We start from the raw sequence: 99,462 nt of genomic DNA on the forward strand, positions 1-99,462 counted from the left end.
TTTCAGGCGCAGCACACTAGGTGATCGAGGTGTCGCCGTTGGCTTCGAGGAGGCTGCGCAGGGCGCCTGCGACCGAGGTGCAGGTGGCGGGGTCCAGGGGGGCGAGGAGTTCGGCGAATTGACGCAGGTGGTCGGCCATCAGCGCCTCGGTGACTTTGAGGCTGTGCTCGGTCAGCCGGATCCGGACGGAGCGGCGGTCCTGGCCGTCGCGGACCCGTTCGACCAGGCCCTTGGCCTCCATGCGGTCGATGCGGTTGGTGATCGCGCCGGAGGTCACCATGGCGGCGGGGATGAGGGCGCCGGCGGTCAGGGCGTACGGGGGGCCCGAGCGGCGGAGGGTGAAGAGGATGTCGACCTCGCCCACCTCCAGGTCGCGTGCGGCGGCGAAGGCCTTGAGCTGCTTCTCGATGATCCGGTTCATGCGCTGGATGCGGGCCAGCACCTCGACGGCCCACAGACCGTCCGTCAGGTCGGGACGCTCCACCTCCCACTGGCCGACGATCGCGTCCACTGCGTCGCTCATCTCGTGCCCTCTTCCGCTTCCGTTCTCGCCGCGCACCACCACCCTCCAAAATAACTCAACGTTGAGACACTTGACGTTGAGAGGACTGGTGGCTGTCGGCCGCGGCCTCGGCGCGCATGGGCGGGACGGCCGTACGCGCGGTGCTGACCGGGATCGGCGCGCCGGCCGTGGTGACCGCGGCGATCGCCGGCTGGGGCCCGCTGCGGCTGACCGCCACCCTGGGCGCCGTGTTCGCCGCCACCGGGGCCACCGCCGTCCTGTCGGTGCACGCCGCCTCGGCCGCCCCCGAGGCGCAGCGCCCCACGGCCATCGGCCTGTTCGCCCTCTGCTACCAGCCGGGCGGCGCCTTCGGCCTGGCCGTCGCGACCGTCCTGGTGCTCGGCGCCTGAGCGGCCTTCCGGCCCAGGAGGATCAGGACAGCGCCGGGCGATGTACGGGGACCCCCTCCGGCACCGCCCGGCGGCGCGCGGCGGAGGTGCCGGTCCAGCAGGTGCCGCGGCGGGCCAGCAGGCGGCGCAGCCACAGCTCCATCGAGACGAGCTCCGCCAGCCCGTCCAGCGGGACGGGGCGGCCGTCCGCCGCGTCGAGCAGGGCCTGGCGCACCACCCGGGCCTCGATCAGCCCGGCGTCCGCGAGCAGCGGCGAGGCGAAGAGGTCCAGCAGCTCGGTGAGGGCGGCTCGCAGCCCCAGCCGGGTCGCCGTCTCGTTCGGGATGTGGGCCGGGGCGCCCCAGCCGGGCGGCAGTTCGCGCACGCCGGCCGAGTTCAGGACGCTGCGCAGGATCGCGGCCCGGGCCCCGGGCTGGACGCGCAGGGATTCGGGCAGGGCGCGGGCGGCCCGGACGACCTGGTTGTCGAGGAAGGGCGCGTGCAGGCGCTGGCTGCGGACCTCCACGGCCTGTTCGAAGACCCGGTGGTCGGCGGCGTGCCGGGCGAGCACCGCCCGGGCGCGGGCCTCGCCGGGCCGCAGCGACAGCGGAGGGCGGCCGGCGGCGGTCTGCAGGCGGATCGATACTTCCGCCAGGGCCTCCCCCGTGAGCCAGCCCGCCGCCGGGCCCGGCCGGGACCAGGTCAGGGCGGCGAGGGAAGCGTCCACCGGACCGGAAGCGCGCTCGGTGACCCCGCCCTCGCGGAGCCGGGCCGCGGCGGCTTCCATGCCCGCGCGGTACGTCGTACGGGAAAGTCTGCGGGCCGCGGAGTACACGGTCAGCGGCACCAGCAGGGACTCCCCGGAAGCTCCGGAGGCGGAGGCCGAACGGGCCAGGGCCGCCACCGGCCGCAGCAGATGGCGCCGGCGGCGGTCCATCAGGAGGTCGGCCATGCGGGCCGGGTGCGCGTCCAGGACCTGGCGGGCGCCGTGGCCGGTGAAGTGGTCGGCGCTGCCGGCGGCCAGCCGGCGCCGCTCGCGGGCGGCGAAGACCAGCGAGGGACCGGGTTCGTCGGTGAGCGGGCCGTCGAGCTCGGCGTACGGGAGGGCCTCCTCGGCGGCGGCCACCACGACGTGGTGCAGGCGCGGGTCGGCCGCGATGGCCCGGGCTCTCTCCAGTTCGGCCTCTCTGCCCTGCGGGGTGGCCAGGTCGTTGAAGGTGACCGCCAGCAGGCGCGCCCCGGCGGGGCTCAGCAGGGTGCCCGGCGCCCCCGGCAGACCGGCCGCCAGCAGGGCGAGGGTCGCGGAGGCGCTGCCGCCGGAGAGGTCCGCGCCGACTCCCGGGGCCGGGGCGCCGCGGGCCGCGCGCCGGTCGGCCGGCCCCATGCCGGGCACGGGGCCGGGATCGTACGGCGGCAGTGTGTCGGGAGCATGCCGGGGCGCCGTGAGCCGGGCGCGCACGGCATCCACCAACGCTTCCCGTACGCCCTCCACCGCGCGGTCGGCATCGGCCTCGGGCGCGGCCACCGCGAGGGAGGCGACCGGCTCGTAGCCGGTGATCTCCCGGGAGCCCTCACGCAGGATGAGCGCGTGCCCGGGCGGGATGCGGCGGACACCGGCGTACGGTGTGCCGTCGCCCAGCGCCTCCGGGCTGTCGGGGCAGGCCAGCAGGGCGGCGAGATGGCCGATGTCGAGCTGCGCCTCGATGAGGTCGGCGAGCGGGAGGGCGGCGGTGGCGTACGCCGTGCCGCTGGCCCAGGGCGTGTAGAAGACGGGCCGCGCGCCCGCGAGGTCGCCGACGACGGTGATGCGGCGGCCGGCCTGGACGACGGCGGTGTAACTACCGGACCACTGGGTGAGGTGGCGCAGCGCCCCGCCGCGGGCGGCGTAGAGCGCGCGGCGCAGTTCGGCGTCGGTGGCGCCGCAGCAGCCGAGGACGGCGAGCCGGGTGAAGGGGTCCGCGGGGTCGGCGGTGAGGGTCCGGATCTCGTCGGGGCGCCAGTCGCCGACGGCCCAGAGCGGGTCGGGGTCTCCCCAGAGCAGCTGGGCGCCCACGGGGTGGACCGTGCGCTCGGCGTCGGCGCCGGGGTCGCCGGAGTGGGCCGCGTCCGCGATGCCGCCGTGCGGGGGGGCGCCGCTCTCGCCGTATCCGCCTTGGCCGTATCCGGTATCGCCGTAACCGCCCTGGCCGGAGCCTTGTCCGTGCCGGTGTCCCGAGACGCGGCCGGCCGTGCCGAAGCTCGCGGCGATACTGCTCCAACCCACCAACCAGCGCACCGCCGCCTCCCCAGCCTGTGGGCACATGACCGGGGCACAGGCAGCACGGTCGGCGCTGAGGGCGCAGTCGGCGGGACCCCGGATGGCTCGGGTCCATGCTGCCACGGGACAGGCGTGCGAGAGTGGTTAAAGGGGGCGCACATGCGAACGAACACGCCCCCGCCACGCGGTATTTGGCGTTCCGTTCCCCCCGCCCCATAGGTCGCTTTCGGCCATTCTTCGGCCGTCCTGAGAGCAGTCACGCGGGGCCGGCCCGCGGTGCGCGGGCGCGGTCCGGGAGGCGGAATCCACCCCCCGGACCGTTCCGCCACCCGCGGGGATTGAGGCAGCGGCATCCCCCGACCCGCCCGATCCGCGCAGCGGGCCGACCCACGCACCGCACATCGAATCGCCGGGCCCCGCGACCGGCCAGAGCGCACGGGCGGGCGCACGGCCACACGGACGGAGCACGCGATGACACGTGCGCCCCGGTACGGGCCGGGGCGTGACTGTGCAAACGGACAACAATCCCGCCATACGGAAGTAAGGGCCTTAACGCTTGGGAGGCGGGGAACTACGCTGGGTTTACGAAATGCCGGGCGCCTATGCCCCGGCGGCGTCTGCGTTCCGCGTGTGACGAGGGGTGGCGCATGTCCAGGGAGCTCCGCGAGCCCAATGAGAAGCTCGGCGCCGTCCTCGCCCTCGCGGGCATCAGCAACGCGGGGCTGGCCCGGCGGGTCAACGACCTCGGCGCACAGCGCGGCCTGACGCTTCGGTACGACAAGACGTCGGTGGCCCGGTGGGTGTCGAAGGGGATGGTGCCGCAGGGCGCCGCACCGCACCTCATCGCGGCCGCCATCGGCGCGAAGCTGGGGCGGCCGGTGCCGCTGCACGAGATCGGACTGGCGGACGCGGACCCCGCGCCCGAGGTCGGTCTGTCCTTCCCGCGGGACGTGGGGGCCGCGGTGCGTTCGGCCACGGACCTGTACCGGCTCGACCTCGCCGGGCGGCGCGGAGGTGGCGGAATCTGGCAGTCGCTCGCCGGCTCGTTCTCGGTGGCGGCGTACGCGACGCCCGCCTCGCGCTGGCTGATATCTCCCGCCGACGGCTCGGTGGCGCGCGAGTCGGCCGCTCCGACATCCGGCACGCCGGCGTCCGGCACGCCGGCGTCCGGCACCCCGGCGTCCGGCACCACGGCAGCCGCCGCGCCGACATCCGCCGCTCCCACATCCGGCGCTCCCGCATCCGGTGCTCCGACATCCGGCATCTCCGCTCGGACCCCCTCGGCTCAGGACGCACCGGCGCACGACACACCTGCCCCGGAGCCCCGCACGGAAGTCCGTACGCCGGCACCGGCAGGAGGCCGTACGGCTCCGCCGTCCACCGTTGTGCCCGCCCGGCCCGTACCCGAAACGCGTCGCGACCACGGGCAGCGCGTGGGCCACAGCGATGTGGCCAAGCTGCGCGAGGCCGCCGAGGACGCCCGCCGCTGGGACTCCAAGTACGGGGGCGGGGACTGGCGTTCGTCGATGGTGCCCGAGTGCCTGCGGGTGGACGCGGCGCCGCTGCTGCTCGGCTCCTACACCGACGAGGTGGGCCGCGCGCTGTTCGGCGCGACGGCCGAGCTGACCCGGCTCGCCGGCTGGATGGCCTTCGACACCGGCCAGCAGGAGGCGGCGCAGCGCTACTACATCCAGGCGCTGCGCCTCGCCCGCGCGGCCGCGGACGTACCGCTCGGCGGGTACGTCCTGGCCTCGATGTCCCTGCAGGCGACCTACCGCGACTTCCCTGACGAGGGCGTGGACCTCGCGCAGGCCGCCGTCGAGCGCAACCGCGGCCTGGCCACCGCCCGGACCATGAGCTTCTTCCGGCTGGTCGAGGCGCGGGCCCACGCCAAGGCCGGCGACTCCGCGGCCGCCGGTTCGGCGCTGCGGGCGGCCGAGGGCTGGCTGGAGCGGGCGCGCGAGGGCGATCCGGATCCGACCTGGCTCGGTTTCTACTCGTACGACCGTTTCGCGGCGGATGCGGCGGAATGCTACCGCGACCTCAAACTCCCGCGGCAGGTGCGTCGCTTCACCGAGCAGGCCCTGTCGCGGCCCACCGAGGAGTACGTACGGTCGCACGGGCTGCGGCTGGTGGTGAGCGCGGTCGCCGAGCTGGAGTCGGGCAATCTCGACGCGGCCTGCGCGGCGGGCACCCGGGCGGTGGAGGTCGCGGGCAGGATCACCTCGGCGCGGACGACCGAATACGTACGGGACCTGCTGCACCGGCTGGAACCGTACGGGGACGAGCCGCGCGTCGCGGAGCTGCGCGAGCGGGCCCGGCCGCTGCTGGTGGCGCAGGCGTAAGGCCTGTCTTCCGGGAGCCGCGTGGCCGCGTTGTCGGTGGCGGGGTGCAGTATGCAGGGGTGGGAGGTGTCGGCGTGGGCGGTGGCGTGGGCGGCAGCGTGGACTGCGATGTGCTGGTGATCGGCGGCGGGATCGTCGGCCTGTCGACGGCGCATGCCCTGTCGCGTCTGGCCCCGGGGACCCGGGTGGTCGTCCTGGAGAAGGAGGACGGTCCGGCCCGGCACCAGACGGGCCGCAACAGCGGGGTGATCCACAGCGGGATCTACTACCGCCCGGGATCGCTGAAGGCGCGCTTCGCGGTGCGCGGCGCCGCCGAGATGGTCAAGTTCTGCGCGGAGCACGGAATCCCGTACGAGGTGACGGGCAAGCTGATCGTCGCCACGGAGCGGGAGGAGCTGCCGCGGCTGCACGCGCTGGTCCAGCGGGGCCGGGAGAACGGCATTCCCGTGCGCGAGCTCGGTCCGGCGCAGATCTCCGAGTACGAGCCGCAGGTGCGGGGCCTGGCCGCGATCCACGTCGGCAGCACCGGGATCGCGGACTACGGCCGGGTCACCGCCCAGCTGGCGGAGTCCTCGGGTGCGGAGATCGTCTACGGCGGGGCGGTGGACCTGATTTCGCGCCGTGCATCGGCGGTGGGGGTGCGCACCACGTCCGGGCTGGTGGTCCGGGCGCGGGTGCTCGTGAACTGCGCGGGGCTCCAGTGCGACCGGATCGCCCGGCTGGCCGGGGACGACCCCGGGATGCGGATCATCCCCTTCCGCGGCGAGTACTACGACCTGGCCCGGCCGGAACTGGTCCGGGGCCTGGTCTACCCGGTCCCCGACCCGGCGTTCCCCTTCCTCGGCGTCCACCTCACCCGGGGCATCGGCGGCGGCGTCCACGTCGGCCCCAACGCGGTGCCGGCGCTGGCGCGCGAGGGCTACGGCTGGTCGGTGATCCGCCCGCGGGACGTGGCCACCGAGCTGGTCTGGCCGGGGTCCTGGCGGATGGCCGCGCGGCACTGGCGGTACGGGGCGGGCGAGATCCACCGCTCGCTGTCGAAGCGGGCCTTCACCCAGGCCGTACGGCGCCTGCTGCCGGCCGTCACACCGGCGGACCTGTGTCCTGCCGACGCCGGGGTACGGGCGCAGGCCGTCCTGCGGGACGGCACCCTCGTGGACGACTTCCTGATCCGGGAGGCCCCGCGCACGGTCCACGTCCTGAACGCCCCGTCCCCCGCCGCCACCGCCTCCCTCCCGATCGGCCGCGAAATCGCCACCCGCGCCCTCACGACCCTCCGCTCCTCCTGACCCCACCAGCCCCACCGGCGTTTGAGGCGGGGCCCGGGGCTGCGCTGGTCCCGCCGCGAGCGGAGCGAGCCACGCAAGGGGTCGGGGTCGGTGACGGGGTGGGGTGTCGTCCGGGACTAAAACGAGATGAATTCGGCGCCAAGCACCGCCGCACGAAACCGACACCCCCAGGCGCCGAACATCGAAGCCCGTCCCGGACGGCACCCCACCCCGTCACCGACCCCGACCCCGCCCCCGGCCGGCCAGGGCAGGGCAGGCCAGGGCCGGCCAGGCCAGGGCAGGCAGGGCAGGGCAGGCAGGGCAGGGCAGGGCAGGGCAGGGCAGGGCAGGGCAGGGCAGGCAGGGCAGGGCAGGCCAGGGCCGACCAGGGCAGGAGACACTGCCCCCGCGTAGAATCACCGCATTGTGTCTGAGCCCCTGAACCCCCAGCCCAGCCTCCCCGACGCCCCGCCGGAGGCCCCCGCACCGGAGGCGTCCGCGTACGTGCCTCCCAAGTGGCGCACCGAACCCCGGTTCCCCGACGGGCCCTCGCCCGATCCGGCCGGCTCGCACCACGAGCGGCGGATCCGGAGCTTCCAGCCGCGGCGCAGCCGGGTCACCACCGGCCAGGGCGAGGCCCTGAAGCGGCTGTGGGGCACCTGGGGCCTGGACATCGACGGCCACCAGGTCATCGACCTCAAGGCCCTCTTCGACGGCCTGCCCGTCGTCCTGGAGATCGGCTTCGGCATGGGCGAGGCCACCGCCCAGATGGCCGCCGCCGACCCCGGCACCGGGATCCTCGCCGTCGACGTGCACACCCCCGGCCAGGGCAACCTCCTCGCCCTCGCGGAGCGGGGCGGCCTCACCAACATCCGCGTGGCCAACGGCGACGCGATCATCCTCCTCCGCGAGATGCTGCCGCCCGACTCCCTGGACGGGATCCGCGTCTACTTCCCGGACCCGTGGCCCAAGGCCCGCCACCACAAGCGCCGGCTGATCCAGCCCGAGTTCCTCACCCTGGCCGCCACCCGGCTGGCGCCGGGCGCCGTCCTGCACTGCGCCACCGACTGGGAGCCGTACGCCGAGCAGATGCTCGACGTCCTCACCGCGCACCCGGACTTCGAGAACACCCAGCCCGACGGCGGCTACGCGCCGCGCCCCGGCTTCCGGCCTCTCACCCGCTTCGAAGGCCAGGGACTCGACAAGGGCCACGTCGTACACGACCTGCTCTTCCGCCGCATCGAGAACTGACAACGTCACTGCGTGTGTCGGACCCACTCTGTAGGGTCATCGTGTGTTCCGAGCGCTCTCCTCTGTGCTCGCACGCACGTCGGGCACGGTCCGCATGTGCGTGCTCGTCGTCTTGCTCGCCGCCACCGGGATCGCAATCCTCGAACTCGTGCGGGAGCAGACCGGCACCCCCGGCTTCTTCGTCGGCCTCGGTCTGGCACTGCTGCCGGTGCCGCCGCTCATGGCGGCCTTCCGGTGGCTCGGCCGGGCCGCGCCCGCGCCCTGGCGGCAGTTGCTGTTCTGCTTCGGCTGGGGTGCCTGCACCGCGGCGCTGATCGCGATACTGGCCAACAGTTTCGCGACCGAATGGATAGCCGCGGCCACTGCCGACCCCTCCGACGCCGACCAGCTCGGCTCGGTGGCGATCGCCCCGGTGGTGGAGGAGAGCGCCAAGGCGGCCGCCCTGCTGCTGGTGTTCGTGTTCCGAAGACGGCAGTTCACCGGACCGGCCGACGGTTTCGTGGTGGCCGGCTTCACCGCCACCGGCTTCGCCTTCACCGAGAACATCCTCTACCTCGGCAACGCCTTCGGTGAGGACGTGGCCGAAGGAACCGGCGTCCTCGACTCCTTGACGGTGGCGACCTTCTTCGTACGGATAGTGCTCTCGCCGTTCGCGCACCCGCTGTTCACCGTGCTCACCGGGCTCGGCTTCGGCGCGGCCGCGGTCAGCGCCCGCCGTGCGCGCACGGTCGGCCTGCCGCTGCTGGGTCTGGCCCTCGCCATGGGCCTGCACGCGCTGTGGAACGGCTCCTCACAGTTGGGGGAGTACGGGTTCTACATGGTCTACGGCTCCGTGATGGTCCCGGTGTTCGGGCTGCTGGTGTGGCTGGCCGTGCGGATACGGCGCCGCAGGCTGCGGGCCGTCGCAGGGGAGCTCGCGGTGTACGCGGCCGCGGGCTGGCTCGGCCCGGCCGAAGTGCCGGCCCTGGCGTCGATGCCGGCCCGGTCGCTGGCCCGCACCCTGGCCCGGCGCAGCGGGGGCCGGGCCGCCGGACGGGCGGTCGCCCTGTACGAGGCCGATGCGGCCGCGCTGGCCCTGCTGCGGAACCGGGCGCGCCGCGGCGGCCCGGCGGAAGAGCCGGATTTCGCCGGGCGGGAGCGGGAATTGCTCCACAGCCTGTGGATGCGCCGGGCGACGGCGGGTCCCGCCCTGGCCCGCGCGGCGGTCATGGAGGAGCTGCTCCCCCCGTGGTTCGACCCCCTGGCCCGCAGGCCGGGCCCACGCTTCGGCCCCGCGGACCCGCTGGCGGGCGTACCGGCTCCGCGGCGACCGGACCTCGAAAGACCGGACCTCGTGGCCTCGGACGCTAGACGTTCAGCCCCTTGGACTCCAGCCAGGCCAGCGGATCCATCGTCGAGCCGCCCTTGCGCACTTCCAGGTGGAGATGGGGTCCGGTGACATTGCCGGTGGCGCCGACCCGGCCGATGGTCTCGCCCGAGGCCACCGAACCGGCGGTCACCGACATCGAGGAGAGGTGGCAGTACCAGATCTCCGTACCGTCCTCGAGCTCCAGCACGATGCGGTAGCCGTACGCCCCGGACCAGCCCGCCGAGGTGATCTTCCCGGCGGCGACGGCCTTGGCCGGGGTGCCGGTGGGAGCGGCGAAGTCGAGGCCGGTGTGGTAGCCGGAGGACCACATGGAGCCGGAGACCCCGTAGTGCGAGGTGAGGGTGTAGGCAGAGGTGGGCAGGGAGTAGCTCCCGGCCAGTTGGGCGAGGTGCTCCTGCTCGGCCTTGGCCTCGGCGGCCTCCTTGGCCTCCTTGGCCGCCTGCTCCGCCTTCGCCGCGGCCTCGGCCGCCGCTTCCTCGGCTGCCTTGCGCGCGGCCTCCGCCTTCTCCTTGGCCTCCTGGGCGGCGGCTTCCCGGGCGACCCGCTCGGCCTCGGCCTGGGCCTGGGCCTCGGCGGCGCCCTGCTGGGACTCGGCCTGCTGGAGGATGCGGTTGCGCAGCGCCTCGCCTGCGTCGGCCTGGTGGTCGGACTGCCGCGGAATGATTCCTGTCCGCACGGCCGTCCCGGCCGCCGCTCCGGAACCGGTGTCCGCTTCCCGGCCGTTGTCGCCGGCGCCGCCGCCCCCGGACTCGTCCCCGGTCATCAGGTCAGGCAACGAGGGCAGGGATATCGCGATCTGGGGCCGGTCCTGCGCCGAGGCGATGCCGCCCGCGCCGACCGCCGCGATCACGCCGACCCCGAGCACGGTGGAGCTGCGGGCAAGTCCCCCGCGCTGCTTGGCCACCCGGTGTTTGCCGCGGACGGGGCGGACCGAATCCTCGGTGGGGTTCCACTCGCCCCAGGCACCCGCGGTGGGCGGCTCCCCGATCTCGGTGCCTTCAGGGGCAGGCAAGTTGGAGGCCACCGGGGCACACTCCTCATGGACACGCACGCGCACGGCGCCGTCTCTTGCGACGGCTGGGACGACCGCGCTGCGTTATCGAACGGTAATAGACGCAGGGGATTGATTCCAAGCTGCTGCGATTGATCGTTCACACCAATCGGCCACTCCCCGATCAGCCCTGGCCTGGACTTTTATCGCCAAAAGGTCACCAACCCTGGCAAAAATCAGGCGACTCCCCCACCCTCTCAGCCACACAGGCGACATGACGCCTCGTCAACCATCTTGCTGAGAGCACCCCTTTCATCACCCACCGTTACCACTCACTGTTACGCGTCACCCTTGCGGCGCACCACCGGCACCGTCCGCCGCCTCGGCGGCTCGCCCCGCCCCGGTCGGCCGACCGCGAGCAGGGCCATGTCATCCGTCATCGCGCCCCCCGTATGCCGGCGCACATCGCTGCTGAGCGCGCTGAGCAGCTCCTCCGGCCCGGGGAAAACCCGCCCGCGCAGCCGGTCCGCCGGATCGTAGAAGACCCCCGCCCGGTCCCGGGCCTCCGTCAGCCCGTCCGTATAGAGCAGCAGCGTGGTCCCGGCCGGGAAATCCCACTCCTCGGCCAGATCCGGCCGGCCGCCGCCCAGCTCGCCCATGCCGAGCGGCAGCGCGTACTCCGCCGGGGCCAGGACCGCCAGCTCCCCGTCCGCGTACAGCAGCAGCGGCTCGGGATGGCCCCGGTTGAGCAGCCGCAGCACCCCCGCCCCGGGCGGGACCTCGCCGAGCACGCACGTCGTGAACCCCTCCACCGCGTCCAGGCCGTCGCGCCGGGTGCCCTCCCGGGCCAGGGCCCGCTCCAGCCGCTGCGCCACCGCCTCCAGCGTCGGCTCGGTCTCCGCCGCCTCCCGGAAGGCCCCCAGGACCACCGCAACGGCCTCCACCGCCCCCAGCCCCTTGCCCCGTACGTCGCCCACCGCCAGCCGGATCCCGTACGGGGTGTCCTGGACGGCGTACAGGTCGCCGCCGATGAAGGCGTCGGCCTGCGCGGCCTCGTACCGGGCGGAGACGTGCAGGCCCCCGATACGCTCGGCCGGGGTGGGCAGCACGGCCCGCTGCGCCGCCTCGGCGATCCCGCGCGCGGAGGCGAGCTGCCGGCCGCTGCGCCGCACCACCCGGTTGATCAGGAGCGCCAGCCCGCAGACAGTCACTACGGTGGCCAGCTCGGTCAGCGCCTCGGCCTTCCAGCTGGTGCCGTTGTAGAGGTGCAACAGGACCACCGCGAGCGAGGCCAGCGCCCCGGTCGCGGCCGTGGCCCGAAAGCTGAACAGCGGGGCGGCGATCAGCGGGGCCGCGGAGAAGAACGGGGATCCGGTGAAGCTGGGCGGGGTCATCACGTCGAAGGCCAGCCCGAGGAGGATCAGTGCGCCCGGCAGTGCCTGGACCACCCGCCGGGCCACGGCGCTGCCTGCACCGCCCGCGCGCCCCCCGTTGTCCTGCCGGCTCAGCCCCACCACGCTGCTCTCTCCTGCCGCCCGGTCCCTCGCACGGGTGCGGGCCCGACACCGCCTCGCCCCTCAAGGCTGGCGGCACATGGGCCCGTACGGCGACCCGGCGGCGGCCGACCGGGTGACGGGGCGTAAGATGCCGGCGCCCGGCCCGGACACGACGAAGGCCCGGTTCCCACAAGGGAACCGGGCCTTCGTACTGAGTAGCGGGGGCAGGATTTGAACCTACGACCTCTGGGTTATGAGCCCAGCGAGCTACCGAGCTGCTCCACCCCGCGTCGGTAAACCCAACTCTACGCCATCCGGGGGGAGCCCTCCGCCAATTAACCGCCGACCCACCCCCAGAACCCCCATCCATGCAGGTCAGAGGCCTGGAAACCCATCCGGAGCGGGGCTTGGTGAGCGAAGATCGTCTCTGTTGCGCGGCGGTGACACCACGGGGATGGTTCCGGGATCGCTCGCGGGCGAAGATTCATCTGTCGCCAAGGCCAGGGGGAACACGAACCGGCCGGGCGGCACGATCCACACCTTCCGGCCCGGCGCTCTGCCGTTGCCCTTGTGATTCCTGGGGGGAGTCCACCATGTCCGTTCGCACCGCATCCGCCATCGCAGTCGTCGCCGGCGTTGTCACCACTCTGCTGCCGCTTTCCGCTACCGCCGCGTCCGCCGCCGACGAGCAGGCGTTGCTGCGCACGGAAATGAGCACGCCCGTCCCCAGCGGCCCGCTGTCCCGTGGCGGAGCCACCGAGACCTTCGAGCTGACGGTGAAGAACCCTAGCGGCAAGGCCCTCAAGTACAACCCGTGGATGATCGCCCAGCAGTCCGGCCCGAGCCCGCTGCAGAAGGACGACATCGTCTTCAAGGTCGACGCCCTGGACGCTCCCGCGACCAAGTACATGGTCGGCCAGCAGGACGGTGGATGGCAGGGGATGTTCTACCCGGCGTCCGGGTCGGGCGTGCAGAGCGGCTTCGACATCCCGGCGAACGGCAAGATGACCTGGAAGGTCACCGTCGGCCTCGGCGCGAACTACCCCACCAACGACGGGGACTTCAGGTTCACCGCCTCCAGTCTCAGCAGCACGGTGGACCCCAAGGCCATGGGCTCCCACCTGTTCAAGGTCGACCCGCAGATCAAGCTGGGCCGGCTGAAGACCTGGTTCAAGCAGGTCAGCTCCGGCAAGGACGGCCAGGAGCAGCGCGCGTACCTGAATCTGAACTATCAGGCCACCGGCGACGGCGCGTTCGCCGAGGGCCTCGCGACCAGCCTCATCCTCACGCACCCGGGCCAGGAGAAGGCCGACTTTCGGCTGCAGGCACTGATCGACGGCCGCTGGCAGGACCTCAAGTTCGACGACGGCCAGTACGAGCTGCCCGTGATCCCCAAGGGCTTCGGCGCCGGCTCCGGGGTCCGCACCCAGGAGCTGCGGCTCAGCCTGGGCAAGGACACGAAGCTGAAGAAGAAGACCACCATCACGATGGAGGCCCGGATCCGGCTGGCCAACGGCGGCAACACCTACCCGTTCGAGGACTCCTCCGTCCAGTTCCCACTCGCCCCGATCACCGAGCCCACCCCGGCCGTGACGCCGTCCGCCCCGCCCGCCAAGACCCCGTCCGGCACCACCAAGGTCGAGCCGGCCTCGGCCACCTCCTCCTCGGCCGTCGCCGCGGGCAACACCAACCTGACCACCACCACGGGCTCGGCCACCGGCTCCCTGGCCTCCACCGGCTCCGACTCGGCCATGGGCCTGTACGCGGGCCTCGCCGCCGCCCTGGTCGCCCTCGGTGCGGCCGCCGCCTGGCTCGGAGCCCGCCGCCGGCGCGCCACGACGGCCTGATCACCCGTACGCAACGAAGCGCCCCACCCGGCAACAACTGCGGGTGGGGCGCTTCGTTCTGAGCGGTAGGCCATGTCGGACTCGAACCGACAACCAACGGATTAAAAGTCGAGGAGTCCGAGTGATGTCGGCTGGGGCCCCGTTCCTGCCCATGCCGTTCCGGCTGGTCAGACCGGGTGCCCCAGCCACCCGACCACCGGCCCATGACACCCCGTCCACAGGCGTCCGGGCTCACATCGGGCTCACCTTGCAGGCTGCCTGAGCTGGGACAACGCCGCGACCTGATACCCCGGCTCACGCGTCGTACATCTCCGCGTATGGGTCCGGCTCACCCGTCCACGGGTCGATGCCCAGGTCCCACCGCCGTTGTTCCTCGCGCCAGTGAATGAACCGCGGCGACGCATCACCCCACAGGGCCAGGTCGCTGAAGGGACAGTCGCCGAGCTCCTGGAGAAACACCTTCCGCAGGAACTCGGTCATACCGCAGTCGTAGACGTTCCACGGGGCGGTGAGGGAGCCGTGCCGCTTCCACACGGCGACGGGCCACTGATCCGGATCGCTTCCTTCGGTCAGCCAGCACGCAATGTCAGCACCACAGCTCACGCCCCAAGCGATCACCGGAAGCCGGCTGGTTCCCAGGCCGTACGACGCGGGCTCGGGCTCCCAGAGTCCCCGGGCATTCGCGGTCTCGCCGCCCATCTGCTGACTGAACTCCTCCGTGGGCGCCTCGGGGCGCACGATGGAGAATCCGTCGCTGATCGCCCCCGCTCCATAGGCAGCCATGAAGGCGACATAGTCGGACGGGAACCGAGTTCCCCACCCCTGTTCGACCGCTTCCCAATCAACCTGCTCATCAGAACCGTCAGCGGGCGGCATGATGCTCAGCAACTTGTTGAAGTGCTCGTTCTCTGACACGGAACCCTCCCCAGACGCGGTCCGCACAACCTAGCGACCAGCGAAGTTCGCACCTCATCGCCCCCTGGCCGAGGCCGTTGCTCGGTGCACCTGCCCAGTCAGAACCCTGCGCCGGGCTCACTTCGCTTGCGGTCTGACCTGCCCGTATGACCGTTTCCTCTTCTGCTCATTACGGCCTCGCCGATCCCCACTACCGGCGAGGCCATGCAGCCGAGGGCCGGTATGGGACCAAAGAGTCCTGACCCCACGCGCTCGGCCCGCTGCATCGGTACCGTGCTGATGAGCGGCCATGGCCGGTCGCCGACGTGCAGGGGGTGCGCTGATGTTGGAAGAAGCCGAGGAGATCGGCCGCCGCGTCCGCCGGGCGCGGCTCCGGCTCGGGATGCCGCAGGCAGACCTCGCCGCTGCCCTGGGTAAGACACAGGGCTGGGTGTCCAAGATGGAACGCGGCCTGATCGAACTGGACCGGGTCGGGCTGCTGAACCTCGTTGCTGCCGAGCTGCACGTGCATCCCAATGACCTGATCGGCCGGCCGTACGCGAGCAGCCCCGCAGAGAATCAGTGGCAGGTCTCGGCCGCCTCCATCCTGCGTGAGCTGCGCCGCTACGACCTGACGCCCGTATTCGACGGGGCCGCCCGCCCGTCCGGTGAGCTGTGGCGGGACATGACCCGCCTGCACCGCCTGAGGGACGCGGCAGCCAACACGGCGATCCTCGCCACCCTGCCCGACCTGCTGCGCGAGGCCCGCGCCCTCGCCGAGGCCACCACCGGCCACGAGCGCGAGGAAGCGTTCGCGATCTACGCCGTGGCGTGCAAGTTCGCCCACACGGCCGCCCATGCCCTCGGGCACCCCGAGCTCGTCGCGATGGCGGCCGAGCGGGCAGCATGGGCGGCTCGCCTGTCTGCCGACCCCGTCATGCCCGCGCTCGCCGACTGGATGCGCGTCTGGGACATGTGGGCCACTGCCGATTGGGACGACTCGCTCACCCTGTCCGACAAGGCCATCGCCAGCGTTCAGCGCGAGTACGAGCTCGGCGACCCCCTCGCGCTGCGGATGTGGGGCACGCTCCACCTGCGTGCTGCCGTCGCCGCGGCCCGCGCCGGCCGCCCGTCCGAGGCCGACGAGCGGATCGGACACGCACGCGACGCCGCCCGCCGCATGACCGGCCACCACAACCCCCACGTCTACGATCGCCACTCGGTCACGTTCTCCCCCGGCAACGTCCAGATCCACGCCATCAGCGTGGCCCTGGAGACGGGCGAGCAGACCAAGGCCCTCGCCATAAACCGGCGCACCGCGCCCGAGCTCGTCGCCGCTCTCCCGAACTCCCGTCAGGGCCACCACCACATGGACCTCGCCCGCGCCTGGCTATGGGACGGCAACCGCGACCATGCGCTCGCCGAGCTGGAGACCGCCGAGCGGATCGCACCGCAGCTCGTACGGAACCATCCGATCGCCCGGTCAACCCTGCGCAGCATCGTCTACGCCGAGCGGATCGCCACCCGCGAGAAGCTGCGCCGCATGTCAGACCGCTTCCACCTGGACGGATGAGGGTGGTATTCCTCCGATTCATATTGGACCCCTGACACGCCCCTAACTTCTGGGGCATGACAGGACGAGCAACTCCCCATCTCCCCTCGCAGGGCGGCGAGTTAGGCACGGCTGCCCCGTTCTACCCGCGCCTTGGCGATCTCGCCCGCGACACCGCCAAGGACGGACAGATCGGCGTCGTGGTCGCGCTTCCCGGCGTCGGCGCCGGCACGTACCACCTGAGCCCGCCGGGCGGCGGCGACAAGTGGACGGCACCGGCCGACGGCACGACTCTGCGCCCCGTACCAGCGCAGGTCACGCACATCACCCCGATGCAGCGGGATGCCCTCTACGACCCTCGCGCGCAGCAGGGCGCCCTGCGGGTATCCGTCCACTACGAGGACGGCGGAACCGCCGAGTCCCTGCTCGTCCTCACGCCGGACCAGGTGGAGCTGTACGCGTGCCAGTTCGGGCGGATCATCGCCCAGCGTGAGCAGGCCAAGGAAGACGCGGCATGAGCGCCGGCCACGCAGCACACCGCCGCGCCACCGCTCGCGATCCCTTCGGGGTCTTCCTGAGCTGGATATGGGCCCTCGGCACCGTCGCGGGATTCGCCGCCCTGGCTGCCACTGGTACCGCCGAGCTCGGACGCCACGACGCCATGCCCGCACTCGCCGCGCCCGACGCCCGAATTCCGGCGCTCTGATCTCCCTGCCCGCCGGGATGACCGGAACGGCCCCGCGCGGGCGGGGTGCAACACCGCACGTCCAGGCACCACTGACCAAGGAGGCAAGGACCGTGACCGTAATCCAGGAACGTCCCGCGACGGACGCCCGGACGCTGATCGGCGCCACGTTGCGCGCAACGCTCGCGTCCAACATGCAGGCCAAGTTCCCCGAGCTCAGCGACGACCAGGCCGAGCGCGGCATCGGCCAGATGCTCGCCTTCCTCGCGGCCGGCGCGCACAGCGACACCCCGCTCAGCCCGTCCCCGCTCGTCGATGACTTCTGGCACGCCTTCCTGCTGCACACGCAGGCGTACCAGGACTTCTGCGGGCAGATGCTCGGCAAGTTCGTCCACCACCAGCCAGGCTTCCTCGACAAGGCGGAGCACGGCGGCGGCAAGGCCCTGCGCGCCCGGACGGTCGACGCCATCGTCGCGGCCGGGTTCGTGATCGACATGGAGTTCTGGCCCGAGCTGGACCTCGCCGACTGCTCGCAGTGCCACGCCAACTGCCACAACAGCCCCAAGCACGCCTGACGCACCGCCTGCGGCCGGTCCTCGGCTTGTGCCACGCTGTGGCCGAGCCGGGGACCGGCTTCCGTTCTGCACGAGGAGTGAGCGGGTGGACCGCACCGCATGGCTTGAACTCCCGCCCGAGGCCCGTAGCGCCGTCGAGACCTACACCGGCCCGGTGGAGCACGCCGAGACCGCAGAGACCGGCGTCATGGCCCGCCTCGCCTGCACCCTGCACACCGCCACCGGTCCCGTCTTCGTCAAGGGCACCCGCAGCGACGAGCCGGCCGCATGGATGTACGAGTACGAGGCACGCGTCACCCGCGTAGCGCCCCTCGCCCCCCGCGTGCTCTGGCAGGTCGACGCCGACGGATGGCTACTCACCGGGTACGAATACGTGTTCGGCCCTCACCCCGACCTCGCCCCCGGATCGCCCGATCTCGGCTCCCTGATCACCGCGCTCACCACCATGGCGGCGGCCCCGTGGCCCGAGCAGGTCCGTAAGAAGCCGCTCCACATCCGATGGGCTGGCTTCTTCCCGACCGACCGTTACCCCGACCTTGAAGGCCGGGCACTCATCCACAGCGACGTGTCACCGCTCAACATGCTGGCCACCGATGACGGCATCCGCGTACTCGACTGGGCCTTGGCCTGCCCCGGTCCGGCATGGGCCGACACCGCATTCGCGATCCCGCGGTTCGTCTACGCCGGCCACACGCCCGAGCAGGCCGAGGCGCTCGCCCGAACCGTCCCGGCCTACCGCGCCGCCGCGCCCTCGGCCGTGACCACCTTCGCGCAGGCCCTCTGTGCCGTATGGGAGAGTCGCGCGGAATCAGACCCCGCCCCCCACCGCGCTCCGCTCATCTCCGCGGCCCGAGCTTGGGCAGCCCATCGCGAGTACGCCAAGGTGTGAAGCCCCCTCGGGTCCGGTTTCTTGGCGCTCCCGCGCGCGGAGGGCGCTTCGACCGGTCGCGACCCTAAGTCGGTACCCATGTGCGCGAGGCGGTAGGAACCGGTTCCGCGTGCGGGTTCATGGCGTTGTCAGTGCCCTGCTGTATTCGCGCACGCCCGCGCACAAGACACGACCGGTCGCGGACGGGCTCCGATGCAACCGGGGGACGGCGGGGACGTGGGGGACGCTCTTGGAACTCTCCCCTCTCCTTCTTCTCTTCTTCTCTGAGTGAGACAGAGGAGTGAAGGGGTGGAGCCGTCCCCTGCGTCCCACACATCGCCCCAGGGCAGCACCCGGCGGGGCGGGAGGGGGACGACCGGCGGTTGACGTGCGTCCCCGTCGTCCCCTGCGCGTCCCCCGGACATGGAAGCGTTTAGAAAGGGCGGGCGCCGGCTCGGGCCGCCCTTCCATCGATCAGCTGAACCTGCCGGTTTACGAGGCGCCGCCTGAGGAACGAGGGCGGTTCTGGGCAACGAGCGAGGCCATGTCTTGCCCCGGAGGAAGCCGCCACTCAACTACGTGCAGGCCAGCTAACGCGATGACTTCCTCTGGCACACCCAGCCTGTGGAGAGGCGTGGCTCTATAGCGGTTAAGCCAAGCACTGCGTCTCTTTTGCTCACGCGGCTCAAGGTTTCGCCACGAGTCAAGGACTACGCCCGGCGGCATCGATTCCTCTGATGACCGCTGCGCCACGATGTGTTGCACAAACGGGATGTACCCAGGATCACGTGCAAGCGCGACTAAGCACCAGGCGGTCGTTGGGGACATGGTCCCACCGTGAGCAGCGATGAGCCGTCGAGCCTTCCACTGCCAAAGTGGAGCGAGGAACCATCTCGCACTGTGCGCCCTCACTGTGGGTCTCCAGGAAGCAACATCAACCACCCACACCTGACATCGGTGAAGTCGCGGTCAGTTTTTAGCTCCATTGCGTATCCAGCACGCAGTTCTACCGGAGTGCACCGCAGGAACATCAGCCTGCACGCTCTTCGCTCCCGGAGCTGGAGGTCTCCAACTGGAGCTCTCGTTTCCTCTGCTCTTCCTTCAAGCGCTCTACGTAGCGAGCGAACATCCTGAGCCGCTCAGCCTCGGGAAGCGGCGGCTCGTCATCCCGACCGGCGTACTCATCGAGCATGAACTGCGACGCGTTGTAATGCTTCTCGATATCGTCGGCCGTCGACTGGAGATTGTATCCACGCTCGCGGAATTTAAAATAACCAGTGATGCCCGCAGAAATTCCGACAAGTGCACTGAGAGCAGCTGTCGAGAGCCGCAAAATCTGACTACTACCCTCATTCATGGCGGCAAGTGTGGACGTGACGATCGACCCGGTGATGATAATGCCCTGAAAGAAATTATGGACGCGTCGGTTCTTGTTCGCTGATTTCCGATACTGGTCAATCAGATCCAGTGACGCTTCGCGATAGATCCGAAGCCCCGAGGGCGAGTCAAGGGGGAGCATTGCAGCGGCAGTCTGCCGGTCCTGGAGAGCGTTCCGTAGCGCGCCAGTTCGGTCAACGAGCTTCTTGCGGTTCTTCCAGAGCGCCCACCCCATGGCGATCCATAGGCTGTTGACAATGACGAGACCAGCCCACCGGGTAAACACCGGCTGGGTCTTCCACAGCCCAACGATGACTGTGTAGCCCAGGAGGAAAGTGAGGGTGATCCCGCCCATCAGGCACAGGAGGTAGATCCTCTGAAGAGTCCGCGACGTCCGGAGATCGTCTTCGATCTCATCGAAGATCTTTACGCTGGCTCGGTAGTGCTCCTGCCGTCGCGACTCATCCACCTCGGAGATGACAGCAGTTGGATCGGCGCTTCCCTGACTCACTCGCGGCCCCCGCCTAGTACCACTTACCCCGGCCGTCACTGAATGCATGTAAATTAAGTGACGCAAGTTGGTGATCATAAATTTGGCCCGCCGGACGAGCAAGAGCGCCTTACGGGCCACTCCCGACAGGTCGAATCAGGCCAAGATCTTATTGCGAAAAGCGATCGATCCGAGCAGAGGTCCAAGGTTGGCGCGGCGAGACTTAAGGGAAGGTCGAAATTTCTTTCGAAATCCCACTGAGTTGCTTTCCAGGTGAAGCTGACTCTCTTTTTGTGGCGTCACAAGTCGCCGTGCTCCACTTTCGCCACTCGGCTACCACGGGAGACGCCTCAAAGCCGGGGGCGCGGCGCATGTCTCCGTACACCTCCCTCGAACACGCAAGCGCCTCGCAACCGCTGCAGTCCGGAGCACGGTGTGGCGTCTGGCTATGAAGTTGAGCTGCAGGTCACGGCGTAGACCTTGCCGTGTTTGTTGCTGCCCGAGGTGCGCGCCACGTGGATGCCTCGAGCCCGGAGCGCCGGGGCGACCTGTCGGATGCGGGCGCTCAGTACGGCCGGTGTCTTGGGCCAGCCGTCGGCAAAGCCGCGGCCGTCGCTGCTGAGCTGCCGGTGAAGGTCGCCCATGGTGCCCTGCCAGCCGCCGGGCGGGAAGGCGGGGGAGGCTGTCCAGTCGCGCAGGGCGCCGGCGACCGGGTGGCCATCGAGGACGGCGTCGTTCAGGGCGTCTTGGGCGCCGTTGAAGGCAGCAAGGCTGCGCCAGCCAGTGACGCGGTCAAGCGCGTGGAGCAGTTCGGCGAAGTCGGCGAGCCGGGGGCGCTCGGTAAGGTCTGCGGCGGCATGCGGGAGGTCGGCCCACACGACGGCGGCGAGGTCGAGCAGGGCGCCGAGGATGCGCGGGTGCGCCTGCTCGTACGCGGCCCACAGGGCGCTCGCGGTGCGTCGCTGGTCTCGGCGGATGGGCTGGAGTTCGAGCGGCATCATGCGCTCGGCGAGGTCGTTGCGGAGCGCCCCGAGGTCGATCCCGGTCAGCAGTACGGGGCGCTGGTAGGTCAGCACGTTCACGTCGTCGTCGGTGTAGAGGGCGCGGGTCACCTGCGCGTCGCCGGTGACGATGCGGCACAGGGCGTCGGACAGCCAGCCGGGCAGCCCGGAGAGGTTGTCGAGGGCGAGCACCCATCCGGCCGCGGTGGTCGGGCCGAGGTCGCGCAGGTTCTCGGGCGCCTGCCGCAGCGGCGCACGGGCGCCCTCGATGATTCCCGTGAGCATCTGGCCCGAGGTGCTCTTTCCGGTGCCCTGTTCGCCGGTCAGATAGGCAATGGGCCGCGGTATGCCGGGACGCAGCGCGGCCAGCAGCCAGCCGACCGCGAGCGGCAGCGTCTCGGGAGTGAAGGGCAGCAGTGCGGAGAGTTCCCCGATGCCCTCGCGCCAGCCGCCGGCCGGGCGGTCCGGGCGTGGCAGAGGGCGAACCAGCTTGCTGCGGCGCCAGATCGGCCCTGCCTCAGGGTCCGGGCACGTCAGGGTCCACCCGTCCGGGGCGATGCGGACCGACTCCCCGTCGGGGCGGCCGAGGTCGAGCCAGGACACCGCCGTGTCCTCGGGGTCCGCAGCGACGCGCAGGTGCAGCTCGGTCTCGGGTGCGCGCATGGCGAGGGCATCGAGCGTGGCGACGGCATCGGCGAGGGCGGTCTGTGAGGGCGTGCGGTCCTGCTCGGTGACGTAGATGCGGGTGAGGTGCTGCCGCAGGCTGCCGGTACCGGTGTGGGCTGCTGCGCGCAGTGGCACGGCGATGGCCGGCCCCTCGTACGGGACCGCGTACGGGGCGCCGTTGTGGTGCAGGTACCGGAAGCGGTTCTGCCCGAGCACGCGCAGCACCTCGGCCTGCGGGGGCTGCCGTTCCTGCTTCGCTGCGCGCGGCTGCTCGCCGCCCTGCTCCGTCATCGGGAAGGGGACGACGGAGCGGGCGGCGGCGAGCGAGTCAAAGGCTGGGGTGCTCACGCGGCGGCCCCGGCGTGTGTGCGCGGGTTCCGCTCGCCGGCGGTGAGGCCGGAGCGAATCGCGGCCTCGGCCTCGCGGTCTGACAGTCCACCGTGCCGAGCAGCGTCGAGCAGCACGTCGGCGAGCTGTCCCCGGTCGAGGCGGCCGGCGGCGCAGAGGGTGCCGAGGTTGAAGGAGGCGCGGTTGAGCGTGGCGTTCCGGGTGCCGGGCTGCGCCTCGGCGACGGCCCGCAGCTCGGCCTCGACCGCAGCGGCGGCGTACCCGCTGCCCATGCTGCGCGTCCGCCAGGGCAGCACCGTGCGGGGCCGCTCGGGGCGTACGCGGTGCCCGGTGCGGTCGAGGTCGCGCGCCAGCCACACCGGCAGCTCGGCAACCGTGCGGCAGTCGCCGAGCGCCGTGTACGTGCCCGAGCGGGTGACCGTACCCGGGGCGACCGCGTACGAGGAACCGGCGCGCACGTCGAGCTGCCAGCCCAACGCCCCTGCGAGCGGGCGCCACGCCGTACCGGCCGGAGCGCGGAACCAGTAATGCACTCCGCCGGAAGGCGTGCGCACGGTGAGAGTTTCGGGTCCGCAGCCGGGCAGCACAGCCCGCCGCGCCTCGACGAGCAGGGCGAGGGTGTCTCGGCCGTCGATGATGCTGCCGGGATTGATGTCGTTGGGCAGGTCCACACCGGGGAGCAGCTCGGCGAGGTCCTCGGGAGGCTGCCCACCGTGACAGTCCACATCGAGGATCACCAGACCGGACGGGCCCGCGGCGACGCCGACCCCGGCGGCCGGAGTACGGGCCCACCATGAGGCGATCCGGTCGGGGTCGGTGGTCGCGGCGAGCACGCCGTGACACGGGCGTCCGGCGGCGATGCACTCGCAGCCGTGCCCATCGTGGGCGACGTGTTGAGGGTTGGGCCGCTCCTTGCTACCCGCCGAGCAGCGATCGCAGCCGCGGACAGGCACTTTGGTGCCCGGGGCGAGGGGGTGCACGTACCAGCCCTGCGCGGCGGCCCATAGGGCGACGCGACGCGGGGAGGGTGCCAGTTCGGGGTTCAAGAGGTGGCTACCCCGTTCAGGCCGCTGTGTGCTCGGCAGAATCCACCGAGACACCGAGGAAGCGCAGCAGGTCGTACCGCGTGCACCGGTACTGCCGACCGAGGCGCAGCACGCGTATGGGGTACGTGCCCTGCTTGGCCATGGCATAGCCCTGCGTGCGGCCGATCCTCAGCGCCCGATTGGACACGTCCAGGGAGAAGCTCACCGGCAGAGCGGTCAGCTCGGCGTGGGTCATTTCCCGGTTGAGCGGGGGGCGAATCACCGAAACTCCTAGCGTGTCGATATGCACTCTAGAGAGTGCGACTTGAACTTGATCACACGCTAGCGGCATCGACTGGTGGAGTGCAACACGCCGCGCTAACATGTCGATATGCACTCCGACCCTCAGAATCTCAGCGACCTCGCGGCAGACCAGATCCGGAAGCACCGGACGCGCCTCGGGCTCAACCGTGAGCAGCTCGCCGAGGAGTGCGCACGTGTCGGGGCCCCGGAACTGACGTACGCGGCCATCACGAACATCGAGACCGGTCGCCGAGACAAAGACGGCAAGCGGCGCCGGGAGATCACCATCGACGAACTGCTCACGTTCGCCTATGCCCTGGGTGTCCCACCGCTGCTGCTGATGCTTCCGCTCGGCGACATGGACGCCACCCCCTCACCGGCCCGGTGGGGTGGCCTGCACCCGTACTACGCATGGCGTTGGATCACCGGCGAGGAGCCGCCGGCATTCCTCCACACGGACGGCCGGATCTACGTGGACAGCGAGAAGATCGGCGGGGCCGAAGGGCACAGCCGTATCGGCGTCTGGCGTGAGGTTGCCGCACCGACCGAGGTGTACCGCGAGCTCCAGACAGCGCAGGCCCTACTCAAGAAGGCGAGCGGTCATCACCACTTCACACAGGCCCGCCACGGCGACGACGCCGAGCAGACGCTGACCGCTCGCCGTGCCTATCTCGACTGTTTGCAGGAACTCGCCAAGGCCCTCAACTCGATGATGCAGTACGGCCTGCGTGTCCCGTCGTACAGCGCCAAGTGGGTCAACGACATGCGGGAATTCGAGATGCTCGATCACCCCGAGGCCGTGGAGATTTTCGAACCGAAGGAGAACACGGATTGACCGGCTCCACGTTCCGACGCTGCGCCTGCCGCAACCCTGAGACCGGCAAGCAGTACGGCCAGTCCTGCCCCAAGCTGACCAACAAGCGCCATGGCCTGTGGAACATCCGGCAGGAGCTGCCGAACGACAAGGACGGCAACCGCCGCACCTTCCGGCGCTCGGGCTACGCCACGAAGAACGAGGCGCAGAGCGACCTCGACAAGCTGCGCGCGCTCCTCGGCATCCCCGGTGACGACGACCCCGACGGCCGCCTACTCGTCGGCGACCTGCTCGAAACGGTCGCGACGAAGAAAGAGGCGATACCCGACTACGAGGAGACGCAGAGTCGTTTCCGAACCGGGCAGTCCCTGACCGCCCGCCTGACCGTCGGCGACTGGCTCGACCAGTGGCTCGCCGGCAAGCGGCGCCGCGACTCCACCATCGACGGGTACGAGTCCCACATCCGCGTCCACTTGAAGCCGCACATCGGGCAGCACCGCCTCGACCGGCTCAACGTGGGCCACCTCGTGGAGCTGTTCGACGCGATCGAGGAGCACAACGAGGAGATCCTCGTAGAGAACGCCAACCGACGGGCACAGGTCGCGCTGAGCAAACCGACCACACCCGGGCGCCCCCTCCCTGCCGAGCGCGCGCGGATCGCCGCGGAGCGCGCCAAGCTCGCCGAGATGAAGCCGTTCCGGAAGGCCACCGGGGCAGCCACCCGCCAGCGCATCCGGGCGACGCTGCGAACAGCTCTGAACGATGCCATCGCCCAGCAGCTCATCACGTTCAACCCGGCGTCACATGTCGAGCTGGAGACGGGGAAGCGGCCCAAGGCACTCGTCTGGACCGACGAACGGATCGCCCAGTGGAAGCGGACGGGGGACAAGCCGTCGCCCGTCATGGTCTGGACGCCCGAGCAGACAGGCGCGTTCCTCGACCGCGCGGCGAAGCACCGCCTCTACGCCCTGTTCCACGTGATCGCCTTCCGCGGCCTGCGCCGAGGCGAAGCGTGCGGCCAGCAATGGACAGACACCGACCTCGCGGCCGGGCACCTCACCGTCGCCACTCAGCTCGTACAGCGCGGCTGGAAGGTCGAGGAGTCCGCGCCCAAGACGGACAGCGGCGAGCGTGTGGTCGCCCTCGACTCCGAGACCGTGAAGGTGCTCAAGAAGCACCGCAAGCGCCAGATGCAGGAGCGCCTCACGTGGGGCGAGGCGTACGTCGACACAGGCCGGGTGTTCACGCAGGAGAACGGCGAGTGGCTGCACCCGGCATGGGTGACCGACCAGTTCCGGCGGTTGGCTGCCGAGGCGCGTCTGCCCCCGATCCGGCTGCACGACCTGCGCCACGGCGCGGCGACCCTCGCCCTTGCGGCTGGCGCCGAGATGAAGGTCGTGCAGGAGATGCTCGGGCACTCCTCCATCACCATCACCTCGGACACGTACACCAGCGTCCTGCCCGAGGTGGCGCGAAAGGCTGCCGAGGCCGCGGTGAAGTTGGTCCCGAGGCAGGCCGCTCGTACCGCCGGGCTCACCTCGGGCTCATATCAGGCCAACGGGCGCCCCGGGCACGGCAAAGCGCCCCACCCGAAGAAATCGGATGGGGCGCTCAAGCGCAGGTCAGAGGATGTTTCCTCGTCCCCGCGAGCAGTAGGCCATGTCGGACTCGAACCGACAACCAACGGATTAAAAGTCCGCTGCTCTGCCAATTGAGCTAATGGCCCTCCAGGTGCTCTCCCCAGAGCATAGCCGGACAGCGCCGCTCAGCCGATCGGGTATCCCGCTACCGGCCTGTCGCTCGGCGGCCGGGTGTGCAACAGGGCCCCCACGACGGTGTCGTGGGGGCCCTGTCAGTGGTTCAGCTCAGGCCTGGATCAGCCGTTGCGCTTCCAGCGCGGCTTGTCGTCGCGGCGGCCACCGAAGGAGCCGGTGGAACCGGTGGAACCGGAGCCGGACGGGCGGTGGTCGTCGCGGCGGCCGTACGGGCGGTCGCCGGCGCCGCCGGAGCGGAAGCCACCGGCCGGACGGTCGTCACGACGGTCGCGGTTGAACGGACGGTCGCCGCCGCCGGAGCGGAAGCCGCTGCCGGAGGTGCGGTCGTCACGGTTGTACGTGCCGTTGCCCGTGGCCGGACGGTCGCCACCGGAGCGGAAGCCACCCGACGGACGGTCGTCACGGCGGAAGCCACCACGGTCGCCGCCACGGTCGTCACGGTTGAAACCACCGGACGGACGGTCGCCACCGGAGCGGAAGCCACCACCGGACGGACGGTCGCCACCCGAGCGGAAGCCACCCGACGGACGGTCGTCACGACGGAAGCCACCACGGTCGCCACCACGGTCATCGCGGTTGAAACCACCGGACGGACGGTCGCCACCGGAGCGGAAGCCACCACCGGACGGACGGTCGCCACCCGAGCGGAAGCCACCCGACGGACGGTCGTCACGACGGAAGCCACCACGGTCGCCACCACGGTCGTCACGGTTGAAACCACCGGACGGACGGCCGCCGCGGTCGCCGCGGTCGTCACGGCGGAAGCCGCCGCGGTCACCGCCGCGGTCGCCACCGCGGTTGTCGCCGCGGTTGTCGCGACGCTCGAAGTTGCCGCGGTCGTCGCGCTGGGCGCGCTGCTCCTCGCGGCGCTCCTGCGCGGCCAGCTCGGCGGCAGCGGCCGCGGCGGCAGCCGCGACCTCGGCGACAGCGGCCTCGGCCACCTCGGCGACAGCGGCCTCCGGGTCCTCGCCACGCTCACGCGCGGAGCGGGCGACGAGGCGGTCGGCCTCCTCGCGCAGCTCCACGGCACGGCGCGACAGGCGCTCCAGCTGCTTGGTGAGCTCGGCGACCTCGCGCTCGGCCTGCTTGGCGGCGTTGTTCGCGGAGTCGGCCTGGACCTCGGTCAGCGAACGCGCACCGGTGATCTCGGCGACCTCCGGGTCGAAGGCGCCGACGCCCTGGACGATGTGGCGCGTGGCGTCGACGCCCGCGTCCTCCATCAGGCGGAAGATCTGGCGGCGCTGGTGCGGCAGGGCGAGGGAGACCACGACACCCGACTTGCCGGCGCGGGCGGTACGGCCCGAGCGGTGCAGGTAGTCCTTGTGGTCGCCGGCCGGGTCCACGTTCAGGACCAGGTCGATGCCGTCGACGTGGATGCCGCGGGCGGCGACGTCGGTCGCGACGAGCGCGTTGACGTAGCCGTCCTTGAAGTCGGCGAGGACGCGGGTACGGGCGCCCTGCGTCATGCCGCCGTGCAGCGCGTCGGCCTTCACGCCGGACTCGACGAGCTGCTCGGCGATGCGGTCGGCGCCCAGCTGGGTGCGGACGAAGATGATGGTGCGGCCCTTGCGGGCGGCGATGGCGGCCGTGACCGGCGCCTTGTCCTTCGGCTTCACGACGAGGACGTGGTGCGTCATGGTCGTGACGTTGCCCTGAGCGCTGTCCACCTCGTGCGTGACGGGGTTGGTCAGGTAGCGCTTGACCAGGGTGCCGATCTCGTTCTCCATGGTGGCGGAGAAGAGCATGCGCTGGCCGCCACCGGGGATCTGGTCGAGCAGCTCGGTGACCTCGGGAAGGAAGCCCAGGTCGGCCATCTGGTCGGCCTCGTCGAGCACCGCGACCTGGACGTTCGCCAGGGAGCAGGCGCCGCGGTTGATGATGTCGCGCAGACGGCCCGGGGTGGCGACGAGGACGTCGACACCGCGCTCCAGAGCGAAGATCTGGTTGCTCATGGAGGTGCCGCCGCAGACGACCTTCATCTTCAGGCCGAGCACGTCGCCGTAGGGCTGGAGGGCGTCCGCGACCTGCATCGCGAGCTCACGCGTCGGCGTGAGGATGATCGCGCGGGGCTTCTTCTTCTCGGTGTGGCCGCCGGCCAGCGAGGCCAGGGTCGGCAGACCGAAGGAGAGGGTCTTGCCGGAGCCGGTGCGGCCGCGGCCGAGGATGTCCTTGCCGGCCAGGGCGTCCGGGATGGTCGCAGCCTGGATCGGGAAGGGGGCGGTCACGCCGTTCTGCGCGAGCTTGCGCACGATGCCGTCCGGCAGACCGAGGTCGCCGAAGGTGAGGGAGGGCTCGGCGTCGACGTCGGCGTCGCCGTCCTCGTCGAAGTCGTTGGAGTCCTCGAGGGACTCGATGATCTCGTCCGCCTCGATGGCCTCAAGGGCCTCGACGGCCTCGTCGGCCAGAAGGGCCGGGGCAGCGTCGACGATCTCGACGATCTCGTGGGAGTCGTTCTCGGGCATGACGGAACGGTCAGAACTGGAAATGGACATGCGAAATGCGAAACCTTCCGGAGTCTCGGCACGCGCCCAAACTCCGTGAATCGCAAATCGACCGCCTCAATGCGGTCAGCCACGGCTAGGGAGAGTACGCGCCACACGGCGCTCTTCGGAGTCGGCGCCGGGCAATGGGATCAAACGATCTATAACCATACGCACCCTCCCCCCGGTCTGGCAAGTCGCTCCCCCTGAAGCGGCTCTGACCTGCGAAGACACTCGGTCCGCTCGCGGGTCCGAGAGGGGTGGGGGCAGGGCTGGGGCCGACTGCCGCCGGCCTACGACGGCGGTAGCGGCTGGGTGGTCGGCTCCGGCTGCTGGCTCGCCGGAGGAGTGGTTTCCGTCACAGGCGGGGTCGCCGGAGCGGTCGGTTGCCCGGTCGGCCCGCTCGTCGGCTGGCCGCCGCCCGAACCGCCCGAGCCGCCCGACCCGGCCGAACCGCCCGAGCCCCCGGAGCCGCCCGCTCCGCCCGAGCCCCCCGAGGGCGGCTGCTGGGGGCCCTGGCCGCCCGCCCCGCCGCCCGGTCCCGCCGACGGCGAGGGCGCTCCCGGCCCGGCGCTCGGCGCACCCGGGCTGGGCGAACCCCCGGTCGCGCCGGACGCCTTGCCGTCCTCCTTGGGCTTGCCGTCCTGGTTTTCCGTACCGTCCTTCGCGCCGTGCCCGTTGCCGTGGACCCCGGAGCCGCGCCCGGCGGCCGCGCCCGCCGCCGACCCGGAGCCGCCCTTGCGGTCCGCGGAGGAGGAGGGCCCGGGCTGCGCCGCGTCCTCGCCGACACTCATGCAGCCGGCCGTCGCCGCGACCGCGAGCGCGGTGACGGCCAGTCGGAGGGAAGCGGACAACTGGCGCACGGGGGCACCTCCGGAGCCTGAGGGGTGAGGGTCCGCATGAGCGGGTCAATGTGCCCAACTCCCTTTGACCCGTAAGAGACACGCCCTCAGCCGAACAGCTGCCGCGCCACCTGCGACCCGAGATGTACGGCGCCCAGCCCGACCAGCACCGATACCGCCACGTTCGCCCCCGCGAGGAAGGACCGGCCGCTCTCCGCCAGCCGCAGGGTCTCGTACGAGAACGTCGAGTACGTGCTCAGCGCCCCGCACAGCCCGGTCCCCAGCAGCAGGTCCAGCCGCGCGGAGGAGGCCCCGGCCAGGGCCGCGCCGGCCAGCGCGCCGAGCGCCAGCGAGGCGGCCGCGTTGACCACGAGGGTGCCCCAGGGGAAGACGGCGTCGTGCCGGGCCTGCACCGCACGGTCCGTCAGGTAGCGCAGCGGGGCCCCGACGGCCGCGCCCACGACTACGATCAGCCAGTTCACCGGCCCCCCGCCCGACCCCGGAAACGACCCCGGAACCCGCCCCGGACACCGGCCACCCGCCGCGTCACCGCGACCGCCGCCCACACCGCGCCCAGCGCCGCCACCACCGTGAGCCCGGCGTACGCCAGCGCGACCGCCGCCTCCCCCTCGTCCAGGAGCCGCGAGGTGTCCACGGCGTAGGCCGAGAAGGTGGTGAAGCCGCCGAGCATCCCGGCCCCGGCGAAGGGCCGCACCAGCGGATGCGCCGAGCGCCCGCCCTCACTGATCAGCACCATCAGTACGCCGATCAGCGCACAGCCGCCCGCGTTGATCCAGAAGGTCGCCCACGGGAAGGCCCCGGGCCCGGCGGCCGGCCACAGCAGGGAGATCCCGTATCTGGCCGATGCCCCGAGCGCCCCGCCGGCCGCCACCGCCGCGAGCACCCGGCCCTGCGGCTCGGCGGCCTGCGCGGGCACGTGCAGGTCGACGTCCGGGTCGATCGCCTCGGCACCCTCGACCGGCCGGGTCATCCGTAGCCCAGCGCGTGCAGCCGCTCGTCGTCGATCCCGAAGTGGTGGGCGATCTCGTGCACCACGGTGACCTCCGTCTCGGCGATCACGCTCTCGCGGTCCTCGCACATCCGCAAGGTGGGGTTCCGGTAGATCGTGATCCGGTCCGGCAGCACCCCGGCGTACCACTCGCCGCGGTCCGTCAGCGGGATCCCCTCGTAGAAGCCGAGCAGCTCGGGGTCGTCGGCGGGCGGCTCGTCCTCGACGAACACCGCCACGTTGTCCATCAGCCGCGTCAGCTCCGGCGGGATCCGGTCCAGGGCCTCTGCGACGAGCTCTTCGAACTCCTCGCGCGTCATCTCCAGCACGCGGTCATTGTCCCTCCCGTGGGGGCCCCTCCCCTTGCGGGGGAGAAACCGTTTTGGCGATAGCTCCCCGGATCCCATATGCTTCTCACGTCCCCGACGCGCTGGAAAGCGCCCAGGCGGGCCTTTAGCCCTCATCGTCTAGTGGCCCAGGACGCCGCCCTTTCAAGGCGGTAGCACGGGTTCGAATCCCGTTGGGGGTACGCGTTACCGTGTGCAAGACTTGGTCTCGCACACTGCAAGGTCCTGTGGAGCAGTTGGTTAGCTCGCCACCCTGTCAAGGTGGAGGTCGCGGGTTCAAGTCCCGTCAGGATCGCTGAAGCCGGAAACGGTTTCGTGGCTGGGTAGCTCAGTTGGTACGAGCGATCGCCTGAAAAGCGATAGGTCGCCGGTTCGACCCCGGCCCCAGCCACCATCGGAAGGCCCCGTCCTCGGACGGGGCCTTCCTGCGTTACTCGGCCTCTCCCGTGGGGTTGGACCGGCGGCGCCACTGCACCAGGCCGAAGACCGCCGCCCCCGCCGCGACCAGCCCGAGCAGCGCCCAGTCCGGAACCCCGTCCGCCAGGGACCGGACCCGCTGCTCCACCGCGAACGAGTCGTCCACGTCGAGCAGCCCCGGCAGCGCGCTCGCCCCGTCGAAGACGAGGAACAGCCCGCCGAGCGCGATGAAGAAGAGCCCGGACAGGGCGGACGTGGTGTGCAGCTCGAAGCGGCCCACCGTGAGGGCCCGGCCGCGCAGCCAGCGCCGCCTGCCCAGCTCGAAGCGCTCCCACAGCAGGGCCAGCACGAAGAGCGGTACGGCCATCCCCAGCGCGTACACGGCCAGCAGCAGGCCGCCGTAGACCGGGCTGCCGCTGACCGCCGCCACGGTCAGGACGCTGCCCAGGATCGGGCCGGCGCAGAAGCCGGCGAGGCCGTAGACCGCGCCGAGGGCGTACACCGACAGGGCGGTGGTCGGGCGGATCCTCCCCGAGAGCTCGGAGATGCGCCGGGAGGCGAAGCCGAGGCCGAGGATCTGGGCGAGGCCCAGCGCGATGATCAGCCAGCCGCCGACGAGGACGAGCGCGTCGCGGTTGCCGTGGAAGAACCGGCCGGCGGTCGAGGAGGCCGCCCCCAGCGGTACGAGGGTGCTCGCGAGGCCCGCGTAGAAGATCCCGGTCCGGGCGAGCAGCCGGGAGGCGGAGTCGATCGAGTAGGCGAAGAAGGCCGGGAGCAGCAGGGCGCTGCACGGGCTGAGCAGGGCGAGGAGGCCGCCGAGCAGGGCGGCCAGGTATCCGATGTCGGTCACCGCTGCGCCGCCGCGGCTGCCTTGGCCTTGGCGATGGCGGCGGTGAAGGCGCCGAGGGGCTGGGCGCCGGCGATCGGCTGCCCGTTGACCAGGAAGGACGGGGTGGAGCTGACGCCGATGCGGTAGCCCTCGTCCTGGTCCTTCCGCAGGGCCGCCGCGGCCTCCTCGCCGGCCATGTCCTTCTTGAAGCGCTCCAGGTCGGGGACCCCGGCCTGCTCGGCCAGCTCCACCAGGCGCGCCTCGCCGAAGCCCTTCTCCTTGGCGCCCTCGGCGTACGCGGCCGCGTGGAACCGCTGGAACCGGTCCTGCTGCCCTGCCGCCCAGGCGGCCTTGGCGGCGGCCTCGGAGTCGGCGCCGAAGATCGGGAAGTTGCGCCACTCGATGCGCAGGGTGCCGTCCTCGACGTACTTCTTCACCAGCTCGGGCTCGGTGTCCCGGGCGAACTTCCCGCAGTAGCCGCACTTGAAGTCGGAGTACTCGATCAGGACGACGGGCGCGTCGGCGCGGCCGAGCGCGAGCCGGTCGCCGGCTTCGCGGCGGGCGAGCGCCTTGAGTTCGGCGGCGGGGTCGCCGGCCTGGGGCGCGGACGCCGACGAGGACCGGTCGGGGGTGTTCTCGGGTGCGGTGGCCTGCCAGGAGACGAGGCCGAGGGTGACCGCGGCGACGGCGACTCCGGCGGAGATCAGCAGGGGCTGGCGGGAGGAAGAGGACATACGGGTACTCCAGAGCTACGGGTGATCACGGGTGATGAGGCGGACCGGCGGAACCGACCGGTCCTCCTAGACCCGCAGCACGGACAGCTCCACCGGCCCCGGCGTCGCCCGATCGGGCCCGCGTACGAGGATCCGTACGGGTACCGGCAGGTGCGGGCGCGCCCCCTCCGGCTGCGGCGCGCCCGGCGGAAGCTGCGCGTGGTCCCCGCCGGGGCGCACCGGCACGGCGGGCACGCCGCCGGGGTCGGGGGCGCCGGGGGCGCAGGCGGGCCCGTGCTGCCGCGAGCCCGGGCCCCAGGCGGACACCGGGCCCCAAGCGGGCACCGGATCCCAGGCGGACACCGGACCCGCGCCCGGCCCGTCATCGGCCGGCCAGGCCACGGCCGCTCGTGCGGTGGAGGCGGCGGAGGGCTGCGGGGGCCCGGCCAGGGCAGGGGCGGCGGTGCCCAGCAGGATCGCGAGTACGGCTGCCAGCAGGCACCACATACGGCGACGGCGGGACACGGTGGGCTGCCTCTCACTCACACAACTGGGGGACTCGTCCCGAAATGGTACGGGGAGGGGCACAAATGCGTTCGCCACCCGGCGGGACCAGGTGAGATCCTCGACCAGGTATGTCTACTTCCTTCGCCGCCCTGCAGACGCTTCTCGGGGAGATCTCCCTCCGTGACGCGCACCGCCTCGGCCGCCGCCTCGAAGGCGCCCGCCGTATCCGCAAGCCCGAGGCCCAGCAGGCCGCACTCGACGAGATCGCCGCGGAGGCCGCGAAGGCCGCCGCGCGACTGGCCGGCCGTGCCTCGCGGATGCCCGAGGTCACGTATCCCGAGAACCTGCCCGTCAGCCAGAAGAAGGACGAGATCGCCGAGGCGATACGCGACCACCAGGTCGTGATCGTCGCGGGCGAGACCGGCTCCGGCAAGACCACGCAGATCCCCAAGGTCTGCATGGAACTGGGCCGCGGGGTCCGGGGCATGATCGGGCACACCCAGCCCCGCCGGATCGCCGCCCGCACGGTCGCGGAGCGGATCGCCGAGGAGCTGAAGTCGGAGATCGGCCAGACGGTCGGCTGGAAGGTCCGGTTCACCGACCAGGTGGACCAGGACGCGACCTTCGTGAAGCTCATGACGGACGGCATCCTGCTCGCGGAGATCCAGACGGACCGCGAGCTGCGCGCCTACGACACGATCATCATCGACGAGGCCCACGAGCGGTCCCTGAACATCGACTTCCTGCTCGGCTATCTGGCCACGCTGCTGCCGAAGCGCCCCGACCTCAAGGTGATCATCACCTCGGCGACCATCGACCCGGAGCGGTTCTCCCGGCACTTCGGGGACGCGCCGATCGTGGAGGTCAGCGGCCGGACCTATCCGGTGGAGGTGCGCTACCGGCCCCTCCTGGAGGAGGACTCCGAGGACTCCGACCGCGACCAGATCACCGCGATTTGCGAGGCCGTGGACGAACTCCATTCCGAGGGGCCCGGCGACATCCTGGTCTTCCTCTCCGGCGAGCGCGAGATCCGCGACACGGCGGACGCCCTGAACAAACGGAATCTAAGATTCACTGAGGTGCTCCCGCTCTACGCCCGCCTCTCGCACGCCGAGCAGCACCGCGTCTTCCAGCAGCACACGGGCCGCCGGATCGTCCTCGCGACGAACGTCGCCGAGACCTCCCTCACCGTCCCGGGCATCAAGTACGTCATCGACCCGGGCACCGCCCGCATCTCCCGCTACAGCCACCGCACCAAGGTCCAGCGCCTGCCCATCGAGCGGATCTCGCAGGCCAGCGCCAACCAGCGCAAGGGCCGCTGCGGCCGCACCAGCGACGGCATCTGCATCCGGCTGTACTCCGAGGACGACTTCAACGCCCGTCCGGAGTTCACGGACGCCGAGATCCTGCGCACGAACCTGGCCTCCGTCATCCTCCAGATGACCGCGGCCGGCCTCGGCGAGATCGAGAAGTTCCCCTTCCTCGACCCGCCGGACCACCGCAACATCCGCGACGGCGTGCAGCTGCTCCAGGAGCTCGGCGCCTTCGACCCGGCGCAGAAGGACCCCCGCAAGAAGCTGACGTCCATGGGACGCCAGCTCTCCCAGCTCCCCGTGGATCCGCGCCTGGCCCGCATGGTCGTCGAGGCCGACAAGAACAACTGCGTCCGCGAGGTCATGGTCATCGCGGCGGCCCTGTCCATCCAGGACCCGCGCGAGCGGCCCTCGGACAAGCAGACCCAGGCCGACCAGAACCACGCCCGCTTCAAGGACGAGACCAGCGACTTCCTCTCGTTCCTGAACATGTGGCGCTACATCCGCGAGCAGCAGAAGGAGCGCGGCTCCTCCTCGTTCCGCCGGATGTGCAAGCAGGAGTATCTGAACTTCCTGCGGATCCGCGAGTGGCAGGACATCTACTCGCAGCTGCGTACGGTCGCCAAGACCATGGGGATCCACGTCAACGAGGCGGACGCCCCCGAGCAGAACATCCACATCTCCCTGCTGGCCGGCCTGCTGTCGCACATCGGGCTGAAGGACACGGACAAGAACGAGTACCTGGGTGCCCGCGGCGCCAAGTTCGCGATCTTCCCGGGCTCGGCGCTCTTCAAGAAGCAGCCGAAGTTCCTGATGTCGGCGGAGCTGGTGGAGACCTCGCGGCTGTGGGCCCGGGTCAACGCCAAGGTGGAGGCCGAGTGGGTCGAGCCGCTGGCGCAGCACCTGATCAAGCGCACGTACAGCGAGCCGCACTGGGAGAAGGACCAGGCGGCCGTGATGGCGTACGAGAAGGTCACGCTCTACGGCGTGCCGATCGTGGCGCAGCGGAAGATCAACTACGGCCGGATCGACCCCGAGGTCTCGCGCGAGCTGTTCATCCGCAACGCGCTGGTCGAGGGCGACTGGCGGACGCACCACAAGTTCTACGCCGACAACCGCAAGCTCCTCACCGAGGTGGAGGAGCTGGAGAACCGGGCCCGGCGCCGCGACATCGTGGTCGACGACGAGACCCTCTTCGACTTCTACGACCAGAAGATCCCCGAACACGTGGTGTCCGGGGCGCACTTCGACTCCTGGTGGAAGCACAAGAAGCGCGAGGAGCCCGAACTCCTCGACTTCGAGCGCGAGATGCTGCTGACCGAGAAGGCGGCCGGGGTCACCAAGGCCGACTACCCGGACACCTGGCGGCAGGGGCAGCTGAAGTTCCGGGTGACCTACCAGTTCGAGCCGGGCGCGGACGCGGACGGCGTCACCGTGCACATCCCGCTCCAAGTGCTGAACCAGGTCACCGACGAGGGCTTCGACTGGCAGATCCCCGGTCTGCGCGAAGAGGTCGTCACCGAGCTGATCCGCTCCCTCCCGAAGCCCATCCGCCGGCACTACGTACCCGCGCCGAACTTCGCGACGCGCTTCCTGCAGACGGCGGTGCCGTCGGCCTCCGGCGGCAATCAGACACCGCAGGAGCCGCTGCCGGTCACCCTGGCGCGGGAGCTCCAGCGGATGGTGGGGGTCCCGGTCTCGGCCGAGGACTTCGACCTGACCCGGATCCCGGAGCACCTGAAGATCACCTTCCGGATCGTCGACGAGCGGCGCAAGAACCTCGCCGAGGACAAGGACCTGGAAGCCCTGCGGCTGAAGCTGAAGCCCAAGGCCCGCCAGGCGCTGTCCAAGGCCGCCGCGGCCACCGCCGAGCGGGCGGGCGGGGAGTCGGTGGAGCGCACCGGGCTGACCGACTGGACCATCGGCACGCTGACCAAGGTCTTCGAGACCCGTCGGGCCGGCCAGCCGGTGAAGGCCTACCCGGCGCTGGTGGACGACGAGGGAGCGGCAGCGGGCACAGTCTCCGTACGGCTCTTCGACACGGAGGCCGAGCAGCAGCAGGCGATGTGGCTGGGCACCCGGCGGCTGATCCTGCTCAACATCCCGGTGAATCCGGCGAAGTTCGCCTCGGACCACCTCACCAACCAGCAGAAGCTGGCCCTGTCCCGGAACCCGCACGGCTCCATCCAGGCACTGTTCGACGACTGTGCGACGGCGGCGACCGACAAGCTGATCGCCGACCACGGCGGGCCGGCCTGGGACGAGGCGGGCTTCCGCAAGCTCTACGAGGCCGTCCGCGCCGACCTCGTGGACACGACCGTCCGCACGATCGGCCAGGTGCAGCAGGTGCTGGCGGCCTGGCAGGCCTGTGAGCGCCGCCTGAAAGCCACGAGCAGCCTGGCGCTGGTGGCCAACATCCAGGACGTGAAGACGCAGCTGGCGGCCCTGATGCCGGCCGGCTTCGTGACCCTCACCGGACTGCGCAGGCTGCCGGACCTGATGCGCTACCTGGTGGCGGCGGACCGGCGGCTCCAGCAGATGCCCACGGGCGTCCAGCGGGACACCACGCGCATGCAGAAGGTCCACGAGATGCAGGACGAGTACGCCTGGCTGCTGGAGCAGTTGCCCAAGGGGCGGCCGGTGCCGGCCTCGGTCACGGACATCCGCTGGATGATCGAGGAGCTGCGGGTGAGCTACTTCGCGCACGCCCTCGGGACGGCGTACCCGGTCTCCGACAAGCGGATCGTGAAGGCCGTGGATGCGGCGGCCCCGTGATCCGGTTCGACTGCACCCCCTGAGCTGCGGTACAGTCTGATTCGCAGCCGCCGAGCGGCCGCAAATCAAGGACCTGTGGAGCAGTTGGTTAGCTCGCCACCCTGTCAAGGTGGAGGTCGCGGGTTCAAGTCCCGTCAGGTTCGCAGAAACGTCAGGGCCCGTGTCCCCCAGGGGATACGGGCCCTGACGCGTTGGCGGGGAAGGCACTGGGCGCTGATCGCGCCGGCGGTCTCGGGCGCCGCCCCGCCGCCCCAGGGCAGCGCTGGGCCTCCCGGGGGCCCCTCAGGGGCCATTGGGGGCCCTCAGGCCTCAGCGGGCGCCCCGACGTCCCAACGGAACCCGCCGTGCCCCCTGAGCCGCCGTCGCCGTCGCCGTCGCCCATACCGTCCGACCGCCGCGAGGGGCCGGCGGGCGGCCGCGGCCGGAATCCCCCTTTCGCATGATGCGTCCGATCGCGCACGTCCCCATACGGGGTGCATTGCCGGAAATACAAGAGTGATCATCTGTGACGGGAGTCACCGCACCAGTTTTTGAGACTCGCACATTTATCGCACCCCTACGCGCGGTCGATTTAATATGTGCAATGGCACCCAACCCGCCGGTAGCCCCGCGCCCGCCCGACGCCGCCCGACCTGGGCATAAAAAAAGATCGCGCTGGACCCGGCGGAGTCCAGCGCGACCGAACGACTGAAACCTGTTGGGGCAGGTCCAGCCGTATGAAGCCATGTGGGTTTCATCGGATTGGGGGACCCGATATAGACCCTCCCCCAGCTACCGCCGGGAGGTGCCCCCACGCGGGGTGCTACGAAACCTCAGGCCTCGCTGCGCTGCTGCGGAATTCCCGCAAGCAGTGCGCGAACCTCGGCCTCGCGGTAACGGCGGTGTCCACCCAGGGTGCGGATGGACGTGAGCTTGCCAGCCTTGGCCCAACGGGTGACCGTCTTCGGGTCCACGCGGAACATCGTGGCAACCTCAGCCGGGGTCAGCAGCGGCTCGGCATCAGGGGTGCGAGCGGTCATGAGCGGCCTCCTCGGGAGAACCGAACCATCTCGGTTCTTTCCTCTAAATTCTGCACCTTGGCCCGCGTTGCCCGAAATGGACATACGCGGGCCGAGTCGGTTATAGGACGAACGGCTTGTCCTCGGCACTACAACTACACCATCCGTCCAGCCCCAAGGGCCAAACCGATGGAATTGCCCTCCGAGGTGTTCATCAGCGGCGGAAGCCGATGGACCGTCCCATAACGGACAGTCACCCCACTGTAACGATCAGTCACAGAGCGATCAGGAGTCGTCAGACCCCCCGTAGAGCGCAATGCCGAGCATTCCGCCCTTAGTTGGACGGAAGGAACCCTCCCCGGACTCCTTGTCCTATTTTGGCACGAGGGTAGGGGAAGGGCGCAAGGGTGTAGATAGTGCGGTCCGTCACCCTTGGGCCAATGGCCCGTATCGGGACGTAGGTCCTGGAACTACGTCCCAAATGCCATGATCAAGCCTCTGATCAGCCATTTATGGCCGATCAGCCGATACGGAGCGGTACGTACGGATCCCTCGCGGCCACTCGCAGCATGATCCGCCCTCCCGGACTAATTCGCGAACAGTCTCTCCCGGACCGCCCGCCACCGGTCCGCCAGCACCCCGTACGCCTCGGCCGCCCCCTCCGCGTCCCCCGCCCGCAAGGCCGCGAGCCCCTCCGCCAGTTCCCCGGCCGACCGGTCCGCCGCCAGCCCGGCCGCCGGCAGTGCGTGCAGGAGCCCGCCGTAGTCCAGTTCGACCATCGACCGCGGGTGGAACTCCTCCAGCCAGCTCCCGACCTCCACCAGGCCGTCGGCGAGCACCCCGTATCCCTCCGCCTCCCGCAAGGCCCGCAGCGCCCGAGCGAGGCGCCGCCGCGCCTGCACCATCGGCGTCCGGTAGCGCAGCCGCTCGCCCGGCAGGTACTCCCGCTCCTCCTGGGCCACCAGCACGAACCAGCGCAGGGGGACCTGCCACACCCCGGTACGGATCCACGGGCGCGCGTCCGGGTTCCGCTCGCGCCAGCGCTCGTAGTCCTCGGCCGCCCGCCGCCGCGCCACCGGCGGGAGCGCGGCGTCCAGCACCGGGCCCGGGAACGACTCGACCAGCTCCTGGAGCGCCAGCCAGCCGCGCAGCCTGGTCCGCCACGGGCAGACCAGCAGCACCCCCTCGACCTCCGCGGTGAACGCGTCGGCGCTCTCGTGCGCCGGCACCCCCACCACGGGCACCCGGACCAAGTCCGTGAGGGACCTGCGCAGTTCGTCCTGCGCGGTCGGGGCGGCCCCGCGCCGGGCGTAGTCGGCCCAGTGCGCGCGCTCCGGCTCGGGGAAGGCCGCCAATGGCTCGTAGACGCGCAGGTAGGAGGCATACGGAACGGTCGGCGCCGAGCGCGCGGAAGGAGGGGATTCGCTCACGCTCTCGTACTGCCCCTCCGGGCGGCCCGGCTCACCTCCCGGGCCCCTCTTGCCCGGCCGGCCGGAGCCGCCCGTCCCACGGGAGTGTTCCGATCTCCGGACAGGTCCCCTACGCACGCCCCGCAGGTCTTACTCTGCTCCCAGCACGCCCTCCCCCACCCGCAGGGCGGGCGTCATTCCGCCGCATCTCTTCCATGGGAGTCACCACCGTGACCGAAATGACCGACGGCGTCCTGCACACCCTGTTCCGTACGGAGCAGGGCGGCCACGAGCAAGTCGTGCTGTGCCAGGACCGAGCCACAGGCCTGAAGGCCGTCATCGCGATCCACTCCACCGCTCTGGGGCCCGCCCTCGGCGGTACGCGCTTCCACGCGTACGCCTCCGACGAGGAGGCCGTCCTGGACGCGCTCAACCTCTCGCGCGGCATGTCGTACAAGAACGCCCTCGCCGGTCTCGACCTCGGCGGCGGCAAGGCCGTGATCATCGGTGACCCCGACCTCATCAAGACCGAGGAACTGCTGCTGGCCTATGGCCGGTTCGTGGAGTCCCTCGGCGGGCGCTACGTCACCGCCTGCGATGTCGGCACCTACGTCGCCGACATGGACATCGTGGCCCGCGAGACCCGCTGGGCCACCGGCCGCTCCCCCGAGAACGGCGGCGCGGGCGACTCCTCGGTGCTCACCGCCTTCGGTGTCTTCCAGGGCATGCGCGCCAGCGCCCAGCACCTGTGGGGCGACCCGACCCTGCGCGGCCGCAAGGTCGCCGTGGCCGGTGTCGGCAAGGTGGGCCACTACCTGGTCGAGCACCTCCTGGAGGACGGCGCCGAGGTCGTGATCACGGACGTACGGGAAGAGTCCGTACGCCGGATCGTGAACAAGCACCCGGGCAAGGTCACCGCAGTCGTCGACACGGACGCGCTGATCCGCGTCGAGGGCTTGGACATCTACGCCCCCTGCGCGCTCGGCGGCGCCCTCAACGACGAGACGGTGCCCGCCCTGACCGCCGCGATCGTCTGCGGTGCGGCGAACAACCAGCTCGCCCACCCCGGCATCGAGAAGGACCTCTCGGACCGCGGGATCCTCTACGCGCCCGACTACGTGGTCAACGCCGGCGGGGTCATCCAGGTCGCCGACGAGCTGCGCGGCTTCGACTTCGACCGGTGCAAGGCGAAGGCCTCGGAGATCTTCGACACCACTCTGGCCATATTCGCACGCGCGAAGGCGGACGGTATTCCGCCGGCCGCGGCGGCCGACCGGATCGCCGAGCAGCGGATGGCGGATGCCCGCGCCGCCCGCGTGGTCTGGCCCTCCCGGGGACCCTTCTGAGGGGCCCTTCGGAGGGCCCCTTGGGCCGGGCACGCCGGGGCGCGGCGAGACGGAACTCACTGCGCTTCGGCGGGTCGCTCGCCAGGAAAGGGTTAAAATCGCGGTTGACCAGCGAGGACGGGGCGCCTTGTTGGTTCTGCACCGGGGCGCGTCATGCGGGCGGCGTACCGTATGGCCGCGGAAGCAGGTACCGTTAAACCCCTACGGACGGTCTCTCCACGGAGAGCCCGCTCCGAACCATGAACGCGTGTCAGACTCTGGGGCCGTCGAGCCCCGTCACCGAGGGGGTCGAGCCATGGGGCGCGGCCGGGCCAAGGCCAAGCAGACAAAGGTCGCCCGCCAGCTGAAGTACAACAGCGGCGGGACTGACCTCTCGCGTCTGGCCAATGAGCTGGGCGCATCGCCGACGGAACCGCTGCCTGTCAGCGAGCCGGTCGAAGTCGATGACGATCTGGACGACGACGACCCGTACGCCAAGTACGCGGCTCTCTACAACGACGACGATGAGGACGAAGAGTCCGGTCCGTCGGCACAGCGGCGCGGCGCTTGACGTCCTAGGGCGTCTGCACAGCAGGTCATATGGCTGAAACCCGGCCCAGGGCATTGCCCCGGGCCGGGTTTCAGTGCTGCTCAGCTCGCGTAGGTACCGGTGAGGGTGGCGCCCTCGGGACGGTCGCCGCGGTCGAGGATCTCTCCCGCGACCCAGGCGTCGACGCCCCGGTCGGCCAGCACGGTCAGGGCTACGTCCACCGACTCCTGCGGGACCACGGCCATCATGCCGACGCCCATGTTCAGGGTCTTCTCCAGCTCCAGCTGCTCGACGCTGCCGGCCTTGCCGACCAGGTCGAAGATGGCTCCGGGCGCCCAGGTGGAGCGGTCGACCGTCGCGTGCAGGTGGTCCGGGATGACCCGGGCCAGGTTCGCCGCGAGGCCGCCGCCGGTGATGTGCGAGTACGCGTGGACGTCGGCCGTACGGGTGAGGGCCAGGCAGTCCAGCGAGTAGATCTTGGTGGGCTCCAGGAGTTCCTCGCCGAGGGTGCGGCCGAGCTCCGCGATCTCCTGCTCCAGGGACATCTTGGCCCGGTCGAAGAGGACGTGCCGGACCAGCGAGTACCCGTTGGAGTGAAGGCCGGACGAAGCCATCGCGATGACGGCGTCCCCCGTACGGATGCGATCCGCGCCGAGCAGGCGGTCGTACTCGACGACACCGGTGCCGGCGCCCGCCACGTCGAAGTCGTCCGGGCCCAGCAGGCCCGGGTGCTCGGCGGTCTCACCGCCGACGAGGGCGCAGCCGGCGAGGACACAGCCCTCGGCGATGCCCTTGACGATGGCGGCGACCCGCTCGGGGTGCACCCTGCCGACGCAGATGTAGTCGGTCATGAAGAGCGGCTCGGCGCCGCAGACGACGATGTCGTCCATGACCATGGCGACCAGGTCGTGGCCGATGGTGTCGTACACGCCGAGCTGGCGGGCGATGTCCACCTTGGTGCCGACTCCGTCGGTGGCGGAGGCGAGCAGCGGGCGCTCGTAGCGCTTGAGGGCGGAGGCGTCGAAGAGGCCGGCGAAGCCGCCGAGGCCGCCGAGGACCTCGGGGCGCTGCGTCTTCTTCACCCACTCCTTCATCAGCTCGACGGCGCGGTCTCCCGCTTCGATGTCGACGCCCGCGGCGGCGTAGCTGGCACCGGTGGTCTTCTCTGTCATGACAGGAGAGAGCTTTCGTGTCGTTTGCTGCGTGGGGTGCCGGGCCCCGGGAAAAGCCTGAAAGACAGGGCCCGGCGCAGGTTGAGCGGGAGCTACGGGCGACGGAGCGCGTCGGCGGCGTCGGTGCCGCCCGCGAGCTCGGACTCCAGGAGCTGCTTGCCCAGGAGCTGCGGGTCGGGGAGCTCCATCGGGTACTCGCCGTCGAAGCAGGCACGGCAGAGGTTGGGCTTCTGGATGGTGGTCGCCTCGACCATCGCGTCCAGCGAGATGTACGAGAGCGAGTCCGCGCCCAGCGACGTGGCGATCTCATCGACCGTCATGCCGTTGGCGATCAGCTCGGCCCGGGTGGCGAAGTCGATGCCGAAGAAGCACGGCCACTTCACCGGCGGCGAGGAGATCCGGATGTGGACCTCGGCCGCGCCGGCCTCGCGGAGCATCTTGACCAGGGCGCGCTGGGTGTTGCCGCGGACGATCGAGTCGTCGACGACCACCAGGCGCTTGCCCCGGATGACTTCCTTGAGGGGATTGAGCTTCAGGCGGATGCCGAGCTGGCGGATCGTCTGCGAGGGCTGGATGAAGGTCCGGCCGACGTAGGCGTTCTTGACCAGGCCGACGCCGAACGGAATCCCGCTGGCCTCGGCGTATCCGACGGCGGCGGGGGTGCCGGACTCCGGCGTCGCTATGACGAGGTCCGCGTCCGCCGGGGCTTCCTTGGCCAGGCGCCGGCCCATCTCGACACGCGAGAGGTAGACGTTCCGGCCGGCGATGTCGGTGTCCGGGCGCGCCAGGTAGACGTACTCGAACACGCAGCCCTTCGGCTTCGCTTCCGCGAAGCGCGAGGTGCGCAGGCCGTTCTCGTCGATCGCGATGAGCTCGCCCGGCTCGACCTCGCGGACGAAGCTGGCGCCGCAGATGTCGAGGGCGGCGGTCTCACTCGCGACCACCCAGCCGCGCTCCAGGCGGCCGAGGACCAGCGGGCGGATGCCCTGCGGGTCACGGGCGGTGTAGAGGGTCCCCTCGTCCATGAAGACAAGCGAGAAGGCGCCCTTGACCTGGGGGAGGACCTTGGCGGCCGACTCCTCGATGGTCAGGGGCTTGCCCTCGTCGTCGGTCTGGCCGGCGAGCAGGGCGGTGACCAGGTCGGTGTCATTGGTGGCTGCCACCTGGGTGGCACGGCCGTCCTGACGGGGGAGGTCGGCGACCATCTCGGCAAGCTCGGCGGTGTTCACCAGGTTGCCGTTGTGACCCAGGGCAATGGAGCCGTGGGCGGTCGCACGGAAGGTGGGCTGAGCGTTCTCCCAGACGGAGGCTCCGGTGGTCGAGTAGCGGGCGTGACCGACCGCGATATGACCCTGGAGCGAGCCGAGAGAGGTTTCGTCGAAGACTTGGGAAACGAGGCCCATGTCCTTGAAGACGAGGATCTGGGAACCGTTGCTCACAGCGATGCCCGCGGACTCTTGTCCGCGGTGCTGCAATGCATACAGTCCGAAGTAGGTGAGCTTGGCGACCTCTTCACCCGGAGCCCAGACACCGAAGACGCCGCAAGCGTCCTGGGGGCCCTTTTCGCCGGGGAGCAGGTCGTGGTTGAGTCGTCCATCACCACGAGGCACATCTCCGAGTGTAGGCGAGATCGACCACTGGTCCGAATGCGGGATACCCGGGAAATCTCACAGCACAGAGGGTGACGGAGCGCCCCCGTCTCGGTATGCGGATGGCCTTGTTGACACCTACAAGCGCATGCGTACAGGCTCTCGGCCCATACAGCCTCTCGGTGACCGGTCCGTCACCCTCGTCGAGCGCCGGCACGTGGACCTGGTCCGTGTCGCGAGCGCCATCTGTCGCTGTTTCGCGTAGCCACAACTCTTCTTCCTCTTTTCCCATTTCCGCTCAGCCCAGCCCTGCCCTGCCGTGCCGCGCGCCGTCCCGCGCCCCGCGCGGGGCGGGCGGGTGAGCTGTGCCTTGGAGTGCCTGTGTCTTCGTACAACAGCAAGCCGTCCCGCCGTGCCTTCGGAGGCGCCGTCGGGGTGACCGCGGCCGCCGCGGCGGTGGGGCTGGGCGCCGCCCCCGCCGGGGCCGCCGATGCCCGGAATGCGGGGCCTGAGGAGCGCGAGTTCCGGGCCGCGCGCAGCCGGCAGTCCCGCCGCCCGAACATCCTGTTCCTCCTGGGTGACGACCTGGGCTGGGGGGACCTGTCCTCGTACGGCTCGCCGCACATCAAGACCCCGAACCTGGACCGCCTGGCCCGCCAAGGCGTCCGGTTCACCGACGCCTACTCGGGCCCGCCACCTGCTCGCCGACCCGGTTCACCGCGCTGATCGGCAAGTGGCACGCGGGCTCCTGCCCGAAGGTGATCCGGCCGGGCTGACCGGGCCGGGCTGATCGGGCCGGGCTGACCGGCCGGGGCCGCTGCCTCAGCCGGGCTGATCCGGCCGGGCTGATCCGGCCCGGGCTACTCGGCGGCGGAGGCCGCCTTGGCCGTCAGGCCCTTGCCGTCGGCGGCGGTGAGGGTCAGGGCCTGGCCCTGGATCTCCCAGGTGAGCGGGCCGCTGCCGAACAGCTCGGTCAGCGTCCGCTCCACCTCGCCCGCCGGCCCTTCGCAGGCCATACGGGTGGAGGTGACCGGCCCGAAGGTGAGTGTGGCTCCCTCGACGGCGGCCTTGGCGCTGAACCGGTTGCAGCCGAGGACGCCGCTCGCGGCGCCGTCGGCGGCGAGGGTGAACCAGGCCTTGCCGGCCGCCTCGGCGGGGACGGAGGAGACGCTCGCTCCGCTGATCAGGGAGTCGACCGTCCACTGGGTCACGGTCAGCGGGGCGTCCGCGTCCGGGGGCTTGGGGGTCATCGCGATGGTGCTCCCGTCGGCGGTCTTCAGGGTGAGGCGGTCGGGTCCCCGGTCGATGGTCAGCCGGCCCTTGAAGAGCTTGGCGAACTCCGTCTCGAATTCCATGTTCTCGCAGGCCATGGCGGTCGTGGCGCCGGGGGTGACGGTCACGGCGGACGTGCCGGCGAAGGCGACCGCGGCCTTGAAGCCGTTGCACCCGTAGTTGCCCGTGGCCTCGTGCTCCGCGAGGTCGAGGCGGGCGGTGCCGGGCGCGTGCAGGGTACGGCCGCCGGTGGTCAGGGACTCGACGGCCCAGGAACCGGTGGGCTCGGGAAGCGTGCGGGACCCTCCCTCCTCGGTCTGGCCGCATGCGGCGAGGGCGAGTACGAGGGCCGGCACCAGGGCCAGGCCGGTCGGGACGTGCCGGAGGGTACGCATGGTCCTGGGACGGGCGGGGCCCGCGGGCGGTTCCACCCTCAGCTCATCAGGGGCAGCAGTGCCGACAGGTCCGCCCGCTCACCGCTCGCGCTGACCCGCGCCGCGTCCAGTTCCTCGGCCCATCCCGTACGGCCCGTCGCGAGCCGGAGCCAGGTCAGCGGGTCGGTCTCCACCACGTTCGGCGGGGTGCCGCGGGTGTGGCGGGGGCCCTCGATGCACTGGACCACCGCGAAGGGCGGGATCCGCACCTCGACGGAACCGCCCGGCGCCCTGAGCGCGAGGGCGTCGGCGAGCAGCCGGGTGCAGGCGGCCAGGGCCTGCCGTTCGATGGGGATGTCCAGTCCGGCGGCCCGGTTCAGGTCGTCGGTGTGGACCACGAGCTCCACGGTCCGCGTGACCAGGAAATCGGCGAGGGTCATGTCCCCGATCCACAGGTGCAGCACGCGTGCGCCCGGGTTGGCCGCCAGTGCCTCCGCCATGCGGGTGGCCGCCCGGTCGTACAGCTCGGGCAGCGGGGCCCCGTCGAGGGTCTCCCGGGCGGCCTCGGAGATCTTCCCGGCGAGGGAGGAGGTGACGGAGGGCCACTCGACGGCCGTCAGCTCGGCGACGGCGCCGGGCGGCCGGGCGAGGCCGCCGGCGAGGGAGTCCGCGATCCACGCGATGTGCGCGGCGAGCTCGGCCACGGTCCAGTCCCCGAGCCCGCTCGGCAGGGCGAGCTGCTCGGGGTCCAACCCCCGTACCGCATCGCGCACATGCCCGAACTGCGCGGTGACGGCCGCTCGGGTCTTGGCGGGGTCGTAGGTACGCGGCTTCTTCTTCCCGGGCGGCATGTCCCGACCCTACTCGGGCCCGGGCAACACGAGCCCGGTGCAACCGCGCCGCGTCGCCGTCTCGGTGGCGTAGGCCTTGAACAACCCGTCCAGGCGCGGGCCGAGGATCGACCGGTAGTTGTACGGGACGGCCATCGTGAGGGTGGCCGGACGCCCCTGGCAGGTCATCGAGCCGTAGAACACGTCACCGAGTCGGCCCGCCCGGCCGGGGATCACCGGGTCCGGGCTGCGCCTGCCGGGGACGGCGACGGCGTCCGCATCGTCGCCGTAGTACGACCGCGTCCGCAGCCACCAGGGTGAGTGGTACAGGGACGTGATGGCGTCCTCCCGCTCGTCAGGGGTGAGCAGGCGCAAGACCCGCGTGTTCCCCTCGGGGCTCATCGCGAGCAGGCAGCCCTCCTCTCGGGCGGCTCCTGCGAGGGGGACTCCGGCGGCCCGGTCGGGCAACCGCTCGCGGTCCGCCGTCCGCAGGTGGGCCGCGTACCAGCCGCAGCTGTCCGTCCGCTCGCCCACCGGTCCGAGGCCGGTGACCGGCTCGGGCAGCCGGTCCGGGAGTTCGGGCAGCTGCGTCCGGCAGCCGTACTTCCCGGCGGCACGCTCGGCGGCCTGACGGGCGAGGCGGGCCAGGACCGGCCGGTCGCCGGCCTCGTGGCGGGTGCTGGGCGAGGTGGCACTCACGATCAGGGTGGTCGTCCCGGCCTTGGTCGGCTGCTCGCACCGGGCCACGACGGTGACGTCGTCGGGACCGTAGTCACCGAGCCGGCCGTCCCCGAGCGGCATCCGGTCGGGAAGCCCGGTCCGCGCGGTGGCATCGCCCTTCGAGCCGGCGCGCAGGCGGTTGAACGGGGCCTTCCGGGAATCATCGGTCGTGTGCAGGTCGCGAGCCCGGGGCAGCCCCTTCAGGGACAGCGTGAACTGGCTGTACTTGTACTCCCGGCCGTCGCGGTCCTCCAGACGGCTCAGCACGCAGCTGTCCGGAACCGTCTCGAAATCGATCGTGCTCGGGTCCTCGCCGCCGAGGACCACGCGGTCGGCGCCGCCGTCCAGGCTCATGACCCCGTCGGCGTCCACCAGCCCGGCGCACGCCCGGGCAATCAGCGCGCGGCTTGCGTTGCGGTCCTGGTGGGTCTCGTACGAGTCGTAGAGCGCCCAGCCGCCGAAGGCCAGGCCGCCGACGCCGGCGACGCACACCAGCGCGTTGACCGCGTTGCGCCATCGGCCCCGGTCCGGCAGCGGTCCCCCGCTGGACGGCTGCAATGGTTCGAACATCCCGGACCCCCGCTTGTGCGCCTGTGACGACGCGGGGGACGCTACCAACCCGGCGGTCGAGCCGGAACGGCCGAGCCCCCGACCGGAGGGAACCGGCCGGGGGCTCGTACGCGAAGGGCGGGGATCAGGCCAGCAGGGCCGGGATCGTCGCCTCGTGGGCCTCGCGGAGCTCCGAGAGGGGGAGGGTGAACTCGCCCTGGATCTCGATCTCCTCGCCGTCCACCACGCCGATGCGGGCGGCCGGCAGGCCCCGCGCACCGCACATGTCGGTGAAGCGGAGCTCCTCGCTGCGCGGAACGGCCACGATGGCCCGGCCCGCGGACTCGGAGAACAGGAAGGTGAAGGCGTCCAGGCCCTCCGGGACCACGATCCGCGCACCGTTGCCGCCGCGCAGGCAGGACTCGGTGAGCGCCTGGATCACCCCGCCGTCGGACAGGTCGTGCGCGGCGTCGATCATGCCGTCGCGCGAGGCGGAGATCAGGATCTCGGCGAGCAGCTTCTCGCGGCCCAGGTCCACCTTCGGCGGCATGCCGCCCAGGTGGTCGTGGACGACCTGGGACCAGGCCGAGCCGCCGAACTCCTCGGCCGTGTCGCCCAGCAGGTACAGCAGCTGGCCGGCCTCCGCGAACGCCATCGGCGTACGGCGGTTGACGTCGTCGATGACACCGAGGACCGCCACGACGGGGGTCGGGTGGATCGCGATGTCGCCCGTCTGGTTGTAGAGCGAGACGTTGCCGCCGGTCACCGGGGTGCCCAGCTCCAGGCAGCCGTCCGCCAGACCGCGGCAGGCCTCGGCGAACTGCCACATGACGTCCGGGTCCTCCGGCGAACCGAAGTTGAGGCAGTCGGAGATCGCGAGCGGCTTCGCGCCGGTCGCGGCCACGTTGCGGTACGACTCCGCGAGCGCCAGCTGCGCGCCCGTGTACGGGTCGAGCTTGGCGTAGCGGCCGTTGCCGTCGGTCGCCATGGCCACGCCGAGGTTGGACTCCTCGTCGATGCGGACCATGCCCGCGTCCTCGGGCTGCGACAGGACGGTGTTGCCCTGCACGAAGCGGTCGTACTGGTCGGTGACCCACGACTTCGAGGCCTGGTTCGGGGAGGAGACCAGGGCCAGGACCTGCGCGCGCAGCTCCTCGGAGGTCTGCGGCCGCGGCAGCTTGGCCGCGTCGTCCGCCTGCAGCGCGTCCTGCCACGAGGGGCGGGCGTACGGGCGGTGGTAGACCGGGCCCTCGTGGGCGACGGTGCCCGGGGGCACGTCCACGATCTGCTCGCCGTGCCAGAAGATCTCCAGGCGCTCGCCGTCGGTCACCTCACCGATGACGGTGGCGATGACGTCCCACTTCTCGCAGATCTCCATGAAGCGCTCGACGTGCTGCGGCTCGACGATCGCGCACATGCGTTCCTGCGACTCGCTCATGAGGATTTCCTCGGGCGAGAGCGTCGCGTCGCGCAGCGGGACGGTGTCCAGCTCCACGCGCATGCCGCCGGAACCGGCGGAGGCCAGCTCGGACGTGGCGCAGGAGAGCCCGGCGCCGCCGAGGTCCTGGATGCCCGCGACCAGCTTCTCCTTGAAGATCTCCAGGGTGCACTCGATGAGGAGCTTCTCCTGGAAGGGGTCGCCGACCTGGACGGCCGGGCGCTTCGTCGGCTTCGTGTCGTCGAAGGTCTCGGAGGCCAGTACGGACACGCCGCCGATGCCGTCGCCGCCGGTGCGGGCGCCGTAGAGGATGACCTTGTTGCCGGGGCCGGAGGCCTTGGCGAGGTGGATGTCCTCGTGCTTCATCACGCCGATGCATCCGGCGTTGACCAGCGGATTGCCCTGGTAGCAGGCGTCGAAGACGACCTCGCCGCCGATGTTCGGCAGGCCCAGGCAGTTGCCGTAGCCGCCGATGCCCGCGACCACGCCCGGCAGCACGCGCTTGGTGTCGGGGTGGTCGGCCGCGCCGAAGCGCAGCGGGTCCACGACCGCGATCGGGCGGGCGCCCATGGCCAGGATGTCGCGGACGATGCCGCCGATGCCGGTGGCCGCGCCCTGGTAGGGCTCGATGTACGAGGGGTGGTTGTGCGACTCGACCTTGAAGGTGACCGCGTAGCCCTGGCCGACGTCGACGACGCCGGCGTTCTCGCCGATGCCGACGAGCATGGCGTCGTTCTGCGGGACCTTCTCGCCGAACTGCTTCAGGTGGACCTTGCTGCTCTTGTACGAGCAGTGCTCGGACCACATGACCGAGTACATGGCGAGCTCGGCGCCGGTGGGCCGGCGGCCGAGGATCTCCCGGATGCGGGCGTACTCGTCCTCCTTGAGGCCGAGTTCCTTCCAGGGCTGGGAGGCGTCCGGCGTCTCGGTGGCGTTCTTGACGGTGTCGAGGCTCATGCGGAGACCAGCTTCTTCAGGACCGAGGTGAAGAACGGGAGGCCGTCGGTGCGGCCCGTCCCGATCAGCGGCTCGACCGCGTGCTCGGGGTGCGGCATGAGGCCGACGACGTTGCCCGCGGCGTTGGTGATGCCGGCGATGTCGCGGAGCGACCCGTTCGGGTTGCCGTGCCCCTCGGCGGCTTCGCCGCCGACCACGTAGCGGAAGGCCACGCGGCCATCGGCCTCGAGTTCGTCGAGCACGCGCTCGTCGGCGACGTACCGGCCGTCCATGTTCTTGAGCGGTACGGAGATCTCCTGGCCGACGGTGTAGTCGCCGGTCCACGCGGTCTCCGCGTTCTCCACCCGCAGCTTCTGGTCGCGGCAGATGAAGTGCAGGTGGTTGTTGCGGAGCATCGCCCCCGGCAGCAGGTGGGCCTCGGTGAGGACCTGGAAGCCGTTGCAGATGCCGAGGACGGGCATGCCCGCCTTGGCCTGCTCGATGATGGTCTCCATCACCGGCGAGAAGCGGGAGATGGCTCCGGCGCGCAGGTAGTCCCCGTAGGAGAAGCCGCCCGCGAGGACGACCGCGTCGACCTGGTGCAGGTCCTTGTCGCGGTGCCAGAGCGAGACCGGCTCGGCCCCCGCGAGGCGGACGGCGCGCAGCGAGTCACGGTCGTCGAGCGTTCCGGGGAACGTGACGACTCCGATGCGTGTGGTCACCGTCAGGCCTCGACCTTCGCGGTCTCGACCCGCACGGTGAAGTCTTCGATGACAGTGTTGGCGAGGAACGTTTCGGCCATCTTGTGGATGCGGTCGAGGGCGGCCTGGTCGACCGGTCCCTCCACTTCCAGTTCGAAGCGCTTCCCCTGGCGGACGTCGGCGATGCCCTCGAAGCCCAGGCGCGGCAGTGCACGCTGCACCGCCTGGCCCTGGGGGTCGAGGATCTCCGGCTTGAGCATGACGTCGACTACGACGCGTGCCACTGGCACTCCCGATGAGGTGGTTGGTGCGAAGGCGGTTCCCTCAGCGTACCCGGCCGAAATTTCTACGCGGGTAGATATCCTTCGGCGGTGAGCGCTGCGCGGTTTCGGCTTCACCAACGCTTCGCAAAATCCGCCGGAAAACCACGCCCCCGGGATTGCGGCGGGACACGCGGAGAGAATTAACTGGGCTTCGCAATGCAATGGGAATCGGGGTACAAAGGAATCACCCGGGATTCCCGTGGAAAGATGCATTGCCCCGAAACATCCACACAGGCGACATCGCCGCACGTCAGCAGGTGGCGGCGCGTCGCACGAAGGGACCGATATCCGTGGCGCAGCGCGTAGTAGTCACGCTCTCCGATGACATCGATGGCGGGGAAGCGGCGGAAACGGTCGTGTTCGCTCTGGACGGAAAGTCGTACGAGATCGACCTCAATGTGGCGAACGCAAAGAAACTGCGGACGGGCCTGGCCCCCTTCGTGGCCGCCGGCCGTCGGCAGTCGCGCTCGGGGAAGGCCTTCAAGCACACGTCCATCGCGCCGGACCCGGCGGTCGTCCGGGCCTGGGCCCGGTCCAACCAGTTCGAGGTGCCGCCGCGCGGCCGCATCCCCAAGAAGATCTACGAGGCCTACAACGCGGCCCACTGAGGGCGGATTTGCCATCCACCCCCCTGGGTCGGCTAGTGTGTGGATCACGCCGAGGGGCGAGACCGCAAGGTCAAGCCCCGAAGGTCGTGCGGGTGTAGTTCAGTAGCAGAACATCCTCCTTCCAGGGGGAAGGCGCAGTGTGCGATCCCTGTCACCCGCTCTGCATCGGTTTGCCGACCACTGCCGTGGATCAGGTAGAGTGATGCACGCATTGCCCAGGCAGTGCACGCAGTACATGCGGACGTAGCTCAGCTGGTAGAGCACCACCTTGCCAAGGTGGATGTCGCGCGTTCGAGTCGCGTCGTCCGCTCCATAAGGAGAAGGCCCCGGTCATTACGACCGGGGCCTTCTTCGTGTTTCCGCCCGGACCCCTCTGGGCTCCGGGCGGAAGCCCTGACACATGTCATCGCGGACCATGACAGCGCGCACTGCCGACCCGGCGCGGGCACCGCGACGCTGGGTTCATGAGTGACACCGTGATCGACGTCCAGGGGCTGCGCCGCGGCTACGCCGGCGGATTCGAGGCCGTGCGGGGCGTTTCCTTCTCCCGTGGCGCGCCCGGCGTACTGGCCTCGGGGCGCGAACTGCTCCCGCTGAGCGGGTGATGGCCCTGGTGGCGGCCGGGTGGAGCGGCGGAGCGGAGGGCGGGGACCAGCCGGCCGCGGTCCTCACCACGCTGGCCTGGGTCATGATCACCGTGTTTGCTGTCCAGAAGCGGTTCCGGTGGGAACCGCGCCGCTCAACGAACTTCGGGGGCCGGGGCCGTGTCGAGACTGACCGGGTGGTGGAGGAACCGCAGCAGCGCGGCGAAGGTCGAGCTGTACACGCGCTGGTCCTTCCACACCTTCGTACTCATCGAGATCCTGTCGTTCGGGCTGACCGCGGTGGGCTCCGCCGCCAATGACGCCTCGCTGCCGGTCTCGCTCTCGCTCCTCCTGACGATCTGCATGCACGCCGTGCTGGTCGGGTTCCTCTCCTCCCGGGCGCTGGACTGGATCGTGGGCCGCCGGAACCGCCCGGTGCGGCTCGCCGTGGCGACGGCAGCCATGACGGCCGCGGCGTGCCTGGCCGTCCTCGTGCTGCGCAAGACCGGGCAGTGCGCCGATTCCGTCGCCCCGATGCTGGTGACGGGCATGACCTGTTTCGCGACCGGATCCCTGGTGCTGTGCACGAAGCGGGTCCGCCGGATGTGGTGCGTCGCCCCGGCCTCGGCGGTGGGCACCGGCGCGGCGGTGTTCGCGCTGGGCCTGCCCGCGGGAGAGGCCCTCGGATACACCGTCGGGGTGCTGCTGACCGGTCTGTTCCTCAGCGTCGCCTGCGGGTTCTCCGGTTGGCTGCTGACCACGGTCTACGAGCTGGACCGCGCCCGGGAGCTCCAGGCGCAGCTGGCGGTGGCCGAGGAGCGGCTGCGGTTCGGGCGGGACCTGCACGACGTGATGGGCCGCAATCTGGCGGTGATCGCGCTCAAGAGCGAGCTGGCGGTGCAGCTGGCGCGCCGCGATCGCCCGGAGGCGGTGGACCAGATGATCGAGGTGCAGCGGATCGCGCGCGAGTCGCAGCGGGAGGTACGGGACGTCGTGCGCGGCTACCGGGAGGCGGATCTCGCCGTGGAGCTGGAGGGCGCCCGCGGAGTGCTGAGCGCGGCCGGGATGGACTGCCGGGTCGAGTACGAGGCGGGCGCGCGCGAGCTGCTGCCCGAGGTGCAGTCGGCGCTCGGCTGGGTGGTGCGGGAGGCGACGACGAACGTCCTGCGGCACGGAGACGCGCACAGCTGCCTGATCCGGCTGACGGCGCCGGCGGAGGGCTGCGTGACGCTGCTGGTGGAGAACGACGGGGCGCCCGAGACCCCGGCCGGACCCCCGGGCTCCGGGCTGGCGGGGCTGCGGGAGCGGCTCGCGGCGGTGGACGGGACCTTGCTGGCGGGACCGGCCGAGGGCGGCCGGTTCCGGCTGCGGGCCGAGATCCCGGAACCGCGGATGCGACGACTGGAGGTGCGGGCGTGAGCCGCGTACGGGTACTGCTGGCCGATGACGAGCACCTGATCCGGGGCGCGCTGGCCGCGCTGCTGGCCCTGGAGGACGATCTGGTGGTCGTCGCCCAGGCGGCGTCCGGGCCGGAGGCGCTGGCCATGGCGCGGGCGCACCGGCCGGACGTGGCGGTGCTGGACCTCCAGATGCCGGGGGCGGACGGTGTGAGTGTCGCCACATCGCTGCGGGCCGAGCTCCCCGACTGCAAGACCATGATCGTGACGAGTCACGGCCGGCCGGGACACCTGAAGCGGGCCCTGGCGGCGGGGGTGCGGGCCTTCGCCCCGAAGACGGTCTCGGCGCAGCGGCTGGCCGAGCTGATCCGGACCGTGCACGCCGGAGGGCGCTATGTGGACCCGGAATTGGCGGCCGACGCGATCAGCGCGGGGGACTCGCCGCTGACCGCCCGGGAGGCGGAGGTGCTGGAACTGGCGGCGGACGGGGCGCCGGTCGCGGAGATCGCGGACCGGGCCTCGCTCTCGCAGGGGACCGTACGGAACTACCTGTCCTCGGCGGCGACGAAGCTGGGCGCCGAGAACCGGCACACGGCGGTGCGTCTCGCTCGGGAGCGAGGTTGGGTATAGTGGGTACCGCGCTACGGCGCATGCGGACATAGCTCAGTTGGTAGAGCACCACCTTGCCAAGGTGGATGTCGCGCGTTCGAGTCGCGTTGTCCGCTCAGAGTGCGAAGGCCCCGATCACCGATCGGGGCCTTCGTCGTGTCCGTCCCGGCTCAGCTCCAGGTCAGACCGGTGAGCCGCTCGTACGCCTCGATGTACTTGGCGCGGGTCCGCGCGACGACGTCCTGCGGCAGCGCGGGCGGCGGGAGCTCTCCCTTCGCGTCCCAGCCGGAGGCCGGGGAGGTCAGCCAGTTGCGGACGAACTGCTTGTCGAAGGAGGGCTGGGTGCGGCCCGGCTCCCACTGGTCGGCAGGCCAGAAGCGGGAGGAGTCGGGGGTCAGCACCTCGTCGGCGGCGACCAGCGTGCCGTCCTTCGGGTCGAAGCCGAACTCGAACTTGGTGTCCGCCAGGATGATCCCGCGCTCGCGGGCGATGTCCCGGGCGCGGGAGTAGACGGCCAGGGTGGCCTGGCGCAGCATCGCGGCGGTCTCGGGGCCGGCCGTGCGCGCGACCTCCTCGTAGGAGACGTTCTCGTCGTGCTCGCCGACCGCGGCCTTGGCGGCCGGGGTGAAGATCGGGGCCGGCAGCTCGGAGCCGTCGACGAGCCCCTCGGGCAGGGCGAGTCCGCAGACGGTACGGGTCTGCTCGTACTCGGCGAGGCCGGAGCCGGTGAGGTAGCCGCGGGCCACGCACTCGACCGGGACCATGTCGAGGTTCCGGCAGATCAGGGTGCGGCCGGCCCAGTCGGCGGGGGCGCCGGCGGGCAGGTCGGTGGAGATGACGTGGTTCGGGACGAGGTCCGCGAGCTGGTCGAACCACCACAGGGAGAGCTGGGTCAGGACGCGGCCCTTGTCCGGGATCTCGGTGGGCAGCACCCAGTCGAAGGCGGAGATGCGGTCACTGGCGACCATGACGAGGCGGTCGTCCTCGTCGCGGTAGAGGTCGCGCACCTTGCCGGTGTGGAGGTGGACGAGGCCGGGCACCTGAACCGGCTCGGGCTTTTCGACGAATCCGGACACGGGGTCTCCCTGTGGTTCTGTACGAGCGCGGGACCATTCTCCCGTACGGGCGCCCCTGCCCCGGCCCGGGGGTCTCAGTCCCTCTTGCAGATCCGGTCGAGGAGGTTGGCCGTGGCCCGCTGGACCCGCTCGTCGACGTGCCCGGGACGGTCGAGCGCCGGGGACCAGGCGAAGGTGCCGGACGCGAAGACCAGGGCGCCGCTGGGCGCCCGGTAGAGGGAGGTCTCCTGGTGGCGGCGGTGGTTGTCGCTGTCGAGGTACGGGGAGTGCGCGAGCAGGATCCGGTCCTGGTGCTCGGGCAGCTGGGTGCGCGGGAAGTACCGGTCGGCCTCGCCGGCGACCAGGCCTGGCAGCTCGTCGTTCTCGCCGGCGCCGGTGGAGTCCCAGAGCCAGTGCGTGGCATTGCGCACGATCAGGGGCGCGGGTTCGGGGACCCGCCCCGCGTACTGGATGCCGAGCAGCTGCTGCTCGGGGCGGTCCACCTCGCGCCAGAGGCTGGGGCGGCCGGGGCCGCGGCGTTTTCGGCAGGTGAGGAGGCGGTCCTCGACGCCGGAGGGCGAGGCGGCGAGCTCGACCTGCCAGTACATGGTGTTGGCGGAGAGGAAGACGAGCGAGGTGCCCTGGTCGCGGGCGCGCTCGACGGTGCGGCGCATGGGGGCGGACCAGTACTCGTCGTGGCCGGGGAAGACCAGGCCGCGGTAGCGGGCGGGGTCGACGCGGCCGGCGTGCAGGTCGCGGGCGTCGGCGTAGGCGAGGTCGTAGCCGTAGCGCTCGGCCCAGCGGATGAAGTCGTAGGCGTGGCCGACGTGGAGGGGCAGGCCCGCGCCCGCGTAGGGGCGGTCGAAGGAGACCGTGATGGCCGCGTCCCGCTCGCCGAGCAGCCGGCCTTCCTCGTCCCAGGCGTGGTAGAGGCTGGCGCCGGTGCGGCCGTCCTCCGGGTAGAGGTTGTAGGCCTGCCAGGTGATGTCGGGGAGCAGGAGCAGGAGGTCGGCGGGGTGGTCGTCGCGGACCGTGAAGGGGATGTGGGAGCGGTAGCCGTCGGCGGTGGTCAGGACGGCGACGTACGCGCCGACGTTCCAGTAGGACGGGACCTGGAGGCGCCAGGACAGCCACCAGTGGTGGCAGGAGACGGTCCGGTCGGCGGCGAGGAGGGCCGGCTGGACGATGCCGGAGAGGCGGGGACTGGTAGTGATCTTGAAGGCGCCGTCGCCGCCGTAGTGGCCGATGCGGTAGACGTCGACGGAGAACTGCTGGGGCGGGTCGACGGTGATGTGGAAGTCGATGGCCTCGCCGGGGGCGACGGCTCCGGTGGAGCTGAAGCCCTTGATCTGGCGGTGCACGTCGTCGGCGGTGCGGGGGCCGCCGTTGCCGCGGGCGCGGGGGATCTGGCCGGTGCCGGCGGCCGCGGCGGCCGGATCCACGTACCAGGGGACGACCTGGCCGGTGTCGTCGAAGTAGAGCTCGCTCCCCCGGAACCAGGGCAGGGGGCCCTGGCCGAAGGGATCGGTGACCGCGTGCGCGAGCGCACCTGACTCCCAACGCCGGATCTGGTCCGTACCCATGACCATCGCTCCCCTCCCTACCTCTCCCCCGAACGGGCATTCACAGGACCCCAGCACATCACATAACGCACGCAGTCCGTCACCGTTCGTCGCGAATTGACGTGACCGGAACATTGGAATCCGACAATTCGTGCGGCTGACAGCCCTTGGGGGCGGCTCGCGGCGGCGGTTGGGGGCCTCGGCTCAGACCAGGCGCACCGGCTTCTCCGGGCGGACGCCCAGGTCCGCGAGCCAGTCGCGCAGGGGCTCGGGGTCTCCGTCCTCGACGAGCGACAGCACGCGCGGCGCCAGGTCCGAGCGGCGCTCGCCGCCGACCAGCAGGACCGGGCCGTCGAGCCAGTCCAGGCCCGGTGCGGCCCCGGCGGAGTCCACGGCCGCGCAGCACACCATCGCCGTCACGTGGTCGGCCAGCAGGTCCCGGCCCGTGCGCGGCGGCTGGAGCGGGAACAGCGGTACGGCGTCCCCGCCGCGCGCCTTCCCGGCGCCGCCGCCGGCCGGACCTGCGGCTCGCTCTTCGCGCGCCAGGTCCCCGGTGAGCCGTCCGGCCAGCGCCTCCCCGGCCGCGCCTTCGCCGGCGGGGTCGGTGAGGTAGTCCAGCACCCGCTCCAGCGTGGGCCCGGCGAAGCCGTCTGCGGTGGGTGGCGCTGAACCTGCGGCGGCGATCGCGGCGGGCCCGGCTGAAGCGGCCGAGTCAGCCGAAGCGGCGGATCCCGGAGGGCCGGCCGGCAGACCCGCCGTGACGGCCAGGGCGTCCAGCGCGGTGTGCAGCCGGGCCGCCTCCGTACGCCACTTGCGGTCCACGACCTCCTCCGGATACGCCGTCCAGGCCACGGGGGACCAGTCCGCCCCGGTCTCGGCCGGACTGCCGTGGAAGAGCCGCGCGGCCAGCAGCGAAGCCGCCTCGTCGATGACCCCGGGCTGCTCCAGCAGGTCACACGCGGGGCGCTCGCCGAGCCGGGAGGCGTACCCCTCGGCCAGCCGGTCCCGCCGGGACAGCTCGGTCAGCGCGGAGACCACCCCGGCGTCCAGGTGCGCCGGCCAGCGCCCCATCCGCCAGGCCGGCAGCGCGACCCGGGTCAGCAGCCGGTCCCAGCCCGCGTAGGCGAGGCCGACCTGCTCCTGGGCGACGATGCGCAGCCCGTAATCCACATCCTGTGCACGCTCCGAGGCGGCCGCGGCCACCCCGCGCTCCATCTCCGCGGCGTCCAGCCGGCACAGCCGCAGCAGCAGCCGGGCGGGCCCGGCGATCCAGCCGAGGCCGGGCCGGTTGCCCACGTCCACGGCGGCGTCCAGACCCCGTACAAAGCCGCGCGCGTCGGCTATGTCGGGATGCGCGGAAGGACCGGTACCTGCGACGACCGGCGCGAGCACCGCCCGTAGCTCCGCGACCCGCATCCACCACAGGAACGGCGAGCCGATCACCAGCACGGGAGCCGCACCGGGCTCGGATTCCGGGCCGGTGGATATGCCGCCGCGGCGGTGGGCCGCATGGGTGCGGTCCTCCAGCCAGCTGTCGCAGTCCGGCGTCAGGGCTATCGCGGAGGGGGCCGGCACATCCATCCGGTCGGCCAGATCCCGCACCAGCCGGTAGAGGTCGGGAGCGGCGGCCTCGGTCAGCGGGACCGTCGGGGTCACGGCGGGGCCGGCCCGCAGCACCACCGCGGCGAATATCCCGCCGACGAGCAGCACCAGCGCGGCCACCGCACACACGGCGAGGGTCACCGCGGGCCAGGGGTCACCGGCCAGCCGGCCCGTCATCCGGGCGGCCACCAGCACCACCGCGAGGGCGGCGGGCAGCAGCCCGAGGGCCAGGGCCCTGCTGCGTACGCGCAGCACGGCCAGAGCGCGGGACCGCGCGGACGGCACGCCCACTTCCATGATCGAACCGGTTCCGGACACAGCCGGACCTCACCCCCTCTGCCCTGCGGCGGCTTTGCTCACTCCCCCACTGTGACACCCGCCACTGACATCGCAATGCCGGTGGGCCAAGTGCCGGAATGCTTGCGCCGCACCCTAGTTGGGACGCGCCCGGCCGTCAGGCAGACCGGGGGACCATCACCCGATGGAATGGCTTTGGGTAAAGGTGGGTGCGTTCGAACGCGGCTGGATGCAGTCGCACGCGAACACGCCCGCGGGCCCGGGCGCACCTCGTGCGCACCGGGCCCGCGGGAACTGTGGAGCCGCAGTTCAGCGCCCCTCGGCCGCCTTGGCCGCAATGTCCGTACGGTGCTGCGAGCCGTCCAGCCGGATGCGCGCGACCGCCTTATACGCCTTCTCGCGGGCCTGCGCCAGATCGGAACCGGTCGCCGTCACCGACAGCACGCGGCCGCCCGCGCTGACGACGGCGTCGCCCTCGCGCCGGGTCCCGGCGTGCAGCACGTACACGTCGGGTCCGTCCTCGGCGGCCACCTCGGCCAGGCCCTCGATCGGGTCCCCGGTCCGCGGGGTCTCGGGGTAGTTGTGGGAGGCGATGACGACCGTCACGGCCGCGTCGTCGCGCCATGTGAGCGGGGGCTGGGCGTCCAGGGTCCCCCGGGCGGCGTTCAGCAGCACGCCGGCGAGCGGGGTGCGCAGCCGGGCCAGGACCACCTGGGTCTCGGGGTCGCCGAAGCGGGCGTTGAACTCGATGACCCGCACCCCGCGCGAGGTGATCGCGAGGCCTGCGTAGAGCAGCCCGGAGAAGGGCGTGCCGCGGTGGCGCAGTTCGTCGACGGTCGGCTGGAGCACGCTCGCCATGACCTCGTCGACCAGCTTCGGGTCGGCCCAGGGGAGCGGGGAGTAGGCGCCCATGCCGCCGGTGTTCGGGCCCTCGTCGCCGTCGAGCGCGCGCTTGAAGTCCTGCGCGGGCTGCAGCGGGAGGACGGTGACGCCGTCGGTGATGGCGAAGAGGGAGACCTCGGGGCCGTCGAGGTACTCCTCGATGACCACGCGGTCGCAAGCCAGGGTGTGGTCGCGGGCGGCCGCCCGGTCCTCGGTGACCACGACGCCCTTGCCGGCGGCGAGGCCGTCGTCCTTGACGACGTACGGGGCGCCGAAGGCGTCGAGGGCCGCGTCCACCTCCTCGGGGGTGGTGCAGACGTAGCTGCGCGCGGTCGGGACCCCGGCCGCGGCCATCACGTCCTTGGCGAAGGCCTTGGAGCCCTCCAGCTGCGCCGCGTCGGCCGACGGGCCGAAGACGGGGATGCCGGCGGCGCGGACGGCGTCGCCGACTCCGGCGACCAGCGGCGCCTCCGGGCCGACGACGACCAGGTCGGCACCGAGTTCGGTGGCGAGAGCGGCGACGGCATCGCCGTCGAGGGCGTCGACCGGGCGGAGCTCGGCCACCTCGGCGATGCCGGCGTTGCCGGGAGCGCAGTACAGCGCGGAGACGTCGGGGTCGAGGGACAGAGAGCGGCACAGGGCATGTTCGCGGGCGCCGCCGCCGATGACGAGGACCTTCACGCCGCCCAGGGTAGCCCGGACGCAGTGGCGCGTTTCGTGCGGCCACCCAATGAGGAGGGCCTACTCGTTCGTGTATTCCTCCACAACGGTGGCTCCGAGCTCGCGCACGATGAGGTCGTGTCCCGTGAGCGCGCTGTCGACGAGGTCGGGATCGTCCTCCTCCGCGAAGTCGTCCTCGGGCGCGACCGGCGGGGGCGCCTGCTGTACGGGAGGCTGCGGGCCGGAAGCCGACTGCTGTGACTGCTGCGGCGGCTGGGGCTGCTGCGGCTGCTGCGGCTGGTACTGCGGGGCGGGCGCTGAGGGGGCCGGGGGCGGCGGGCTGTAGGCCGGGGCCGCGTAGGAGTTCTGGGCGGCGGGGGCCGGGCCGCCGCCTCCCACCACGGCGTCGATCTTCCAGTTGACCTGGAACTGCTCGGCCAGGACCGCCTTGAGCACGTCCTCGCTGCCGCTGCTCGCGAAGTTGTCGCGGGCTCCGGCGTTGGGGAAGCCGAGCTGGAGGGTGGTGCCGTCGAAGCCGGTGACCTGGGCGTTCTGACTGAGCAGGATCCAGGTGAAGCGTCGGCGGTTCTTGACGGCCTCCAGGACGTTCGGCCACATCGCCTGCACCTGCCCGGCGCCGGCGGCCATGCCGGGGGAGGGCGCCGCGGCCGGGGCCGGGGCGGGCCCCGCGGGGGCGGGCGCGGGCGCGGAGGCGGCCGGCCTCCCCTGGCCGGGCGCGGCCGCGCTGGGCCAGGCCCCGGCGGCGGGCGCGGCCGGGGTGGGGGCGGGGGCGGGGGCTCCCGGCCCGGCGCCGGTTGCTCCGGCGCCGGGCTGCGCAGCTCCCGGCCAGGCGCCGGGCGCGGGAGCCGGCGCGGCCTGAACCGCGGGCTCCGGCGGCGCGGGGGCCCGTACGGCTTCGGGAGCCCTTACCGGCTCGGGAGCCCGAACCGGCTCGGGAGCCGGGGCTTGGGCCACCGCCGGGGCCTGCGCGGCGGCACGCGCGGCGGCGACACCGCCACCCGGACCGGCCGGCGCCATGGCATGCGCCTCGGGGGCGGGCACGTACCCCATGGCCGGGGCGGGCCCGGCGTGGAAGGCGGCGGCGCCGCTGCGCTCCAGCCGGTCGAGCCTGGCCTGGAAGGACCGCTCGTCGTCGAAGGCGGCGGGCAGCAGCACGCGGGCGCAGATCAGCTCCAGCTGGAGCCGCGGCGAGGTCGCGCCCCGCATCTCGGTGAGCCCGGTGTTGACGAGATCGGCGGCGCGCGACAGCTCGGCGGCCCCGAAGACCGAGGCCTGGGCCTGCATCCGCTCCACGACATCGGCGGGGGCGTCGATCAGGCCCTTCTCCCCGGCGTCGGGCACGGCGGCCAGGATGACCAGGTCCCGCAGCCGCTCCAGCAGGTCGGCGGCGAAGCGCCGGGGGTCGTTGCCCCCTTCGACCACCCGGTCGACGATCTCGAAGGCGGCGGCCCCGTCCCCGGCGGCGAAGGCGTCGATGACGGAGTCGAGCAGGGTCCCCTCGGTGTACCCGAGCAGGGAGGTCGCCATGGCATACGTCACACCGTCATCACCCGCACCGGCGAGCAGCTGGTCCATGACGGACATCGAGTCACGTACGGATCCGGCGCCGGCGCGCACGACGAGCGGCAGCACGCCGTCCTCGACCGTGGCGCCCTCGCGCCCGCAGACCTCGCCCAGGTAGTCCCGCAGCGTCCCGGGCGGGACCAGCCGGAAGGGATAGTGGTGCGTCCTGGACCGGATCGTCCCGATGACCTTCTCGGGCTCCGTGGTCGCGAAAATGAACTTGAGGTGCTCCGGCGGCTCCTCGACCACCTTCAGCAGGGCGTTGAAGCCCGCCGAGGTGACCATGTGCGCCTCGTCGATGATGTAGATCTTGTACCGGCTCGACGCGGGCCCGAAGAAGGCCTTTTCCCGCAGGTCACGGGCATCGTCCACACCACCGTGCGAGGCTGCGTCGATCTCGATGACGTCGATGGACCCCGGCCCGTTCCGCGCCAGGTCGCGGCAGGACTGGCACTCCCCGCAGGGGGTGGGGGTGGGACCCTGCTCACAGTTCAGACACCGGGCCAGGATGCGCGCGCTGGTCGTCTTTCCACAGCCGCGCGGCCCGCTGAACAGGTACGCGTGATTGACCCGGTTGTTCCGCAGGGCCTGCATCAGCGGTGCAGTGACATGCTCCTGCCCGATGACCTCGGCGAACGACTCGGGACGATAGCGGCGGTACAGCGCAAGGGACGACACGTATACGAGGTTATCCGGGCCCACCGACATCAGCGGCCCGCCGACGCCCCTCGGGCCCCCGGAACGCAAAGGGCCCCCCACGCACCCGCCAGAGCCCACTTACCCTTGCTGCCTTCCGGCCCTGGGGGAGTTGGGTGAGATAGCGCCACGTGAGGGGCTGGACCCCACCCTAGCGGATCCCCACCCCCGGAATCGAGCCCACTCCCCCCGAACCCTCGCCCGGACCCCCTCCCGGACCCCACCCGACCCCCGACCTGGCTGCCGCAGACGATCACGTTCGCGAGCACCCCTCAACGTCTTGTATTGTTTGCGGCGGAGGATTCGCCTAGTGGCCTAGGGCGCACGCTTGGAAAGCGTGTTGGGGGCAACCCCTCACGAGTTCGAATCTCGTATCCTCCGCCATTGCTCTCACCGGGCAATACGTTGAAGAGCCCCACCGCTTGCGGTGGGGCTCTTTGCGTGTCCTCAGGCCGCGTTGTCCTGGTCTTTGTCCACAGAGCCCTTCTCCGAGGGGCCCCAGATGGCTTCCGCGATCTTCTGCGCCACGTCCTTCAGCATGGCGTCGGGCACGTGCAGGTACCGCGCGCGCATCCGGGAGGACGTGCCCGGCTCCCAACCCATGATCTGGTCGATGACGCGGAACGCCGAGCAGCATGAGCACGGTCGCGGCGGTGTGCCGTGCGTCGTGGAGGCGCGCGTCCCTTACCCCGGCATCCCCCAGCAGCTTCTTCCAGTCGTGGTAGTCCGTGTTCGGGCTGAGCGGACCGCCGAGCGGTTTGGTGAACACGTACTCCGACTCGGTCCACTGGTCGCCGGCGGCCTTCCGCTCGCGGGCCTGCACGTCCTTGTGTGCCCGGAGCATCCGAACCAGCGGCCCCGGCAGGGGCACCGCACGGCGCCCCGCCCGCGACTTCGTGTTCTTCGTCTCACGCCGCACCTGCTCGCGCAGGGGGCAGTACCCGGCCTTCCGGCCGCACGGCTCAGCCTCCTTGCATCCGTGCTCGTACTTCGGCCGCAGCCGGTTCCGGCGCAGCTTCAGGTACTCATGCTCCAGGTCCACGTCAGCCCACCGAAGCCCCAGCGTCTCCCCCTGCCTCAGGCCCAGCGCGAGAGCGAGCATCCAGCGGGCGCTGTTGCGCCGCTTGTTCACCTCGATCAGTAGGCTCTGCACCTCCTCGACCGAGTAGGGCTCGATCTCCTCCTCGGCCTCCTCCACCCTCGGCGGCTTGGCCAGCGCGGCGGCGTTCTTTGCCGCGTGGCCGCGCCCTACGGCCTCCCCCAGGGCGGTACGCGCGGTCCGGTGGGCCTGGTGAGCCGTGGCAGGCTTGCTGCCGTTCGCCTTCATCCGCCGGTAGAGGCTCTCCAGGTGTTCCGGCTCCAAGCGGTCGATCCGGTGCTTGCCGATACCGGGCACGAGGTGCACCCGAACAGCCACCTCGTAGCCGTCGTAGGTGTTCTCGCTGACGACTTCCTTGGCGATGTTCTCGACCCAGTGCCACAGCCCCAGGCTGCTGGGCAGTCCCTTGGTCGCGCTGCTTCTCCAGCCGCTTGACCTCCTCCTTGAGGAGGTCTTCTGAAGCGCGGGTGATGTGCCGGCGGTACGGCTCGCCGTTGTCCCGGTAGCCCATCGGCACCCTGGCGTGCCAGCGGCCGTCCTTCCCGAAGTAGATCGCGGACTCGCCATTGGCTCGGCGGGTGCCCTTCTTCTTGCTCTCTGCCACAGGCATGCTCCTGTCTCGGGTGAGTCGAGTGGCGGGCTGGATGGCGGACTGCCCTGGCTGCGGGGCCACCGTCCCGGCGTCGTCAAGCCGCGCGGTGGGCAGTGCGGAGACGGGTCACGTACGCGGCCGGCGCGTCAACCGGGACCCTGCGGAGTCCACCGATCGTGACGGACTCCAGGGCACCCGTGCGGATGAGGTGAAAGCAGGTGGTCCGACCGATGCGGAGCCGCCGGGCGGCTTCTTCGACGGTCAACAGCACCAGCGTCGGGTCTGCCGCGAGGGGCGCGGCGACTTGGGTGTCGTGCATGGGCTCGCTCATTGGCGGGCCGCCACAGAAACCACGCAATACACAGAAACCCTGAGGTGAGCCGCTGACCTGCGCGAACAGGGCCGTGAGGGCCGGTGGACGGGCTGCCACAGAAATGGCGGGAAGTCCCACAGAAATAGGCGGGCCGGGGCGGGCTCGCATTTGTGTGGTTCTTCTGCGGGTTTCTGTGGCAGCCGTCCGACGGCGGTCCTTGGCTGCGTTCGCGCAGGTCAGGGGTCTAGCGGGGCTATTTCTGTGATTCTGTGGTTTCTGTGGCGGGGGTCAGACGGTGGGTTCGCTCAGCTGGGGGTGGGTGAGGTAGCGCGGGGACGGCGGCCGGCCGCGTCCGCCGGTGCGCAGGGTGGGCTGGGCTTGGATGTATCCGTGCTCTTCGGGGAGGTTCAGCGCGGGGTCGAGGTCGGCCACGGTGGGGGACTCCGAGCGGGAGAGCTTGACCATGAGGTCGCGCTTGCTGACCTCGCTGCACTTCTGGGTACGCAGCAGCTCCAGCACGGTGCGGGCGCGGCCCACGGTGGGGTCGGCGCCCATGACGTCGAAGACTCCGAGGGCGTGTGCGGTGAAGTACTCCCCCAGGGTGATCGCCGCGTGCATGGTGGCCTCGGTGACCGGCTTTGTGTGTCCGCCTTCCAGGTGCTCGGCCAGGTGCAGCAGGGCGGCCATGCGGGCCACGGCTCCGGCGAGCTTGCCCGCCCAGTTGGCGATGTGCCCCAGCGCTCCGCCTCGGGCGGCGAGCTGCGGCTCTACCCGCTGTTGGTAGGTGATCAGGGCCTTGTCTGCTTCGGGGCTGAGCTGGATGACGGCGGGGTCGGTCCACTCGGCGAGCCAGAGGGTGAGCGCGAGGACGTTGCGCTCGTAGACGGCCGCGATGTCTTCGGGGATAGGTTCGGTGATGACCTCGCGCTCACCGACCAGGGACTTGGGCATGGAGTAGAGGAAGCGGGCCAGTAGGCCGCGTCCGTCGAAGCCCTTGACCTTGGCGATGTCGCGGAGCACGTCCGGTTGGACGGCCAGCCCGATGGTCAGGGCTGGGTGGTCGATGTACTCGCGGCGGGTCTGCCGGTTGACCCGGAGGCGGTCTCCGGCGTGGCCTTTGAGGAAGACCTCCATGTTGGGGGCTCCGGAGTAGCGTCCGGCGATGATGTCGAAGATGCCGCCCTCGGCCGACATCACGGCGAGCCTGCCGCCCTGCTCCGCGATGAGCGAGGTGACCGTCTCGGAGGTGGAGTCGTCGGCCAGCAGCAGGGGTTCGACCGGCACGGCCACCGATTCGGCGGCCTGTGCCAGCCCGATCGCCTCAGCGATCAGGCCTTCGCGCTTCTCGCGGTCGGCCTTCGCGGCCTTGGTCGCGGCGTTGTCGGCCGCTTCCTTGGCCAGCCGTGCGGTCATCGCCGCTTCCACGATGGCCGGAGCCATGGTGATCTGAAGCTTCTTTTCCGCCTCGTAGAGCGGGTCGGTCAGCAGCGTGAAGACAGCGGACTTGCGGTTGGCCGGGGGCAGCGCGCACACCACGTACAGGTTGGTGGGCTCCCGCCAGCTTCCTCGCACGTGGACGACCGACCGGCCGCCGGCCGCTGCCGCGAGTACCGACAGGGCGATGGACCCGGGCAGGTCGATGGGCGTCTGCGTCTCCTCGGCGACTGCTTTCACGAACTCTCCGAGCCAGGCCGGGAAGACGTGCGCGGGGAAGGTGGGAAGCTCGCGGCGCCCGTTGAGCGGGATCGGCTCCTCCCACACGGGCTCGGTGGGCTGCGGTTCGTCGGTCGCGTTCAGTCCCGCCCACAGGTCGCTGTCCACGGGCTGTGCGGTCATGCCGCGTCTCCCGTGGTGTTGCGAGCGCTGCGGTGGATGCCGTCGCGGATGCTGGCGGCGATCCGGGAAGGCGCGAGTCCCTTGGCCAGAGCTCCCGCGACCCCCAGATGTCCGTCCTCGCCCTCAACCGCGAGATCGAGCTCCTCTACCGGCGCCTCCGCCGCCCACACTCGCAAGGAACTCCGCGACGCCGCCTTCGCGTTCGAGCGAGCCTCCCGCTCCCACGTGAAGGCTGTACGCGGAGCCGACCGTGCCCTACGGGCAGCCGCCCGCGACCTCGTCCACAGCGGGCCCGCCCTCGGCCGAGGCGAAGACGGCGCTACCACGGCCATGCTCATCGACATGGCGTTCTTCCTCGCCACCGCGGCGGCCAACTGGCACGCCAAGAAACACCACGCCCAGCAGGCCGCAGCCGCCCGGCAAACCGCCGAACACCTCCGCGCCGCCTACCAAGCCGCCGCAGCCCAGCCCATGGCCGTCCTCCAGCAGCGAGGCCAGCACCTGGCCCTGCACGTTCGGCAGCGGCAGGCCGCCCTCGTACGCCAGGCCCTGCCGGAGCTGGCCGAACGGCTCCTGGCCGAACCCGGCTGGCCCGCCTTGGCCGCTACCCTCACCGACGCCCAGAAGGCCGGCCACGACCCGGCCGTCCTGCTCACCGAAGCCACCCGACGGCGCGAGCTCGGCACCGCCGCCTCCATCAGCGACGTCCTCGTATGACGCCTGCGCCGCAGCGCCCACCTGCCCGCCGCCCCCGAAGGACCGCACGACCCGCCCGCCCGCAGCGACCGGCGCACCCCGTCCACCGCACCTGTCACACAGCCTGCGGCCAAGGCAGCGAGCGACTCCACCCGGCGGCGCTGACCGAAGAAAACCGGCCGAAGGTAGCCGACGATCCCCCGGTCAGCCAAACCGGCGATTCTCCAGACCATTGATACAGATCCCCACCCCACCACCATCAGGAGCACCTCCATGCCCGCAGCCACCCCTCGCCCCCACGTCATGGCCCTGCTGTTCGACACGAACTTCAAGCGCCCCTCCGGCTCCCTCGTCTACCGCCACCTCGACGGGCGCCTCTTCACCGAGGAGGAGCAGGCCATCGTCCGCAACGCCACCATCGAAGAGCTCCAAGCAGCCGGCGTCCACGTCCACGACCCCGAGGCAGGAGCCGAAGCCAAAGCGGCCTCGTACGCAATGGCCGATCTCCTGCTCAAGTACGTCCGGAAGCACCATGAAGTCCTAATCCCCTTCATGACCCACGAGGACGTCCTCGAATACGGTCGATTGGCCACCACCATCGCCCGGGGCGCCGACAGGCTCCTCCCGTACCAGGACTGACCACAGGGGCAAGACGCCCACGCCTGGCCGGATCATCTACCGACCGGGTCCCCTGCACTACCGCTACGGCACTGCAGTCCACCGCCAGGGTCGTTGTTGCCCTTGGCCCCCCATGAGGCATTCGATTCGGTACTGGGTCTCGTGGCGGGCATGGGGGTGGTCGGGGTGCTCGGTCGTGATCCGGGCCGCGTAAGCCGTCATCCGCAGTTCCCTGATGTCCCGCAGGACCTCGTACCCCTCCCAGGAGGTGACGTCCGCTCCGTAGACGGTGCAGAAGTCCTCGTACTCGTGCTGGGTGATGCTGCTGGTGGACGTAAGTTTCACGGCTGTGGACGTCAGGTCCCACTCCCGCGGACCGACGGTGAAGCTGTCGAGGTCGAGGAGGTAGGCCGTGCCGTCCTCGGCGGAGGCGACGTTGCCGACCCAGGCATCCCCGTGCAGGACGCATCGAGACAGACCAGGGCTCTCTACGAGCCGGAGCCATGCCGCTTCGAGCTCGTCCGTGTAGCCGTACAGCCATTCACGGTCGCTCTCCTTGATGGCCTTCGCCTGGTCGAGCCTGGTACGGATCTTCCGGAACGGTTCCAGAGGCTCAAGGTCGAAGTCGGGCTCCGGAAGCGCATGGAGGGCCTTCAAGAGGTACGCAACCTCGCTGACGTTCCCGTCGCGGTGCGGCGGAAGTTCCTCCCAGATGGTCACCGCACGGCCGTCGATGGTGATGGGCTGAGCGATGCCCGGGGCGGGCCGTACGGCGGGGATGCCTTGGCCAGCAAGCCAGTTGGCGACTGCGATTTCACGTGAGGCTGCGGGCGTGCCACCGGGGCGGGAGATCCGGGCTACCAGCTTCCCGGGGATCCGCCATATCGCGTTCTCCGCGATCCGGATCGGCTCGGCGCCCTCGGTATCCAGCCCGAGGGCCCGGCTGGCGTCGATGAGGACGCGGCGGGAGACGTTAACGCTGTCGGCGGGGGCGAGGGTCACGTCTTGATCGTCTCCTTGATGCGGTCGCGCAGCTTGACCGCCTCGGGGGTCGTTCGGTGCACGGCGGCGAGCCGGGCCAGGTCCTGCATCTCGTCGGCTGCCCGGCGGGAGTGGAGCTTTGCGACTTCGTCAAGGGCCTGGTGCCCGATGGTGGCGGCTTCATGTGGGTCTCCGGTGGCCATCGTGAGAGAAGCCAGCTTCGTCAGGGAGAACGTACGGGATCGCACGTACGCCTCCGTGTGTCCTTCGACGGCCGTGCGCAGACGGTCTGCGGCCGTGACCGGCCTGTACCCGACGGCGACGAGGTCGTACAGGGCGTGCCCGGTGTCGCCCGCGTGCTGGGCAACGTCGTAGTAGGCCATCCACGGCGGGTCTTCGCCGGGACGGGCCTGTGCGAAGGCGTCGTCGGCCTGTCCGACGGCCCGCAGCGCAGCCTGCACTTTGCCGGCCTTGGCCAGCGCCCTGGCCTTCGCGTTGTGCAGCATGGCCCGCTCGGTGCCAGTGAGCCGGTTCTCGTGGGCGAGCCCCAGTTCCGCGTACGTCAGGCCGGAATCACAGTCCCCGAGATAGACGGCCTGACGTGCCCGCCACGAGTAGACCTTGGCTCTCAAGTGCCACTGGCCTGCCTCTTCGGCGCAGGCGGCAGCGAAGGCGAAGACGCGGCGGGCGTCGTGGTGGGCGTGGGCGTCGAAGTCCGCCGCGCCCACGACCATGCCGAGTCGGGCGGCGACGGCGAAGAGGCCGGCCCGCAAGGGGTCCGGGCAGGGCAGTTCGAGGAGTGCTGACGCCCAGCGGAGTTGCGCTTCGGCGGCGGTGCGGACGATGCCTCCGCCGCCGTAGTGGTGATCCCAACCCGCGAGCACCGTCGCTGCGGCCTCGACCTGCTCGATGTCCTCGGGTCGGACGGCTGAGGGCAGGCGGGAGGGCTCAGCGGGCTCGATCAGGTGGGACAAGGGGGTACCGGCTAACAGGGCGGCGGCCCCGGATGCGCCGAGGAAGGTACGGCGGTCCACGTGGCTCCCGTCGTCTGAAGTGCTTTCAGTCACCGGCAGCATGGCCCCTGGGAACCCCGGTAGACCCGGCAGCGCCGGGGCTACCGCCGGGTTGTCCGCATCACCGGGTGCGTTGTCCGCATCAGTGCCCGTGCGCAGGCACAGCCACGCCAGGATTCCGCCGGTGTCCAGTGCGTCATCGAGGCTGCGCGCCAACGGCAGGTCACAGGGCCGCTCGGCCTTCTCGATCTTCGCGATGGTACTTGCGCTGACGTGGACCTCTAGCGCCAGCTCCCGCTGCGTCTTCCTCCGGACCTTGCGCCAGTGGCGCAGGTGAGCACCGAACCAGTCCTGCGGAGACCGGGTCGGATCAAGATTCTTGGACGGCTGCGGCACGGTCGCTCCCTTCCCCCTGATGCGTACACCGGCGCCGTACACATCCACTCCTGGCCCCGCAGCGCAGCGGACGCGCAAGGTTCTTACCAAGTAAACGGCCCAACCACCCACGCCCTGCGGGTTTTTCGGACAACCCCCGCTGTCTCTTCGCCATGGAGGTCCAGTGATCGGCTACGCCACACCGAACCGGAGCGACATCACGTACAAGCACGACACCGAGCGGGTCTCGATACCGATCACGCTCCACCACCTGGACGAGACCACCGAAGGCACCACGCTGGTGCTCACCCCCGGGCAGGTGGAGCTGTTCCACAGCCAGCTGTCGCGGGCGATCGAACTCCGCGAGCAGCAGCAGAGCCCCCAGTGACGGACCAGCCCCACGACGTTCTCGGAACGGTCCTCGCGTGGCTGTGGGCCCTTGGTACGGCCGCCGGCTTCGGCACGCTCGGCGTCGCCGCGGTGCACGCCGACCACACCGACGAGGCGGCCCCCGCCTGGTCGGCCCCCGACCCCGCCGCTCCGAGCTGAACAGAACGAACCCATGCAGCACCACGTGCTTACCGGCCCGCGCTCGCAGGGCCGACGACGGGAGGGAACTGATGGACCGCACCTTGACCACCCTGGCCGGGCAGATCGCCCAGCTGGACAGCATCGACTCCGCCCAGCTCGAGCGGATGCGCCACGAGGCCCTGACCGCCCCGGCCCCCTGGAAGGCGGAGTACAGCGCCTACCAGTCGGGCGGTTGGTGGACGACCTCTCTGATGAACGCTTCCGGCGACGCGGCCGACGTGACGATCGGCGACTGCACCGCCAAGCCGACCGACCTCCTCGCGCAGATGCCGGCCACCACCGCGCTGCTGGGCGAACTCGGCCTGAACTACATGTGGGTGCGGCTCGCCAGGCTTGAGCCCAACGCCTTCCTCTGGGAGCACCGCGACTACGACGACCTCGACCAGGTCGAGCGGCACCGGCTGCACATCCCGCTGCACACCAACACGTCCGCGTTCCTGGTCACCGGCGGCGCCAAGGTGCACATGGCCGGCGGACGGATCTGGCGGCTGACGCCGACCTACGCCCACGGCGTGTGCAACCTGCTCGGCCCCGAGCGCGTGCACTTGATCGCCGACGTGTACGCCGACGACGCCTACCAGCGGCTGGCCCGGCGCCCGACCCTCCACCCGGCCGCCGCCGAACCCCTCCCCGACGCGGACCAGATGCAGCTCGCCGAACGGCTGCAGGCCGCCCGGCGCATGGTCGACCTGGGCTATACGGAGGCGGCCGAGCGGATGCTGCTGCGGCTCTTCTACACCTACGCCCTGCCCGAGGGCGCGGTCTACGACCTGCTCGTCGAACTGCACACCTCGCTCGGCGACGTGGAGGCCGCTACGCGGTGGACGGCGGCGAAGAGCTGCCTACTCGCCCTCACGGCCTGACTGACTGCCCACTTCGCACGGTCCACCCCGCCCGAATCCGAACGGAGGACGAACATGCCCACCCTGCAACTGGCCGAACTCACGCACGCCAACCGACCGGCCCAGCTTCCGCTCCTGTCGAAGCTCGCCGACATCCTGGCCACCTCCCCTGCCGTCACCCACCTGCTGGTCCGCGGTTCGCTGGCCCACGGCACGGCCGACCGCCTCTCGGACGTCGACTTCGTCGTCGGTGTTCACGACGCCCAGTTGCCGGCGTTCGCCGAAGCCCTGGACGACCTGATGTCCGTCGAGGCCGGCGCCCTGTTCCCCGGCTGGCGCGACACGATCGTCGCCGACCTCGGTGGGGTCGGCCTGGTCTTCCTCGTCCCGGACGACGGCCGCCTGCAGCAGATCGACCTCTACCTCGCACCGGCCTCGCGCGTCCCGGACCTGCAGGCAAGCATCGCCACCGCCTCGCTCCTCGACCGCCAGCCGGCGCCCGTCGAATTGGACAAGGTCGTGGTGGCCGAGTGCTTCGCCGTGGAGTTCTCCTCCCGGCCGCGCACGTGCACTGAGCTGGTGATCGAACACCTGGTACTGGCCGTACTGCTGCACAAGCGCATCAAGCGCGGCCAGCGGTTCGTCGCGTACTCCGAGTGGCACCGGCTGCACACCGCGACGAAGGACCTCATCAAGGCCGCCCTCGCGCCCACCTCCCGGTTCTGGGGCTGGTATCAGCTGAGCGAGGAGATCGCCGTCACCCCGATCGGCCGGGCTTGCGTGAGCGACCTCAACGCGGCGATCAGCGGGCCGGCGGTCCCGCTGGCCGCCGACGTCAACGCGGCGATCGAGCGGATGCTCGCCCTCGTCGAGCGGGTCTGCCCCGAGGCGCTCGACGGGCTGCGCGACGGCGTCGACGCGTACCGCGCCTACCAGGAGCTGGTGTGAACGCACTCCACCTCGCGGGCCCGGCCGCCAGCCGGGCCCGCGAGGGCCTGACCGCCGTCTTCTTCGGCGGCGTCGTACCTGCCTCCGCAGAGGAGGAGTACCTGGCCGAGGAGATCGGCCGGGCGCTCGCCCAGGCCGGTTACGCGCTCCTCCACGGCGGCTACAACGGGCTGATGGAGGCCACGGCCCGAGGAGCCGCCTCCCAGGGGACCACCGTCACCGCGGTCACCCTGGCGGGCAAGCACGACGAGTGGGGAGCTTTCAATCCGCACACCACCGTGTCGGTCCACGTGCCTGACCTCGGCGCCCGTCTCCAGCACTACCTGGAGAGCGCCGACCTCATCGTGGCGATGGGCGGAGGCGTCGGCACCCTGCACGAGCTGACCGCCGCCCTCTACTACGCGACCACCATCCGGCCCGTACCGGTCTGCCTCGCCGGGCCGGCCGCCCTTCGCCTGCTGGCCTTCCTGCGCGAGGAGAAGTGGCTGTACGAGACCCCGACCCGCCCACTCGGCTTCCTCACCGTCGCCGATACCCCTGACGCCTTCCGCGCCCGCCTCGCCGCGCTCGACACAGCCCCGATCGGAGGAGCATGACCACCAGCACGTCACTGGCCGGCCTCGCCGCCCGACTCGCCGAAGCCTCCTGCGTCAAAGGCCCATTCGACCTGACCGACGGGGAACAGCTGGACTCCTACTTCGACGAGTACCGCCTGGCCGCCGACCCTGCCCTCCTGCGCGACACCGCCGCCGCCATGGCCGACCTCGTCCCCGACGACGCCCAGCTTCTGGCCGGTATCGAACTCGGCGGCGTCCCGCTCGTCGTCGCCCTGTCGGCTGTTACCGGCCTGCCCGCCGTGTTCCTGCGCCGGAGTCCCAAGGGCTACGGCTCCCGCCGCCAGATCGAAGGTGCCGCCATCAACGGCCGCCGCACGGTTCTCGTCGACGACGTCGTTCGTTCCGGCAGCCAGCTGTTCACCATGACCAACACCTTGAGGGTCGCCGGAGCCGCGGTCACCGACGCGCTGTGCGTACTGGAGCGCCCGCTCGGTGGCCGGATGCTGCTCGCCGAGCACCGCGTCACCCTTCACTCCCTGCTCACCGAGGCAGACCTGTCGGGGCCCCGAGCGGGTGACGCCTCGTGAAGAGAGCCGTGCTCTTCGACCTCGACGGTGTCCTCGTCGACAGCCGGGCCGCCCAGCTCGCCACCCTGGCAGGCTTCGCGACCGCCGCACTCGACCGCCGCGTCACCATCGACGACCTCCCGCCCGGAGCCGAGACCACCCCGCGCGCGCAAGTGCTGGCCCACCTCGGGCTAGACGGATCGATCGACGAAGACGGCTGGGACGCGGCCAGCGCCACGGCCACCCTCGTCACCAAGGTCTTCCCGTTCGTACCCGAGACCCTCACCGAGCTGCGGGCTGCCAACGTCGCGACGGGCGTCGTCACCCTACGAAGTCGCCGACGGTTGCACTGGCTGCTGCCGCCCGACGTCATCGGTCTGCTGGACACCGTCGTCTGCTACGAGGACGCGACGCCCAAGCCGGCGCCCGATGGCCTCCTTCTTGCCCTCGACCGGCTCGGGGCGACTCCCGGCAGCGCCGTGTTCGTCGGAGACACGGATGCCGACATGCGCGCCGCCCGAGCCGCAGGCGTGACATCGGTCGGCGCAGGCTGGGGGTTCGCCGGGCCCGACGTGCTCACTCGAACCGGTGCCGATCTCGTCCTCTCCGAACCAGCCGGCCTCACCGCCGTACTGCTCCGCCTGGTCGGGGTTCCACCCAACTGAACGGATTCCCCAGCGATCTTGACTCCTGATCCGCTACGCTTGGTGGTGCAGTCACAGCGGACCGTTCCGTCCACTGTCGGCTGCACCACCTGTGAGCAACGGATCAGGAGTCATGGTCTACACCGTGGGGGCGCGAGCTATGTGCGTCGAGCTGGAGAACTGAGAACCCTCAGTCCCTGTTCTCGGCCCGGCTCGGCGTGTGATCAACCCCCCCTCTCCACGACTCTTCCGTGAGGGCCATAACGCCATGCGCTCGACGCAGATCCGCTCCACCTTCCTGGACTATTTCACCTCCCGCGGTCACCGCCAGGTCCCGTCCAGCCCGCTCATCCCCTCGGACCCGACCCTGTTGCTGGCCAATGCCGGGATGAACCAGTTCAAGCCCTACTTCCTGGGCGAAGTCACCCCAGAGCACCGCCGCGCGACCACCATCCAGAAGTGCGCCCGCACCTCCGACATCGACAACGTCGGCCGCACCAACCGGCACGCCACGTTCTTCGAGATGATGGGCAACTTCTCCTTCGGCGACTACTTCAAGGCCGACGCCATCGCCTACGCCTGGGAACTCCTCACCCAGGGCTACAACCTGGAGAAGGACCGGCTCTGGATCACCGTCTACGAGGACGACGACGAGGCCGAGCAGCTCTGGCGCAAGATCGGTGTCCCTTCGGAGCGGATCCAGCGCCTGGGCATGGAGGACAACTACTGGTCCATGGGCGTCCCCGGGCCCTGCGGCCCCTGCTCGGAGGTCAACTACGACCGAGGGCCGGCCTTCGGCCGCGAGGGCGGACCCGCCGTCGACGGCGAGCGCTACGTGGAGATCTGGAACCTCGTCTTCATGCAGTACCAGCGCGGCGAGGGCGACAAGAAGGGCAGCTTCCCGATCCTCGGCGAGCTCGCCCAGCAGAGCATCGACACCGGCCTCGGCCTCGACCGCCTTGCCGCGATCCTCCAGGACGTCGAGAACGTCTGCACCACCGACCTGCTCATGCCCACCCTGAACACCGTCCAGGAACTCGCAGGCCGCAGCTACCCCGGCAGCGGTGACGAGAAGGTCTCCTTCCAGGTCGTCACCGAGCACGCCCGCTCGATCGCCTACCTCATCGCCGATGGCGTCCTGCCCGCCAAGGACGGCCGCGGCTACGTCCTGCGCCGCCTCATGCGCCGCGCCATCCGGCACGCCCGCCTGCTCGGCATCGACCAGCCCGTCCTCGCCCCCACCACAGCCAGCGTGATCGCCAACCTCGGCGACGTCTGGCCCGAACTCACCGACCAGGCCACCCTCATCGAGCAGGTCGTCACCGCCGAGGAGGAGTCTTTCACCCGTACCCTCGCGCAGGGCACCCGGCTGCTGAACGCCGCGATCACCCGCACCCGGGAGAGCCGCTCCGGCTCACTGCCGGGTGAGACCGCCTTCGAACTCGCCGACACCTTCGGCTTTCCCCTGGAACTGACCGTCGAGGCAACCCACGACGCCGGCCTGACCGTCGACGAAGACCGTTTCGCCACGCTGCTGGACGAACAGAAGAAGCGCGCCAAGACCGGCGGCAAGGCCAAGACCGCCGACGCCCTGCGCCGCCAGGACACCTACCGGGAGTTGTCCGCTCACCTGCCGCGCACCGACTTCCTCGGCTACGAGCACCTCACCGCCGAGGCCACCGTGCTTGGCCTGATCTCCGGCGGGGCCGTCACCACCAGCGTCCCTGAGGGCTCCAACATCGAGTTCGTCCTCGACCGCTCACCGTTCTACGCCGAAGCCGGCGGCCAGATCGGCGACACCGGCACCCTGCGCACCGACGATGGCACCCTGCTGCGGATCACGGATACCCGGTACGGCCTGGAGGGCTTCCGGGTCCACAGCGCCCGCGTCGTCGAAGGCGAGCTCCGCACCGGGGCGACCGGCGAAGCCACTGTCGACGCCGACCGCCGCAAGGGCCTCATGCGCTCCCACTCGGCCACCCACATCCTGCACGCGGTCGTCCGGGCCATCCTCGGCGATCATGCCCGCCAGCAGGGCTCCCTCGTCGAGTCCGACCGCCTGCGCTTCGACTTCGCCCACTTCTCCGCAGTCACCCCCGAGCAGTTGGCCCGAATCGAAGACGCCGTCAACGGCCACCTCCTCGACGACCCGGCCGTCCGCGCCTGGTACGCCGACCGAGCCGAAGCCGAGGCCGCCGGCGCCATCGCCCTGTTCGGGGAGAAGTACGGCGACACCGTCCGCATCGTCGACATCGGCGACTTCTCCCGCGAACTGTGCGGCGGCACCCACGTCGCCCACGGCTCCCAGGTCGGCACCTTCCGCCTGCTCAGCGAGGGCTCGATCGGCTCCAACCTCCGCCGCATCGAGGCCCTCACCGGCCACGGAACCCTCCGTAACCAGGACACCGAGCGCCGCCTGCTCGACGAAGTCTCCGCCCTCCTCGGCACCCGCCCGAAGGACGCTCCCGAGGCCCTCCGTAAGCGCCTGGATGGCCTGGCCGCCGCGCAGAAGCAGCTCGCCCAAGTGCGTGACTCCGAGCTGCGGAGCCATGCGGAACAGCTCGCCTCCGCGTCCCACAACGTGCCCGGCGGCCAGATCATCTCGCAGCGAGTACCAGGTCTCGGGGCGGACGACCTCCGCACCCTCGCCACCAACGCCATGAGCCGCCTCCACGACGACCGCGCCGTCGTCGTCCTGGGCACCGAGCACGACGGCAAGGCCCTGCTCGTCGCCGCCATCACGCCCAGCCTCCTCAGCTCGGGAACCGAGGCCGCCCACATCCTCTCCTCCGCCGCGCGCACGGTAGGCGGTGGAACAGGCGGCACCGGCCCCGTCGCCAGCGCGGGAGGCCGCCGCGTCGAAGCCCTCGACGAGGCCCTGACCGTCGCCGCCCAGGAAGCGACTCGCGTCCTCGCCCAGTAGAAGCCCGGGCGCCTGTGTAGCAGGCTGCAGGCGGACGTCCCCCCACGGGGTCGCCGCCTGCAGCTTCGCCTCACGCAATCAGCGCGCCATCAGAGCCTTCGAGAGAACGACGCTCTCGTAGTTGGTGACGTCCCACCGCCACGTGCCCACCAGCACGTAACCCCGCCGGCCGTACCAGCCGACGAGCTCGGTTGCCTTGGCCGAGGTGTCGATGACGACCTGGGCAGAACCCAGCGCCGCGATCCGCCCCTCGGCGAGCTCCAGTAGGCGCTGCCCGAGCCCGGTGCCCCGCTCCGACGGGTCCACGGCCAGTTGCCAGAACGAGCCGGCGGTGGCTGGCGCGGGGTACCCCTCCGGGGCCGCGTGAGGAGCCGCCACTGTCACGGTGCCCACCAGCGCGTTCCCCCGGAGCGCGACCCAGCACTCACCCTTGCCCAGACGGTTGGCTGTGTCCTGCAAGGACTGGTAGGACGCGAAAAAGACCCTCCCTGCAGCGGCGTGATCGGCGTACGAGCGATGCAGCAGGCTGGTCAGCTCCTCTACCGAGTCATCCTTGGCGAGGCGCCGCACGACAACGGGTGCGTCGGGGCCGGTTTGCATCGGTGTACCGGCTGATCGCAGGGTCACAGCAGTAGTGTGCGCCGGATGCTGGCCTACGGCCTGTTGAGTCATCGGTGCACAGGCTGCTGGAGAGCTAAAGGAGGAGCTGGACACAATGAGGGGCGTTGCCCTGTACCCGACCAGAGGGAGTGTCGTGAACTTCTTGCCGACCACCACCGGCACAGACGTCCAGGAACAGCAACCCCGCATCGCGGTACTCCCAGTCGGCTCCTTCGAGCAGCACGGCCGCTACCTCCCGCTGGTCACCGACACGGCGATCGCCTGCGTCATCACCCAGGAGATCGCCGGCAGGTACCCCGTGCACCTGCTGCCGCCCATCACCATGTCGTGCAGCCACGAGCACGCCGCCTTCCCCGGCACGGTCAGCATCAGCGCGAAGACCCTCTACGCCGTGATCGACGACATCCGTGCGTCCCTCGCCCGCTCCGGCATCCACAGGCTGGTGATAGTCAACGGCCACGGTGGGAACTACGTCCTGTCGAACGTCGTCCAGGAGGCCAACGTCGACGGGCCCGCGGTCTCCCTGTTCCCCCTTGGGGCCGACTGGGACCGAGCCCGCGACCACGCCGGCCTCGTCTCCGACCGACACGCCGACATGCACGCCGGCGAGATCGAGACGTCCATCCTTCTTCACTCGGCGCCCGAATTGGTGCGGGCCGGATTCGCCGATGCTGACCACGACGGCAGCAACCGTCCCTTCCTGCTGGTCCAGGGCATGAGCGCGTACACCGAATCCGGTGTGATCGGCTTCCCGTCCCACGCGACGGCGGCCAAGGGCAAGGCCGTACTCGCCAGCCTGGCCGACAGTTTCGCGGGCCATTGGGAGATCCTCGGCCTCAGCGACTGAAGCCAGCCGAATCCTGCAATCGAAGGGTCTAGCTTTGACGTCTGCGCCACAGAACTTTCCGGTCGGCTCGATCGTCGTGTACTTCGGGAACCGCACCAATGTCACTGGCCACGCGGCCGGCGGCAGCGTCGAGATACGGATGCTGAACACGGGAAGCGAGCTGTCCGTCCCTCCGGACAGGCTGACCTCGCTGGCGGCGCCTGCTGCGGCGGGGCCACCGCTGTCCCGGGCCGGCCTGTTCGCCGGTACCGGACTCGTCGCCGTCATCGCCTTGGCATTCCTCCTTGACCTCGGCGGCAGCGACCCAAGCGAGGCCACTGTGACGAACTCGCAGGTGTCGTCAGTGCCAGCCGCACCCAGGAGTCCCTCGGCAGTCTCGCCACCGGCAGCGGCGGCGCCACAGGACCACGACACGGCCACTCCACACGTGGTCCCCAGCTACGCTGCTGGATTGCCCGCATGGGTGAAGAGCGTCCCGGACGTGAAAGCGGCCTACATCCAACCCGGCAACCCTGATGAAGTAGACCCAGCCGACCGCAGGGACTCCGTGGTGATCGAGTACACGAGTGGCGACGCCGGCCAGCGCTGTACCGCGATGCGAGCACTGGCTGGGCCCGAGCATGGAGTCATCGCCTTCACCCCGACCGGGATGGCGGTGGACTCGAACGGCTGCCTCGGCGTGAAGCTCGGTACGTCCTGAGGCGCGGCAGTCATCCGCCGAACTGCGGCAACGGTGCGCCGCGGCTGCTGGTATCAGCGGCGAGTTCCCCATCGAGCGCCTACCTCCGTGCAGCGCGATTGCTGACGAGGGCGGGAGCCAGCAACCTCGCGGCTAGGGTGACCCGTAACAGCGAGGCAGCTGGGCAGCCAGTTGGAGGTGGCGAGTGGGCGTTGCTGATCCCTCGGCGATGCGGGTGCCAGTAGGGGAGGACTCCCACCTGTGGACCAGCAGGACCACAAGTCGCAAGGTGCTGCTGGTGGCGCATAACGTCACTTCTGCCGGACGCCTCCTGGACGTCTTGCCGCTGTTCCGCGACGACTTCCGCGTGCAGATGCTGGTGACCGCCACTGGGTCGTCAGCGTTCCGGTCGGGGCTCCACGAGTTGTTCGCCGGGTTGGAGCTGCCCATAGTGCCTTGGGGGCAGGCCCAGTCGATACCGGTCGACCTCGCCGTATCAGCCAGCTTCGGCGGAGAACTCCATAACCTTCAGGGCAAATTGAGCATTTTGTCGCATGGTGTTGGGTATACTAAGAAACTGGCGAGGCCGGGAGCCGGGAGCCGGGAGCCGGGAGCCGGGAGCCGGGAGCCGGGAGCCGGGAGCCGGGAGCCGGGAGCCGGGAGCCGGGAGCCGGGAGCCAACCTTCGGCCTGTCGGCAGACTGGCTCCTCAACGATGGCAAGCCGTTCGTCGACGGTCTCGTACTGTCCCACGCGGAGCAACTGGACCGGTTGCGCCGCGCATGCCCGGAAGCCGAGGACGCGGCGGTGCTCGCCGGCGACCCCTGCTACGACCGGATGCTGTCCGCACGGAAGTACCGCGAAAGGTTCCGTCGATCCCTCGGAATACGCCGTGGGCAGCGCCTGGTCGTACTGAATTCCACCTGGAACCCTGAAGGGTTCTTCGGGAACGGGGGCGGTGAGGACCTCCTGCCGAGCCTGATGCCCCGGCTCGCCGCCGAGTTGCCTGCCGACGACTACCGGCTGGCTGCCATCCTGCACCCGAACGTCTGGTACGGGCACGGGCCGGGCCAGGTCCGTGCCTGGCTGGATCAGGCACGCCGGAGCGGGTTGACCTTGATCAACCCTGTGCATACCTGGCGGCAGGCCCTGCTGTCCGCGGATGTCGTCCTGGGCGACTTCGGCGCGGTCTCCTACTACGCGGCGGCCCTCGGCATCCCCGTGATGCTGGCGGCCACCGGTCAAGAGCGGCTGGACCCGGAGGCGCCGCTCTCATCGTTCGTACGGGATGCGCCCCGGCTCGATCCGCACCGCGCCTTGCGGGAGCAGGTGGAGAGGGTGATCGCCGGTCACCGACCGCTCGCCGGGCCAGCCGAGTTCACCAGCTCGGCGCCCGGCGCCTCGGCGACGCTCCTGCGGCGGCACTTCTACGCCCTGATGGACCTCCCGGAGCCGGAGGCCCCCGCACTGCTGGAGCCACTGCCCCTGCCGCCGTACGATCCCCCTCTGCGTACCGCCCCGCTGCACGTACGGACCGAGGTCCAGGGGGCGCAGGTCGCGGTCGAACGCTCCACGGCGCCTCCGTACGGAGCCGGCGGCGTCACGCACCTCGCGGTCCACGAGGACACCCTCGACCCCGGCATCCTGGAGTCGGCCGATGTGATCACACGGGACGGCCGGCCGGACGATCCCCGGCTGGGCAGCCCCCGGGCATGGACGTCTGAGGTGCTCGGCCGGTATCCGCACTGCACGGTCGCCGCGTACGTGACCGGGCCGCACACGTGCACCGTCCGGAGCCGCGAGCACGGCGTGTACCGGCTGACGGCCGACCCGGAGTCGGATGCCGACCCGGGGGCGTACGCGTCCTCGTTCGCCGCGTGGCTCGCCACTGGCGGCCGAGTGCCCCGAGGCGGGACAACGCTGCGGATACGGGTCGCCGGTGGAGTACACCCGGTGTCGGTCGAGCCGGTGCTACTGAGCGACCTCGCAGCGCAGCCGTAGGGCGGCCAGGTACCCCAAGTGTGGGATCGCGGCCGGCGTGAGCAGCTGCTCCGCGGCCGCAATCAACGTCAGTGCTTCGGCGTTGTCTCCTGCATCGTGCAGGGTTTCGGCCAGGTCGGTGAGAGCGCGGGCCTGGTTGTACGGCTCGCCTTGCTCGGCGAAGAAGTCCACCGCGGCCTCCAGCAGGCCGCGCGACTCGTCGAGCCTCCCCATTCCGCGCAGGGCCCGTCCCTGGTGGCGCTGGGACAGGGCGTGTGCGCGCGGCATGTCGTGCGCGCCCTCATGATCCGGCTCGATCGAGCCGTAGATGGCATCTGCCGCGACGAACCGCTCGTGTGCCGCCTCGTACAGCCAGCGGTTCAGGTTCAGCAGGCCCTGCAGCTCCACGGAGGATGCCTCACCGCGCAAATGGCCGGCCTCGCGCTCCGCCCTGGCCGCGGCGCCCGCCTCCCGATCCGCCTCGTCCCAGCGCCCCAGCTCCCCCAGGCAGTGGGCAAGCTGGAAGTGCAGCGCACCCGCGATGCGGGAGGCCGGCTGGTGCTCGTCGGCGCAGCGGGCCGCGAGTCGCAGGGCGGGCAGTACGTCGTCCCAGTGGCCCGCCTTGAGCTGAAGGGGCCAGAGTGCACGTCCCAGCCGTAGCGCCGTGGTGGTGTGCTCGTACTCGCGGGCCACGAACACGGCGCGGACCAGGTTGCCTGCCTCCACCGCCAACACTGCCACGCCCTCGGCTTCATCCCTGTACGGTTCCCCCCGCGCGGGTGCCGGCTCGGTCCGCCAGCTCTGGGGCAAGGCCGCGTGTGCCGCGTGCAGGGCCCGGTTGAGCAGGAGATCCAGGGTCCGGGCGACAGCCGCGGAGCACTCGGGGATCCCGTGCTCCGGTCCCGCCGTATCGGCCAGGTGGCGGCGCACATCGGGCCGGAACCGGTACCGCCCATCGGGTAGGGGTTCCATGAGCTGGGCGTCAGCCGCTTCCGCCAGCATGCGGGCGGCCTCGTCCTCAGCGACGCCCGCAGCCGCCGCGGCGAGGGGCGCGGTGACGGACGGCCAGCCGCCGAGGGCCGTCAACCGGCAGAGCCGCGCCGTCTCCGGCCGGACCCGGCGGCAACCGGCCTCGGTCGTAGAGCGTATCGGATCGCTCCCTGATGCCCCCGACGCCGGATCCAGAAGGTCCAGCTCCATGTCCTCGGTCAACAGGCGCATCGCCGCCGCCCTCACGGCGAAGGCGTTGCCCGCGCAGTGGGCCAATACGCCCGGCATCTGCGACTTGGCACGCGCGACCTTCTCCCGGCCCGCGACCTTCCTCATCATCTCCAGGGCGTCCCGGTCGCTCAGCCCGGACACGGGGACGGCCTCCGCTTCCAGAGCGAGAGGCGGCCCGGACACGACCACTAGCAGGAAGACCTCCGGTGTGGCCGGGATGAGACTGCGGACCTGGGCGACCGAAGACGCGTGGTCGACCACCACCATCGCCCGGCGGCCGTCTGTCAGCCGCCGGTAGAGCTGTTCCCGGCCCGCCTCGGTGGGTGGAATCCGCTCGGCCTCAACGCCCATCTGCCGGAGCAGCCGCAGCAGGACCGCTGACGGCGCCGGGCCCAGCTCTGCCGAGCCGTCGCGGAGGTCGATGTAGAACTGTCCGTCGGGGAACCGGTCACGGCACACCGCACCCAGGTGCAGCGCCACCGCGCTGGTACCGATTCCCGGGGGGCCGAACAGGAGAGCGACGCGCGGACGCCCGGCAGTCGGACGGGTAGCCTCCCGCCTCAGCCGCTTGACGATGTCCTTGCGGTCGGTGAAGTGGCGCGTGGCCGGAGGAAGCCCACTGCCGGAAGGAAGCCCGGCCGCGGACTCCGGAACGCTCCGGAGGAGAAGGGACCATTCGTCTGCCTGGCGCCGATCGTCACCCAGGCGGGCATGTACGTGACCGGCCAACGACTCCCAGCCTTCCCTGCTGGTGGGCAGGGGCGTCTCTCGCCCCGTGGCCCTTCTCGCCAGTGCGCCGGTCGACAGCAGTAGCTGCTTGCCCATTTCACCGGCCGCACCATTGCCCACCGCGGTGAGGAATGCGGTCAGTGCACTGAGCGCGATGATCTCCAGCATGTCGGCCCCTCCCCCTGGTTCCCGATCCGCCATTGCCGGACTGTAACCCGGCAACAGCAGCCTGGGGAAACCTTTCCGACCAGGCCAACTCCGTGCCGAAATTGCACAGATGAGTCCTGGGTCACGAAACGCGCCACTGGACCACACCATCGGGCGCGTGAGACGGCAACGGCGTGAGCGTCTGTCAGCGTCTGCTCTACCTGCAGGCCTCAGCAGGGCGAGGGGTTCGTACCCGTCGGGATGGCCCAACGGCTGGGGTGCGGGTGCAGGCCGACGGGCTGGCGCAGTTGCGACGTGAGGCCGACTGGCTGCGCGACGTCGACACGAAGCGGGAGGCCTTCATCAACCTGGTGTCTGCTGCATGCCCATCAAACCACTCAACCCGCCTTCACGCGGAAGGTGTTGTGGCTGCTGTGATTCTCAGGCAGGGACCATGTCGCCGAGTAGGTCGCGCAGAGCCACGTCGACGCCGTTCGGTGCGGCCTCCGCCATCTGACGGAGATCGATCTGCTTGACGTAGCGGTAGCTCTGCGGAGGGTGGAAGGAACCGACCGCCCGGAGGGCCGTGAGCGGGACCGGCTCCTGGAAGGTCACCGGATCAGCCAGCGTGAGGCCACTGGCCCGGCTCGCACCACTCATGTACGCGTCGTACTCACGGCGGCTGATGCCCGCGCGTGTACGGCTGGTCGACCACACTTCGCGAGGGGACGCCACCTGGACCGAAGCGATGCGGGCCGCGCCGACGATGGCCATCGTCGGCGCGGTGGCGTACAGGAGGACAGGAGTGCCGGGAGGTGCGGCGACACGCTGCCGCCGCACCTCTACCGTCTTGCTCCCGGCAAGGATCGCGGTCGCGAACCGGGGGTGGACGGACAGCAGCATCGCGCGCTCCGGATCGTTCACGTCTTTCGGTGCCCCTCTTCGTAGACCGCCTGGAACAGCGTGCTGTTGATCTTCGACAGCTGTTGCAGCGACAACGCTAGTCCCAGCTTCTCCGCCAGCACACGCAGACGCCTGTAGGGCACCGGCACGGGGAAGATCTCGGTGTCCGAGAACCTCAACGCCATCGCCCTGCCGTAGGGTTCGGCCGCCTTCCGAACTTCCCCTCGACCATATACGCCCAGGTGTTCGAATTGCGAGTGGAGGGTGTCGGGATCGTCGATCACCACCTCATCGAGGCGGGAACAACCGATCACCATCTGTCCCTGCTCACCGGGGTTCCCCCGGCTTACATACCAGAGAAGGCGACCCGGAACGCTCTCGTTCCGATGGCCAGGGGAGCGGTAGTAGACGTGCTCGCGGCTGATCCCGAGGACATCGTCCCTCGGCAACAGCATCGTGGGGAAGTCGAACAGGTCGGCAGACCACCGGGGTTCGATGGGCACGATGAACGACGGCAGTCCAGAATCCATGACCTTCGCCGGCCACCAAGCGCGCTCGGCAACACTCGCTACCTCGGCGGACAGGTCAGCGGGCAGCGCGGGCACCATGAGAGCCAGGCGCTGTGCAATGTCAGCGGCCGCGCCGGACACCTCCGAGGCGGCACCGCAGACATCCACGAGCAGGGCGGTAAGGCCGTCTGCGTTAGCAGCGAACCCGTCCGCGCCCGCCGCCGCCTTGGCCACCGCCGACGGGTACGGGTCGGTGATCCGGATGACCTGTGCCCCGCGCTCACGCCCGAGCCGCTTCAGCATGAAGAGCAGTTAGCGGGCCAGTGTCTCCTCCAGCACGTGCCCAGCAGTGCGCAGAACGGGAACGTTCAGGGTCCTGCCGTCCAGAGCCCATACGTACAAACCAACCGGCTGACCCTCTCCGTCCCGCAGTAGCTCCCGTCGCCACAGGATCGCGCCCGAGGCGAAGCTCTTTAGACGCCGCTCGAAAACGGGCCCGCCCTCACGCTCCCCCTGGTCGAAGAACGAGACCAGATCGGCCTCGCTGCCGACAGCGACCTCGTCCGCCGAAAACACGGTGCCCATGAGGTCCCTGGGCCGGTAGACCTGTGCTTGCCTGAGCTCGTCGACGTGGAGGGTGACGACGGAGGGCGCCACCACCTTGACTCCGGCGACGTCCCAGGCGACATCAGCCATACGCGCAAGCCCTGGGTCGCGCGTCACGAGCAGCTGCAGGCCGGTGCAGGAGGTCTCGGCCACGTACCGCAGCCGCGCACGGGTTCGCGCGTCGGCCGGCATGTCAGGGAGTGCGCCAGCCACGGCGGCCATGAGCTCCGCATGCCGGGCCGCCACCACCTCCGGGTCCGGGGTGATCTGCCGCAGGCTCGACAGGTCGGCGCGCCGGTGCTGCCTCTCGGTACTGTCGGCCATTTCGTGCACGTCGTGCAGGAGCTGTGGCGTGAATGCCAGCTCGACGAGATCGGTGAGCCAGCCGGCCTCCAGAGCGCGGGCCTCCTCGACCTCCCGTTCGGAGCCGCCTCCGCTAAGGCCGGCGAACACCGAGTGGTCCACGGTCACCACCAGCAGAGCTTCGCTCTCAGCCTCCGAGAACAGGTCCTGATGCCCGAGATCCAGCCACCAGGAGTCCAGGATCTTCCGTTTCAGGCCCCGCCCCGGCCCCTCACCACGGGGCACGAAGCCCAGGCTGGTCCACATACCGCTGAGCCCGTAGTCGCGGCGGCACCTCGCCTTGATGGCGAGGCGGTGGGCCTGACGCTCCCGGATGGACTGCACCAGTTGGCGCGCTACGCTCTTGCCGCGATGCTCCTCGGCCACGCATAGGTGAGCCATCCTCACGTACGGGCTCCGCTTCGGCAGTCCGAAGAGCGCGTAGCCGATGACCTGCTCGTCCTCCAGGGCTACGAGCAGGCCACCCTCGTCCGCGGCCTGCTGGTACGCGGGTGGGGTCAACAGCCCCAACCATTTGGTGTACCGGTCCCCGAGTGCCACAGCAGCATCAATCAGCTCCGCCTGTTCACCCGACACCGGCACCACGTTGACCGTCATAAGCTCCCCCTCCAGATCGCCAGGCACCGACGCTGCCGATCTCTGCTCTCCTGCTCCCCACTGCACACCTCGGCGATAGCTGCCGGACAGTCCTTTTTTGATCAGTTCCGGCCCGGGCGGCCGAATCATTCCGCTCGGCGCATGCACTCGGCTCAGGAACCCCCATGCCGGCTCGGTCCGTACGGACTCCAGCCCCTGAGGAAAGGCTTGAGGTCTTCGGCTTCCAACTCACGTGTCTTCGGCATGCCGGGTAGGAGAACGAGCGGATCAAGGGATCGCGCGTAATGACGGGCCCAGTCAAGCCACCGCCGAGCGTCTGCCAGCCCGCTCTCCTCCGGCCCCGCTGCAACAAGACGCCGCTCCAGCGCGTCACAGTACTGATTCAGGAGCCGGGAATCCCGCCAGGCTCCCGACTGCTCTCGCAGGACTTCTGCGAGCTGTGCTTCGACTGCCCGGCCCCGGGCCTCATCCATGGCTGCTACCCATAGGGCCTTGCGCTCCGCCGCAGCCCGCTCCTCGTCGGCCTTCCGCTGCGCGTCATCGACGGCTCGCAGTTCGATCTCTCGGAGGACGGTTCCAAGCACGTCCTCCAGCTTCCAGCGCTTTCGATCGGCCCACTTGCTCTGACGCCCCGAACGACTGTGGGGCAGCTCGATCATCAGCACGACCGCTCGTTCCGGATCCATCGACTCCGGAAACTCCCGCTTGATCGTCACCCTGCAGGGGAAGCCGTCGACAGTCAGCTCCACATACCCTTCCCGTTGCGCGGCCCATCTTCCGTGTGCGGTGGAACGCTGGGTGCGTCCTCGGGTGGCCGGTCCGGCGACCTGATGTCCACGTCGTTCAGCCTCGGAGCACAGAGCCTGAAGGATCCGGAGCGAGCGAGCCCGAGGTGCAGGCGGCATGTGCAGCCAAGTGTCGTCCTCCATGAAAGCGGCCATCGCACGATGCGGCTTGCGGATCTGAGTCGGCACCCGGACGGTAGGGGCCTCCCCCGGCCGCTGGCTCTTCTCGTTGGGGTGCGGTCCTTCCTCGAGGGATATCTGAAGGTCACGTCCCCGATTCCACAGCCGCTGCTTTTCAATACGCCGGCCCGGAGGTACGAGCCCGTGACGCTTGGCATAGTCGATCACCCGCCGCCACTCACCCACCTCGTCCTCGTCAGGGTCGGGAAAGACCACCCTGCGCTCGGCAACCAGCCGCTCGACCAACTGTTCCGCCTTGGCCCGCCGCGCCCGCGCGACCGGCCGATCCGCGTAGGACACCAGCCTCGTCTCTGCCCCTTCCTTCCGTTCGGTTGCGACATGCTTCGGATCGTCTGGGTGGTGGCCGTGCTCCAGGTAGAAGACACCGGCCTCTGTCACCTGTGTCCGTACGCCTTCACCCTGCTGACGGGCCACTGCGAGCAGCCCCCGGTCCCGCAGCGCGTAGGCCGTCCGCCGCAGGCCGGGATCTGAACCAAGGCCTTCGCCACCCTGCAGCTTTCGCAGGAGCTCCAACTGCCGCTCGTTCAAGGAAGCCCGCCGATGCATTGATCCCCTACCTCACGCTCAGGCCGCCGTCCACGATCAGCGCCGAGTAGCCGTGTTCAGATTCGGCGCCCTTCCCCTCTACCCGATCTGCAATGCGGCCGTGCGCAGTTTCGCCGTATTCGCTACCTGGCCAACGCCACTGGGCCGACGGGATCAGCAACCCACCCCTGAGCCGGCACTGAGGTCGCGCAGCACCTCCCTCGGGTGGCGGCCAGGCGGGAGCAGAAGCACGTCGGCGAGTACCAGCGCCTGCGACACCAGATATCCGTTCGGACCATCGGCCCGCACCAGCCGCAGCCCCCGCCGCTCGGCGAAGACGTAGAGCTCGGCAGCCGCCTGGATCCGCTCGTACTCCAGCGACGAGATGGTCACGACGCCGCGCCCCTCCCCAAGGTCCACGGAGACTACGGAAGGTGCAGACTCCTCCTGAATGCTCTCGTCCCCGGTGCCCCTGAAGCTTGTGGTGCGCGTCTCGTTCGTCATGTGAAGTCCTCCGTGGGGAGACGATTCCAACGGGAAGCGATGCTCAACGCAGCCGGTGCCGTGTCGTCGCACAACACGTCCTGGGCGGCTCCCTGGTTCTCAGCTGAGCCAAATACGAATCCAGAGAGCGACACGGGCGGCCCCGCCCCGGGGAGCCAGCCGGAACCCTGCCGGGCGATACATCGACGCCCGCTGAGCGTTACGCCGGCACCAGCGTGCGCGGTCTCAGTTCCGGTCTCATTCGTGGTCGTACGGGGCCGTCCGGCGAACCCTCTTCCTTAGGCTCCGCACCAGGTCAGAACGGGTGCGGCCCCCGCCGGACGGCCATACGAACATTTGGAAAGCGTGTTGGGGGCAACCCCTCACGAGTTCGAATCTCGTATCCTCCGCCAGTGCCTCACCGGGCACTTGAAGACCCTGACCGGGAAACCGGTCGGGGTCTTCTGCGTTCCGTGGTCTCAGTTCGAGTCTCGCTTATTTGCCTCATAACCGGACACTTTCCCGCGTTCCAGCCTCGATGGCCTATCCCTCGTACTCCCAAGGGTTCAGCAGGAGTGCGCCTGATCGCGCCAGATGCTTGATGTTGCGGCTCACCAACGTCCAGCCGTTCGCCAGGGCAGTGGCGGCGATCAACGCATCGGGGGGATCGATGCTGGTTCCGGCACTCTTGAGCCTCCGGTGAAGAGCGAGGTATGCGAGTGCCTCCCGCTCGCCGACTGCGGCGATCCGGTCGCGGTACTGATCACGGATGTCCGTGAGCGCCCGCTCGAAAGCGGTACGCCGCACTGGATCAGGTGTTCCCTCAATGCCTGCTTCGATCTCCGCGACCGTGATGACGCTCAGATAGAGGGCAGGGGACGGAACCGAGCGAGCCCAGGCGACGACGGCCCGGGCGGGCTTCGGCCGGGTGGTGATCTCGGCGACCACATTGGTGTCGAGTAGATAGATCACTCGCCGTCCGCCGCATCGTCGTAGGACCGCTGCCCGAACTCCAGACCCTCGAACGGGGCCGCCGTAAGCCGCTCAAGGAATCCGTCGCCGCCCAGGGTCGCCCAGCGGTGAAGCATGTCAGGCAAGGCATCGATGTCGGTGTCGGCCAGCTCGGCATCGAAGTGCCCAAGCTGGTGCTCGGGCAGAGACTCCCGGATCTCCCGGATCGTCCGTAGGGGATGGGACTGAGGATGGGACTCCTCGGGTCTGCGCGGCGGGAGCGGCAGATTCGGGGCAGTGCTCATGATCGGCTCCTCCACGCTGTGGTCACGGGCTCATGCCTGAAGACCACCCTAGTCCCGGACTTCGCAGGTCACCCGATCGTGAAGATCAACCGGTCGCGATCGGTCGCCATCGGATAGTTGACGCCGTGCGGTCTGTCACGGCTGGGCCAACGCGGCCGAGATCGGCCAACGATCTTGAGTTGAGGCGTTCCTAACGGGTGACCTGCGAAGTACGGGCCTAGTACTCCAGCTGTAGATCGTGATCATGCTGGGGCGGCGGCCTGTCGGCGGTAGTGGCTGGCTTGGGATCGAGCCTGGTGGCGGCGTCGCCAGTGGGACCAGCGGAGCCGGTGGGCCGTGTCGTGGACGCGCTCGATGATGAGCGTGATGAAGAGGCGCGCGATCTCGTTGCAGGTCAGCGGGATCAGGTCGTCCGGTGCGGGCTGGCGGGCGTGTTCGTCGGCGCGCACGACGGCGAGGAAGGCGTGGGCAAGCATGGCCAGGGTGACCCAGCGGGACCAGGACGCGTAGCGGCGGACCTGGTGCTCGTCCAGTCCGGCCAAGCCCTTTCCGGCCTGGAATGTTTCCTCGACGCGCCACCTTGATCCCGCGACCTTGACCATGGTGGTCAGCGGCACGGGCTGGGGCGAGTAGCAGCGGTAGTAGGCGAGTTCGCCGGTGGTGCGGTTGCGTCGGATCAGTAGGTGGCGGTGGCCGGGGCGGGGATCGGGCAGCTCGATGACCGCCCAGTCGTAGAAGCGGTGCCCCTTGGCGCCGACCCCGGCGGACAGCTTCTGCCAAGCCCGCTTGGGGAATCTCTTGGCCAGGGCGTCCGCGCGGAACCTCCCTGCGCGGGTGGTGACTTCGTGACTGCAAGCGACTGCGAGGACGTAGCCCGTGCCGCGTTCCTCCAGTGCGACGAGCAGTTTCGGGTTGCCGCCGTAGACCTCGTCACCGGCCACCCAGGAGGCGTGATGGCCGGCGTCCAGGAACCGGGCGATCATGCGCGCGGCAAGTTCCGGTTTGGTCGCGAAGGCGGTTCCGGGCGCGAGTCCGGCCGCCTGGCAGCGGTCGGGGTGGTCGGTCCACGAGCGCGGGACGTACAGCTCCCGGTCCACCGCGGCATGACCGCGCTGACCTGCGTAGACCAGGTAGACAGCGACCTGGGAGTTCTCGATCCTGCCCGCGGTGCCGGTGTACTGGCGCTGGACGCCGACCGTGCGGGTGCCCTTCTTCACGTCGCCGGTCTCATCGACCACCAGCACGGCATGGTCGTCGTGCAGGCGTTCGGCCACATAGTCGCGCACGTCGTTCCGGACGGCGTCCGCGTCCCACTTGGCCCGGTTCAGGAGGTGCTGCATCCCGTCCGGAGATGCCTCACCGGCCCACTCGGCTATGGTCCAGCAGTTCTTGCGCGGCAGGTCCGAGAGCAGACCGAGCACCAACCGCCGTATCCGGCGGCGGGGTTCGACCCTGGTAAACCGGCCCGCGATCCGGTCCATCAGGCCCTCGAATGCTTCCTGCCAGCGGGCAGGGTCTACGCTGTGACCTGCGGCCACCGCCTGATCGTTTGTCTTCACACACCGATGATCAACGGTGGCCGCACCCATGTCCGCGTCGGCTCCCCACCAGCAAGATCACGATCTACGGCTGGAGTACTAGGCCGGGCGGCCCTGGAGAGGGCCGGAAACAACCCGAACCCGAGCTTTGACGGGACCCATCCGCCGAGTCGCCGCCGGCTGTGTCCGGCAGCCGCCGTCTGCCGACGACAGCGATGCCCCTTGCCGTCTGCGACCTCACCATGGAGCTCGTCGTCCACACGACCAAGACGGGCAGAAGCGTCTGCTACCGAAAGCCGGTGGTCACGGTGCTCGGCAGCCCCGACACCGTTGCGCCCGAGCCCCCGACGACGGCCGAGCCCACGCCTGCTCCGGCATCATCCGCACCCCGCCGCAAGGCCAGGCCGGCCCCTGAGCCCACCACCCCGTCCGCGCCGGAGTCGAGCCACCCGGTCAGCATGGATGCCGTTCTGCTCCACCGTGCCGCCCAGGTGCTGGGCACCGGCGACCACCAGGAGACCGTCATCGCCGCCCTGTCCGAGATCGTGGCAGGACGGCAGCAGAACACGGAGCTTGCCCGGCTGCGAGAGCATGTCGGAAGCTTCGCCGCCATCGCGGGGCAAGCGCTCCAAGGCCGGGATTCCTCACTCACCTGGCCTGCTCCGATCCTCTCGCAGTGATCACCGGCAGCCGAGGCAGGCTGGTCTCAGTCCTGGTCTCGTTCACCTCCGTCCGAGGCTGTTCAGACGCCTCTGGACCGAACGCTCCGCCGCAGGTCAGGACGGACACGGCCGTCACCGGACAGCCCAACGAGCATGTGGAAAGCGTGTGGGGGGCAACCCCTCACGAGTTCGAATTTCGTATCCTCCGCCATTGCTCTCACCGGGCAATACGTTGAAGAGCCCCACCGCTTGCGGTGGGGCTCTTCGCGTTCCCCGTCCCGGTTTCCGTCTCAGTCGGGCGGCACCGCCCGCGAGACGCCGAGGTCCAGGGGGACCTGCTTCCATTCCGCACCGCGAGCCAGGCGAATCCACCATGCTTGGGCTCTGTGCCGGAGCCGCTCCGGCGCTGCTGCGGTCCGGTCCGATGAGGTGTCCTATGAAGTCCCGATCAACGCTGGCGGCCTGGCTGGGCAGTCTCGACGCTCCGTGCCTGGCACGCGTGCTCGCCACGCGGAAGGACGCGGTGGCCTCTCCGGAGCCGCGCACGGTGGGGGAGCTCGCGGACCGCCTCCAGCGCCCGGGGTCGGTGGCTCTCGCCCTGCCGCAGCTCACCCTGCCGTGCCTGCAGGTGGCCGAGGCGCTGGCGGCACTGGGAGGACCGGCGTCGCGCGATGCCCTGGCGAAGCTGCTGGGCGCGACGGAAGGCGAAGCCGCCCGCAGGCTGGACTCAGCGCTGGAGGTGCTGGCCGATCACGCACTGGTGTGGCCGGACGGCACCGCGGCACTCCGCATGACCTCGTCCCTGCGGCAGGCATGGGACGCGCCCCTGGGGCTGGATGCCCCCCTGGAGAGGCTGCTGGCAGGCACGACCTCGGACGAGCTGCGCACCATGCTGGTGGCCCTCGGTATCAAGCCGCCGGGCACCAAGCAGCAGCGGCTGGCGGCCTTGGTGGAACACCACAGCGACCCGGAATCCATCGCCACTGTGGTGGCACGGGCACCCAGCACCACACAGAAGCTGCTCGCCAACCGAGCGGACTCCACCGCAGGACAGCGGCAGTTCAGGATGTTCGGGTCACCCGAACCCGACCTCGAACCCGGCGCGCGATGGGCACTCGACCGGGGACTCCTGATCGTGGACCGGCACCGGTACGGCCCCGCGCGCATGCCCGTCGAAGTCGCGCTGGCGCTGCGCGGGCCGAACTGGCACGCCCCGTTCGATCCCCTTCCGCCTTCCGCGCAGTTGGCGGTCATCGGCTCCACCGAGGTGGAACGGGAGGCCGCAGCCACGGCCACGACGCTCGCCGCCCAGGCCGCCTCCGTCCTCTCGGCCTGTTCCGCGTCTGCGCCGGCCAGACTCAAGTCCGGTGGGATCGGCGCACGTGAACTGGCTCGGATCGGCAAGGCGGCCCATGCCGACGCCGCCGTAGTGCGCCTCACCCTGGAGACCGCGTACGCCGCCGGACTCCTGGGCCGGGACGGCGACCGCGTGGCACCCACCGGGGCATACGACGCCTGGGCGGAGCAAGAGCCCGCCGAACGGCTCGCCGTACTGCTCCGGGCATGGCACAACCTGGCGCTCACCCCCGCTCAGGCCCGTGACGAGGACAACAAGGCGCTCCCCGCCCTCGCGGGAGCGCCTCCCTGCGCCGGCTGTCTGCAGGCCCGGCACGGGCTGCTCCACGCGGCGGCGCAGCTTCCGGCGGGGCACGGCGTGGCCATCGCCTCGGACCTGGGGCCGCTGGTGGCCTGGTACCGGCCGCTCGCCGACTCATCGCCCCAGGACGGGACTCTGTTCGCCACCGTGATCCGCGAGGCCGAGCTGCTCGGCATCCTCGCTCGCGGCGTGCTGTCTCCCCTCGGTACCGCTCTGATGGAAGACGACATCGCGGCACTGGCCGCCGTGTGCCGGCGGCTCCTGCCCACGGCAACCCGGACAGCACGGATCGGCGCCGACCTCACCGCTGTCGTCACCGGCACGCCATCGGCGCCACTCGCCGTGCTGCTGGATTCCGTCGCCGACCGCGAGAGCAGCGGCACGGCCTCGGTGTGGCGCTTCAGTCCCGGCAGCGTCCGCCGGGCCCTGGACGCCGGGCACTCGCCAGACGGCCTCACAGCCGACCTGGCCGCCGTCGCCTCCGGCCCGCTGCCCCAGCCCCTGTCCTATCTCATCGCCGACACCGCCCGCGGTCACGGCCGCGTGCGCATCGCCCCCGCCGCCTGCGTCATCCACGGTGAGGATCCGGCGCTCCTCACCGAGCTCGCCGCCCACCGCAAGCTTGCCGTACTCGGCCTGCGGCCACTCGCACCCACGGTGCTGGTCAGCCGCAGCCCCCTCGACGCAACCCTCGCCGTGCTCCGCGCCGAGGGCTACGCCCCCGTCGCCGAGACCGCCGACGGAACCGTACGCATCGAAAAGAAACGACCACAGAGGGCCGCCGCCCCCGTACCGACCCCGCGAAGGGCCGGCACGGGTGCCGATCGTCCCAACGCGGCCCGCCACACCGCGAAGAAGCCGGCCGGCGTCGACCCGAACGCCCTGGCCGCCCGCCTGCTGACCACCCCGCCGACCACCCCGGACCCCGACCCGTTCGGCAGCGGGGTCCCCTTTGGCACCGACACCGAGGAGATCGTCGCCTGGTACGCGAAGCAACTGTCCTACACCGACGTCCGCCAGCTGGCCCATGCCATCGACACCGGAACACCCATCACCGTCGAATACGTCGCCACCTCCGGCAACCGCACGGTACGCACCCTCAGCCGCCTCGAACTCGACCCGCCCTACCTCGAAGCCTGGTGCCACCTGCGGGACGACGAGCGCGTCTTCACCCTCTCCCGCATCCACAGCGTCATGCCCTCGTGAAAGCCGGCGAAAGCAGCTGACCCCCGCCCACGTCCCCGCCCCCGTCCCCGTCCCCGCCCTACAGGTCGAGCTGGTACTCGTGGGACGTGTGCGTCGGCAGGTATCCGAGCTCGTCGTTGACGCGCCGCATGTGCGGGTTGTTGTCGGCCGTGTCGGTCAGCAGGCCGTCGAGTTGGGGGTGGGCCGCGCGGGCCTGGACGATCGAGGCGGCCTTCATCCACCGGGCGAGGCCGCGGCCGCGGTGCTCGGGCAGCACCGCGGTGCCGTAGTGCTGGGCGTCGCCCGTCCCGTCACCGGGAACCACGAGTTCGGTGAAGCCGGCGATGGAGCCGTCCGACCGGTCGACGGCCGCCACGGTGTGGAGGACGTCCCCGCGTGCGGCGACGGCCGAGACCGCCGCCCGTACCCGATCCAGGTCCCAGACGACCGTGCCGTAGCTGACGGCGCCCATCGGCATGTCGTCCATGGCGCGGCGCGACGCCACGAACGTGTCGGCGAGCCGGCCGGGCACCATCCCGTCCCACCCCACCAGCTGGTAGCCGGCATGCGGCTCCTCCGCGATGGCGGTGAGTACGGGGAGGTCCGCGTCGGCCAGTGGCAGCCGGGCGTAGATGAGGGCAAGCGCGGTGCGGAAGCCGCCGGCGAGGAGGAAGGCGGCGCCGGGAGAGCCGGCTTCGGCCTGGGCCGTGAGGGCGCGTCGGCCGTCCTGCCGGGCGGCGGCGACGGCCGCGTCGAGCAGGAGGGAGCCTGCCCGACGGCGCCGTTCGGCCGGGTGGACCTGAACGTCCAGTTCGCCGAGGTGGAGCCGGCCCTCCTTGGTGAACAGGCGCAGGAAGGCGTACCCGACGGGGCTGCCGTCGAGGCCGGCGGCCAGCCAGGCCAGGCGGCGGCCGGCGGACGTCTCCTCGGGGTCGGTCAGGGCGGTGATGCGCACGGACAAGCTGTCTCCATTGATGGGATGGCTTACGAGGGTGGGGGGTCGTCCTGCGCCGGGGCTGTTACTCGGCTACTGGGTTACCCGGTTACTGGGTTACCCGGTTACTGGGTTACCCGGTTACTGGGTTACCCGGTTACTCGGCCCAGGGCAGGACGCGGGTGCCCTCGGTGCCGGGAACGGAAATGACGCCGTCCGAGCGCATGGCGACGTGGGCCTCGACCGGCTGCGGGGCGTGGAGCTGGCGGACCACGCCCGGCGGAAGGACGACGGTCTGTCCGGCGGCGACCTTCTCGGTGCGGCCTCCGAAGGTGACCTCCAGGACGCCGGCGGTCACCGTCCAGACCTGTTCGCGGGTGACGGAGTGCTCGGGGCCGGTCTGGCCAGTGCCCATGGCGACGATCCAGGTGCTGAGTTCCGTGCTGCCCCGGCTGGGCGCGGCCAGGCCGGTCATGCGGGCGTTCGGGGTCTCGGTGACGTTCTCGTCGGTGGGGGTGATCACGAACATGGCGGGGTCCTCGGTCTGTGCGGGCTCGTCGGGGGTGGCCCATTCGACGAGCTGGACGACGATTCCGTTCGGGTCGGTCAGCTGGAACAGCCGCTCGCCCCAGGGTTCTTCGCGCAGCGGCATGGTGATCGGGGCGCCGGCCTCGCGCAGGCGCCGCTCCTCGGCCTCGATACCGGTGACGGTGAGCGCGAAGATCAGCCCCGTGGCCTGCTGGTCGCGCTGCTCGGGCGGGAGCACCTCGATGCCGCGACGGAGCAGCACGATGTCGGCGGCGGCGTCACCCCCGCGGGTCAGGGACGCGAAGCCGTCGGCGTCCGCGGTGACCTGGTAGCCCAGGCGGGTGCAGAAGAACTCACGCGAGGCGTCCACGTCGGCGACGGTGAGGGACAGGGTGGAGGTGGTGACGTGCAAGGTGTCTCCTGACAGGTTCGTATCGCGGACGGGGCATCGCGGGCGGGGCATCGCGGGCGGGGCATCGCGCACGGGGTCGGGCGGTGAACCGCGTCGGCACCGATCGGCCCTAGTCGGAGGCCTTCGCGTAGGTGAGGACGAGGTTGCCGCCCTCGAACACCTGGCTGTCCGTGAGCCGGAAGGCGCGCGGCGAGAAGTCGGCGCGGAAGAGCGGGATGCCGGTGCCGGCCACGATCGGGTACTGCTTGACGATCAGCTCGTCGATCTCGGGAAGCAGTTGGCCGGCCAGGTCGGCGCCGCCGCAGAGCCAGATGCCGAGCCCCTCCTCCTGCTTGAGCTTGCGGACCAGGGCGACCGGGTCATCGGCGGTGACCTCGACCGCCGGGTCCGGGCTGGTGGTGAGCGAGCGGGAGAGCACGATCTGCCGCAGGTGGGCGTAGGGGCTGGTGAGGCCGGCGGCCAGACCCGGGGCGTACGTGCCGCGGCCCATCAGCACCGTGTCGAAGCGGGAGTTGGGCACGTCCGCGACACCGAGGGCGGCTCGGCCCGGGGCCGGGAGAGTGTCCGCGTACTCGCCGATCAGGTGCGGGAAGTAGTCCTCGGTGAGGTGCGGCAGGAAGAAGTCGAAGTCGCCGTCGGGGGCGGCGATGAAGCCGTCGATGGTGGCGCCGATGAAGTAGGTGAGCTTGCGCATCCAGATCCGTTCACTCGGGAGAAATTTGCGTCGGACGTAACTTTAGGCAGAGCCATCAAGATCGGTCAAGACTATTTTTACTACGGGTGTAAGATTGCTCCATGACGATGACCGAGATGGGGCTCCGCGAGTCCAAGAAGCACGAGACCAGGCAGCTGATCTCCGACTGCGCGACCAGGCTCTTCATCGAGCAGGGCTTCGAACAGACCACCATCGCCGAGATCGCCGCCGCGGCGCGCGTGGCCAAGAAGACGGTGACCAACTACTTCCCCCGCAAGGAAGACCTGGCCCTCGACCACCACGACGTCTTCACCGAGGGCCTGGCCCGCGCCGTCGCCGAGCGCGCACCCGGCGAAGCGCCGCTCACCGCCCTGGCGCGGACCTTCCGTGCCGCCCTGCTGGAACACAATCCCGTCGTGGGCTTCACCGGGCCCGCCTTCGCCCGCATGGTCGCCGACAGCCCCACCCTCACGGCCCGCCTGCGCGAACTGCACGACCGGCGCGAGGAAGCACTCGCCACGGCCCTGAGCGCCGTCGCCCCGGATGCCGCCCCGGCCCTCGCGCCCCGGGCCGCGGCCGCCCTGATCGCCGCAGCGGACCGCCTGCTGTTCCGGCGCATCCAGGAACTCACCCTGGCCGAGCGCACCGACGACCAGATCGAGGCCACGCTGATCCCGGAAGCCGACCACCTGGGCGCCCTCCTCGCCGCGGCCCTGGGCAACCACCCCTCCACCGGGACCTGGTGACCTCGCGGCACCTCGCCGAGCCCCGCTACGGGCCGGCCACGGTCGACGCCCTGACACAGAAGTGGGGCAGCTCCACCGGAGCTGCCCCACTCAAGGCAGTTCGGGCGATTCCCCCCGAGAGTCGGGCACACGCGAACCGCAGAAGAGTGCGGGCCCAACCGGGTCCCGGTGAACCGCGACCCGGTGGGCCCGTACGTTTCTTTTGCTTCGCCATAACCAGGGAAAGAACCTTGCCCAACCCCTCCAGCCTCCCCCGCGGGCTCGCTCACTCGCACGGGTGAACAAGTCCAACTGGGCTGGATTTCCGACTGGTTGCCGGGCATATGCTCGCCCCGACAACTCCCAGACATGAGACGGCCCCCGTCGGGACGGCAATCCCGGGCGAGGGCCTGACCAATCAGGAAGCAGCAACCTTCCCCATGGCTCTTCAGCACCCTAGCGCGCCCTCGCGCGCGGTGTACGGCGTTCAGCACTCGAACGTCCGGCACACGACCCGGTACACCGTCCTCGGCAATCACCTGCTCCAGAACCCCGAGTTGACGCTGACCGCCCGGGGGCTGGGCGCGTACATCCAGTCGCTGCCTCCCGGCACCCGCATCGGCATCAAGGACCTGGCCAGGCGGCTGCCCGACGGGGAGGCGCGGATCGCGGCCGCACTGCGGGAGCTGGAGGCGCACGGGTACCTGAAGCGCGTCAAGGAGCAGCTTCCCGACGGGCGGATCGTCACCCGTACGGTGTCCTACAACAACCCCCAGGCCGCCGCCAAGGGCCGGCCGGCCACGCCTCCTCCGCCGCGCCCGGAGCCGGAGTTCGCGGCTGAGCCCCCTGCTCCCGCGCCGGAGCCCGAGCCCGTACCGGAGGCCGAGCCTGAGCCCGCGCCCGTACCGAAGGCCGAGCCCGAGCCCGAGCCCGAGCCCGAGCCCGTAGCGGAGCCGGAGGCCGAGCCTGAGCCCGTACCGGAGGCCGAGCCCGAGCCCGCGGCCGTACCGGAGGCCGAGCCGGAGCCCGTAGCGGAGCCG

General features: G+C 70.7%; 84 protein-coding genes, 10 tRNA genes, 1 other RNA gene and 5 pseudogenes. 47 read left to right on the forward strand and 53 right to left on the reverse strand.

The annotated features are described in order from the left end of the window. Window positions 1-16: 16 nt before the first annotated feature. A complete protein-coding gene (locus J7E94_RS09530) occupies window positions 17-523 on the reverse strand; it encodes a MarR family winged helix-turn-helix transcriptional regulator (protein ID WP_215014074.1) in 507 nt (168 codons plus the stop codon). Window positions 524-639: 116 nt separating this feature from the next. On the opposite strand from J7E94_RS09530, the gene J7E94_RS09535 reads away from it, so the two are divergent. Further along, complete coding sequence (locus J7E94_RS09535; protein ID WP_215014075.1) at window positions 640-912, forward strand: hypothetical protein; 273 nt, start codon at window positions 640-642, stop codon at window positions 910-912. Between the two features lie 22 nt (window positions 913-934). Here J7E94_RS09535 and J7E94_RS09540 read toward each other — a convergent pair whose 3' ends face one another. After that, window positions 935-3,166, reverse strand: coding sequence for an asparagine synthase-related protein (locus tag J7E94_RS09540; RefSeq protein WP_374224416.1), 2,232 nt, complete (start codon window positions 3,164-3,166; stop codon window positions 935-937). 629 nt (window positions 3,167-3,795) lie between these two features. Here J7E94_RS09540 and J7E94_RS09545 point away from each other — a divergent pair. From J7E94_RS09545 to J7E94_RS09560, 4 genes are all read left to right on the forward strand, one after another. Continuing rightward, window positions 3,796-5,493: a sporulation protein gene (locus J7E94_RS09545; protein WP_215014076.1), complete on the forward strand. Its 1,698-nt coding sequence runs from the start codon at window positions 3,796-3,798 to the stop codon at window positions 5,491-5,493. Window positions 5,494-5,537: 44 nt separating this feature from the next. Next, entirely contained in the window at window positions 5,538-6,782 is a 1,245-nt protein-coding gene (gene lhgO, locus J7E94_RS09550; RefSeq protein ID WP_215014078.1) for an L-2-hydroxyglutarate oxidase, read from the forward strand. 405 nt (window positions 6,783-7,187) lie between these two features. Continuing rightward, a complete protein-coding gene (gene trmB / locus J7E94_RS09555) occupies window positions 7,188-8,012 on the forward strand; it encodes a tRNA (guanosine(46)-N7)-methyltransferase TrmB (protein WP_215014080.1) in 825 nt (274 codons plus the stop codon). Between the two features lie 94 nt (window positions 8,013-8,106). Continuing rightward, window positions 8,107-9,450, forward strand: a complete 1,344-nt coding sequence (locus J7E94_RS09560; RefSeq protein ID WP_215014207.1) for a PrsW family intramembrane metalloprotease — start codon at window positions 8,107-8,109, stop codon at window positions 9,448-9,450. Here J7E94_RS09560 and J7E94_RS09565 read toward each other — a convergent pair. The 3 genes from J7E94_RS09565 to J7E94_RS09575 form a co-directional block, all read right to left on the reverse strand. Continuing rightward, the gene (locus J7E94_RS09565) at window positions 9,359-10,405 is read right to left on the reverse strand and encodes a M23 family metallopeptidase (RefSeq protein WP_215014082.1); all 1,047 of its coding nucleotides are present in this window, start codon (window positions 10,403-10,405) and stop codon (window positions 9,359-9,361) included. The two genes, J7E94_RS09560 and J7E94_RS09565, sit on opposite strands and share 92 nt — an antisense overlap. A gap of 305 nt (window positions 10,406-10,710) precedes the next feature. Continuing rightward, on the reverse strand, window positions 10,711-11,886 hold the full coding sequence (locus tag J7E94_RS09570; protein ID WP_374224419.1) for a PP2C family protein-serine/threonine phosphatase: 1,176 nt from the start codon (window positions 11,884-11,886) through the stop codon (window positions 10,711-10,713). 198 nt (window positions 11,887-12,084) lie between these two features. Next, window positions 12,085-12,158: transfer RNA gene (locus tag J7E94_RS09575), tRNA-Met, on the reverse strand. A gap of 303 nt (window positions 12,159-12,461) precedes the next feature. On the opposite strand from J7E94_RS09575, the gene J7E94_RS09580 reads away from it, so the two are divergent. Beyond that, window positions 12,462-13,715, forward strand: coding sequence for a hypothetical protein (locus tag J7E94_RS09580; protein WP_215014083.1), 1,254 nt, complete (start codon window positions 12,462-12,464; stop codon window positions 13,713-13,715). 294 nt (window positions 13,716-14,009) lie between these two features. On the opposite strand, the gene J7E94_RS09585 is transcribed toward J7E94_RS09580, so the two are convergent. Next, window positions 14,010-14,630 carry an SMI1/KNR4 family protein gene (locus J7E94_RS09585; RefSeq protein ID WP_215014084.1) on the reverse strand — a complete coding sequence of 207 codons (621 nt, stop codon included), beginning with the start codon at window positions 14,628-14,630 and terminating at the stop codon, window positions 14,010-14,012. Between the two features lie 322 nt (window positions 14,631-14,952). Between J7E94_RS09585 and J7E94_RS09590 the strand changes: the two genes are divergently transcribed. From J7E94_RS09590 to J7E94_RS09610, 5 genes are all read left to right on the forward strand, one after another. Next, window positions 14,953-16,182: a helix-turn-helix domain-containing protein gene (locus tag J7E94_RS09590; RefSeq protein WP_215014085.1), complete on the forward strand. Its 1,230-nt coding sequence runs from the start codon at window positions 14,953-14,955 to the stop codon at window positions 16,180-16,182. A 56-nt stretch (window positions 16,183-16,238) separates the two neighbouring features. Further along, window positions 16,239-16,679: a hypothetical protein gene (locus J7E94_RS09595; protein WP_215014086.1), complete on the forward strand. Its 441-nt coding sequence runs from the start codon at window positions 16,239-16,241 to the stop codon at window positions 16,677-16,679. Next, entirely contained in the window at window positions 16,676-16,867 is a 192-nt protein-coding gene (locus J7E94_RS09600) for a hypothetical protein (protein ID WP_215014087.1), read from the forward strand. The genes J7E94_RS09595 and J7E94_RS09600 overlap by 4 nt, the downstream gene beginning before the upstream one ends. Before the next feature lie 92 nt (window positions 16,868-16,959). Further along, the gene (locus tag J7E94_RS09605) at window positions 16,960-17,421 is read left to right on the forward strand and encodes a hypothetical protein (protein WP_215014088.1); all 462 of its coding nucleotides are present in this window, start codon (window positions 16,960-16,962) and stop codon (window positions 17,419-17,421) included. Window positions 17,422-17,506: 85 nt separating this feature from the next. Next, window positions 17,507-18,310, forward strand: coding sequence for a phosphotransferase (locus tag J7E94_RS09610; protein ID WP_215014089.1), 804 nt, complete (start codon window positions 17,507-17,509; stop codon window positions 18,308-18,310). A 1,009-nt stretch (window positions 18,311-19,319) separates the two neighbouring features. Here the strand turns inward: J7E94_RS09610 and J7E94_RS35610 are convergent. The 4 genes from J7E94_RS35610 to J7E94_RS09630 all read right to left on the reverse strand — a co-directional run bounded on the left by J7E94_RS35610 (window position 19,320) and on the right by J7E94_RS09630 (window position 23,479). Beyond that, window positions 19,320-20,177, reverse strand: a complete 858-nt coding sequence (locus J7E94_RS35610; RefSeq protein WP_215014092.1) for a DUF4231 domain-containing protein — start codon at window positions 20,175-20,177, stop codon at window positions 19,320-19,322. 425 nt (window positions 20,178-20,602) lie between these two features. Continuing rightward, window positions 20,603-22,171 (reverse strand): hypothetical protein, encoded by a 1,569-nt coding sequence (locus J7E94_RS09620; RefSeq protein ID WP_215014094.1) that lies wholly within the window; start codon window positions 22,169-22,171, stop codon window positions 20,603-20,605. After that, window positions 22,168-23,271, reverse strand: coding sequence for a bifunctional DNA primase/polymerase (locus J7E94_RS09625; RefSeq protein WP_308344796.1), 1,104 nt, complete (start codon window positions 23,269-23,271; stop codon window positions 22,168-22,170). Before J7E94_RS09625 ends, J7E94_RS09620 begins: the two co-directional genes overlap by 4 nt. After that, on the reverse strand, window positions 23,234-23,479 hold the full coding sequence (locus tag J7E94_RS09630; RefSeq protein ID WP_308344798.1) for a hypothetical protein: 246 nt from the start codon (window positions 23,477-23,479) through the stop codon (window positions 23,234-23,236). Before J7E94_RS09630 ends, J7E94_RS09625 begins: the two co-directional genes overlap by 38 nt. Before the next feature lie 108 nt (window positions 23,480-23,587). On the opposite strand from J7E94_RS09630, the gene J7E94_RS09635 reads away from it, so the two are divergent. Both J7E94_RS09635 and J7E94_RS35895 read left to right on the forward strand, forming a co-directional pair. Next, window positions 23,588-24,334, forward strand: a complete 747-nt coding sequence (locus tag J7E94_RS09635) for a helix-turn-helix transcriptional regulator (RefSeq protein ID WP_215014096.1) — start codon at window positions 23,588-23,590, stop codon at window positions 24,332-24,334. Further along, window positions 24,331-25,929: pseudogene (locus tag J7E94_RS35895) on the forward strand (tyrosine-type recombinase/integrase); the annotation flags it as partial. The gene J7E94_RS09635 and the pseudogene J7E94_RS35895, both read left to right, overlap by 4 nt. 37 nt (window positions 25,930-25,966) lie before the next feature. Here J7E94_RS35895 and J7E94_RS09645 read toward each other — a convergent pair. The 6 genes from J7E94_RS09645 to J7E94_RS09670 form a co-directional block, all read right to left on the reverse strand. Next, window positions 25,967-26,039, reverse strand: a tRNA-Lys gene (locus tag J7E94_RS09645). Between the two features lie 150 nt (window positions 26,040-26,189). Then, a complete protein-coding gene (locus J7E94_RS09650) occupies window positions 26,190-28,550 on the reverse strand; it encodes a DEAD/DEAH box helicase (RefSeq protein WP_374224417.1) in 2,361 nt (786 codons plus the stop codon). 311 nt (window positions 28,551-28,861) lie between these two features. Further along, window positions 28,862-29,431 carry a hypothetical protein gene (locus tag J7E94_RS09655; RefSeq protein WP_215014098.1) on the reverse strand — a complete coding sequence of 190 codons (570 nt, stop codon included), beginning with the start codon at window positions 29,429-29,431 and terminating at the stop codon, window positions 28,862-28,864. 86 nt (window positions 29,432-29,517) lie between these two features. Beyond that, window positions 29,518-29,892, reverse strand: coding sequence for a CrcB family protein (locus tag J7E94_RS09660; protein WP_215014099.1), 375 nt, complete (start codon window positions 29,890-29,892; stop codon window positions 29,518-29,520). Next, window positions 29,889-30,401: a CrcB family protein gene (locus J7E94_RS09665; RefSeq protein ID WP_215014100.1), complete on the reverse strand. Its 513-nt coding sequence runs from the start codon at window positions 30,399-30,401 to the stop codon at window positions 29,889-29,891. The genes J7E94_RS09660 and J7E94_RS09665 overlap by 4 nt, the downstream gene beginning before the upstream one ends. Continuing rightward, window positions 30,398-30,748 carry a metallopeptidase family protein gene (locus tag J7E94_RS09670; protein WP_215014102.1) on the reverse strand — a complete coding sequence of 117 codons (351 nt, stop codon included), beginning with the start codon at window positions 30,746-30,748 and terminating at the stop codon, window positions 30,398-30,400. Before J7E94_RS09670 ends, J7E94_RS09665 begins: the two co-directional genes overlap by 4 nt. A 127-nt stretch (window positions 30,749-30,875) precedes the next feature. Here J7E94_RS09670 and J7E94_RS09675 point away from each other — a divergent pair. From J7E94_RS09675 to J7E94_RS09685, 3 genes are all read left to right on the forward strand, one after another. Continuing rightward, window positions 30,876-30,948 (forward strand) — tRNA-Glu (locus tag J7E94_RS09675). 39 nt (window positions 30,949-30,987) lie between these two features. Further along, a tRNA-Asp gene (locus J7E94_RS09680) sits at window positions 30,988-31,061 on the forward strand. A gap of 22 nt (window positions 31,062-31,083) precedes the next feature. Further along, window positions 31,084-31,160: transfer RNA gene (locus tag J7E94_RS09685), tRNA-Phe, on the forward strand. Between the two features lie 36 nt (window positions 31,161-31,196). Here J7E94_RS09685 and J7E94_RS09690 read toward each other — a convergent pair. The 3 genes from J7E94_RS09690 to J7E94_RS09700 all read right to left on the reverse strand — a co-directional run bounded on the left by J7E94_RS09690 (window position 31,197) and on the right by J7E94_RS09700 (window position 33,271). Further along, on the reverse strand, window positions 31,197-32,033 hold the full coding sequence (locus J7E94_RS09690; RefSeq protein ID WP_215014104.1) for a cytochrome c biogenesis CcdA family protein: 837 nt from the start codon (window positions 32,031-32,033) through the stop codon (window positions 31,197-31,199). Further along, window positions 32,030-32,746 carry a thioredoxin domain-containing protein gene (locus J7E94_RS09695; RefSeq protein ID WP_215014106.1) on the reverse strand — a complete coding sequence of 239 codons (717 nt, stop codon included), beginning with the start codon at window positions 32,744-32,746 and terminating at the stop codon, window positions 32,030-32,032. Before J7E94_RS09695 ends, J7E94_RS09690 begins: the two co-directional genes overlap by 4 nt. Before the next feature lie 66 nt (window positions 32,747-32,812). Next, window positions 32,813-33,271 carry a hypothetical protein gene (locus tag J7E94_RS09700; RefSeq protein ID WP_215014107.1) on the reverse strand — a complete coding sequence of 153 codons (459 nt, stop codon included), beginning with the start codon at window positions 33,269-33,271 and terminating at the stop codon, window positions 32,813-32,815. Window positions 33,272-33,360: 89 nt separating this feature from the next. Between J7E94_RS09700 and hrpA the strand changes: the two genes are divergently transcribed. Together hrpA and J7E94_RS09710 are read left to right on the forward strand one after the other, a co-directional pair. Next, window positions 33,361-37,320: an ATP-dependent RNA helicase HrpA gene (hrpA, locus tag J7E94_RS09705; RefSeq protein WP_215014108.1), complete on the forward strand. Its 3,960-nt coding sequence runs from the start codon at window positions 33,361-33,363 to the stop codon at window positions 37,318-37,320. A 69-nt stretch (window positions 37,321-37,389) separates the two neighbouring features. Then, window positions 37,390-37,463: transfer RNA gene (locus tag J7E94_RS09710), tRNA-Asp, on the forward strand. A gap of 669 nt (window positions 37,464-38,132) precedes the next feature. Here J7E94_RS09710 and bldC read toward each other — a convergent pair. Next, the gene (gene bldC, locus J7E94_RS09715) at window positions 38,133-38,339 is read right to left on the reverse strand and encodes a developmental transcriptional regulator BldC (RefSeq protein ID WP_003949541.1); all 207 of its coding nucleotides are present in this window, start codon (window positions 38,337-38,339) and stop codon (window positions 38,133-38,135) included. Between the two features lie 566 nt (window positions 38,340-38,905). Next, a complete protein-coding gene (locus J7E94_RS09720) occupies window positions 38,906-39,748 on the reverse strand; it encodes a hypothetical protein (RefSeq protein WP_215014109.1) in 843 nt (280 codons plus the stop codon). Between the two features lie 194 nt (window positions 39,749-39,942). Here J7E94_RS09720 and J7E94_RS09725 point away from each other — a divergent pair, with 194 nt between their 5' ends. After that, on the forward strand, window positions 39,943-41,073 hold the full coding sequence (locus J7E94_RS09725; RefSeq protein ID WP_215014110.1) for a Glu/Leu/Phe/Val dehydrogenase: 1,131 nt from the start codon (window positions 39,943-39,945) through the stop codon (window positions 41,071-41,073). A gap of 295 nt (window positions 41,074-41,368) precedes the next feature. Further along, window positions 41,369-41,623: a DUF3073 domain-containing protein gene (locus tag J7E94_RS09730; protein ID WP_215014111.1), complete on the forward strand. Its 255-nt coding sequence runs from the start codon at window positions 41,369-41,371 to the stop codon at window positions 41,621-41,623. Window positions 41,624-41,703: 80 nt separating this feature from the next. Here J7E94_RS09730 and purM read toward each other — a convergent pair whose 3' ends face one another. After that, window positions 41,704-42,774 (reverse strand): phosphoribosylformylglycinamidine cyclo-ligase, encoded by a 1,071-nt coding sequence (gene purM / locus J7E94_RS09735; RefSeq protein WP_215014112.1) that lies wholly within the window; start codon window positions 42,772-42,774, stop codon window positions 41,704-41,706. A gap of 92 nt (window positions 42,775-42,866) precedes the next feature. Beyond that, a complete protein-coding gene (gene purF / locus J7E94_RS09740; RefSeq protein ID WP_215014115.1) occupies window positions 42,867-44,384 on the reverse strand; it encodes an amidophosphoribosyltransferase in 1,518 nt (505 codons plus the stop codon). A gap of 127 nt (window positions 44,385-44,511) precedes the next feature. Between purF and J7E94_RS35900 the strand changes: the two genes are divergently transcribed. Continuing rightward, the gene (locus J7E94_RS35900; protein WP_374224418.1) at window positions 44,512-44,628 is read left to right on the forward strand and encodes a putative leader peptide; all 117 of its coding nucleotides are present in this window, start codon (window positions 44,512-44,514) and stop codon (window positions 44,626-44,628) included. 98 nt (window positions 44,629-44,726) lie between these two features. Beyond that, window positions 44,727-45,100 (forward strand): annotated as a pseudogene (locus J7E94_RS09745) (sulfatase-like hydrolase/transferase); the annotation flags it as partial. A gap of 123 nt (window positions 45,101-45,223) precedes the next feature. Here the strand turns inward: J7E94_RS09745 and J7E94_RS09750 are convergent. The 6 genes from J7E94_RS09750 to purS all read right to left on the reverse strand — a co-directional run bounded on the left by J7E94_RS09750 (window position 45,224) and on the right by purS (window position 51,467). Then, entirely contained in the window at window positions 45,224-46,030 is an 807-nt protein-coding gene (locus J7E94_RS09750; protein ID WP_215014117.1) for an META domain-containing protein, read from the reverse strand. A 38-nt stretch (window positions 46,031-46,068) separates the two neighbouring features. Continuing rightward, window positions 46,069-46,860: a maleylpyruvate isomerase family mycothiol-dependent enzyme gene (locus tag J7E94_RS09755; protein ID WP_215014119.1), complete on the reverse strand. Its 792-nt coding sequence runs from the start codon at window positions 46,858-46,860 to the stop codon at window positions 46,069-46,071. Window positions 46,861-46,869: 9 nt separating this feature from the next. Beyond that, the gene (locus J7E94_RS09760) at window positions 46,870-48,129 is read right to left on the reverse strand and encodes a hypothetical protein (protein WP_215014121.1); all 1,260 of its coding nucleotides are present in this window, start codon (window positions 48,127-48,129) and stop codon (window positions 46,870-46,872) included. 124 nt (window positions 48,130-48,253) lie between these two features. Further along, window positions 48,254-50,503, reverse strand: coding sequence for a phosphoribosylformylglycinamidine synthase subunit PurL (gene purL / locus J7E94_RS09765; protein ID WP_215014123.1), 2,250 nt, complete (start codon window positions 50,501-50,503; stop codon window positions 48,254-48,256). Next, window positions 50,500-51,204, reverse strand: coding sequence for a phosphoribosylformylglycinamidine synthase subunit PurQ (purQ, locus tag J7E94_RS09770; RefSeq protein WP_215014125.1), 705 nt, complete (start codon window positions 51,202-51,204; stop codon window positions 50,500-50,502). The genes purL and purQ overlap by 4 nt, the downstream gene beginning before the upstream one ends. Window positions 51,205-51,206: 2 nt before the next feature. Continuing rightward, on the reverse strand, window positions 51,207-51,467 hold the full coding sequence (gene purS / locus J7E94_RS09775; RefSeq protein ID WP_214942389.1) for a phosphoribosylformylglycinamidine synthase subunit PurS: 261 nt from the start codon (window positions 51,465-51,467) through the stop codon (window positions 51,207-51,209). 329 nt (window positions 51,468-51,796) lie between these two features. Between purS and J7E94_RS09780 the strand changes: the two genes are divergently transcribed. From J7E94_RS09780 to J7E94_RS09810, 7 genes are all read left to right on the forward strand, one after another. Further along, window positions 51,797-52,114: an Lsr2 family protein gene (locus J7E94_RS09780; RefSeq protein WP_215014126.1), complete on the forward strand. Its 318-nt coding sequence runs from the start codon at window positions 51,797-51,799 to the stop codon at window positions 52,112-52,114. An 88-nt stretch (window positions 52,115-52,202) separates the two neighbouring features. Further along, window positions 52,203-52,274: transfer RNA gene (locus J7E94_RS09785), tRNA-Gly, on the forward strand. Between the two features lie 77 nt (window positions 52,275-52,351). After that, window positions 52,352-52,427: transfer RNA gene (locus J7E94_RS09790), tRNA-Gly, on the forward strand. 151 nt (window positions 52,428-52,578) lie between these two features. After that, entirely contained in the window at window positions 52,579-52,719 is a 141-nt protein-coding gene (locus tag J7E94_RS09795; protein ID WP_215014230.1) for a hypothetical protein, read from the forward strand. A 159-nt stretch (window positions 52,720-52,878) separates the two neighbouring features. Then, the gene (locus tag J7E94_RS09800; protein WP_215014127.1) at window positions 52,879-54,117 is read left to right on the forward strand and encodes a histidine kinase; all 1,239 of its coding nucleotides are present in this window, start codon (window positions 52,879-52,881) and stop codon (window positions 54,115-54,117) included. Next, window positions 54,114-54,725, forward strand: coding sequence for a response regulator transcription factor (locus J7E94_RS09805; protein WP_215014128.1), 612 nt, complete (start codon window positions 54,114-54,116; stop codon window positions 54,723-54,725). Before J7E94_RS09800 ends, J7E94_RS09805 begins: the two co-directional genes overlap by 4 nt. Window positions 54,726-54,747: 22 nt before the next feature. Beyond that, window positions 54,748-54,820: transfer RNA gene (locus tag J7E94_RS09810), tRNA-Gly, on the forward strand. A gap of 54 nt (window positions 54,821-54,874) precedes the next feature. On the opposite strand, the gene J7E94_RS09815 is transcribed toward J7E94_RS09810, so the two are convergent. The 6 genes from J7E94_RS09815 to ffs all read right to left on the reverse strand — a co-directional run bounded on the left by J7E94_RS09815 (window position 54,875) and on the right by ffs (window position 63,186). Next, entirely contained in the window at window positions 54,875-55,780 is a 906-nt protein-coding gene (locus tag J7E94_RS09815) for a phosphoribosylaminoimidazolesuccinocarboxamide synthase (RefSeq protein WP_215014129.1), read from the reverse strand. 74 nt (window positions 55,781-55,854) lie between these two features. Continuing rightward, entirely contained in the window at window positions 55,855-57,342 is a 1,488-nt protein-coding gene (locus J7E94_RS09820; protein ID WP_215014130.1) for a N,N-dimethylformamidase beta subunit family domain-containing protein, read from the reverse strand. Between the two features lie 183 nt (window positions 57,343-57,525). Continuing rightward, on the reverse strand, window positions 57,526-59,220 hold the full coding sequence (locus J7E94_RS09825) for a hypothetical protein (protein WP_215014210.1): 1,695 nt from the start codon (window positions 59,218-59,220) through the stop codon (window positions 57,526-57,528). A gap of 309 nt (window positions 59,221-59,529) precedes the next feature. Continuing rightward, entirely contained in the window at window positions 59,530-60,783 is a 1,254-nt protein-coding gene (purD, locus tag J7E94_RS09830) for a phosphoribosylamine--glycine ligase (RefSeq protein ID WP_215014131.1), read from the reverse strand. A 60-nt stretch (window positions 60,784-60,843) separates the two neighbouring features. Beyond that, complete coding sequence (locus J7E94_RS09835) at window positions 60,844-63,024, reverse strand: DNA polymerase III subunit gamma and tau (RefSeq protein ID WP_215014132.1); 2,181 nt, start codon at window positions 63,022-63,024, stop codon at window positions 60,844-60,846. Between the two features lie 65 nt (window positions 63,025-63,089). Continuing rightward, an RNA gene (gene ffs / locus J7E94_RS09840) (signal recognition particle sRNA small type) lies at window positions 63,090-63,186 on the reverse strand. 152 nt (window positions 63,187-63,338) lie between these two features. Between ffs and J7E94_RS09845 the strand changes: the two genes are divergently transcribed. Continuing rightward, window positions 63,339-63,426 (forward strand) — tRNA-Ser (locus tag J7E94_RS09845). A gap of 63 nt (window positions 63,427-63,489) precedes the next feature. Here J7E94_RS09845 and J7E94_RS09850 read toward each other — a convergent pair. From J7E94_RS09850 to J7E94_RS09860, 3 genes and pseudogenes are all read right to left on the reverse strand, one after another. Further along, window positions 63,490-64,745: pseudogene (locus tag J7E94_RS09850) on the reverse strand (tyrosine-type recombinase/integrase). A gap of 82 nt (window positions 64,746-64,827) precedes the next feature. Further along, a complete protein-coding gene (locus tag J7E94_RS09855; protein ID WP_251056407.1) occupies window positions 64,828-65,052 on the reverse strand; it encodes a helix-turn-helix domain-containing protein in 225 nt (74 codons plus the stop codon). A gap of 282 nt (window positions 65,053-65,334) precedes the next feature. After that, window positions 65,335-66,882: a YfjI family protein gene (locus tag J7E94_RS09860; RefSeq protein ID WP_251056408.1), complete on the reverse strand. Its 1,548-nt coding sequence runs from the start codon at window positions 66,880-66,882 to the stop codon at window positions 65,335-65,337. Window positions 66,883-67,038: 156 nt separating this feature from the next. Between J7E94_RS09860 and J7E94_RS09865 the strand changes: the two are divergent. Together J7E94_RS09865 and J7E94_RS09870 are read left to right on the forward strand one after the other, a co-directional pair. Then, window positions 67,039-67,743, forward strand: a pseudogene (locus tag J7E94_RS09865) (mobilization protein); the annotation flags it as partial. 108 nt (window positions 67,744-67,851) lie between these two features. Continuing rightward, window positions 67,852-68,217 carry a hypothetical protein gene (locus J7E94_RS09870; protein WP_215014136.1) on the forward strand — a complete coding sequence of 122 codons (366 nt, stop codon included), beginning with the start codon at window positions 67,852-67,854 and terminating at the stop codon, window positions 68,215-68,217. Between the two features lie 63 nt (window positions 68,218-68,280). Here J7E94_RS09870 and J7E94_RS09875 read toward each other — a convergent pair whose 3' ends face one another. Further along, a complete protein-coding gene (locus J7E94_RS09875; RefSeq protein WP_215014138.1) occupies window positions 68,281-69,198 on the reverse strand; it encodes an aminoglycoside phosphotransferase family protein in 918 nt (305 codons plus the stop codon). Beyond that, entirely contained in the window at window positions 69,195-70,586 is a 1,392-nt protein-coding gene (locus tag J7E94_RS09880; RefSeq protein WP_215014140.1) for a helix-turn-helix domain-containing protein, read from the reverse strand. Before J7E94_RS09880 ends, J7E94_RS09875 begins: the two co-directional genes overlap by 4 nt. 163 nt (window positions 70,587-70,749) lie before the next feature. Here J7E94_RS09880 and J7E94_RS09885 point away from each other — a divergent pair, with 163 nt between their 5' ends. The 8 genes from J7E94_RS09885 to alaS all read left to right on the forward strand — a co-directional run bounded on the left by J7E94_RS09885 (window position 70,750) and on the right by alaS (window position 77,636). Next, entirely contained in the window at window positions 70,750-70,953 is a 204-nt protein-coding gene (locus J7E94_RS09885; RefSeq protein ID WP_215014142.1) for a hypothetical protein, read from the forward strand. Next, window positions 70,950-71,114, forward strand: coding sequence for a hypothetical protein (locus tag J7E94_RS09890; RefSeq protein WP_215014144.1), 165 nt, complete (start codon window positions 70,950-70,952; stop codon window positions 71,112-71,114). The genes J7E94_RS09885 and J7E94_RS09890 overlap by 4 nt, the downstream gene beginning before the upstream one ends. Window positions 71,115-71,185: 71 nt before the next feature. Further along, complete coding sequence (locus tag J7E94_RS09895; protein WP_215014146.1) at window positions 71,186-72,019, forward strand: aspartyl/asparaginyl beta-hydroxylase domain-containing protein; 834 nt, start codon at window positions 71,186-71,188, stop codon at window positions 72,017-72,019. A 54-nt stretch (window positions 72,020-72,073) separates the two neighbouring features. Next, window positions 72,074-72,946: a hypothetical protein gene (locus tag J7E94_RS09900; protein WP_215014148.1), complete on the forward strand. Its 873-nt coding sequence runs from the start codon at window positions 72,074-72,076 to the stop codon at window positions 72,944-72,946. After that, window positions 72,943-73,542, forward strand: a complete 600-nt coding sequence (locus J7E94_RS09905) for an LOG family protein (protein ID WP_308344809.1) — start codon at window positions 72,943-72,945, stop codon at window positions 73,540-73,542. The genes J7E94_RS09900 and J7E94_RS09905 overlap by 4 nt, the downstream gene beginning before the upstream one ends. Continuing rightward, window positions 73,539-74,090 (forward strand): orotate phosphoribosyltransferase, encoded by a 552-nt coding sequence (locus J7E94_RS09910; RefSeq protein WP_215014150.1) that lies wholly within the window; start codon window positions 73,539-73,541, stop codon window positions 74,088-74,090. Before J7E94_RS09905 ends, J7E94_RS09910 begins: the two co-directional genes overlap by 4 nt. Then, a complete protein-coding gene (locus J7E94_RS09915) occupies window positions 74,087-74,734 on the forward strand; it encodes an HAD-IA family hydrolase (protein WP_308344810.1) in 648 nt (215 codons plus the stop codon). The genes J7E94_RS09910 and J7E94_RS09915 overlap by 4 nt, the downstream gene beginning before the upstream one ends. 247 nt (window positions 74,735-74,981) lie before the next feature. Continuing rightward, complete coding sequence (gene alaS, locus J7E94_RS09920; protein WP_215014152.1) at window positions 74,982-77,636, forward strand: alanine--tRNA ligase; 2,655 nt, start codon at window positions 74,982-74,984, stop codon at window positions 77,634-77,636. Window positions 77,637-77,714: 78 nt separating this feature from the next. Here the strand turns inward: alaS and J7E94_RS09925 are convergent, their stop codons facing one another. Beyond that, window positions 77,715-78,263 carry a GNAT family N-acetyltransferase gene (locus J7E94_RS09925; RefSeq protein ID WP_215014153.1) on the reverse strand — a complete coding sequence of 183 codons (549 nt, stop codon included), beginning with the start codon at window positions 78,261-78,263 and terminating at the stop codon, window positions 77,715-77,717. Between the two features lie 88 nt (window positions 78,264-78,351). On the opposite strand from J7E94_RS09925, the gene J7E94_RS09930 reads away from it, so the two are divergent. The 3 genes from J7E94_RS09930 (at window position 78,352) to J7E94_RS09940 (ending at window position 81,783) form a co-directional block, all read left to right on the forward strand. After that, a complete protein-coding gene (locus J7E94_RS09930; protein WP_215014154.1) occupies window positions 78,352-79,104 on the forward strand; it encodes a creatininase family protein in 753 nt (250 codons plus the stop codon). 34 nt (window positions 79,105-79,138) lie between these two features. Next, window positions 79,139-79,804 carry a hypothetical protein gene (locus J7E94_RS09935; protein ID WP_215014155.1) on the forward strand — a complete coding sequence of 222 codons (666 nt, stop codon included), beginning with the start codon at window positions 79,139-79,141 and terminating at the stop codon, window positions 79,802-79,804. Between the two features lie 749 nt (window positions 79,805-80,553). Then, window positions 80,554-81,783, forward strand: coding sequence for a hypothetical protein (locus J7E94_RS09940; RefSeq protein ID WP_308344815.1), 1,230 nt, complete (start codon window positions 80,554-80,556; stop codon window positions 81,781-81,783). Here J7E94_RS09940 and J7E94_RS09945 read toward each other — a convergent pair. The 9 genes from J7E94_RS09945 to J7E94_RS09980 form a co-directional block, all read right to left on the reverse strand. Next, window positions 81,754-83,463 carry a tetratricopeptide repeat protein gene (locus tag J7E94_RS09945; RefSeq protein ID WP_308344816.1) on the reverse strand — a complete coding sequence of 570 codons (1,710 nt, stop codon included), beginning with the start codon at window positions 83,461-83,463 and terminating at the stop codon, window positions 81,754-81,756. The two genes, J7E94_RS09940 and J7E94_RS09945, sit on opposite strands and share 30 nt — an antisense overlap. Window positions 83,464-84,300: 837 nt before the next feature. Then, window positions 84,301-84,783, reverse strand: coding sequence for an ASCH domain-containing protein (locus J7E94_RS09950; protein ID WP_308344817.1), 483 nt, complete (start codon window positions 84,781-84,783; stop codon window positions 84,301-84,303). After that, entirely contained in the window at window positions 84,780-85,574 is a 795-nt protein-coding gene (locus tag J7E94_RS34335; RefSeq protein WP_251056409.1) for a hypothetical protein, read from the reverse strand. Before J7E94_RS34335 ends, J7E94_RS09950 begins: the two co-directional genes overlap by 4 nt. A 9-nt stretch (window positions 85,575-85,583) precedes the next feature. Beyond that, entirely contained in the window at window positions 85,584-86,837 is a 1,254-nt protein-coding gene (locus J7E94_RS34340) for a GNAT family N-acetyltransferase (RefSeq protein WP_251056410.1), read from the reverse strand. A 152-nt stretch (window positions 86,838-86,989) separates the two neighbouring features. Further along, a complete protein-coding gene (locus tag J7E94_RS09960) occupies window positions 86,990-88,351 on the reverse strand; it encodes a hypothetical protein (RefSeq protein WP_251056411.1) in 1,362 nt (453 codons plus the stop codon). 171 nt (window positions 88,352-88,522) lie between these two features. Further along, the gene (locus J7E94_RS09965; protein ID WP_215014158.1) at window positions 88,523-88,852 is read right to left on the reverse strand and encodes a hypothetical protein; all 330 of its coding nucleotides are present in this window, start codon (window positions 88,850-88,852) and stop codon (window positions 88,523-88,525) included. Between the two features lie 522 nt (window positions 88,853-89,374). Continuing rightward, window positions 89,375-89,803, reverse strand: a complete 429-nt coding sequence (locus J7E94_RS09970) for a type II toxin-antitoxin system VapC family toxin (RefSeq protein WP_215014159.1) — start codon at window positions 89,801-89,803, stop codon at window positions 89,375-89,377. Further along, entirely contained in the window at window positions 89,800-90,087 is a 288-nt protein-coding gene (locus J7E94_RS09975) for a hypothetical protein (protein WP_215014160.1), read from the reverse strand. The genes J7E94_RS09970 and J7E94_RS09975 overlap by 4 nt, the downstream gene beginning before the upstream one ends. A gap of 242 nt (window positions 90,088-90,329) precedes the next feature. After that, the gene (locus J7E94_RS09980; protein WP_215014218.1) at window positions 90,330-91,568 is read right to left on the reverse strand and encodes an IS701 family transposase; all 1,239 of its coding nucleotides are present in this window, start codon (window positions 91,566-91,568) and stop codon (window positions 90,330-90,332) included. Window positions 91,569-91,840: 272 nt separating this feature from the next. Here J7E94_RS09980 and J7E94_RS09985 point away from each other — a divergent pair, with 272 nt between their 5' ends. Next, window positions 91,841-92,305 (forward strand): hypothetical protein, encoded by a 465-nt coding sequence (locus J7E94_RS09985; RefSeq protein ID WP_215014161.1) that lies wholly within the window; start codon window positions 91,841-91,843, stop codon window positions 92,303-92,305. 418 nt (window positions 92,306-92,723) lie between these two features. Further along, complete coding sequence (locus tag J7E94_RS09990) at window positions 92,724-95,150, forward strand: helicase C-terminal domain-containing protein (RefSeq protein WP_215014163.1); 2,427 nt, start codon at window positions 92,724-92,726, stop codon at window positions 95,148-95,150. Between the two features lie 58 nt (window positions 95,151-95,208). Here J7E94_RS09990 and J7E94_RS09995 read toward each other — a convergent pair whose 3' ends face one another. The 3 genes from J7E94_RS09995 to J7E94_RS10005 all read right to left on the reverse strand — a co-directional run bounded on the left by J7E94_RS09995 (window position 95,209) and on the right by J7E94_RS10005 (window position 97,697). Continuing rightward, window positions 95,209-96,090, reverse strand: a complete 882-nt coding sequence (locus J7E94_RS09995) for a GNAT family N-acetyltransferase (RefSeq protein WP_215014164.1) — start codon at window positions 96,088-96,090, stop codon at window positions 95,209-95,211. 130 nt (window positions 96,091-96,220) lie between these two features. Further along, complete coding sequence (locus tag J7E94_RS10000) at window positions 96,221-97,003, reverse strand: VOC family protein (RefSeq protein WP_215014165.1); 783 nt, start codon at window positions 97,001-97,003, stop codon at window positions 96,221-96,223. A 109-nt stretch (window positions 97,004-97,112) separates the two neighbouring features. Then, window positions 97,113-97,697 carry a dihydrofolate reductase family protein gene (locus tag J7E94_RS10005; RefSeq protein WP_215014166.1) on the reverse strand — a complete coding sequence of 195 codons (585 nt, stop codon included), beginning with the start codon at window positions 97,695-97,697 and terminating at the stop codon, window positions 97,113-97,115. Window positions 97,698-97,813: 116 nt separating this feature from the next. Here J7E94_RS10005 and J7E94_RS10010 point away from each other — a divergent pair, with 116 nt between their 5' ends. Further along, complete coding sequence (locus J7E94_RS10010) at window positions 97,814-98,443, forward strand: TetR/AcrR family transcriptional regulator (RefSeq protein ID WP_215014220.1); 630 nt, start codon at window positions 97,814-97,816, stop codon at window positions 98,441-98,443. A gap of 419 nt (window positions 98,444-98,862) precedes the next feature. Beyond that, window positions 98,863-99,462 (forward strand): annotated as a pseudogene (locus J7E94_RS34345) (helix-turn-helix domain-containing protein); the annotation flags it as partial.

Origin of the sequence: Streptomyces sp. ISL-94 (genome assembly GCF_018614075.1) — a bacterium.
Lineage (GTDB): Bacteria > Actinomycetota > Actinomycetes > Streptomycetales > Streptomycetaceae > Streptomyces.

Coding starts and splice junctions, on each gene's coding strand:
- J7E94_RS09985 (WP_215014161.1), top strand. CDS start 91,841: ATGCCCCTTGCCGTCTGCGACCTCACCATGGAGCTCGTCGTCCACACG.
- J7E94_RS09635 (WP_215014096.1), top strand. CDS start 23,588: ATGCACTCCGACCCTCAGAATCTCAGCGACCTCGCGGCAGACCAGATC.
- J7E94_RS09560 (WP_215014207.1), top strand. CDS start 8,107: ATGTGCGTGCTCGTCGTCTTGCTCGCCGCCACCGGGATCGCAATCCTC.
- J7E94_RS34340 (WP_251056410.1), bottom strand. CDS start 86,837: ATGACGGTCAACGTGGTGCCGGTGTCGGGTGAACAGGCGGAGCTGATT.
- J7E94_RS09535 (WP_215014075.1), top strand. CDS start 640: ATGGGCGGGACGGCCGTACGCGCGGTGCTGACCGGGATCGGCGCGCCG.
- J7E94_RS09820 (WP_215014130.1), bottom strand. CDS start 57,342: ATGGGTACGGACCAGATCCGGCGTTGGGAGTCAGGTGCGCTCGCGCAC.
- alaS (WP_215014152.1), top strand. CDS start 74,982: ATGCGCTCGACGCAGATCCGCTCCACCTTCCTGGACTATTTCACCTCC.
- J7E94_RS09725 (WP_215014110.1), top strand. CDS start 39,943: ATGGGAGTCACCACCGTGACCGAAATGACCGACGGCGTCCTGCACACC.
- J7E94_RS09590 (WP_215014085.1), top strand. CDS start 14,953: ATGTTGGAAGAAGCCGAGGAGATCGGCCGCCGCGTCCGCCGGGCGCGG.
- J7E94_RS09870 (WP_215014136.1), top strand. CDS start 67,852: ATGCCCGCAGCCACCCCTCGCCCCCACGTCATGGCCCTGCTGTTCGAC.
- J7E94_RS09900 (WP_215014148.1), top strand. CDS start 72,074: ATGCCCACCCTGCAACTGGCCGAACTCACGCACGCCAACCGACCGGCC.
- J7E94_RS09895 (WP_215014146.1), top strand. CDS start 71,186: ATGGACCGCACCTTGACCACCCTGGCCGGGCAGATCGCCCAGCTGGAC.
- J7E94_RS09750 (WP_215014117.1), bottom strand. CDS start 46,030: ATGCGTACCCTCCGGCACGTCCCGACCGGCCTGGCCCTGGTGCCGGCC.
- J7E94_RS09600 (WP_215014087.1), top strand. CDS start 16,676: ATGAGCGCCGGCCACGCAGCACACCGCCGCGCCACCGCTCGCGATCCC.
- J7E94_RS35900 (WP_374224418.1), top strand. CDS start 44,512: ATGCGTACAGGCTCTCGGCCCATACAGCCTCTCGGTGACCGGTCCGTC.
- J7E94_RS09530 (WP_215014074.1), bottom strand. CDS start 523: ATGAGCGACGCAGTGGACGCGATCGTCGGCCAGTGGGAGGTGGAGCGT.
- J7E94_RS09980 (WP_215014218.1), bottom strand. CDS start 91,568: ATGGACCGGATCGCGGGCCGGTTTACCAGGGTCGAACCCCGCCGCCGG.
- J7E94_RS09665 (WP_215014100.1), bottom strand. CDS start 30,401: ATGACCCGGCCGGTCGAGGGTGCCGAGGCGATCGACCCGGACGTCGAC.
- J7E94_RS09795 (WP_215014230.1), top strand. CDS start 52,579: ATGAGTGACACCGTGATCGACGTCCAGGGGCTGCGCCGCGGCTACGCC.
- J7E94_RS09695 (WP_215014106.1), bottom strand. CDS start 32,746: ATGTCCTCTTCCTCCCGCCAGCCCCTGCTGATCTCCGCCGGAGTCGCC.
- J7E94_RS09755 (WP_215014119.1), bottom strand. CDS start 46,860: ATGCCGCCCGGGAAGAAGAAGCCGCGTACCTACGACCCCGCCAAGACC.
- bldC (WP_003949541.1), bottom strand. CDS start 38,339: ATGACCGCTCGCACCCCTGATGCCGAGCCGCTGCTGACCCCGGCTGAG.
- hrpA (WP_215014108.1), top strand. CDS start 33,361: ATGTCTACTTCCTTCGCCGCCCTGCAGACGCTTCTCGGGGAGATCTCC.
- purL (WP_215014123.1), bottom strand. CDS start 50,503: ATGAGCCTCGACACCGTCAAGAACGCCACCGAGACGCCGGACGCCTCC.
- J7E94_RS09990 (WP_215014163.1), top strand. CDS start 92,724: ATGAAGTCCCGATCAACGCTGGCGGCCTGGCTGGGCAGTCTCGACGCT.
- J7E94_RS09595 (WP_215014086.1), top strand. CDS start 16,239: ATGACAGGACGAGCAACTCCCCATCTCCCCTCGCAGGGCGGCGAGTTA.
- J7E94_RS09825 (WP_215014210.1), bottom strand. CDS start 59,220: ATGGAAGTGGGCGTGCCGTCCGCGCGGTCCCGCGCTCTGGCCGTGCTG.
- J7E94_RS10005 (WP_215014166.1), bottom strand. CDS start 97,697: ATGCGCAAGCTCACCTACTTCATCGGCGCCACCATCGACGGCTTCATC.
- J7E94_RS09760 (WP_215014121.1), bottom strand. CDS start 48,129: ATGTTCGAACCATTGCAGCCGTCCAGCGGGGGACCGCTGCCGGACCGG.
- J7E94_RS34335 (WP_251056409.1), bottom strand. CDS start 85,574: ATGCTGAAGCGGCTCGGGCGTGAGCGCGGGGCACAGGTCATCCGGATC.
- J7E94_RS09730 (WP_215014111.1), top strand. CDS start 41,369: ATGGGGCGCGGCCGGGCCAAGGCCAAGCAGACAAAGGTCGCCCGCCAG.
- J7E94_RS09545 (WP_215014076.1), top strand. CDS start 3,796: ATGTCCAGGGAGCTCCGCGAGCCCAATGAGAAGCTCGGCGCCGTCCTC.
- purM (WP_215014112.1), bottom strand. CDS start 42,774: ATGACAGAGAAGACCACCGGTGCCAGCTACGCCGCCGCGGGCGTCGAC.
- J7E94_RS09860 (WP_251056408.1), bottom strand. CDS start 66,882: ATGACCGCACAGCCCGTGGACAGCGACCTGTGGGCGGGACTGAACGCG.
- J7E94_RS09855 (WP_251056407.1), bottom strand. CDS start 65,052: ATGCACGACACCCAAGTCGCCGCGCCCCTCGCGGCAGACCCGACGCTG.
- J7E94_RS09650 (WP_374224417.1), bottom strand. CDS start 28,550: ATGCCCGAGAACGACTCCCACGAGATCGTCGAGATCGTCGACGCTGCC.
- J7E94_RS10010 (WP_215014220.1), top strand. CDS start 97,814: ATGGGGCTCCGCGAGTCCAAGAAGCACGAGACCAGGCAGCTGATCTCC.
- J7E94_RS09965 (WP_215014158.1), bottom strand. CDS start 88,852: ATGACGAACGAGACGCGCACCACAAGCTTCAGGGGCACCGGGGACGAG.
- J7E94_RS09975 (WP_215014160.1), bottom strand. CDS start 90,087: ATGAGCACTGCCCCGAATCTGCCGCTCCCGCCGCGCAGACCCGAGGAG.
- J7E94_RS09580 (WP_215014083.1), top strand. CDS start 12,462: ATGTCCGTTCGCACCGCATCCGCCATCGCAGTCGTCGCCGGCGTTGTC.
- J7E94_RS09910 (WP_215014150.1), top strand. CDS start 73,539: ATGACCACCAGCACGTCACTGGCCGGCCTCGCCGCCCGACTCGCCGAA.
- J7E94_RS09930 (WP_215014154.1), top strand. CDS start 78,352: ATGAGGGGCGTTGCCCTGTACCCGACCAGAGGGAGTGTCGTGAACTTC.